86 protein-coding genes (1 of these 86 only partly in view) are annotated in these 98,475 nt (G+C 53.8%); 18 read left to right on the top strand and 68 right to left on the bottom strand.

Going from position 1 to position 98,475, the window contains the following annotated elements; genetic code table 11:
* Nucleotides 1-2,391: hypothetical protein (locus ACF8OF_RS08150; RefSeq protein ID WP_392496272.1), on the top strand; the 2,391-nt coding region annotated here is incomplete at its 5' end.
* 251 nt (nt 2,392-2,642) lie between these two features.
* On the top strand, nt 2,643-2,984 hold the full coding sequence (locus tag ACF8OF_RS08145) for a hypothetical protein (RefSeq protein ID WP_392496270.1): 342 nt from the start codon (nt 2,643-2,645) through the stop codon (nt 2,982-2,984).
* A gap of 164 nt (nt 2,985-3,148) precedes the next feature.
* Here the strand turns inward: ACF8OF_RS08145 and ACF8OF_RS08140 are convergent, their stop codons facing one another.
* From ACF8OF_RS08140 to ttrB, 4 genes are all read right to left on the bottom strand, one after another.
* Nucleotides 3,149-3,691: a hypothetical protein gene (locus ACF8OF_RS08140; RefSeq protein ID WP_392496269.1), complete on the bottom strand. Its 543-nt coding sequence runs from the start codon at nt 3,689-3,691 to the stop codon at nt 3,149-3,151.
* Between the two features lie 699 nt (nt 3,692-4,390).
* On the bottom strand, nt 4,391-7,471 hold the full coding sequence (gene ttrA, locus ACF8OF_RS08135; RefSeq protein ID WP_392496268.1) for a tetrathionate reductase subunit TtrA: 3,081 nt from the start codon (nt 7,469-7,471) through the stop codon (nt 4,391-4,393).
* Nucleotides 7,464-8,528, bottom strand: coding sequence for a tetrathionate reductase subunit TtrC (gene ttrC / locus ACF8OF_RS08130; protein WP_392496267.1), 1,065 nt, complete (start codon nt 8,526-8,528; stop codon nt 7,464-7,466). The genes ttrA and ttrC overlap by 8 nt, the downstream gene beginning before the upstream one ends.
* Nucleotides 8,528-9,265, bottom strand: coding sequence for a tetrathionate reductase subunit TtrB (ttrB, locus tag ACF8OF_RS08125; RefSeq protein WP_046892453.1), 738 nt, complete (start codon nt 9,263-9,265; stop codon nt 8,528-8,530). Before ttrB ends, ttrC begins: the two co-directional genes overlap by 1 nt.
* Nucleotides 9,266-9,485: 220 nt before the next feature.
* Between ttrB and ttrS the strand changes: the two genes are divergently transcribed.
* The 5 genes from ttrS (at nt 9,486) to ACF8OF_RS08100 (ending at nt 16,050) form a co-directional block, all read left to right on the top strand.
* A complete protein-coding gene (gene ttrS, locus ACF8OF_RS08120; protein ID WP_392496266.1) occupies nt 9,486-11,240 on the top strand; it encodes a tetrathionate respiration histidine kinase TtrS in 1,755 nt (584 codons plus the stop codon).
* On the top strand, nt 11,231-11,842 hold the full coding sequence (ttrR, locus tag ACF8OF_RS08115; RefSeq protein WP_279796148.1) for a tetrathionate respiration response regulator TtrR: 612 nt from the start codon (nt 11,231-11,233) through the stop codon (nt 11,840-11,842). Before ttrS ends, ttrR begins: the two co-directional genes overlap by 10 nt.
* Nucleotides 11,843-11,933: 91 nt before the next feature.
* On the top strand, nt 11,934-12,875 hold the full coding sequence (locus ACF8OF_RS08110) for a Kdo(2)-lipid IV(A) acyltransferase (RefSeq protein ID WP_392496264.1): 942 nt from the start codon (nt 11,934-11,936) through the stop codon (nt 12,873-12,875).
* 24 nt (nt 12,876-12,899) lie between these two features.
* Entirely contained in the window at nt 12,900-14,132 is a 1,233-nt protein-coding gene (gene mdtG, locus ACF8OF_RS08105; protein ID WP_392496263.1) for a multidrug efflux MFS transporter MdtG, read from the top strand.
* A gap of 394 nt (nt 14,133-14,526) precedes the next feature.
* The gene (locus ACF8OF_RS08100) at nt 14,527-16,050 is read left to right on the top strand and encodes a peptide MFS transporter (RefSeq protein WP_262858777.1); all 1,524 of its coding nucleotides are present in this window, start codon (nt 14,527-14,529) and stop codon (nt 16,048-16,050) included.
* Nucleotides 16,051-16,089: 39 nt separating this feature from the next.
* On the opposite strand, the gene ACF8OF_RS08095 is transcribed toward ACF8OF_RS08100, so the two are convergent.
* From ACF8OF_RS08095 to ACF8OF_RS08085, 3 genes are all read right to left on the bottom strand, one after another.
* A complete protein-coding gene (locus tag ACF8OF_RS08095) occupies nt 16,090-16,800 on the bottom strand; it encodes an AraC family transcriptional regulator (RefSeq protein WP_392496262.1) in 711 nt (236 codons plus the stop codon).
* Nucleotides 16,801-16,841: 41 nt separating this feature from the next.
* Nucleotides 16,842-17,183 (bottom strand): tRNA-binding protein, encoded by a 342-nt coding sequence (locus ACF8OF_RS08090; RefSeq protein WP_262858779.1) that lies wholly within the window; start codon nt 17,181-17,183, stop codon nt 16,842-16,844.
* A 116-nt stretch (nt 17,184-17,299) separates the two neighbouring features.
* Complete coding sequence (locus ACF8OF_RS08085; protein WP_392496260.1) at nt 17,300-18,037, bottom strand: FecR domain-containing protein; 738 nt, start codon at nt 18,035-18,037, stop codon at nt 17,300-17,302.
* A gap of 615 nt (nt 18,038-18,652) precedes the next feature.
* On the opposite strand from ACF8OF_RS08085, the gene ACF8OF_RS08080 reads away from it, so the two are divergent.
* Nucleotides 18,653-19,300, top strand: a complete 648-nt coding sequence (locus tag ACF8OF_RS08080) for a LysE family translocator (protein ID WP_262882048.1) — start codon at nt 18,653-18,655, stop codon at nt 19,298-19,300.
* Nucleotides 19,301-19,304: 4 nt separating this feature from the next.
* Here ACF8OF_RS08080 and ACF8OF_RS08075 read toward each other — a convergent pair whose 3' ends face one another.
* From ACF8OF_RS08075 to ACF8OF_RS07980, 20 genes are all read right to left on the bottom strand, one after another.
* Nucleotides 19,305-19,889 carry an NAD(P)H-dependent oxidoreductase gene (locus tag ACF8OF_RS08075; RefSeq protein WP_354621497.1) on the bottom strand — a complete coding sequence of 195 codons (585 nt, stop codon included), beginning with the start codon at nt 19,887-19,889 and terminating at the stop codon, nt 19,305-19,307.
* Between the two features lie 127 nt (nt 19,890-20,016).
* A complete protein-coding gene (locus ACF8OF_RS08070; protein WP_392496259.1) occupies nt 20,017-20,904 on the bottom strand; it encodes an AraC family transcriptional regulator N-terminal domain-containing protein in 888 nt (295 codons plus the stop codon).
* A gap of 90 nt (nt 20,905-20,994) precedes the next feature.
* On the bottom strand, nt 20,995-21,921 hold the full coding sequence (locus ACF8OF_RS08065; RefSeq protein WP_392496258.1) for a hypothetical protein: 927 nt from the start codon (nt 21,919-21,921) through the stop codon (nt 20,995-20,997).
* Nucleotides 21,922-21,950: 29 nt separating this feature from the next.
* Entirely contained in the window at nt 21,951-22,244 is a 294-nt protein-coding gene (locus ACF8OF_RS08060) for a PAAR domain-containing protein (protein ID WP_279796157.1), read from the bottom strand.
* A complete protein-coding gene (locus ACF8OF_RS08055) occupies nt 22,241-22,795 on the bottom strand; it encodes a DUF6931 family protein (protein ID WP_392496257.1) in 555 nt (184 codons plus the stop codon). The genes ACF8OF_RS08060 and ACF8OF_RS08055 overlap by 4 nt, the downstream gene beginning before the upstream one ends.
* Nucleotides 22,796-22,804: 9 nt before the next feature.
* Entirely contained in the window at nt 22,805-24,691 is a 1,887-nt protein-coding gene (locus tag ACF8OF_RS08050) for a type VI secretion system Vgr family protein (RefSeq protein WP_392496256.1), read from the bottom strand.
* A gap of 66 nt (nt 24,692-24,757) precedes the next feature.
* Nucleotides 24,758-27,949 (bottom strand): ImcF-related family protein, encoded by a 3,192-nt coding sequence (locus ACF8OF_RS08045; protein WP_392496255.1) that lies wholly within the window; start codon nt 27,947-27,949, stop codon nt 24,758-24,760.
* Nucleotides 27,950-27,965: 16 nt separating this feature from the next.
* Nucleotides 27,966-28,631, bottom strand: a complete 666-nt coding sequence (gene icmH / locus ACF8OF_RS08040) for a type IVB secretion system protein IcmH/DotU (RefSeq protein WP_392496253.1) — start codon at nt 28,629-28,631, stop codon at nt 27,966-27,968.
* A 6-nt stretch (nt 28,632-28,637) separates the two neighbouring features.
* A complete protein-coding gene (tssK, locus tag ACF8OF_RS08035) occupies nt 28,638-29,894 on the bottom strand; it encodes a type VI secretion system baseplate subunit TssK (protein WP_392496251.1) in 1,257 nt (418 codons plus the stop codon).
* A complete protein-coding gene (tssJ, locus tag ACF8OF_RS08030; protein WP_279796163.1) occupies nt 29,884-30,366 on the bottom strand; it encodes a type VI secretion system lipoprotein TssJ in 483 nt (160 codons plus the stop codon). Before tssJ ends, tssK begins: the two co-directional genes overlap by 11 nt.
* Nucleotides 30,363-31,229 (bottom strand): FHA domain-containing protein, encoded by an 867-nt coding sequence (locus ACF8OF_RS08025; protein ID WP_392496249.1) that lies wholly within the window; start codon nt 31,227-31,229, stop codon nt 30,363-30,365. Before ACF8OF_RS08025 ends, tssJ begins: the two co-directional genes overlap by 4 nt.
* Nucleotides 31,230-31,245: 16 nt before the next feature.
* Complete coding sequence (locus tag ACF8OF_RS08020) at nt 31,246-33,501, bottom strand: AAA family ATPase (protein WP_392496248.1); 2,256 nt, start codon at nt 33,499-33,501, stop codon at nt 31,246-31,248.
* Between the two features lie 12 nt (nt 33,502-33,513).
* The gene (locus ACF8OF_RS08015) at nt 33,514-34,164 is read right to left on the bottom strand and encodes a type VI secretion system baseplate subunit TssG (protein ID WP_392496247.1); all 651 of its coding nucleotides are present in this window, start codon (nt 34,162-34,164) and stop codon (nt 33,514-33,516) included.
* Complete coding sequence (locus ACF8OF_RS08010) at nt 34,151-35,875, bottom strand: type VI secretion system baseplate subunit TssF (RefSeq protein WP_392496246.1); 1,725 nt, start codon at nt 35,873-35,875, stop codon at nt 34,151-34,153. Before ACF8OF_RS08010 ends, ACF8OF_RS08015 begins: the two co-directional genes overlap by 14 nt.
* Nucleotides 35,868-36,272, bottom strand: a complete 405-nt coding sequence (locus ACF8OF_RS08005) for a GPW/gp25 family protein (RefSeq protein WP_279796169.1) — start codon at nt 36,270-36,272, stop codon at nt 35,868-35,870. The genes ACF8OF_RS08010 and ACF8OF_RS08005 overlap by 8 nt, the downstream gene beginning before the upstream one ends.
* Nucleotides 36,269-37,606, bottom strand: coding sequence for a type VI secretion system contractile sheath domain-containing protein (locus ACF8OF_RS08000; RefSeq protein ID WP_262858797.1), 1,338 nt, complete (start codon nt 37,604-37,606; stop codon nt 36,269-36,271). The genes ACF8OF_RS08005 and ACF8OF_RS08000 overlap by 4 nt, the downstream gene beginning before the upstream one ends.
* A 15-nt stretch (nt 37,607-37,621) precedes the next feature.
* Nucleotides 37,622-39,103, bottom strand: a complete 1,482-nt coding sequence (gene tssC / locus ACF8OF_RS07995) for a type VI secretion system contractile sheath large subunit (RefSeq protein WP_392496244.1) — start codon at nt 39,101-39,103, stop codon at nt 37,622-37,624.
* Nucleotides 39,103-39,606 (bottom strand): type VI secretion system contractile sheath small subunit, encoded by a 504-nt coding sequence (gene tssB / locus ACF8OF_RS07990; protein WP_392496243.1) that lies wholly within the window; start codon nt 39,604-39,606, stop codon nt 39,103-39,105. Before tssB ends, tssC begins: the two co-directional genes overlap by 1 nt.
* 57 nt (nt 39,607-39,663) lie before the next feature.
* Complete coding sequence (locus tag ACF8OF_RS07985; RefSeq protein WP_025152132.1) at nt 39,664-40,182, bottom strand: type VI secretion system tube protein Hcp; 519 nt, start codon at nt 40,180-40,182, stop codon at nt 39,664-39,666.
* Nucleotides 40,183-40,210: 28 nt separating this feature from the next.
* On the bottom strand, nt 40,211-41,383 hold the full coding sequence (locus ACF8OF_RS07980; RefSeq protein ID WP_392496240.1) for an ImpA family type VI secretion system protein: 1,173 nt from the start codon (nt 41,381-41,383) through the stop codon (nt 40,211-40,213).
* Between the two features lie 387 nt (nt 41,384-41,770).
* On the opposite strand from ACF8OF_RS07980, the gene ACF8OF_RS07975 reads away from it, so the two are divergent.
* The 4 genes from ACF8OF_RS07975 to ACF8OF_RS07960 all read left to right on the top strand — a co-directional run bounded on the left by ACF8OF_RS07975 (nt 41,771) and on the right by ACF8OF_RS07960 (nt 43,921).
* Nucleotides 41,771-42,157 carry a YkgJ family cysteine cluster protein gene (locus ACF8OF_RS07975; RefSeq protein ID WP_262864121.1) on the top strand — a complete coding sequence of 129 codons (387 nt, stop codon included), beginning with the start codon at nt 41,771-41,773 and terminating at the stop codon, nt 42,155-42,157.
* A gap of 82 nt (nt 42,158-42,239) precedes the next feature.
* The gene (locus ACF8OF_RS07970; RefSeq protein WP_262858802.1) at nt 42,240-42,422 is read left to right on the top strand and encodes a YdcY family protein; all 183 of its coding nucleotides are present in this window, start codon (nt 42,240-42,242) and stop codon (nt 42,420-42,422) included.
* 400 nt (nt 42,423-42,822) lie between these two features.
* Entirely contained in the window at nt 42,823-43,398 is a 576-nt protein-coding gene (locus tag ACF8OF_RS07965) for a class I SAM-dependent methyltransferase (RefSeq protein WP_392496239.1), read from the top strand.
* Nucleotides 43,399-43,468: 70 nt separating this feature from the next.
* The gene (locus ACF8OF_RS07960) at nt 43,469-43,921 is read left to right on the top strand and encodes an acetyltransferase (protein WP_262882068.1); all 453 of its coding nucleotides are present in this window, start codon (nt 43,469-43,471) and stop codon (nt 43,919-43,921) included.
* 4 nt (nt 43,922-43,925) lie between these two features.
* Here ACF8OF_RS07960 and cysM read toward each other — a convergent pair whose 3' ends face one another.
* The 7 genes from cysM to ACF8OF_RS07925 form a co-directional block, all read right to left on the bottom strand.
* Complete coding sequence (gene cysM, locus ACF8OF_RS07955) at nt 43,926-44,807, bottom strand: cysteine synthase CysM (RefSeq protein WP_392496238.1); 882 nt, start codon at nt 44,805-44,807, stop codon at nt 43,926-43,928.
* 78 nt (nt 44,808-44,885) lie between these two features.
* Nucleotides 44,886-45,968 (bottom strand): sulfate ABC transporter ATP-binding protein, encoded by a 1,083-nt coding sequence (cysA, locus tag ACF8OF_RS07950; RefSeq protein WP_392496237.1) that lies wholly within the window; start codon nt 45,966-45,968, stop codon nt 44,886-44,888.
* A complete protein-coding gene (cysW, locus tag ACF8OF_RS07945) occupies nt 45,958-46,800 on the bottom strand; it encodes a sulfate/thiosulfate ABC transporter permease CysW (RefSeq protein WP_279796175.1) in 843 nt (280 codons plus the stop codon). The genes cysA and cysW overlap by 11 nt, the downstream gene beginning before the upstream one ends.
* A complete protein-coding gene (gene cysT / locus ACF8OF_RS07940) occupies nt 46,793-47,620 on the bottom strand; it encodes a sulfate/thiosulfate ABC transporter permease CysT (protein WP_115983695.1) in 828 nt (275 codons plus the stop codon). The genes cysW and cysT overlap by 8 nt, the downstream gene beginning before the upstream one ends.
* Nucleotide 47,621: 1 nt before the next feature.
* A complete protein-coding gene (cysP, locus tag ACF8OF_RS07935; RefSeq protein WP_392496236.1) occupies nt 47,622-48,653 on the bottom strand; it encodes a thiosulfate ABC transporter substrate-binding protein CysP in 1,032 nt (343 codons plus the stop codon).
* Nucleotides 48,654-49,037: 384 nt separating this feature from the next.
* Nucleotides 49,038-49,934 (bottom strand): Dyp-type peroxidase, encoded by an 897-nt coding sequence (locus tag ACF8OF_RS07930; protein ID WP_392496235.1) that lies wholly within the window; start codon nt 49,932-49,934, stop codon nt 49,038-49,040.
* 102 nt (nt 49,935-50,036) lie between these two features.
* Nucleotides 50,037-50,630, bottom strand: a complete 594-nt coding sequence (locus ACF8OF_RS07925) for an RpoE-regulated lipoprotein (protein ID WP_392496234.1) — start codon at nt 50,628-50,630, stop codon at nt 50,037-50,039.
* Between the two features lie 182 nt (nt 50,631-50,812).
* Between ACF8OF_RS07925 and ACF8OF_RS07920 the strand changes: the two genes are divergently transcribed.
* Entirely contained in the window at nt 50,813-51,226 is a 414-nt protein-coding gene (locus ACF8OF_RS07920; RefSeq protein WP_262864120.1) for a YgiW/YdeI family stress tolerance OB fold protein, read from the top strand.
* Here ACF8OF_RS07920 and ACF8OF_RS07915 read toward each other — a convergent pair.
* A complete protein-coding gene (locus ACF8OF_RS07915) occupies nt 51,223-51,654 on the bottom strand; it encodes a GNAT family acetyltransferase (protein ID WP_262858812.1) in 432 nt (143 codons plus the stop codon). The two genes, ACF8OF_RS07920 and ACF8OF_RS07915, sit on opposite strands and share 4 nt — an antisense overlap.
* A gap of 113 nt (nt 51,655-51,767) precedes the next feature.
* On the opposite strand from ACF8OF_RS07915, the gene hemF reads away from it, so the two are divergent.
* Together hemF and ACF8OF_RS07905 are read left to right on the top strand one after the other, a co-directional pair.
* Entirely contained in the window at nt 51,768-52,673 is a 906-nt protein-coding gene (gene hemF, locus ACF8OF_RS07910; protein WP_392496232.1) for an oxygen-dependent coproporphyrinogen oxidase, read from the top strand.
* 101 nt (nt 52,674-52,774) lie between these two features.
* Nucleotides 52,775-53,875 (top strand): M4 family metallopeptidase, encoded by a 1,101-nt coding sequence (locus ACF8OF_RS07905; protein WP_392496231.1) that lies wholly within the window; start codon nt 52,775-52,777, stop codon nt 53,873-53,875.
* A 48-nt stretch (nt 53,876-53,923) separates the two neighbouring features.
* Here ACF8OF_RS07905 and der read toward each other — a convergent pair whose 3' ends face one another.
* The 23 genes from der to trmJ all read right to left on the bottom strand — a co-directional run bounded on the left by der (nt 53,924) and on the right by trmJ (nt 80,657).
* Nucleotides 53,924-55,429: a ribosome biogenesis GTPase Der gene (der, locus tag ACF8OF_RS07900; protein WP_262861837.1), complete on the bottom strand. Its 1,506-nt coding sequence runs from the start codon at nt 55,427-55,429 to the stop codon at nt 53,924-53,926.
* A 148-nt stretch (nt 55,430-55,577) separates the two neighbouring features.
* Complete coding sequence (gene bamB / locus ACF8OF_RS07895) at nt 55,578-56,750, bottom strand: outer membrane protein assembly factor BamB (protein WP_025152115.1); 1,173 nt, start codon at nt 56,748-56,750, stop codon at nt 55,578-55,580.
* Nucleotides 56,751-56,764: 14 nt separating this feature from the next.
* The gene (locus ACF8OF_RS07890) at nt 56,765-57,382 is read right to left on the bottom strand and encodes a tetratricopeptide repeat protein (protein WP_262858816.1); all 618 of its coding nucleotides are present in this window, start codon (nt 57,380-57,382) and stop codon (nt 56,765-56,767) included.
* Nucleotides 57,383-57,392: 10 nt separating this feature from the next.
* Nucleotides 57,393-58,673 carry a histidine--tRNA ligase gene (hisS, locus tag ACF8OF_RS07885; RefSeq protein WP_262858817.1) on the bottom strand — a complete coding sequence of 427 codons (1,281 nt, stop codon included), beginning with the start codon at nt 58,671-58,673 and terminating at the stop codon, nt 57,393-57,395.
* 148 nt (nt 58,674-58,821) lie between these two features.
* Complete coding sequence (gene ispG / locus ACF8OF_RS07880) at nt 58,822-59,946, bottom strand: flavodoxin-dependent (E)-4-hydroxy-3-methylbut-2-enyl-diphosphate synthase (RefSeq protein ID WP_024473931.1); 1,125 nt, start codon at nt 59,944-59,946, stop codon at nt 58,822-58,824.
* Nucleotides 59,947-60,025: 79 nt separating this feature from the next.
* On the bottom strand, nt 60,026-60,994 hold the full coding sequence (gene rodZ, locus ACF8OF_RS07875) for a cytoskeleton protein RodZ (RefSeq protein ID WP_392496230.1): 969 nt from the start codon (nt 60,992-60,994) through the stop codon (nt 60,026-60,028).
* A 142-nt stretch (nt 60,995-61,136) separates the two neighbouring features.
* On the bottom strand, nt 61,137-61,487 hold the full coding sequence (locus ACF8OF_RS07870) for a tetratricopeptide repeat protein (protein ID WP_152689691.1): 351 nt from the start codon (nt 61,485-61,487) through the stop codon (nt 61,137-61,139).
* 71 nt (nt 61,488-61,558) lie between these two features.
* A complete protein-coding gene (locus ACF8OF_RS07865; protein WP_262858819.1) occupies nt 61,559-62,737 on the bottom strand; it encodes a bifunctional tRNA (adenosine(37)-C2)-methyltransferase TrmG/ribosomal RNA large subunit methyltransferase RlmN in 1,179 nt (392 codons plus the stop codon).
* 195 nt (nt 62,738-62,932) lie between these two features.
* A complete protein-coding gene (locus ACF8OF_RS07860; RefSeq protein WP_392496229.1) occupies nt 62,933-63,934 on the bottom strand; it encodes a hypothetical protein in 1,002 nt (333 codons plus the stop codon).
* A 135-nt stretch (nt 63,935-64,069) separates the two neighbouring features.
* Nucleotides 64,070-64,495 (bottom strand): nucleoside-diphosphate kinase, encoded by a 426-nt coding sequence (ndk, locus tag ACF8OF_RS07855; protein WP_004236924.1) that lies wholly within the window; start codon nt 64,493-64,495, stop codon nt 64,070-64,072.
* A gap of 212 nt (nt 64,496-64,707) precedes the next feature.
* Entirely contained in the window at nt 64,708-67,017 is a 2,310-nt protein-coding gene (pbpC, locus tag ACF8OF_RS07850) for a peptidoglycan glycosyltransferase PbpC (RefSeq protein WP_392496228.1), read from the bottom strand.
* 116 nt (nt 67,018-67,133) lie between these two features.
* Nucleotides 67,134-72,155, bottom strand: coding sequence for an MG2 domain-containing protein (locus ACF8OF_RS07845; RefSeq protein WP_392496227.1), 5,022 nt, complete (start codon nt 72,153-72,155; stop codon nt 67,134-67,136).
* A 141-nt stretch (nt 72,156-72,296) separates the two neighbouring features.
* A complete protein-coding gene (locus ACF8OF_RS07840; RefSeq protein WP_279796194.1) occupies nt 72,297-72,719 on the bottom strand; it encodes an enhanced serine sensitivity protein SseB C-terminal domain-containing protein in 423 nt (140 codons plus the stop codon).
* Between the two features lie 103 nt (nt 72,720-72,822).
* On the bottom strand, nt 72,823-74,118 hold the full coding sequence (gene pepB, locus ACF8OF_RS07835; RefSeq protein ID WP_392496226.1) for an aminopeptidase PepB: 1,296 nt from the start codon (nt 74,116-74,118) through the stop codon (nt 72,823-72,825).
* Nucleotides 74,119-74,274: 156 nt separating this feature from the next.
* Nucleotides 74,275-74,475, bottom strand: coding sequence for a Fe-S cluster assembly protein IscX (gene iscX, locus ACF8OF_RS07830; protein ID WP_024473937.1), 201 nt, complete (start codon nt 74,473-74,475; stop codon nt 74,275-74,277).
* A 15-nt stretch (nt 74,476-74,490) separates the two neighbouring features.
* Complete coding sequence (gene fdx, locus ACF8OF_RS07825) at nt 74,491-74,826, bottom strand: ISC system 2Fe-2S type ferredoxin (protein ID WP_046892506.1); 336 nt, start codon at nt 74,824-74,826, stop codon at nt 74,491-74,493.
* Between the two features lie 10 nt (nt 74,827-74,836).
* Entirely contained in the window at nt 74,837-76,684 is a 1,848-nt protein-coding gene (gene hscA, locus ACF8OF_RS07820; RefSeq protein ID WP_392496225.1) for a Fe-S protein assembly chaperone HscA, read from the bottom strand.
* An 8-nt stretch (nt 76,685-76,692) separates the two neighbouring features.
* Nucleotides 76,693-77,211: a co-chaperone HscB gene (gene hscB, locus ACF8OF_RS07815; RefSeq protein WP_025152101.1), complete on the bottom strand. Its 519-nt coding sequence runs from the start codon at nt 77,209-77,211 to the stop codon at nt 76,693-76,695.
* 29 nt (nt 77,212-77,240) lie between these two features.
* Complete coding sequence (iscA, locus tag ACF8OF_RS07810) at nt 77,241-77,564, bottom strand: iron-sulfur cluster assembly protein IscA (RefSeq protein ID WP_004236935.1); 324 nt, start codon at nt 77,562-77,564, stop codon at nt 77,241-77,243.
* Between the two features lie 102 nt (nt 77,565-77,666).
* Nucleotides 77,667-78,053, bottom strand: a complete 387-nt coding sequence (gene iscU / locus ACF8OF_RS07805; RefSeq protein WP_004236936.1) for a Fe-S cluster assembly scaffold IscU — start codon at nt 78,051-78,053, stop codon at nt 77,667-77,669.
* Nucleotides 78,054-78,078: 25 nt separating this feature from the next.
* Nucleotides 78,079-79,293, bottom strand: a complete 1,215-nt coding sequence (locus tag ACF8OF_RS07800; protein ID WP_262858828.1) for an IscS subfamily cysteine desulfurase — start codon at nt 79,291-79,293, stop codon at nt 78,079-78,081.
* Between the two features lie 50 nt (nt 79,294-79,343).
* Nucleotides 79,344-79,835, bottom strand: a complete 492-nt coding sequence (gene iscR, locus ACF8OF_RS07795; RefSeq protein ID WP_132275522.1) for a Fe-S cluster assembly transcriptional regulator IscR — start codon at nt 79,833-79,835, stop codon at nt 79,344-79,346.
* 84 nt (nt 79,836-79,919) lie between these two features.
* Nucleotides 79,920-80,657 (bottom strand): tRNA (cytosine(32)/uridine(32)-2'-O)-methyltransferase TrmJ, encoded by a 738-nt coding sequence (gene trmJ, locus ACF8OF_RS07790; protein WP_004241966.1) that lies wholly within the window; start codon nt 80,655-80,657, stop codon nt 79,920-79,922.
* A gap of 119 nt (nt 80,658-80,776) precedes the next feature.
* Here trmJ and suhB point away from each other — a divergent pair, with 119 nt between their 5' ends.
* Nucleotides 80,777-81,580, top strand: a complete 804-nt coding sequence (gene suhB / locus ACF8OF_RS07785) for an inositol-1-monophosphatase (protein WP_072871708.1) — start codon at nt 80,777-80,779, stop codon at nt 81,578-81,580.
* A 55-nt stretch (nt 81,581-81,635) separates the two neighbouring features.
* On the opposite strand, the gene ACF8OF_RS07780 is transcribed toward suhB, so the two are convergent.
* Both ACF8OF_RS07780 and glyA read right to left on the bottom strand, forming a co-directional pair.
* Nucleotides 81,636-82,787, bottom strand: coding sequence for a 3-phenylpropionate MFS transporter (locus ACF8OF_RS07780; RefSeq protein ID WP_392496224.1), 1,152 nt, complete (start codon nt 82,785-82,787; stop codon nt 81,636-81,638).
* An 80-nt stretch (nt 82,788-82,867) separates the two neighbouring features.
* Entirely contained in the window at nt 82,868-84,121 is a 1,254-nt protein-coding gene (gene glyA, locus ACF8OF_RS07775; RefSeq protein WP_004236943.1) for a serine hydroxymethyltransferase, read from the bottom strand.
* A 370-nt stretch (nt 84,122-84,491) separates the two neighbouring features.
* Between glyA and hmpA the strand changes: the two genes are divergently transcribed.
* Entirely contained in the window at nt 84,492-85,673 is a 1,182-nt protein-coding gene (gene hmpA, locus ACF8OF_RS07770; protein WP_392496222.1) for an NO-inducible flavohemoprotein, read from the top strand.
* Between the two features lie 145 nt (nt 85,674-85,818).
* Here hmpA and ACF8OF_RS07765 read toward each other — a convergent pair whose 3' ends face one another.
* From ACF8OF_RS07765 to purL, 7 genes are all read right to left on the bottom strand, one after another.
* A complete protein-coding gene (locus ACF8OF_RS07765; protein WP_279796200.1) occupies nt 85,819-86,088 on the bottom strand; it encodes a hypothetical protein in 270 nt (89 codons plus the stop codon).
* A 94-nt stretch (nt 86,089-86,182) separates the two neighbouring features.
* The gene (gene glnB / locus ACF8OF_RS07760) at nt 86,183-86,521 is read right to left on the bottom strand and encodes a nitrogen regulatory protein P-II (protein WP_004236946.1); all 339 of its coding nucleotides are present in this window, start codon (nt 86,519-86,521) and stop codon (nt 86,183-86,185) included.
* Nucleotides 86,522-86,533: 12 nt separating this feature from the next.
* Nucleotides 86,534-88,156, bottom strand: a complete 1,623-nt coding sequence (locus ACF8OF_RS07755; RefSeq protein WP_392496219.1) for an NAD+ synthase — start codon at nt 88,154-88,156, stop codon at nt 86,534-86,536.
* 107 nt (nt 88,157-88,263) lie between these two features.
* Nucleotides 88,264-89,604 carry a two-component system response regulator GlrR gene (glrR, locus tag ACF8OF_RS07750; RefSeq protein WP_262858836.1) on the bottom strand — a complete coding sequence of 447 codons (1,341 nt, stop codon included), beginning with the start codon at nt 89,602-89,604 and terminating at the stop codon, nt 88,264-88,266.
* Between the two features lie 7 nt (nt 89,605-89,611).
* A complete protein-coding gene (gene qseG / locus ACF8OF_RS07745) occupies nt 89,612-90,445 on the bottom strand; it encodes a two-component system QseEF-associated lipoprotein QseG (protein ID WP_262882090.1) in 834 nt (277 codons plus the stop codon).
* Nucleotides 90,446-90,466: 21 nt separating this feature from the next.
* A complete protein-coding gene (locus ACF8OF_RS07740) occupies nt 90,467-91,906 on the bottom strand; it encodes a HAMP domain-containing sensor histidine kinase (RefSeq protein ID WP_276023025.1) in 1,440 nt (479 codons plus the stop codon).
* A gap of 659 nt (nt 91,907-92,565) precedes the next feature.
* On the bottom strand, nt 92,566-96,453 hold the full coding sequence (gene purL, locus ACF8OF_RS07735) for a phosphoribosylformylglycinamidine synthase (protein ID WP_392496218.1): 3,888 nt from the start codon (nt 96,451-96,453) through the stop codon (nt 92,566-92,568).
* A gap of 261 nt (nt 96,454-96,714) precedes the next feature.
* On the opposite strand from purL, the gene mltF reads away from it, so the two are divergent.
* A complete protein-coding gene (mltF, locus tag ACF8OF_RS07730; protein WP_025152085.1) occupies nt 96,715-98,154 on the top strand; it encodes a membrane-bound lytic murein transglycosylase MltF in 1,440 nt (479 codons plus the stop codon).
* Here mltF and tadA read toward each other — a convergent pair whose 3' ends face one another.
* Nucleotides 98,155-98,475: the 3' portion of a tRNA adenosine(34) deaminase TadA gene (gene tadA / locus ACF8OF_RS07725; RefSeq protein ID WP_262861825.1), read on the bottom strand. Its footprint extends 207 nt past the window's final position; 321 of the gene's 528 nt are visible here — the last part of the coding sequence; its start codon lies off the right edge, out of view; it ends in the stop codon at nt 98,155-98,157.

Below are 98,475 nucleotides of genomic sequence, written 5' to 3'. Positions count from 1 at the left end.
TTACTGCCTCTGGTGGTGGCAGGAGCAGCTGTGACTCCCGTGGCAACGTCTTATGTGCAGGCTCTGAAGAGTAAAACAGTCATTGCAGCCAGCACAGCCATGGGGGTATTAGGGTTAACCGCAGGAGCAAAAGCACTGCGGGACCGTTTCAGTTCACCGGAATCGATAAGAAACGACGACATAAAATCAGATTTACTGAAAGCAACTGACATGGATACCCAAAAACTGAGTCTGTCCGGAACACCTAAAAAAGTATTCAGAACATACAGACTCATTAGTGATGAGTCCGGTCAATCAAAAAGAATACAACCCCGAAAAGCAATGAATTTAGATCTGATCAGGCTGGGTTCAGAGATGTATAAAACAAAAGACTATCTGACATTCTCTCTTCCCTCACAACACACGATTCCGGATGTTCATCAGATTGGCGTTGTTAAAAAAATAAAAAAAGGCATAAATCATATTACCTTTGATTTTAGATCGGATACCGGACACTCGAAATGTATTATCTTTAGCTTAAGAAAATATAACATCGAAGAGGTTTTTAAATTATTAAAGCACGGAAAGGATCTCATTGTATGGGACAATGGTAGCGAATCGATAAGAAAGAATTTCTTTATGGACCTTACTCAAATCAGTAAATTTGATATAACCGTTAATCAGGGACTGATGTCTTTTGTTGATGTAAACATTAACAATGAAAACATTTATAAGGATATGACTGACAATACGTTAAGTGCGTTTTTTGCGGGTATTAACTGCGAAAAAACAAGTAAGTTTTACAGAGAAGTCCATATTAAAGATCTGACAACAGAACACGTTAAACCTCATATTTTATTAACTGACTGGTCAGGTTTCATATCCGTTGCGGAAAAAAACGGGATAGAAATAGACCGGCGTATAAATCCATTTACTGAAGAATGTATGACATTTTATGGCAGTAAAGAGCACTTAAAAATAATATCTGAACGTGAAATATTATTTGAATCAATATACAAAGGCAGGGTTAAACGGTCAGTAAGTACTGATGTCTCGCTGACAACGGCCCTTAATGCTGTAAGCTTTATCCATTTAACCAGAGTCTTATCTGATCCGAAGGTAGACAGAGAAACAAAAGAAAATACTATCCTTGATTATGTGAAAATTACATCAGCTGATGTTTTTTCTTTCAGTACCGGACTGATTGAACATATGGATCCTTTTAAACTTGTTTCCGGGCCTTATGCCGCCGGAGTAAAAGGGATACTGAAAACAGCAGGGGCCTCCGTTGGAGTGATATTCAGTGCATTGAACTTCATCGAAGGTGTGGAGGAGACCGATCTGGCAAAAATTGCGTCAGCCTCACTGGGTATATTAGGTGCTATCTCTGGTGTTGTTCTGTCAGGGTTTACCGGGTTTGGGTTTGCCTTGTTTTTAATGGGAGGCGTATTAATTCTGGATGCTATATCAGATACAAAAAAAAGAGGCAGACAAAGAGAAGCATTTTTTAAAGATACCATACTCAATGTGACCAGAAATCAACTGTATAATTATGCATGGATATCAAAAACGAATCAGAAAGGTGAACATGAAGGCAGTTATAATGAATTTATACTAACCGATAATAATGCTCCAGGTGAAAAGCAAAAGAATCCGGCTGATGAATATTTATTTTATGAATCACTGAGCGGACATCAGTATATAACACCGGAGAAAACCGGTAGTTTTGATAATGTTACCTATAACACATCTCCGGAAAGTGAAAATATGGGTTTTATCGGTTTTAAAACACATGAAGAAATTAAGGGTAAACGGATATCTCATATTATTTACACATCAGATGCCGCTATAAAAGACACATCTTATATCGCTCATAATAATCAGGGTAAGGACAGCATTCAGGGATATGATGATTTTCTGAATGGCGATGATACTATTTATTCCAGAAGTACCGGAGCAAGGATTAATGCTGGTGATGGACATGATATTGTATTCGTATCAGGTTCGGAAGACATCGTTGATGGTGGCTATGGTAGTAATACGGCAATTATAGATGGATTAAAGAGGAAAATAGTTCTTAATGTTTTTGGTGATGGTCATGCGTCAGTCGGTAATACCGTGTTAAAAAACTTCGGAAGTTACCTATTAACAGGACGTGGTCATGAGATTATTGTTAACCCTAATGGCTTGTCTGATACTATTCCGGTATTTATTTGCTCTGGGGGAGGACATATCATTCTGCGGAATCCGGTAAGTACCAATGGTGAGGCCATTATTCTGCAAAAAGGTAACAAACTCAGGCTGCCGGCCGGAAAAGGTTTTACATATGCATCAATACCTAACAGTATTTCAGTCGGAGGAAAAATAATTGCATTACAAAAAGGGTTTGTTGTATCGACTCTGTATGATTGACAGGGAGGGCTTGTTGCAAAAGAAGCCTGAGTCTTTTTCAGATTGAGTTGATGATGAACACCAGGGAAGTTCAATGGTTAAGCGTTGAGCAAAAAACGCGCTCATTTATTATTTGTAACACGTTTATAAATGAAAATCATTTCCTGTAAAAATATTTTGTCACAATATCCTTCTGATTTTTTCTTTATATTAAGTACATTTACTATAATATAATTATTCAATACGTACGATTAATCAGAATGGTATATATAATGTACAAAAAATTATTGATGCTCCCTCTTTTTGGTATTTCATTGTTACTCTCCGGATGCAGCGAAGATATGCCCCCAAAATGCGATAGTAAGGAAACGAAAAATTTATTAAATCAGGTTGTTGTTAATTACTTCAATCAGATGGGTATCAGAAATGTAACCCCATCCATCACCGGTCATGAGATGTTAGAAAAACATGAAAAAGCTAAAGAATATACGTGTGAGGCCAGAGTTGTAGTCACTCAGGCAAATGGCAGAATGAACTCCGAGATAGTTAACTACTCCGTATTTCTTGACGAAAATAAAAAAGGACAATTTTTTGTCCAAATCAATGATGACTAAGTTATTTTAATATTTTTTGTAAAAAAGCCTCATTATAACGAGGCTTTTTATGTACCTCCCTCCCTGAATAAAAACCAGCGTATTCAGAAAACACAAAAATAGTACCCATGAAAAACGGAATCTATGGTCACTCCTGTTTTCAAAGCCGGTCCCTCCGGGAAGGATTATTTTTTTAAGCTTTCCAATAAGCCATTTTCGAATTCATTTGTAGATGTACAGTCAGTTGGCTTTATTTTTTCGTTACCATCAGAAGCAACTAAATCAGCATATCCATTAACCTGAACTGAAATATTACTTCCTTCTTCAGAACTCCATACTTGAGTTACAATTCGGTAATGCTCTTGAATATTCTGTGTCTGGGTCAGGTCAGAACATTCTAAATAAATGCCTGCTATATCTAAATTACTACCAATTGCAGCCACAATACCAACTTGCTGATTTTGAACAGATGGTATTAACCCTTTTTTTTGGTAATAAGATTTAACCATAGCGATAATCTCATCAGGCTTACGGTTTCCTATCAATGTTGTTAATATCGTTCCTTGTGCATCTTGTGCATCACTCTGACCCGATATTCCTCCTCCACTCATTGTGTCCTGATTTCCTGTTTTAACCGGACCATAAACTGAAATACCACCTGTTACACAGCCAGTTAAAGAAGAAAAGATACTGATCGCAACTAACGTTTTCGCTATGAATTTGTTCATATGCTTATCGGTAATAAAGATTATTACAGCTGGCAATAAAAACACAGGTAACTATCAACAAAAAAAATCTAATACTCATATTCAGATTTCCATTCTTATAAAATAGGGTGATTAAACTAAAGGCGACGAAAATTTAAAATAATGCCAAGATAAAATAATGTCAATATAAAATAACAAATGAACATCCCACAAGTAACCAGCATGCGATCTAAAACAAAGTCCATTTATGGTCTGAATACAATTTATGGGTTTCATTTCCATAGTGTAAATTGACTTATTTCAAGCGTAAAAAAAACATATTGAAAATCGACATCTGAATATAAATAAAAAACAAACTGGCAGCATTGACATTGTTTTAAATTATCGTACCCTTATTTTAATTTAAACGCCTTATTTTATAAGAATGGAAATCTGAATATGAGTATTAGGTTTTTTTTATTAATAATTACCTGTTTTCTTATTGTTGGCTGTGCGAACTTTTATTACCGATGAATAGCGGTGAACGAAAATAGGCAGATATCATTGAACTTCCCGCTGAAAAAGACTCAGGCTTCCGTGTTCAGCATCAATTCAATTTTTGCCGCAAGCCCTTTTTTCTGCCCACTGAAAAGAAAAACCCCTAATCGTTGGATATCCGACTTTCGGGGTTTACTTTACAGAGTGGTCAGAGGTGATGACGGATTGAGGCAGACCGTGTTATCAGGCTGCGGAAATCCGTTCCACTTTCGCCGGCAGTCCCTGCCGGACAGAGGCGCCGGTTACCCAGTCCAGCCAGGTGTTCGCGACCTGACGGGTCGGGTCAGCAAAACCCAGGTCGTTGATATTAATGCCGGACGCGATGCGTTTATCCATCGCCAGCGCTTCGCCGTCAAGATAGTGCTGACGCGCACCCATTTCGTGATGTCCGTAACCGTGTTCAATCGCCACCACCCCCGGCATCACCCCGGTCAGCAGGCTGATTTGCGCTTCAACACTGCCCCCCGGCGTGGTGATGCGAACAAGGTCCCCGTGCTGCACGCCGAATTTTTCGCCGTCCGCCGGGTTGATCGCCACCAGGTTTGACGGTTTCACATGGTGCAGGCGCTCAATCATGGTGGTTGAACTGCTCATCACATGGGATTTAAACGACATCAGTTTCAGCGGCCAGCTTTCCGCCGGATAAACGCGGTCAATATCGCTGCCGTCAGACAGGCGCGGCGGGTAATAGGCCGGACATCCGCTGAAACGCTCACCGGTGATAGCATGGCGGTTCTGCGCCACATCCGCATTCCAGATCTGCAGCGGCTGTTTCCATTGCGGCCCGGTTTTCTCTCCGTCCCAGCCCTTTTCATACGGTGCAAAACGACCACCGCGGCTGTAGAGATATGCCACACGGCTGATTTCATCCGCTTTCAGTACCTGCTGCATAGCAGGCATGATGCGATCCACCCCGGACAAACGGATATCCGCCTCTTTAGCCTCCGGCCCCGGTTTCTCGCCCATAAAGGCGGTATTGGCAGCGACACGCAGATAATAGTCTTCTGCCGTGTTCAGCGGATACGTGTTGCCGTCATTGTCTGCGATAGCATTATCACCAAATCCCGGCAGTTCAAGGGCTTTTGCCACCGCAATACAGAAGGATTCCATGGCAACCGGCTGACCATCCGCTGTTTTTGCCACACGCGGCGCAACAACCGGCCAGCGGGCGGTGGTGGCTTTGGTCTGCACACCGGACCACGGTGCACTGAATCCCCAGCTTTCAAAGTTATGGGTATCCGGGACGATGTAGTCCGCCAGTGCGGTAGTCTCATTCATAAAGGCATCAATGCCGATAATCAGCGGCAGGTGTGCCGGATCTTTCAGTTTCTCTTCCATCACCTGACGCATTCCCGCAATACCGTACAGCGGGTTGGTCATATTGGTGATCCAGGCTTTCAGCTTGTGCGGATACCCCTCAAGCGCGGAGCCGAGCTGTTCTGTCAACTGACCGGCTGCCAGCGGATACCACGGTGCTTTGGCCGGATACGGGTTCTGACCGGCAGACACTTTGTTTTTGTACTCATCGGACTTTTCATAAACTGACTTACTGCGCGCCAGGTTCATGCCTTTCGGTTTGACTTTGCCCGGGAAGCTGTCCATTTTGTAACACGGCCCGTCATTGGCACCGTTGAACTTACCACCGCCGACAGACACACCACCTTTCAGGTTCATGTTGCCAATCAGTGCGTTAAGCATGATCACCGCCCAGGCATTATAAAAACCGTTACCGGACATCATACCGCCGTGGGAAATCACGGCTGCCTGGCGCCCGTACGACGTCAGTGTTTTCGCCAGTGCGGCAATTGTTTCTTCCGGCACACCACATCGGGCGCTGTATTCTGCCGGGGTAAAGCGCTGCGCGGACTCTTTCAGCAGCAGGAAGCTGCTCTTCAGATTCACCGTCGTACCGTCTGCCAGCGTGACCGGCTGACTGACTTCCAGTACCGCGCGATCACAGTTGTCCGCAGGCACCAGCTCACCCTGCTCTGTCATCACGATGTACACCGGTTCTTCAGATGTCTGTCCGTTCAGTGCTTCCGCTGTCAGATGCTGACCGGCCAGCGGATGCGCATCATCGGTAATGACAAGGTGAGTCGCGTTTGTCCAGCTGCTCTCACCGACACGCTTCATGGAGGCTTCCCCCGGAACGGCGAGATACGCCGCGTTATAGCGGTTATTCTCAATCATCCAGCGGATCATACCCATCACCAGCGCGGAATCCGTTCCCGGTGTGATTGGGATCCAGTGTCCGTGATCATTGGCAAGTGTGGTGGTCAGCGGCAGTGCCGGTGAAACCACCGCATAGTTAAAGCTGTCGCGGATCCGCGCATTCGCCAGCTGACGCCCCTGGCGTTTGAACGGGTTACCGGACTGTGCCGGAGAGGTGCCGAGGAACAGCGCAAATTTCACATAATCCCAGTCCGGTTTGACGTGGGCGTTTTTATCCAGGTCGTTCATCAGTGCGCCGGAACCGGCGCGGTAAGCCAGTCCGCAGTACGAGCCGTGCGCACCGAAGTTTTTGCTGCCAAAGGCATTCTGGGCAAAACGGCGGATAAAGGTATCGCGCCCGTCATCCCCGGCATTGGTCACCAGTAACTGGTTTGCCACCGGGCCGAGAGCAGGCTGTGCCGGATCAATCAGCGTATCGAGGTCACGGATGGCACGCAGCCCGTCAACATGGCCTTCACCGAACAGATCACCGCCTTCCGTCACTTCTTTAATCAGCTGTTCAAAGCTGATACGCTGCCATTTGCCTTCACCGCGTTTACCGGCGCGCTTCATCGGCTCCAGGATACGCAGCGGGCTGTGCAGCCCTTCCATCAGAGTTGCACCACGGGCACAGGCGGTGGAACGCCCTTCCAGGCCGCTTTCGCCGCCCATATTTTTCAGGGCATCCGCCAGCGGCGTGTTATAGGCGATATGGTGGTCGTGAGAAAGCGGATGATACGGGTTACCGGCAATGCGGATCACCTGATTGGTTTCGCGGTCAACGCGGGCACGGATCCCGCACTGCGTCCAGCAACCGAAGCACTGGGTCATTGAGACTGCCTGTGCGTTTTCCGCCTGCCAGCCTTTCAGGGCATTCCCTTCCGGGATCAGCGAGTTGCCGTTAATGCGGTGCAGCGTCACTTTACCGGAAGTACCGTTCATCAGTCCGTCGACGGCGCGTTTCGCCACATCGCGGTAACTGTAACCGAACGCTGCCAGTCCGCCGATCGCCAAACCTGCTTTTAACCACTGACGTCTTGTTGACTTAGCCATGTTGTACACCCCCGTCCTGCGCGACTTTCTGTTGATTCTGTACTTTGTTATTAACCCAGCGGATACCTTCACGGAATATAATCACCAGAGCTATCCATAAACCGATCGTGCCGATAATGGCCTGAATACCATCCGTGCCCATCGGCAGGCTGTACGGATTGTGCATAACATTGTATTTCGGCAGCGTCTGTACCTGCATCAGCAACAGCCAGCGCAGCGACCAGGTCAGGAACAGCGTCAGCAGGGTATGAACGGTGACATACACCACTGAACCACGATGCGTCAGCAGACGAACCGCCAGCACCATCAGGACAATCCACAGAACGATTTCCCCCATCGCCAGTGTCCACCCGGTTGTGCCGAAACTTAGCTGAGCGCGGATAGCGGCACCGGAAATGGTGTCACCGGCGATCCAGAAGCCCATACATACCGCCAGCAGCAGTAATGAAACCACCTGTAAACGCGCCAATTGCGCCTGGTACTGCGGCTCCCGGCGGGCTCCCAGCATCATCAGCGCAGGCAGTGCCTGTAATGCACTGAAAAAGAGCAGCACCGGGATCCAGTAACTGAACCAGATCGGATGCGCGCGCACCACAGACACCTCACGGCCGGTATACAGCAGCAGGCCGATAGCAAATGCGGCACTGCCGAGTGCCACCCAGCGGGTCAGTTTAAACTGCTTATGCCAGATTTTATCCGCCACCAGCGCCAGGAAATAGAGACCGATACAGCCGGTAAATGCCGGCAGGAACAGAGCGCCCCACGGCATCCACGACCACGGCGTCGGATAAGCATAGAAATGCCAGACACGGGCGGTCTGATGCAGATCCGCTGTCAGCGCCATCGGTGCGGCGATCCCGAGGGTGATGCTGATAAAGACCGCCAGCATCTCGAGGCGGGCATCCCGTTTGTCACCGCGCCAGCGCTGCCAGCAGGCATACAGGGCGGCACAGGCGGCGATCCCGATCATAAAGAAGTATTGCACCGCCCACGGCAGCCAGGTGATTTCCTGCGGCCGGGCCAGCACTTCCTGAATAAACATCGTTTGTTCAGTCATCAGTGGATCTCCTGCCATAATGCGGGTTGTCCGCGGTTTTCCAGCGGATGGACAAAAGCCTCATCCAGTCCCAGATAGAACACCTGCGGCAGTGTGCCGTTTTCCGGTTTCAGCACTTTAATCGCGGCTTCATGCTCTCTGAGCATTTTGCTGATGGTGCTGGACGGATCTTTCAGGTCACCGATAATACGTGCGCCGCCGACACAGGATTCCACACAGGCCGGTAACAGCCCCGCTTCCAGGCGGTGGGCGCAGAAGGTGCATTTATCTGCGGTTTGTGTGCTGTGGTTAATAAAGCGGGCATCGTACGGACAGGCCTGCACACAATAGGCGCAGCCGACACAGCGGGTGTTATCCACCACCACAATGCCGTCTTCGCGCTGGAAAGTGGCCTGCACCGGACATACCGGCACACACGGCGGGTTATCACAATGGTTGCACAGACGCGGCAGCAGCACGTTGGTGGTCGCCTCTTCATTGCGGATCTGAATCTGATACTGGCTGACACTGGTGCGGAACTGCCCCTGCGGGCTCTGGTTTTCAACAGAACAGCTGACGGTACAGGACTGACAGCCGACACAGCGGCGTAAATCAATCAGCATGCCGTAGCGCTTTGACGGGTCGCCTTCACGGCGGGTCGGCGAAAAATGCAGACCTGCCTCCGCCATCGGAACCAGGGCCGTACCTGCTGTCAGGACGCCCAGGTTTTGCAGAAATTTTCGTTTGCCAAGATCCATACTGCTCTCCGGTGTATTTGGAACGCCATTGCTCGTTGTATTCAAACTCAACCAAAAGGAATAAACATGTTGTTGAGTAAAGGGATATGTCATTATGAGGATTGTAAAAATTGCCGGAGACTTCCCCTATTGTGGTTAACCACATAACGGGGAATACGTTGATCTAAAACAACAGATTTTTCTCAGAAAACGGACACAGGACGCACTGACCCGGGGACACATGCAGATAGCCGCACGCACAGGTTTGCTGACCGCACTGTTATTTTTCACCTCTTTTTCATTTGCCGCACAGTGGACTATCGGTGTGCTGGCACTGCGGGGGGATGCGCCGACACGTCATTACTGGGAGCCGCTGACAGAGCAGCTCAACCGCGCCCTGCCCGGCGAACAGTTCACCCTGCTGCCGCTGACGCTGGATCAGATGCGGGAAGCGCTGCACAATAACGAAATTCAGTTTGTCCTCACTAATCCGGCACAGTTTATCCAGCTGGACAGCAACTTTCCCCTGCGCTGGCTGGTCTCCCTGCGTTCGGCTTATGAGCCGGATAACGCCACCCGTAATGTGATCGGCAGTGTGCTGCTGGTACGTAAAGAGAGCGCTTATCAGACGCCGGCGGATCTGACCGGTAAAAAAGTCGGGGCTGTCGCGCCGGATGCCTTCGGCGGCTATTTATTAGGCTATAAAGCATTGCGTGATGCGGGTATCGATCCGCCGCGTGATTACCACCTTCAGTTCTCGGGATTTCCGGCTGATGCCCTGCTTTATCTGCTGCGCGATAAGGCGATTTCCGGTGCGATTGTCCCGGCATGTCTGATCGAATCCATGGATAAAGAAGGACTCATTCACCAGGATGATTTCCGACCGCTGATCCGGCACGACAGTACCATTCCCTGCTGGACCAGCAGCGAATTATACCCGAACTGGTCATTTGCCGCGGGCAGTGATGTGCCGGACGAACTGGCGGATGAAGTCACCCGGGTGCTGCTGAACAGCCACGGCGAAAAAACCATGCGCTGGGGTGCGCCGTCATCCACCCGCCAGGTGGAAAATTTGCTGAGGGAGGTTAATCAGCACCCGCAGCAGCGCCAGTTCTGGCAGGAGATTATCAGCTGGAGCCGGAAAAACAGCTGGCTGTTAGGCTCGGTTGTTATCGTTTTTCTGCTACTCGGTATCAACCATGTGTGGATTGCTTTCCGGGTGCGCCGCCGTACCCGCCAGCTGGAAGCCGCCCATTCACAGTTACAGCGCCAGCAGCAGGATCTGGAAAAAGCCCAGCAGCTCAGTGTACTCGGGGAGATGGCCTCCGGTTTTGCGCATGAGCTGAATCAGCCGCTGTCTGCTATCCGTCATTATGCTCAGGGCTCGCAAATCCGGCTGGAGCGGGAAGATCCCGCCCATCCGCTGCTGCCGGTCATGACACAGATTGACAGCCAGGCCGAACGCGGTGCCAGCATTATCCGTAATCTGCGGCTGTGGGCGGGGAACAGCCCGTCCTCCCCGGAAGGCGCACCTGTGCCGCAGAATATCGCGGCGGTGCCGGATCTGGTCTGGAAACTGCTGCGGGTTACAGAACGATATCCTTCTGCGGTTTTATATAACACCGTTGCTCATGATGCCGTATTACACTTGCCCCCGGCACTGGCGGATCAGGTGCTTTCCAATCTGTTCAGTAACAGTTTGCAGGCCGGGGCGGATTGCATCCGGGTGACACACCATTATACACCGGGCGGGCAGATTCTGGTGGTGCAGGATAACGGCGGCGGGATGGATGAAGCACAGCTGGCGCAACCTTTTGCCCCGTTCCGTTCCACCCGGGCCGAAGGACTCGGGCTCGGGCTGGTGATTTGCCAGCGCCTGATGCGCAGCCAGGGCGGTGATATTCACATGGAAAATTGCACCGGTCCGGACGAACAGCCCGGCTTATGTGTTACTCTTATCTTCAGTGAACCGACAAAGGAACCCCCATGCCCGTGATCCACCTGGTTGATGATGATGTTGCTGTAACACAGGCGTGTCAGTTTTTGCTGGAGAGCCTCGGTTATGAAGTGCGTGTCTGGAATGACAGCCGGACATTTATTGAACAGGCACCGCTGCATACCTGCGGTATTGTATTACTGGATATGCGCATGCCGCCCCCTGACGGCTGCCGGGTACATCAGCGGCTTCTGGAGCAGCACAGTACCCTGGCGGTCATATTCCTGACCGGCCACGGCGACCTGCCGATGGCGGTTGAACAAATGAAACTCGGCGCGGTGGATTTTCTGCAGAAACCGGTGGCCACACAACCGTTACAGGCAGCACTGACCCGCGCCGCCGCTGTGACCGGTAAAGCTGTGGCCTGTGCCCAAATTCGTGACCGTTTTCAGACCCTGACACCAAAAGAGCGCCAGATCGCCGGTTTTGTGGCACAAGGACTGATGAACCGGGAAATCGCGGATATCGCCCATGTCGCGGTAAGAACGGTCGAAGTACACCGCGCCAAAGTGATGGAAAAAATGGCGGCGGGCAGCCTCGCAGAGCTGGTCACACAGCTCAACAGCATTACGGACGCTGAAAACAGCAGCGCAGAACACTAACACCTGCGACTGATACTACGTATAATTTAATGTTATATCATTTACATGAACCCGCATCTGCTGATGCTTTAAACAATAACGATGTCTGACTATGATTACAGCTCCTGAATTTCAACGCTCGTTTCTGCATCCCCGCTACTGGCTGACCTGGTTTGGCCTGGGTGTACTGTATGTACTGGTGTTGCTGCCGTATCCGGTGATTTACTGGCTGGGCACCCGTCTTGGTCGTCTGTCCATGCGTTTTCTCAAACGCCGCGCGGAGATTGCTGACCGCAATCTGCAATTGTGCTTTCCGGATATGCCGGAAGAAAAGCGCAAGGCGATGGTGGTGGCGAATTTTGAATCCGTCGGCATGGGGCTGTTTGAAACCGGAATGGCCTGGTTCTGGCCGGACTGGCGGGTAAAACGCTGGTTTAAGGTCGAAGGCCGCGAACATATTCAGAAAGTACAGGCATCCGGACAAGGTATTATCGTGATAGGCATCCATTTCCTGACCCTGGAACTGGGCGCACGGATTTTCGGTATGCTCAATCCAGGCATCGGGGTTTACCGTCCGAACGATAACCCGGTGATGGACTGGATGCAGACCACCGGTCGTTTGCGATCCAACAAATCCATGCTCGACCGCAAGGATGTCAAAGGGATGATCCGCGCCCTGCGTGACGGACAGATTTTGTGGTATGCACCGGATCACGATTACGGCCCGCGCAAAAGTGTGTTCGCCCCGCTGTTTGCCGTGGAGAAAGCTGCCACCACCACCGGTACGTCTATTCTGGTCAAAGCCGGTCGTGCAGCACTGATCCCGTTCACACCGCGCCGCCTGCCGGACGGAAAAGGCTATGAACTGCTGATCCAGCCCCCTGCGGACGGTTTTCCGGAAGATGATGATGTGGCTGCCGCAACCTTTATGAACCATGTTGTGGAAAAACAAATTTTACGCGCCCCGGAACAATATATGTGGCTGCACCGGCGCTTCAAAACACGGCCGGAAGGCGAACCATCCCTCTATCATGACCGGGATAAAGTCCATTAAAAAAGGAATTAAATTACTACCCTGATGCAGAACAAAGCCCCCAACCGTAACTGGAAACGAAATCTTTATGTTGTGTGGTTCGGCTGTTTTCTGACCGGTGCCGCCTTCAGCCTGATCATGCCCTTTTTGCCGCTCTATGTGGAAGAGCTCGGGGTGACAGACCATGAGGAACTCAATCTGTGGACGGGGGCGGCATTCAGTATTACCTTCCTGTTTTCTGCCATTGCCGCGCCTTTCTGGGGCAAACTCTCTGATCGCAAAGGCCGTAAGCTGATGCTGCTTCGCTCCGCGCTCGGTATGGCGATTGTCATGCTGCTGATGGGCTTTGCGCAGAATGTCTGGCAATTGCTGTTTCTGCGCGCCCTGCTCGGGCTGCTGGGCGGTTTCGTGCCGAATGCCAATGCCCTGATTGCCACTCAGGTACCGGTCAAGCGCACCGGCTGGGCGCTGGGCACGCTTTCCACCGGTGCCGTCAGCGGCGCACTTATCGGCCCGCTTATCGGCGGTTTTCTGGCGGATCAGACCGGATTGCGCCCCGTCTTCTATATTACCGCCACCGTACTGTTTATCTGCTTTTTCGTGACGCTGTTTTTTGTCCGTGAAAACTTCACACCGGCATCACGCAAAGATGCCCTCAACACAAAACAGGTCTTTGCAGCGATAAAAAATCCGCGCCTGGTGATTTGTCTGTTCTTTACCACAATGTGTATTCAGATTGCGGCGGGCTCAGTCAGCCCGGTTATCACCCTGTATATCCGCGAACTCGGCGGACATACTGAAAACCTGGCGTTTATCAGCGGGTTAATTGCTTCTGTACCGGGACTGGCGGCACTGATCAGCGCGCCGCGACTCGGAAAACTGAGTGACCGGATAGGGCCGGATAAAGTGCTGATTACCATGCTGGCGGTCTCTGTGTTTGTCATCCTGCCGATGGCCTGGGTCACCCATTACTGGCAGCTCGGTGCCCTGCGTTTTCTGCTCGGTGCCGTCAATGCCGCTCTGCTGCCTGCCGTACAAACCCTGATTATTTATCATATCTCCCATGAAATTGCCGGGCGGATTTTCAGCTATAACCAGGCACTGCGTGATACCGGCAATGTTGCGGGACCGTTAATGGGTGCCTGGGTGGCTGCGCATTTCGGCTTCGCTTCTGTCTTTTATTTCACCGCTGCGGTTGTACTGTTTAATCTGTTTTATTCGTGGTGGTGCATAAAATCGCAGAGCGTTCAGAAAATTAAATCCGCCGATATCGGGTAGATATCGCCGGTTTTCATCCGGTTACTTTTCACTGTCAGCCATTTGTTACTGAAATTTCATCTTTACGTTATCAATAAACTTTAACTGGTTGATTTAAAATAATTTTGTAAACATATGTAAGCTTCATAATCCACATCTTCTGTCAATAGACACCCTCACATTTTGTATAAATAAGTCTTGTGAAATGAGATTTTTGTCGACATTTCATCTAAAAAATGGTTTATAAAATAGAAAACGTGCTTTAAGTGAATACGATTCACGATAAGTGTGTTAATAATACTTTAATAAGACAGGATGTTTATTGATACGCAAAAGTATCATTTTGTTAACAGGAACTGTTTATCCTTACCATTTTCAGGCTTATTCTCCGGAATAAACCTTTGGGAAATTACAGATGCAATCAACAACAAACAAAAAACGTACTTTCTTCGGGCATCCTTACCCGCTGAGCTCACTGTTCTTTACCGAGATGTGGGAGCGTTTCTCCTTCTACGGTATCCGTCCGTTACTGATCCTGTTTATGGCAGCCACCGTCTATGAAGGCGGGATGGATATTCCGCGTGAACAGGCATCCGCTATCGTCGGTATTTTTGCCGGTGCGATTTACCTGACTTCCCTGCCGGGCGGCTGGCTGGCGGATAACTGGCTCGGACAGCGTCTCGCGGTCTGGTACGGCTCCATTCTCATTGCACTGGGTCACCTCTCGATTGCCCTGTCGGCAATCTGGTCACCAAAGCTGTTCTTTGTCGGTCTGCTGTTTATCGTTATCGGTACCGGGTTATTTAAAACCTGTGTGACGGTGATGGTCGGTACACTGTACAAAGAGGACGATACACGCCGTGACGGCGGTTTTTCCCTGTTCTACATGGGGATTAACATGGGCTCCTTTATCGCGCCGCTGGCGACCGGCTGGTTAGTGCCTAACTTCGGCTGGCACTGGGGCTTCGGTATCGGTGGTCTGGGGATGTTAGTGGCCCTGCTGGTGTTCCGCTTCTACGCGGTACCGCTGATGCGTCAGTATGACGGTGAAGTCGGTATGGATTCCAGCTGGGATCGCCCGACGGTCGCGCGCAAAAATGTCGGCATGTGGGTAGGTCTGGCGGCAGCGGTTATCGCGGTTGTCACTGCCCTGATCGCCGGCGATGTTATCCCGTTCAACCCGATGCTGGTTGCCACCAACATGGTTTACCTCATCTCCGGGATGGTTATTCTCTACTTCATCTACCTGTTTGTGTTTGCCGGTCTGCAAAGCAGTGAACGCATCCGCTTGTTTGTCTGTTTTATTCTGTTAGTCACCGCCGCCCTGTTCTGGTCTGCGTTTGAACAGAAACCAACATCATTCAACCTGTTTGCGAAGGATTACACTGACCGTAACCTGTTCGGTTTTGAAATCCCGACCGTCTGGTTCCAGTCCATCAACGCCCTGTTTATCATTATACTGGCCCCGGTGTTCAGCTGGTTATGGCCTGCCCTGGCGCGCCGTAATATGAACCTTAGCAGTATCACCAAGTTTATGTTCGGTGTCCTGTTCGCAGCGGGTGGTTTTGCGGTGATGATGATGGCGTCCGAACGCGTGATTGAAACCAGTGCCGGTGTCTCCCCGATGTGGCTGACGTTCAGTATCCTGCTGCTGACCCTGGGTGAGCTGTGCTTAAGCCCGATTGGTCTGGCAACCATGACACTGCTGGCGCCGATGAAAATGCGCGGTCAGGTGATGGGTCTGTGGTTCTGTGCCAGTGCGCTGGGTAACCTCGCAGCCGGTATCATGGGCGGTAATGTCCGTCCGGATCAGCTGATGAACCTGCCGGGCTTCTTCTCACACGTTTCTGTTGCCCTGCTTATCTGTGCCGCGGTCCTGTGTGTGCTGATTGTGCCGGTGCGGAAAATGCTGCAAAGCGCAGACAACAAATCTGCCTGACAGCGATAGTATATAAAGACAGAAAGGGTGAGCTTCGGCTCACCCTTTTTTTATGCGCAGGCTGCCCGGCGTGTCACCGTAAAAACGGCGGAACGCACTGGTCAGGGAGGATTGGGTACTGTAGCCGCAACGCAGCGCAATGTCCGGCAGAGTCAGCGGAGTATGGCAGATAAGATGGTGTGCCCGGCGCAGGCGGATTTCTGTCAGAAAAACCGCCGGGGTTTTACCGGTGGCCGCCAGCAGGCGGCGCTGAAGGGTGCTGGCCGATAATGCACAGCACGATGCCATCTCACTGACCGTCCACGGGTAATCAGGACGTGCGGTCAGCTGTTGTGTCAGTGTATGCAGCCAGCGTCTGTCCGGTTGTAACTGCGCCGCAAGCTGCTCAGCCAGCAGCATGTGTGTGCTTTCAGGGTGCTGATCAATCATCTGCGGATAACGGATAAGCCAGTCCGCATAAGCACGGGTGGCATCAGGCAGGACTGACCACAGGGAATCAGGGGATGTGAGGAAAAAGCTGTCAGCAGGCAGTTCCAGAACCACCTGGCGGTTATACCCGGTGCCGCAGAAACGGTGATGATATCCCGGCGGGATCGCCGCCATCCGCCCCTGCTCCACTGAACCGCTGTCACTGCCGACCGTCAGTTCCATTGCACCACTGCCGCCCAGCACCAGCTGCCACCTGTCATCATGACGGTGTTCCAGGGTCTCCTGCTGATAGCTGCGTAATGAGATAACAGGTCGTTTCATGGCATGCCCCTGTGAGTACGGAAAACGACAGGCGCAGGGTGTTACATCAGGCGGTGACCAGCCGGGACCGGCAGAGAAAACTCCGCGAGAACGATATCCCCGTCTGCGTTGGCGGCACCGGTGATCAGCACTTCTGATTTCACACCGGCCACCCGTTTCGGGGCAAAATTACACACACATAATACCTGACGCCCGATTAATTCTTCCGGTTTATATAACACGGTAACCTGTGCGCTGGATGTTTTCACGCCAAACTCACCAAAATCCACCGTAAAGATATAAGCGGGTTTACGGGCTTTCGGATTAAGCTCTGCGGTCAGTACCACACCGACCCGCAGTTCCACTTTTTCAAAATCCGCCCATTCAATTTCTGCTGATGTCATCGGTCTCTCTGTCTGCTGTACAACGGTTAATCAGGGTAATATTCCGTATCATTATACCGGTGATCAGCCACCGCTGCTGTTGCCGGACAGTCAGCGTTTATCACCGGACAGGCAAATCAGCGGTAGGCCTCTGAGCCCGGCAGTGATTCGCGGGTCAGCCCGAGGGAGCGCATCATCTCCTCAACCTCTTCATCCAGACGGCTGAGATGCAGTACACGATCCACAATTATGTCTTTTTTATCATTATTCAGCAAAACCACCGGTACCGCGCGGTAGCTGTTGATCATCTCAATCGCTTCTGACAGCGGAATATTATTCAGCATCAGTGAGCCCGATAACCAGTCGATATCGGTATATGTGCGCTGAAATACTTTCGCCCGGCCTTCCGGCAGAATTTCCAGACGCTGTCCCGGTCCCACCGTTTCGGTTTTGCCGTCAAAAAAGGTGGTCACCGTTTGATCCAGCGGACAGACCGAGACTTTATTATCCTCAATATCGACCACAAAGTTACCGTTACCGGATTCCACCCGCACACCATTAGCGGTGACCCGGAACGGACGCAACTCCTCACGGTTATCACTGACGGCAAAACGCGCCCGGCCGGACAGTAATTTTACCGCCCGGCTGCCGTTATCATAGGCCACTACGGCACGTGACTCCGTATCCAGCTTCAGCAGGCTGCCGTCACGCAAAGAATATTGTTTAATCTCCCCGCGGTGTGTGTAGTGTTCCTCAACGCCTTTTGCCTTCATCCGGATTGCGTTGTATACCCCGTAGCCTGCGAGGATAACAAGGAAGACACATAACGCGGTGAGTAAACGGCGGCGCCGTTGTCTGAAAAATAGGTGTTTCAACTGCATTCTCCTGCGGATAGTGAACGCCGTAATCGGTATTTCCGGCGTCACATATATCGTCCGGCAACCGGACGGCTCCGGTCACCGGTTGATAAGAAATCCCGATTAATCACTGCGGTTATTGTCGCAAATTACCTGTGTCAGGCTGTTGTGATTAGTTATCCGCAGAAACCACACACACAGTGATAAGTATCAGATAATTATCATTTACAATGAAAAATAAGTTCGCAGATATCCGGCGATATCCACAACAAAAATAAGGCCAAAAGTAAAATATCATCTTTTAATTCAGTTAATTAATCGATGACACGGTAATATTGGTGCAGCTGAGTATAATACACTTTCCCGGATGTAAAGCCGTGCTTTTACGTTTTGTTACACTATCTGTCATCCGGAAACACTCTTTTCAGGTGTGCTCTTTTGCCTCTGTTTTTTTCAGCCGGCCACGTAATGACGTGAATAATTCATTATAAATATTGAACAAGTTTATATAATTCAGTAAATCAATATGCGCGTATAAATAACCGGTAAAAATGTCATTTGCCAGCAGATCATACTTAATGGCATTATATCCGCCATAATATAACGTTTTCTCTGACTGCGGAGGGCTGTCACATGCTGGATATTATCCATTACCCACTGTTTTTACTGTCTGTTTTTATCTTTGCAGTAACGCCGGGGCCGGATATTGCCTATGTACTGGGACAAAGCCTGGCCAACGGCCGCAAAGCCGGTATTTTGTCCGCACTGGGGGTGATGCTCGGCAGCAGCGTGCATGCCATTGCAGGGGCGGTCGGGCTGGGAGCGATTATTGCCGCGTCACCGACACTGTTTACCGTGATTAAATATCTCGGCGCTCTCTATCTCGCGTTTCTCGGTGCCAAAATGATCCTCGGCACACTCAGAAAGCGCGGGCAGACAGCTGATGATAACGAAGAAGTGGTGATTCCGAAGGCAGCCGCAAAATCGATTCTGATCCGGGGGTTTATCACCACGCTGACCAATCCGAAAGTGCTGCTGTTTTTTATTGCCTTTTTCCCGCAGTTTATTGCGGCTGGCGGCAGTTATTACGCGGAATCGTTCCTGCTGCTCGGCGCAACCTATGCCCTGCTCGGGTTCTGCACTGATACCACACTGGCACTGATTGCCGGGACACTGGCTGCACGGATCTCCGGCAGCCCGAAAGCGCATTACTGGATTGACCGCCTTGTCGGTACCACCTTTATCGCCCTCGGCCTGCGCCTGGCATCAGTGGCCCGCTGAAGATTCAGCCTGCGATATTCACATCCAGGTGAGCCAGATAGCGGCGGATATCCGCATCAATATGCGGATCTTTCACCACATCGAAACAGGCAAATGTCGGCAGTGATGTCATCCCGGTAAACTGGTTGGTTTTGTGGAGCGGGAAATACACACTGTCGATGCCCCGCCCCTCAAAGAACTGCGTTTCATCCTCAAAGGCGTCCTGCGGTGCGTTCCAGGTTACGGATAACATGTATTTTTTACCGGTCAGCACACCGCCGGAGCCATATTTTTTACTGCTGTCACGGCGGCTGCGCCCGTCATTAATATGAAAACGATCGTCAGACTGCGTAAATACCTCATCAATGTATTTTTTCACAATCCACGGCCCTTCCATCCACCAGGCCGGCATCTGGTAAATAATGACATCCGCCCACAGGTAGTTCAGTACTTCCTGTTCATCATCATAACCATCATCAATACGGGTGACGCGGACATTCATGCCTTTTTCTGTCAGATGACAGCGGGCGATGTCTGTCATGTGATCATTCAATTTGCCGTCAGAGCCGCCGAATTCTTTTGAACCGTTAATAATAAAGATGTTTTTCATTGTGTTACTCACTCAGGAATGATGTCGTCAATCCCGTTATCCTAACCGGCCTGTCCCGCAAATACGTTAGCCTGTCCGCTCTGATGTTTGCCTGATCCTGTCATTTTGCCCGGAAATTACACACCGGTCAGAGAAGAACCCGCTTTTTATCCTGTCCGGGGGGTAAGCCGAATAACCGCCGGTATTCACGGTTAAACTGAGAGGCACTTTCATACCCGACCCGGAACGCCGCTTCCGAGGCATCCGCCGATTCCACCAGCAACAAACGGCGGGCTTCATTCAGCCGCAGCCATTTCTGATATTGCAGCGGGCTCATACGGGTAACACGGCGGAAATGGCGGTGAAATGAGGATTCGCTCATCTGAGCATGGCGGCAGAGGGTCTCCACCGATATCGGCTGATCAAAATGCGCTTTCAGGTAGTTCAGTACGCCGCTTATCTGGCGGCACTGTTTATTATGTGCGGCCATCAGCTGAAGCCGGGCCCCCTGGCCGCTTTTCAGCAGGTAATAAAGCATTTCTTTATGGATAAGCGGTGCCATGACCGGGATATCATCCGGTTTGTCCAGCAGCGCCACCAGGCGGCAGACCGCACTGAGCAGTGCTTCTGTGACCGGGCATACCGCCTGCGGCATGGCAGGTTCTGATGTCAGCAGCTGAAAGCCGCTTTCCTGCATCAGTGCCGGCAGGTCGCCGAGGTTAAGACTGACCAGCAGTGCCAGAAACGGTGCCTGTTCTGATGCCTCACAGACCTGCGCAATCGCGGGAATATCCACGGATGTCAGCAGGATATCCCCGGGACGGTAACAGTATGTATTATCCCCGAGTGTGATCCGTTTTGCGCCCTGAACCGCAAGCGCGATACCGGGCTCATAAGTCCAGGTTTGTGCCTGTGACGGGGCTGTCCACCGGCACAATGCGAGACCGGGAACGGCGGTATCCCACCCGCCGCTGCGCTCTGCGGTGTGGGTCTGTAACAACTGTTTCAGGCAGTGCAGGCGATTTTCCGTTTCCATTATATTCTCAGCAACCGATTGACTGGTCTGCAGCATAACGGAAAATACCGGCACCGTCTGTGTTTTACACAACGGTGCCGGTTATCAGATTCAGCGGAAGAAATTATCCCCCTGCGACATCAGAGTGGATTCGGTTGCTTCCAGCAATTCCAGCATATTCGCCATATGCGCTTTAATTTCACAACTCGCCGCATCCAGCAGCGTACACATGTTGGTGACCTTTTCGACATAATGCAGGCTTTCATGAAAACTCATTGCCAGATCCGTCAGCTCTCCCCGGATCATGGATAAATCATGGCTGCCGAGATGATTGTGGCTGTGGGCATTCACCATATCGATCCGCTGCTGTGTGCTTTGTCCCCGGCTCTGTAATACCACCACGGACTGTTTCAGCTTATACAGATTGCGCTGCAAATCACCGCCGAGCTTACTGAGGGTTTTACAGCTCCATTTGGCCGATTTGCGCTGCGCCTCAGTCTCACCGATTTCTGCAGCGACGTCTTTCTTATCATGAATATAATGCCTGATCTTGCGCATACGGCGTACTGCTTTCCCCTGCTCCATCACAGACAGTGCACAGGATGCGACCATTTTGCTGATCCCGCCGTCCGGAATAAAGGCCAGTGGTGCGGTCAGTCCGGAGGCCAGGTTCCGTTTCAGCTGCGTACGCCCGATATCCGCTGCTTTGCGCATAAAACGGTAAGAGAGATTACCGCGGCCTTTTTCATAATAATCCGCCGTTTCCGCCAGCAGATTTTTGCCGCCGATGACCTCTCTGTCGAGGTGTGTGCGCTGTGTGCTGTCCGTACCGACCATCACCGCAGTATGTGTCCGGATGCTCAGCGCCTGAGAAATAGAGGTCGAATACATTTTCTTTACCGACTGCGCAATTTTGGTGCGTTCTGCGGCCATGATCTTTTCATCCAGAATGGTCAGTCCGCCGTTCAGCGCCCCGCTTCCGGCGATAGTATTCACGTATCCGAGACCGGTTTTGACATCTGCTGCTGATATTGCCATAAAATTCCCTTTTTATTGTTGAAATCAGATTATCCGCCGATCAGCACTGACGGCAGGCCGGTGATAACCGTGCCGCCGTGTGCCGTGCTGTCGCCCAGCCGGGCGGCGGGCTTGTTGTTGATAAGCACCGTCATACTGCCGGTGATGATGCTGTCCGGCACACCAATACACAGACACAGCTGTCCCAGCGTGGCTGCCGGTAAGCCGCCAATCAGCACTGTCGCCGGGGCAGGCAGTACCGGGCCGCCGACATGCGGCACCGGTACAGGTGGTGTCTGGGCCGGGCACAGATGCATATCACCGCTTCTGGCTGCCGGTTTCATTGTTTATCCCCCCGGGCCACCGCCAGCCCGTGTGCCAGAAATGTCCGGTAATGTTCCGCAATGTGCGCACCGTCCGGCATTACTGCCATCAGGTTTATTGCGCCGCTCAGTGCCTGCGCATATAAAAACGGCGGTGCCGGTAACGGGGGCTGTCCGGCATCCAGCATACTGCCGGTGCTCCAGAACACCGCCTGTGCCAGCCAGCCCGCTGCCGAGGATAATCCCTGCTGCTTTGCCGCATCACCACAGGCACGGCGCTCTGATTCACCGGATCGGGTTATCCAGTCCCTGACGCTTTCCAGCACACGCCGCTCCTGATCACGCCATTCTGTCAGTTGTTGCGCACAGTGATATCCCCACCAGAGCGCCTCTTTCAGCGGCAGACCGTGCGCCAGGAAAAGCACGGCATCCCCATAATGCGCCTGCTGCTGCGCGGCGATCAGAAAATCCGCCGGTGCCGGATATTGTGCCGCCAGCGCCGCAGCTTCCCCGGAAGGGGTATAATTTTTCATCACCAGCATTGCGCTGCTGTAAGGCATTTTGTTCAGCATCGCCGTTCCTCAGTTAATTTTTGTCAGCGCACCGCTGATTTGCACCATCGCACCGGCTTTGACTTCCGTCATTGCCGAGCCGCTGATTTCCACCAGCGCACCGCTCAGTTGTGCTTTTGCCTGCGCGGACATCGCCAGCACCGCACTTTCCAGGCCGATTTTGCCGTTCCCTTTCAGGGTGATTTGCGGTGCCTGTAACGTGATGCCGGACGCAGACAGCTCAATTTTGCTGCCGCCCGCCGTCAGTGTCAGTGTCTGTGATGCGGATAAGGTGATCGTTTTCGCATCTGCGGAGAGTGCGCTGTCCGCCTGTAATATCAGGTTCTTTCCGCTGTTCTGGGCGATCCCTTCCGCTGCTTTCAGCTGCCATTGTTTATCACTCCGATGCTGCGTGTTTTCTTTGCTGCTGATGGTCAGATTTTTTTCTGTTTCACAGCGGATGTTGCCTTTAATCAGGGTTGTCCAGTCATTGTTGGCACTGAGGGTTAAATCCTTCTGTGCCGCCAGCGCCAGACACTCCTCATCCCGTTTGTCCTCGAAGCGCAGCTGATTGCCGTTCCCCTTTGCACCCGCCGGGGATGAGCGGCTGTATATACCGCCGGTCAGCGGGTCGGTGAAAGGCCGGGCGTGATTCTGATGCCAGAGTGCGCCGGTCACCACCGGTTTATCCGGGTCACCGTTGAGAAACTGCACCACTACGGCATCCCCGGCACGCGGCAGAAACTGAATCCCCGCCCCGGCCCCCGCGCTGTGTGAAAGCACCGGCAGCCAGGCCTGAGATAACCCGTTGTCCTGATTATCCTCTTCCCAGTGGAAACGGACTTTCACCCGCCCCTGTGCGTCATAACAGGTTTCGTCTCCGTCACCGGCAACGATGGTCGCCGCCTGAATGCCGTCATAACGGGGAGCAGAAACCGGCGGCAGACGAAAGGGTGTGCGGGTCTGATGACAACGGAACGTGTTGCTGTATCCGGGGCTGCCGCTGCTTTCACCGCAGTCAATGGCATGTGTAATCTCACTGATATAATATTCGCCGTTATATTCCGCCGCCGGATGATCATTCAGCCGGAAACGCATACCGGCACACAGCGCCATCACCGCCGACCCCGCCTCATAGTATTGCGCGGCAGCCGCTTCAGCCTCACAGGCAAACCGCGCGGTGGCAGGCTGTCCGTCATAATAGTGCGTCTGTTGTGTGGTACCGCTGCCGGAGAGCGTATGCTGCTCAGTACGGCTGTGATGCTGTTCCTGTGACCAGTTTTCTGCGGAAAATACCCCGCTGCTGACCCGGCGGCAGGCACGGAACGGTGTGATAAGGCGGGCGGAGATCGCTCCGGCGGACGGAGCATGCTGTAATCCGTCGGTGATTGTCCATTGGGTGGCATTGTCCGGATTACGCAGGCAGAACCAGCCCTGTCCTGCCATTATCCGGCGGATCATGGCGCTGTCGCTTTCATCCATCTGACACACACAGGGACGGGTTTCACCGTCGCCGCTGAGGGAAAAACGGATAAACGCCGCCAGCTGATGCAAACTGAGCAGTGTGCTGATCTGCCCCCTGCTGTTCTGATTCTGAAATAAGCGCCGCTGCCGCCCGTGACGGAGAAACGTCAGCGGATCCACCGCTGTGATGCGGTAAAAATAGAGCTGTTTATCCGGATGAAAACCGTCACATTCAATCTGTTGTGCCAGCCCGGCAAAGGTCCGCTCATGACAGGTCACCACCACCATTTTGCCCGGCAGCGCCTGATCCGGCGGTGACGGGCTGATAAAGTGTACTTCCAGCCATGTGCCGTCTGATAACGACTCCTTTGCATTCAGACGGGTCGCCACATACGGTGCGCTGTTATCCAGTGTCACGGTAAGCGGACGGGGCTGATCGGCATAGTTTTCCATAACATCATACTCATTATTCAGCCTGACAGAGCACACAGTGTGCCACAGCGCCACCGTTCTCTGCCTTCACCGGTCAGCGGGATTTTGTGGATTTTCAGCGGGATTTCCCCGGCTGAACAGTGACGGCGGCAGACGGTACTCCGCAAACAGCGCCGCCGGTGACGATACCGGTCTGCCGTTGATCCGGCTGCGGAAGCGGAACATATAACCGTTTTCCGTTATAACACTTTCCGGTGAGGCAGCGCGTCCCTGAGACTGCGCCGTCAGCAGCCAGCGCAGCAATCCCCACTCCCCCGGATAAGAGGCGGAGTAAACCGGTTTGCCGTGACGGAAATAGTCTGCCGTCAGCGGCTCTGCATCCGTGGCGGGCGGCCAGTAAAAATCCTGCCAGACCGCCGGGCCATGCTGATAAATCAGCGTATCATTGCCCTGTGCCAGCCGGATCCCCGACAGTTGCGGTGTCAGTGCCACCGGGCGCAGTGAGATCCGCATATTCAGTGCCGTGCGGTCATCCGCATAAAACAGCTGTCTCAGTTGTTCTGTCTGTGTTTCCGGCTGACTCAGTGCCGCATACAACGGGTCGCTGTGATGATCCGGCGGCAGTGACTGCATAAAGGCATCCATAACACCGCCGGGGGCCAGAAAAGCATGGAGATCATCCGGTTTCACGCCCTGTGCATTGTGGCTGAACGGATAATAAGGGGCGAGCCGATCCCGCCAGAACGGATACACCGTTGCCTGCCATTGTCTGTCGAGATAACGCGCCGCCAGACCGGCCTGTAATTGTGCTGCGGTCTGCCGCCATTGCCGCAGCAGGCTCTCCGGAAGCGGCGGACTATTTCCCGGCCCGGTCTCCGGCGGTTCTCCGCCGTGCATGAACTGCTGGTAACTCCATTCCTGCGGGTCAGCGGATGCCATTCCCTGCTGCCAGTGCTGCCGGAGTGATACCACTGACTGCTGCCATGCGGTCAGTGCCGGTGACGGTGTCCCTTCCGCTGTCAGTAAGGCGTGCCAGGCGGAAAAAGCACGGTTAATATGTATTCCTGCCGGTTCATCCGCTTTTTTATATTTGCTGAAGGCGGATTGCAGTCGTCCGGCTTTTTTCAGTTTGCTGCTGATTTTACTCAGCCCGAGCAGAGAGGCGGTCTGCTGCCCGGATTTCAGATCCGGTCCCGTTTCCGCTTTCGCCGCCGCAAAGGTGGTATTGCTGTTGATCCCCCGCACCAGCGCCATCAGCGGATCACTGAACGGCTGCTCTGTCAGCTGCAGTACGGCGATCAGGGCTTCCGGTGAACCGGCGCGGTGCGGTGTCAGCGATGACAAAAACTGCTGCCAGTAGCGGATGTATTCCTCGTCATACTGCCGGTTAATTTGCACAATGATACTTTCCGGTGACGCTTGTACATTGTCCGGCCAATGCTGCATAAGGGCAGCAAACTGCGTCTGAAAATCCGCATCCTCCCACTGCGCCTGCCAGGCAGTATAGCCTGCTTTGGTCATGGTGTACGGAACCGACAAAAAGCGGTTGCCCGGCTGAAACAGTGGGGTAATATCCGCCGGAAACAACGTTGCCAGCGGCACTGTGGCATGCTTACGGAGAAACTGTTCCCGCAGCACCGGATAGAGATGCAGTGCAGGATCTGACGCCGCCACTTTTTGCCGCGCCTGTGCCACCAGCCCGGCATGGTATAAACGGCGCTCCTCCGCTGTCAGCGGCTGAACAGGGTAATCTGCCAGCAGGGAAAGCACATCATCACCGCTGTCCGTATCGCTGATCTCTGCCCCCCGGTGGTTATCGGCAAACAGCTGCCGGTAATCATCAATCGCCTGTAACAGCTGCGGGGATGATTCTGCCAGCGCCCGCTGCAGACGTTGTTCCCGCTGTTTTGCCAGCAGCGGGAAGAGTACCTTGCGGATCTGCTGTTGATAATCCCGGTACAGCGGCAGCAAAGAGGATGAAAACCAGCGGCTGTGGTATTCACGGCGGATTTCCGCAATTACCGGCTGTAAAAGATGCAGGCGGTGAACCCGCTCTCCGGCCGGTGCTGACGCAACCCGCGACAGATAATCCCTCTGCCCGTTCAGTGAATCTCTCTGTTCCTGAAAACTGCGCCATTGTAAAACCCCGGCAGCAGCGGTACCCGCCAGACATAACATCACGGCCAGGCAATAGCCGACCAGTCTGCGCCGTTCCCGTGCCTGACAAATAACGTCATCACGGCCATGAATGACCCGTTCAAACAACGGCGTGGCAATATACTGATGCGCACATTCCGCCGCACACAATAATGCCGATGACAGCACCAGATGTGTGCCTGCTGTGCGCTGGTGCTGTAACGCCGCCACATAGCGCGTCCGCTGGTGAAGATGCGCCGCCAGTTGTGCGGGAAATGACAGCACTGCCGCATTATGCTCCGGCTGTTCTGCTGTCAGCGCGGTGAATTGTTCCTGCTGTAATGACAGCATTAAATCAGCGGTAAACTGTGCAAACGGGGCATCCGGCAAGACCTTCCGCTCGCGGCTGAAATCCGTGCTGTGACAAAACTGTGCCCGCTGCGGATCCGCAAACCAGCGGCGCAGTGCAGGCACACTGCCGAGCCCCGGAAGCATCAGATGCAGCGGCGGACGGCACCCGAGCAGAACAGAAAACCCGATACAGGCCGCATGATGCTGCTGACCGGCCTGTATTGCCTGTTCATCACTGAGTGCGGCAAAGGCAGGAGCCGGAGACAGTAAAATAAACCCGTTCAGCGGCTGAGACGGATTCAGGCGTACCAGTTGCCGGGCACTCTCCGGCCCGCCGTCACCGGTGAGCCACGCCGGTGTGCTGATACGGATCACCGTCTTACCCGCCTGATAGCAGAACGGCTCCTGCTCCTGCGCCACCGGGGTAAATCCGTGCTGACGCATACAGGCCTGTGCCTGCGGCAGATCCTCACACAACAGCCAGTAAGTACTGATCCGGGCGGGATCCCGCCGGGACACACCACCGCTGCGCCGCAGACGGCGGCAGGTCTGTTTCAGATAATGGCGCAGTTCACGGCACTGCTGCTGCCGCTGTAACTGCTGCACATCCGGCTCTGTCTGCCACGCGGTTTTGAGCAGCCCGTAAACCGCCAGACTCAGGCTCAGCAGAGAAACAAACACCGGTAACAGCACACTGCCGCCCTGAGTCAGCCAGTAATACCAGGCGGTTACGGTCAGTCCGGCAAGCAGCAGGATCACCAGTGCGTACAGCATTGCGGTTCTGATTTTCATCACCAATCTCCGTTGTTCAGAACAGGGCCGCCAGCGCGTCACTCAGTTGCTGTAATAGCTGCTGATAACTGAGATCTGCCGCCACCCGGCATGCTGCATACAGCAACAGTGAACCGGAAAAAATCAGTGACAGCGGGATCCGTTTCGCCGGACGATTCCGGTCTGTACAGCGGCCCGGTGGTGCGGACAGCACTGCCGGTCTGCTGTTGATCAGAATATGACGTAGCCGGGTATAGCAGGCTGCCAGCGCCTCCGGACGGGTGCGGTACTCCCCGCGGAAGCCGAGTGATAACAGATAAAACTGTAATTCGAGGAAATCCCGCAGCGGGACGGGGTTATGCAGCGCGAGGTGCAGATAGCGGAAAAACGCCTCGCCGCCGCGCCGGTTCTGAAACACCGCACCGGTCAGGGTGTGTTCCTGCCAGACTGATTCCGCCCCCCACGATGTGCTCAGTACCGCCTCATCCAGCGCCGCACACCAGACAAACGCACTCTTTCCGGTCAGAGAAGGGTGGAGCTGACGGGCTGTACAAATCCGGTAAAACCGGCTCACGCCCTGTAACATCTGCTGACGGAACAAGGTAAGATCCGGCGGTGTTCCCCCCTGTGCCAGCATAATCAGCGCCTGAAGTAACGGCTGCCCGGCGCTGATCAGCACATTGTGTCCGGAATCTGTTTCCATGATTGATTACCTCCGTGTGATCAGAACAGCACTCAGCCGGGCATGCGGCAACTGGCCGTCAATATGTAACGCCAGAACCGGATCATCCTGTGCCCACAGCGGGCTGCGGGTATCCGGTTCAAAATAAATCGCCCCGGGATGTGGTGTGCTCCCGTCCGGGGCGCTGTTCAGTGACAGCAGCGGAATGCCGGTCAGCCCGTTATTGACACAGGCGGCTATCTGATTATTTCCGGCCAGTTTCAGCAAACGGGCTGTACGGGCCGCATCCGGCGGCCTGCCGCTGTCGTCACGGTATTCCAGGATCAGACGGCTCTGTTCCGCAAAAGCGGATTCCGGCAAGGCCAGCCGCAGTAAACGCCGGGAAGTCAGCAGCCGGGTATCCCAGCTCAGCGGCTGTACATGCTGCCGCGTCTGCGGGGCAAGACGCTGTTTCAGTGACTGAAGACAGGGGGAGAACAACCCGGCGTGATCCTCATTACGCCATGGCTGCGGTTCCGGCGGCGGCGCACCGGTCAGCGCACACAGTACAGATTGCAGATGCAGACAGAAGCGGTAAAAATCCCGGCTGGTAATGCGATCCCCTGCCGTCAGGCTTTGCAGCTGTGTCAGCAGCGGCTGTAAATGAAGACAGGCCGTTTCACCGTCCGGCGTGCTGTACAGCCGCTGCAACCGTTGCGCCAGCAACAGCCGCACATCCTCCGCCCGGCGGGTCAGCCACGGATTGTCCTGCACAAACAGGAACGGCGCACAAAATTCCGGCTCCGGCAGCGGGTATCCGCCACCGTCACGGCAATGCAACCGGGCGACCGCCAGCCCGGTTTCATCGTCACGGCACTGTGACTGGCATTTCAACTGCAAATTCAGATACGCGGCACTGATCGTCACCGGTCCACGGGTCTGCCCCGCACGGTTTTCACTCACGCTGAGCGGTTTTGCGGTAAAGCGATCCGGCGCACTGCTCAGCGGCAGTGTCAGCAAAAAGGTCATATCGCCGGACAGTCCGTCCAGACTGAGACTCAGCGGGACATCGGTGACAAACGGTGTGCCGTCCGGCATCACGCCGTGCGCCTGTAACAACGTCAGCTTTCCGGCACCGGTCAGCGATTCATCCGTCACCAGCCGGGAAAATCCGGCCATGCCGCCGCTCAGCTGCTGTGTCACATCCCGCAGACAATCGCTGTGCAGGCGGCTCTCACAGATAAAATGCGCCGGCCGGAGAAATAACCCCTCCTGCCACCAGACACCGGCGGTTTCATGATTCATCGTCTGCCCCCGCGGTGAGTGACAACACCTGTCCGTCCAGGAACAGTGATACTTGCATCAGCGGCAGCGGTAACACCGCAATCACCTGCTTATTTTTCGCCTGCGCCGCCGCAGAGAAACCCGCCAGCACGCCGATGTGTGTTGTACCGGGCTGTAATTGCAGCAGCAGTGTTTCGCGGCTGCCGGGATAGACCGGCTCCGTCACCTTGCGGGCCAGAAGTTGTTCTTTTAGCAGCGCCTGATCCTGCTGCCACAGCGGCATAAAACGCTCACGCTGAAAGATTTCGTCACTGCTGAGCTGGTAGATCCGCAGCACAACCGGCGCGGGCTGGTTGTCGGCATTCGGGTTGCTGTTTTCTTCTGCCCGGATCAGCACCCGTAATATCCCGGTTTCCGGCGCTGTCCCGAACTGACAGGACACCGGGCCGAGAAAAAGAAAAATAAATATAAACAAAGAAATACGGTGTTTCATGATGACTGAATAATCTGGGTGTAAAATTCACTGCGGAAATAATCCGTCAGCTTGTTTTTCAGATTGTCATCCGCAATCTGCTGACTGAAAAACCGTTTATAGGTCTGCCAGTAGTCAATTTTCCCAGCAATTTTCTGGTCGCGGTGCAGGGCTTCCAGGTGCTGCGGAGAGATATCGCGGATGATTTTTTCCGCCGCCGCGCTCAGTGCCTGACTGATTTCCGGCAGCAGTGATTGCAGCAGCACCAGTTTGTCACCGGCCGGTACCGGCGGCAGCGGCGGTAAAATAACCGGAGACGGTGCGGTGATCACCGGCACAATCTCCGGTTGCGCAACAGGTTCCGGTGCGGGCACCGGACTGCCGTAAGGCCGGGCCACCGCTGAAAAACGGTAGCGGATATCATGCGGTGCCGGTTTTTTCACCGGTGCGGTGCCGAGGAACGGATCGTCATCAAAACAGCTGTTATCATCCGCCGGGGTGAACAAGCTGTGCAGTGCCGTTTCTTCATCAGCGGTACTCAGCGGCTGAGGCGCGCTGCTCAGCGGGGAAAAACAGGACACCAGCAGCCGGAACGCCCCGATGCCGAGCATATCGCCGTCCTGTAACAGATAGTCGGTACCGTGCCCGAGTGCCTCCTGCCGGTTGTTGATAAAAACCCCGTCACGACTGGTGTCCGTCAGGATATAACCGGCGGTCGTGCAGCGGAATGTGGCGTGCGTATCCTCAATACGGGAATGCGGGTCATCCAGCACTATATCGGCCTGAGCATCACGCCCGATGGTGCCGTCTCTGCCGTCAAAACAGTATTGCGGCAGTGTGCTGCTGTGCTCCGGTGCGCTGACTATCCGAATCGTCAATGACATAGCGGTGTTCCTGGTGTTAATCAATAGAAACAACAGGCTTATTATCCGTGACTGATAATAAAACCCGGGTAATGGCAGTCTGCTGTCTGCGTTTTTCAATACAGGCTTCGGCAATCTGCGGCAGAAGTTTACCCGTCACCCCCTGTTCAACCGCTCTTGCGCCGGTTTCTGCTGAATAAGGCAGTGATAACAGATAAGTGATTAATTCATCTGAATAACTGAACTCACACTGATAGGTTTCATGAATGCGTTTACCCACTCTGTCCAGCGCCAGCCGGGCAATTGCCGCTCTTTCCGTATCACTGAGCGGGTAATACGGAATAATGGTGGTGCGCCCGAGAAACGATGGCCGGAAATGACGTAACAGCGCCGGAAAAATCAGCGGCACCAGTTCTGTCACCCCGGGGCGTTCATCACCGCAGTGCGCCACAATCTCATCCTCCGCCGCATTGCTGGTCATAATGATGATCGTGTGACGAAAATCGACCTCCCGCCCTTCGCTGTCTGTAATGCGGCCTTTGTCGAAAATCTGATAAAACACGTCATGAATGGCCGGATGAGCTTTTTCCATCTCATCGAGCAGTAAAATAGTGTACGGGTTGCGGCGCACCGCTTCAGTCAGCACCCCGCCTTTGCCGTAACCGGTGTAACCCGCCGGGGCACCCAGCAGCATGGACACTTTATGCGGCTCTTTAAATTCGGTCATATTGAGCGTCACCATCCGGCGCTCGTCACCGCAGAGGGCTTCACACAGCGCCAGCGCGGTTTCGGTTTTTCCGGTACCGCCCGGGCCACACATCAGGAAAACACCTTGTGGCCGCTGCGGGTTATTCAGTCCGCTGCGGGCAATACGGATAGCTTGTGCTACCGCCGCCACCGGGGCGGTCTGACCGATCACCCGCTCCGCGACTTTCGCTTCCAGGCTGCTGAGGCGGGAAATATCATCCGCCGCCAGATGCCCGGCCGGAATACCGGTCCACAACGCAATCACCGCCGCAATCTGGTTGTCATCCACAGCCTCTGCCGCACTGTCCGGGGTAACCGACTGCGAAACCGATAACCCGGCACAGGCGGTATCCAGCAGACTGATGGCTTTATCGGGCAGTTGCCGTTCCGGCAGATAGCGGACCGAGAGCCGTACCGCCGCCTCACAGGCCGCCTCCGTCACCGGCAGGCCGTGATGCTGCTCCAGTACCGGTTTCAGGGCACGGAGAATGGTCAGGGTGGTGGCCTCATCCGGCGGTGCGATTTTGACCGGCTGGAAACGCCGGGTCAGCGCCGGATCCGGTTCGATAAACTGTTTGTATTCAGACCAGGTGGTGGCCGCCAGGGCTCTGAATTCCCCTCTTGCCAGCGCCGGTTTGAGAATATTGGCGGCATCCCCCTGTCCTGCCGTGCTGCCTGCACCGATCAGGGTGTGCGCCTCATCAATAAAGATGATTTTTTCAGCGCTGCCGGCGCGGATCTCCGCCAGCAGGTTTTTCAGGCGCTGTTCAAATTCCCCTTTCATAGCCGCCCCCGCCTGCAATGCGGTCAGATCCAGTTCCCACACCTCACAGCCGCGCAGACGTTCCGGCACATTGCCGTCACAAATCGCCTGAGCCAGCCCTTCGGCAATCGCGGTTTTTCCCACCCCGGCCTCGCCGACCATAATCGGGCTGTTCTGGCGGCGGCGGCAGAAGATATCGAGGATCTGACGGATTTCACTGTCACGGCCAATCACCGGATCCAGTTTTCCCGCCCGCGCCAGGGCAGTCAGGTCGCGGGCATACGCGGAAAGCAGCGTCTCACCACCGGTACTGCCCGCTGCCGGTGCGGATGCCTGCGGCAGTGCAGTTATCTGCTGTGCCAGCCATTGCGGATCCAGCGATTGCGCCCATGCCGTCACCGCAGGCGGAACACCGCTGCATGCCGTCTGGCGCAGCAGCTGTAAAATATGGATCTCACTGATGTGCTGTCCGCCCTGATTCAGCGAGACATGCAGCCAGAGCTGTTTCAGCAGTTCTGTCAGCTCCGGCGCAAACACCGGTGAGCCATCCGCCGCCTGCGGCAGCAGCGCCAGCGCATCATTCAGACTGTATTGCAGCGCATTGTTGTCCGCCGGTGCCGCGCACCAGGTCAGTTCGCGGCAGCCTGCTATCACCAGCAGCCAGTGCAGTGGTGTGACCGCGCGGTGGCGGCGGCGGACACACTCCTGTGCCGCCTCCTCCAGTGCTGTCATCAGCGGCGGCGTTAAACGGCGGATAAGTTGATGCAAATCGATAGTCAGCATAGTCCTTCCTTGTCAGAGGCGGGTATTTCGTCCCAGCCGTGATGTCATGGCGGCGAGTTGCACGGGCATCATGCGGGTGTCATCCGTCCGGAAAATGACAGTAAACGTCAGCGAACGGCGGAAAAAAGTGCGGATAAACTGCCCGAGATAATGATGGTATTCCCCGCCGGGCTGCCAGGGGGCACGGGGTTGCAGCGGATCAGCAAACACCTGCACACGAAGATGCGCCGCCCGCAGATAACAATGTGTACCGAGTACGGCACCGCCGCCGAGGCGGTTGCCGGTTCCGGCGGGCGGGTGATATGGCATACGGACCGGCGGGGCATACTGAAATTCCGTGCGGCAGGCAAAAAAGGCGGAAGCCGTCCTGTTCAGTACCCGCAGCCGGGTATTTCCGCTCCATAGCGATGCCGCCGCCGGATAACAGAGTGCCGGTTCCGGCAGCAGTGTCTGCATCAGCTTTGTCAGCGGTAAACCGGCAGCTGCGGATTGTCCGGCGTGCTGCCTGTCAGCCAGCCGGCGGCAGACAGTATCAAAAACCAGAAAAAAATCCTGCGGGGCAGTCTGCTGATGAGCCTGTGCATATTCCGCCACCGTTCCGGTGATATAGCGCGGCAGCACACCGCCGGTACCGAGCAGCCCGGGCCGGTCAGAACGGTTCATCAGCTATTCTCAGCGGACCGTGATACCGCGCTCCGCTGTCATTACGGCGGCGCAGTGTGAGCTGAATAAATTCATGGTCATCACTCAGCGCCGTGAAAACCGCCTCCAGCAACGCGGCAAAAAAAGCGGTTCCTGCCGCCGGGGTATGCTGTGCCAGTGTGACAGTGATGTGCTGCCCCGGAATGGTCAGCGGCAGGTGATGATAAAAACGAACAGTCACGCCGGGCGAGGATGTGATCTCCTCAATCGCGGCAGTCAGCCCGGAAATCACCGGTGAGTTCTGCCTGTCATACAGCGACAACAGTGCCTTCAGCGCTTCCGGAGAATCCGTAAGATCAGATAACCGGGCCTGCCGGAGCCGCAGAAAGAGCGCGCACGGATCCGGCTGTACCGGCAGCGGCAGCCGCATTGCCCGCTGAGCGGCAACCGCATGATACATCAGCGGATCAGCCTGCTGCGGTGTCACGGTTTCACCTGCGGCGGCCACCGCCCGTTCACCCTGCGTGCCGCGCCCGTGTATCACCCAGAGCCGGACAGATTCCGGTTCCGCCGCTTCGCCGGACAGCAGACAGTTAAGATGTGTCACCCCGCCCTCTGTACCGCACACCGGCTGCCAGCAGCAGGCAGAATGCGGTGTGATCCGCGGATGATACAGCTGCGGCACCGGCTGCGCAGGCAATACGGTGATATCGGTCACCGCTTCCGCTGAATGCAGAAGCACATCAGATTGGGTATCCGCGCATACCGGGTGCGGATTGCAGTCCGGCGATACCCGCAGCGGTTCACTCTGATGGGCGAAACAGTTTGTCAGCACAGTGCGGAACAGAACAATGCTGTCCTGACGGGCGAAACGTACCGGTTGCGGCGGCATGTCGCGGAAGAAAAATGTCAGTGTGAAGGTCTGTCCGTTGCAGTGCTTCAGCGGATCCGCCAGTGAGATCACTGCACCGGCAGCCTGTTCCGGATACCACAGTGCGTCATACAGCAGCCTGTGTGCATCATCCTCCGCTTCTGCACGATACGTCAGCGGCAGCCGCTGACACGCGTCCGGCGGTAAAAAAACCTCCGTTTCCCCGGCGTTCAGCCGGATGGCGGCACACTGCCGGTGTACCGCATCATCCGTCAGCCAGGGAAGATCCCCGTCACCGGTAAAATGCAGTGTCAGTGATGTCAGGTTCAGCTCTGACAGGGAAACGCCCGGCACGGTCACCGAAAATGTCAGTTGCAGGGAACAGACAGCGGTGCGGGGCTCCCCCTGCTCCGTATAGCCTGCCGCCTGCGGGATAAATTGCTGTGTTGTGATCGCCAACGGCATCAGTGTCAGCGGGTACTGTGTGCGCCAGTGAATGTTTTCCCCGGCAGCCGTATGTGTGATGAACGGTGTTTCTGCCGCCAGGATCTGCGTTTGTGCCGCCGCCTGCGGCGTAAATACCACCGGCAGCAGCGCCGGTACCGGACGCAGATAATCAGGAAATACCGTGCGGACCAGGATTTCCGTCAGCTGCGGCGCGGTCAGTGCCAGTTGCTGAGCAGTCAGCCCGGTCAGATAGGCCACGCCGTCGAGCAGCGCCCGCAACTGCGGATCGGTTATCATCTGCCCGCTGATCCCCAGCAACTGCGCCTGATGCGGATGCTGACGGCGGTAGGCTTCCAGCCCGTCCAGCAACAACTGCCGCTGTTGCTCAAAATAGTGCAGAGTGTTGTTATGCATCAGCGGCCTCCGGGTTTATCAGTTGTCCGGCGTTGAAATCCAGGCAGACCGGCAGACACACTTCGTGACCGCCGCACAGCGCCGCTATTTCAAAGTGAATCTGATGCTGCCGGTATGAGTGCGGCACGATAGTGACACTCACCCGCTGTAACCGCGGTTCATAACAGCGGATCAGACTTTCAATTTCCTGAGTGATCGCCGTGAGATGAAATTTCCCCTGTGCCCGCAGCAGATGGCTCTGGCCGAACCCGGCGATACCACTGCTTTTTCTGCCGTCAGCCCAGACCGGCGCGCGGGCGTTGATGATCCGGTACAGATGTGCTGTCACCGAACGCTCTGTACAGGGCTGATACGGCGGTGCATCCGCCTCGTGACATAATCTTTCCAGCAGGCTCATGACAACACCTCTCCCTGCGGCCGCGAAAACCAGAGTGTGAGATCCACATTTGCCTCACTGATGTCGTACTGATACTGCGGCTGCAGGCAGATACGGCACTGATAGCGGGTCGGGTCTGCCGGGTCCGCACTCATCACCACCGCCGCGCGGCGCAGCGGATAGTCCGCCATAATGGCATCCTCGCCGTAATCCACATCACTCACATAGCGTTTCAGCCACTTTTCAATGCTGCGCTGACAGGCGGACAGAGAATCAAAATTACCGATTTTGTCGCGGATTTGTGTCCGGATAGCATGAGCAAACCGGCACGCCATCAGATTCACCGGCAGCATGGTCAGCTGCCGCCAGCGCGGCTCCGGCGGCTGCCAGACACTGTAATAGCTGAAAAAACCGGACTGCCCGCTGAGATACAGTGAGGTGCAGGCCGTCAGCCCCTGCTCTGCCCAAAAATTATCCTGCTCACAGGCCAGATTGGTTTCCGTGATAATCTCCGGCGGCGTAAGGCTGTCCCCGCCTGTCAGTGCAGCCACAATCGCCCCCTGTGTGCCGCTGCTGTTATAACTGCGCAGAAAGCCGAACCAGCTGATCCGCTCAAACTCGCGGATAACATTTATCACCACCAGCCAGGCGGCATTACCCCATAACTCCCCGCCGCTGTGATTGTCCGGCTGATAAACAAAACCGCAGCGCGGTGTTTTATGCGGATAACGCAGCAGAAAACGCGGCAGTGCGAGGTATAAAAAGCGAGCCTGTTCGTGACAACGTAACTTTTGCCACAAACAGTAATCCGGGCTGTTCAAAATCCGGGCAATTCTGTTGTGATCTGCCGAAAACCAGTGCAGGTCATCCCCGGTAAAATGCGGGTCAGTCCCGGTGATCACCGGACATAACGATACCTCACCCAGTTCCGCCAGCCGGGTGGCGGTGTAGAGTTCGTCATACTCACCGCCGCCGGTGAATACCATCTGGTGATCCACCAGCAGCAGCCCGAACGGCAGTCCCCCCGCCGTATTCAGCTCACGCTGATACAGCAGGCGGTACAACAGAGTATGGCGGATATCAAACGCGGTATTCAGCTCACGGGCCAGTGACGGCCAGGAGAGATCCAGCAGGCGGATAATCACCCGCCGGGATGATGAAACCCGGGCAGTGAGATGACGCAGACTGCGCCAGCGGGCTTCCAGCGCACAAAAGTCCGGGTGATGCAGCACCTGTTGCAGCTGTGTACTGCACAGGCGATCAATGCCGTGAATACAGTGATTTATCAGCGTACAAAACTGACTGTGATCCTGCTGTGCCGCTGCCTGATGCAGCGCGGTCTGAACATCTGCCATCCGTGACATTCCGCATTACCCGCCCGGAATATCCGCCACCATCCGCAGCGAAGCAGTGAGGGCTTCCATCTGTAGCCACGGACGGATCCACGCCACCGCCGCATACATCCCGGGACGGCCCGGTAAATCCGTCACCGTAACTTTGGCTTCCGCCAGCGGGTGAGTTGCTTTGGCTTCATTACCGATAGCATTGGGATTGACATACTGATGCAGCCAGCGGTCGAGGGATTTTTCCACGTCTGCCGCTGACAGGTTTGATCCGACACGGTCACGCCCTATCACCTTCAGATACTGGGCAATACGGCTGCTCGCCATTACATAGGGCAGTCTCGCGGAAATTGCCGCATTGGCGGTCGCTGCCGGGTCGGTATAGATTTTCGGTTTATGTACTGTCTGTGCGCCCATAAATACGCCGTGAGCCGCATTTTTGTAATGCACCAGCGGCAAAAAGCCGAGGTCACTGAGTTCTTTCTCCCGCTCATCGGTGAGATTGACCTGTGCCGGACAGAGCTGGACGGCATCACGGGCATCATTGCGGTAGATATAATTCGGCAGATTATCCACTTTGCCGCCATTCTCCGCCCCGCGCACTGCAGTACACCAGCCGAAGCGGCGGTATGCCTGTGTCAGCAGCAGCCCGTAGGCATACGCGGCATTACTCCAGACAAACTGATCCTGTGACGACACCTGTGCAGAGCCGTCCGCCCGCTGCGGCAGTTCCTCAAATTCAAACCCGCTGATACTTTTACCGCCGGTGCCGTAAGGCTGACGTGCCAGGGTTTTCGGCAGCGTCAGCGCGACATAACGCGACTCATCGGCGGCACGGAACGCATTCCACGACGCATATGCCGGGGCATCAAACCCGGCGGCGACCGGTTTGCCGTCCGCAAACTGTGTTACCGACTGAAAATCAAACATCGACTGCCCGGCCGCCGCCACAAACGGTGCATGGGAGGCGCTGGCCACTTCGCCGATGTAACGCAGCAGCGCCACGTCTTCATCACCGTAACCAAACTCAAAATCCCCGAGCAGCACGCCGTACGGCTGACCGCCTGCGGTACCGAACTCTGCCTGATACACACAGTTAAAAAACGGGCTGCGGTCAATCGCGGGAGCATTTTCAAACTGTTGCAGCAGCTCGCTTTTGGTGTAATCCGTCATGCGGATTTTCAGATCCGCTCCCGGGTCACTCTCCCTGACCAGTTTATGCAATCCCAGCCAGCTGCCTTCCAGGCGCCGGAAATCCGGAGCGGTCATCACTTCAGATAATTGGGATGAAATCTGTTTATCAATCAGTGTGATAGCCTTACGCAACGTCAGCGTCAGGTTTTTATCCCAGCTCACCGTACCCGCCATTGCCTGACGGGTCAGTGCGGTCATCAGATCACGGGTGGTATCCGGCGGGGTCTGCACGGTGGCCTGTACCGCACGCTCGAGAAAACTGAGTTCCGCCGTGCCCTGCGGTGCCGCCGCCTGCTGCTGCGAAGTGTCACTCATCAGCCCGCCTCCGGCACAGCCAGTTCAGCATTCAGGTAACTGAGTGCCTCGGTATTCTGCAGGATTTCTTTGAGCAGCTGCTCAAGGTCGCGGGAACGGTCGGCTTTACTGAGCAAAGTTTTCAGCTGATTACGGGTTTCGATCAGGGATTTGAGCGGTGCTATCTGGTTCACCAGATTTTCCGGATGAAAATCCGCCATCGATGTGAAAGTGAGTTCCACCGGAAACTCGCTGCCGTCATCACTGAGGGTATTGGTGACGTTAAAGGTCAGTTCCGGGTTTATCTGCGCCATCACATCATTAAAATTGTCATTATCAATGCCGGTAAATTCCCGGTCTTCCGGCGCACATTTTTTATCCGCCGGTTTATGCCCGGAAAAATCCCCGACCACCCCGACGACAAACGGCAGCTCCCGGTTTTCTGATTCACCATTGACTTCAACATCATACGTAATACTGACGCGGTTTTTATTCACCCGCTTGTGCTGTGCATTCATTGCCATAACAATTTTCCTGCGGTTATCAAAAAATCGGGAAGCCCGAAGGCTTCCCGTCAGGTATTATTTCGCGCCGGACAGCAGTTTGCCCTGCGGCAGGTTGTAGGTGACAATACCGCCCTCTTTCAGCTCGCCGCCTTCCAGTTCATAGGAATGTTTCTGAGAAATTTCCACATAGGAGAAGGTGATCATTTCATGCGGCTGTGCGCCGTCATAACCGCTGACGTTATAGCCGGTCAGGCGGGCATGAGAGAGCTTGATTTGAAAATACACCGATGCGCCCGAGCCGTCCGCTTCCGGTTTGGTGAAGGCGATTTCCACGGTTTTGCCTTCTTTGCCCGGATTAAACAGGAAAGAAAGCAGATCTTCCGATGCACCATCAATCTGTTTTGCCACGCTGACCGGCTGAATCGCGACCATACCGGAGTCGGCGTTATTGCCGTTACCGATATCCATCGCCACATTGCGGGAGCCGCCCCAGCTGTAGGAATCCACCGCAAACCAGTTCGCGCCGTCCAGGCCGATAACCGTTGCGCCGCCTTTAATATCAACGCCATCAATTCGCATATAAATACTTGCCATAACTATCCTTATTATGTGTGTGTAATAATTACCAGCGCAGCGCGGTATTGCTGTGCTCTGCCGGTAAGGTCGGGTTTTCATCTGCACATGCCGGACCGCTTTCCGGCACCGGCAATTCGGTCATCTGCATATCGTTCAGACCGGTCAGTGAAAAAATCCGGTCCAGCAGTGTGCTGTTGTCTTCCAGTAATATTTCCTGCCACAACCCGGCCAGCGACATTTGTCCCCAGCGGATGGCTTTTTCCAGCAGGTAAGAGATCGGGCTGTGCGGTTCGCTGTCCCTGAAATAGCGTGAAATTTCACGCAGCTGCCGCAATGCGGTATCACGGTTATGGTGATTACGCTGTCTGAGTGCCGGGAAATCCGGCCGTCCTGAGGGTTCCGCAACCGGGGAAGCCGTTTTCTCCGGCGGATGTTCCGGCTGTACCGCTGTAACCGGCGGCGCAGAGAGTGCCAACCCGCTGACAGCCATCACCGCATTGCGGTAACCGGCCAGTAATTCCGTAAAAAAGGCCGGTGATACTATGCTGCCCGCGCCTCTCTCAGTAAAAAATGCCGACAGTGGCTGTAAGTGCGCCAGACACTGCGTCAGCACATCAATGCGCTGCCGGGCGTCCGCCTGTGATTGCGCAGAATGCGACGGGCTGTCCGGCAGCACTCCCCGGTGCTGACATTGCAGATAGTGGTAATACGGGATGTCATCCGCCACCGGTAACAGCAATACCGCACTGTAAAACAAACAATTTTCGGTACCGGAGCCCAGAATCAGACTCAGTTCCTGTAATTTTATCTGCTCCGCCTGCGGGTCTGCCTCATGCTGCGGCGGCAATTGCTCCCAGTGTTTTGTCATCTGAACGGAGAACCAGGCGAGCGACTGCTCAAGGGCGCGCAGTGACGGATCCTGTAATATCTGACACCAGAGATACCAGCCGGAAAGGCTGATATCACGTGCTGTATCTGTCAGGACAGGGAGCAGCGCATCTGCCAGGGCGGTCTGATCGGCAAGCATCTGCTGCCGGTGCTGTGCTCTGCTTCCTTCATCCGTCTGCTGTAACAGGCGGCGCAGCGAGGACTGGGCAATATTGAACAGATTACGCAGCGGCCGGTAACGGGCACCATCTGCCTTTAAATATTCCCCCTGCGGCTGTCTTTCACAGACAGGTAACCACAGTATTTTCTGCTCATCCTGAGACAATGGCATACCTTTCCCTTTGCGTTCCGCCGCTGTTTTCCGATGCGGCAAGTAAACCACATTGAAAGTAGCGCCACTGTCAGCAGCCTCATTGATTTTTTTAGCTTTACGCCGAACCACGGCAGCATATCGTGCAGGGAGGGATAACCGGAGGAATGTTTACTTTATCTTTTAAAAACAGAAATATACCCACATTTACAGTAAATACTGTCGGGCATATTTCATTAGCTGGCTTATTATTTTAATTTTATTCATTATTTTGTGATCCCGTGCTGTGTATTTTTATTGAATTTACGCGGGAAAATAAAAATAATAATCCGTCCTGTCTGATTATTCAGGACAAAAACCTGGTGGCGGTGAGATGATCACCGCGTTTGCATAATATGGTTAACTATCATGAGCAATGTAATTGCGTTTACTGATGCGGACACCAATCCCTGCATGCAATGCGGGGCATGCTGTGCCTATTTCCGGGTCTCGTTTTATCACGGGGAAACGGACAGCACGGGCGGCGTGGTGCCGGCAGAGATGACAGAGAAAGTGAATGATTTTATGGCCTGTATGAAAGGTACTGATCAGCCATCCCCGCGCTGTATCAATCTTGAGGGGGAAGTCGGTCAGTGTGTGGCGTGCAGCGCTTACGCACAACGCCCGTCCCCGTGCCGCGAGTTTGAACAATCGTGGGTCAGCGGTATACACAATGCTGCCTGTGACCGGGCAAGAGCCGCACACGGCCTGCCGCCGCTGGAACCGCCGTCCCGCCACAATGATCACGCGGCCTGATCACCGCCGTTTTGCACTAACGTTTTTACGGCTGTTCAGGTAGGATAACCGCATTACTATCAGACTGAATAAGGACCGCCCTATGAGCGATTATGCACAGCGTGTTGCTGACGTGGAAAAAGCCATTGAGAGTAACAGTATCACTGAAATGAACGAACTGATGGTCAGCCTGGGTGACAGTAACCCGCTGCCGTATGAACAGCGTTATGAGTTACAGCAGCGCCTCCGTCAGGCGATAATGGATCACGGAAAAATACATCACTAGTTAATTCTTATTCCGTACCGGCTTATTTCCGGAATACTATACCGGTACGGAGTGTCATGTTTATTGCGTTAATGTCAGCTTTTGCAAAAGTCACCGTCATTCCTGTACTAACCGCCTTTTAATCCGCTATGCTTTTCCTGTCAGCTATCTCATTCATTCATCTGATTATTATTTATAACAAATCAATCTTATCTGCCTGTGAGTTAACAGTCGTCAATAAAATACTCTATTACATTGTTTTATATGACAGTTTTATGAATTTTTTAATTTTTTCACCGTCTGAAAAATTCCTTATTTATCGGTAGAGGAAAGAGAATAATCGGCATATGATATTGAATACGTTTCACTGACGTGACTATTTACACGTGCGTGGTATCCGGGTTTGTAAGGAATGCTTATTATGGAAGTATCAAACTATTCACCGTTACTGAGCTATTACGCGTACATCAAAAAGTTTATTGCATCACCGGCCACGATGGGAACCATCACGCCTTCATCACGCTGGCTGTGCCGTGCTATGGTCCGTCACGTCGATTGGCGCGGTGTGCAGCATTTTGCTGAGCTGGGTGCCGGTACCGGAGTGATTACCCGTCAGATCCTGGATCAGATGGATCCGCTGGCTAAACTGGATGCTTACGAAATTGACCCCTATTTTGTCAGCCTGCTGAATAAGTTTCAGGATGGCCGGCTGGGGATTTTTTCTGACTCGGCAGAGAAACTGAGCCGTCCGTATAATGTGATTTTTTCCGGGCTGCCGTTCCTGTCAATTGATCGCCGTACCGGGCTGCGTATTCTGAAAGCGGTGCGTGACAATATTGAACTCAGCGACGGACAGTTTATTCTGTTCCAGTACACCACCAAATTTGAGAAATACCTGCGCCGTTATTTCCATTTCCGCAAAGAGCGTGTATTGTTCAACGTTCCGCCGGCCTGGGTGTATATCTGTACCCCGAAGAAACGTTATACCAATAACTGATCACCCGCAGCGTGTCCCGGAATACCGGGACACCGGCCATTCTCAATACCCCTGATTTACGGATCCCCCTATGTTAATTATCGTCCCCGCCAAACCGGATCATTTCCCGCGCCTGGTTGCCATCTGGGAATCATCCGTCCGCGCCACACACGATTTTTTATGTGAGGCTGATATTGAAAAACTGCGTCCGCTGCTGCTCAATACCTATCTGCCGAACCTGAATGTGGTGGTGGCACAGGATGAAAACGGTGAGATCCACGGTTTTCTCGGCACAGACGCGAACCGGATTGAAATGCTGTTCGTGGATGCGGAAATCCGCGGCAAAGGCACCGGCAAATTCCTGCTGAATTATGCGGTTGAACAGTTACAGGCCGATGAGCTGGATGTGAATGAACAGAACCCGCAGGGCGTCGGTTTTTACCACCATATGGGTTTTACACAGACAGGCCGTTCTGAACTGGATGGAGAGGGAAATCCGTTCCCGCTGCTGCACATGAAATACACCGGCAAAACAGCGGGATAATGTCTCAGCCGAAAACGCCGGTTGAGAGATAACGGTCGCCGCGATCGCAGATTACGGCGACAATCACCGCTCCCGGGCTCGCTTTTGCAATTCTCAGTGCACCGGCCACCGCGCCGCCGGAACTGACCCCGCAGAAAACACCTTCCTGCTGTGCCAGCTGACGCATAGTGTCTTCCGCTTCCTGCTGTGTGATATCCAGAATATCATCCACCAGCTGCGGCTGAAAAATCCCCGGCAGATAGCCCGGTGACCAGCGGCGGATCCCCGGAATCTGGCTGTTTTCCGCCGGTTGCAAACCGGTGATATTGACCTGCGGTGCCACCTCTTTCAGATAACGCGCCACCCCGGTAATGGTGCCGGTGGTGCCCATGGCTGAGACAAAGTGCGTGATACGCCCTTCCGTCTGCTGCCAGATTTCCGGGCCGGTTGTCCGGTAATGGGCCAGCGGGTTATCGGGATTATTAAACTGGTCAAGCACATAACCTTTCCCGTCCGCTGCCATCTGTTTCGCCAGATCCCGCGCCCCTTCCATACCCTGTGCCCGGCTGACCAGCACCAGCTCCGCGCCGTAAGCTTTCATGGCAGCCTGGCGTTCGGCACTCATATTTTCCGGCATCAGCAGTTTTAATTTATAACCGCGAATCGCTGCGATCATCGCCAGTGCAATGCCGGTATTGCCGCTGGTGGCTTCAATCAGCGTATCTCCGGGACGGATCTCCCCGCGCTGCTCGGCACCTTCAATCATACTTTTCGCCGCACGATCTTTTACCGAGCCGCCGGGGTTATTGCCTTCCGGTTTGACCCAAATTTCTGCGCCGCTGCCCTCACCCAGCCGTGCAAGCCGGAAAAGCGGGGTATTGCCGATGCCATTACTGATAGATGCCACGTTGTTCTGCCTCCTGAGCCGTAAACGGAAACCATACCGCCGCCGCAAGGCAGTATGCAACCGGAATTATTTTCATCTTTATGCGCACTGTGCCTGCGGCAGCAGCGCCAGTTCATCTTCGCCGCGAAACAGCCGCAGTTCCCTGATTGTCAGCCAGACAGAATCACCGGCGGCGGCACGGGTGTCCGGCGGTAATATTACCGTCACTTCGTCTTCAGCCGCTTCCGTGGTCACCACCGCAGTGCGGTAATGCCCGTGTGAACGGAGGGTCACAACCCGGGCGGCAACCGCATCGGCAGAAAAGGTATGCTGCAATATCAGCGACCAGGGGCGCACAAATACTGACACCGGCCCGGAACCGGCAGTCAGTGCGGCAACCGGCTGGCGCACAGCGCCAATCCTCACCCCGCCATCCGCACCGATATCACCGCGGAAAATATTGATCTGACCGAGGAATTCGGTCACGAAGCGGTTGCTGTCATCATTCCCCAGGCTTTCGGGTGCCGCGATCTGCTCGATATGTCCGCCGCGCATCACCACGATGCGGTCAGCCACTTCCAGTGCCTCTTCCTGATCGTGTGTCACGAACACAGCGGTAAATCCCAGTGACTGATGCAGCTGACGTAGCCAGCGGCGCAGTTCGGTTCTCACCCCTGCATCCAGGGCACCGAACGGTTCATCCAGCAACAGGATCTGCGGCTCTGCCGCCAGCGCTCTGGCCAGGGCCACCCGCTGTTGTTGTCCGCCGGAAAGCTGTGCCGGGTAGCGATCCGCCAGGTGCGGCATCTGAATCTTTTCCAGCAATGACATCACTTTCGCGCGGATTTCTTTTTTTGACGGGCGTGTTTTGCGCGGCAGTACCGTCAGCCCGAATGCAATGTTGTCAAACACCGTCATATGCCGGAACAGCGCATAGTGCTGAAAGACAAACCCGGCGCGGCGCTCCCCTGCCGCCAGCCCGGAGACCTCTTTCCCGCTGATATACAATTCTCCGGCGGTATGCGGCGTCAGCCCGGCAATAATCCGCAGCAGTGTGGTTTTTCCGGAGCCGGACGGTCCCAGCAGCGCCACCATTTCGCCGTCCGCCACCGACAGCGAGATATCCTGTAATACCGGCTCCGCACCAAAATGGTGTGTCAGATGACGGATCTCAATGCTCATATTTCCTCCGGGATCCCTGATATGCCATCACGCCGTGGCGGATGCACAGGGTCACAACAGCCATCAGCGCCAGCAGACCGGATGCGGTAAATGCCGCCACAGTCTGATAATCCTGATGTAATAATTCCACCTGTAACGGTAAGGTGAAGGTTTCCCCGCGAATTGCGCCGGAAACCACCGACACCGCCCCAAACTCCCCGATAGCCCGGGCGTTGGTCAGGATCACGCCGTAAAACAGCGGCCAGCGGATATTCGGCAGTGTCACCCGCCACCAAATCTGCCACGCACGGGCTCCCAGCAGTACTGCGGCCTCTTCTTCCTGTGCCCCCTGACTGAGCATCACCGGCACCAGCTCCCGCACCACATAAGGACAGGTCACGAAAATCGTCACCAGCACAATTCCCGGCAGCGCAAACATGATTTGGGTATCCAGCGAGCTTTCGAGAAAGCCCCCCAGCCAGCTGTTTGAGCCGTATAAGAGCAGATACAGCAGCCCGGCGATCACCGGCGATACCGCAAACGGCAGATCCGCCAGAGTCAGCAATAACTGGCGGCCGGGAAAACGAAACCGCGTCACCAGCCACGCCAGCAGTGTGCCGAAAATCAGATTCACCGGCACAGTGATCAGCGCCACGATCACTGTCAGCCAGATAGCGTGCAGCATATCCGCCTCCGCCAGCGCGCGGATCACACCGCCGATGCCATCAGACAACGCGGTGACAAAAATCCACACCAGCGGAATCACCAGGATGAAAAATGTCAGCAGCAGACCGGCAGTGATCAGCAGCCACTTCTGCCACGAAAAACGCCGGCGGCGCAGAGAATCAGCCATGTGACCTGCCTGTGCGCAATCCGGCGCGGCTCTGAATAATATTAACCGCCAGCAATAACACCAGCGAGGTCATCAGCACCACCGAGGCAATCGCTGCAGCCGCGGGGTATTCAAATTCCTGCAGACGGACAAAAATCAGAAATGACACCACTTCTGTCTGCCACGCGAGGTTACCGGCGATAAAAATCACCGCGCCGAACTCGCCGAGGCTGCGGGTAAAGGACAAAACCGTTCCCGCCAGCGCGGCCGGGGCGATTTCCGGCCAGATCACACGGCAGAATATCTGAAAGCGTGAAGCCCCCAGCGTTTCTGCCGCTTCCTCATATTCCGGTTTCAGGGTTTCCAGCACCGGCTGTACCGTGCGGACCACAAACGGAATACTGGTAAACATCATCGCAACCGCAATACCAATCCAGGTATTCACCACGGTGATATTAAATGAGTCAAAAAAACGGCCGTACCAGCCGTTCGGGGCAAAGAGAGTGGCGAGTGTCAGCCCTGCAACTGCCGTGGGCAGTGCAAAGGGCAAATCCATCAGGCCGTCGAGAATACGGCGGCCGGGAAAGCGGTAGCGGGTCAGGATCCAGGCCATCAGCACACCAAACACCGCATTAAACAGACTGGCGGCCAGCGCGGCGAGCAGTGTGACTTTATAGGCGGCAACCACCTGCGGCCCGGTGATCACCTGCCAGTACTGCGCCCAGCTCATCTGCGCCAGCTGTAATACCAGTGCCGTGAGGGGCAGCAGCAGGATCAGCCCGCTGTAGAGCAGCGTAAACCCGAGGGACAGGCCGAATCCCGGCAACACCCGCCTTGCCATATCAGCGACCCTGAGCCATCAGGGTGTCAAATTCACCGCCTGAATTAAACCGGCTTGCCATCACTTCAGACCATGAACCGAACTGATCTTCCACCTTAAACAGGGTGACAGACGGAAATTGCCCTTTGGTCGCCGCCATCACATCCGGGTCAGTCACGCGGTAATTAAACTGTGTCATTTTGGCCTGTGCCGCCGGGCTGTAAAGGAAATTCAGATACGCATCGGCAACAGCCTGTGTGCCGTTCTTTTCCGTGTTTTTATCCACCCGCGCCACCGGGAATTCCGCCAGAATATTGGATGCCGGGACGATAACGTCATAATCATCCGCGCCATATTCATTACGGATATTATTCACTTCTGATTCAAAACTGATCAGCACATCCCCCAGCCCGCGATCAATAAATGATGTGGTGGCGCCCCGGCCGCCGGTATCAAATACCGCGACATTACTGAGGAATTTTTTCATCTGTTCCTGTGTTTTGGCGCTGTTTTTACCGTTTTTCTGCTGCCAGAAACCTTCCGCCGCCAGATAGGTGTAACGACCGTTACCGGAGGTTTTCGGGTTCGGGAACACAATTTTCACATCATCACGCAGCAGGGAATCCCAGTCTTTGATCTGTTTCGGATTGCCTTTGCGTACCAGGAAAGCCATGGTGGAATAATACGGCGAGCTGTTATTCGGCAGACGCGCCTGCCAGTCCGCTGCCAGCAGATTGCCTTTGTCATGCAGAACCTGCACATCGGTCACCTGGTTATAAGTAACCACATCCGCCCTCAGCCCCTGTAATATCGCCAGCGCCTGTTTTGAGGAGCCGCCGTGAGACTGGCGGATAGTCAGCGGATCGTCCGGGTGTTCCGCGTTCCACTGTTTTTCAAACAGCGGGTTGATTTCCGTGAACAGCTCACGGGCAATATCATAGGAGCTGTTCAGCAGCTGAGCAGCACCGGCAGCGCTGCTCCACACAGTTGAAAGCAGCAGCAGACCAGCAGGTAATACAGCGTTGACAGATAGTTTCACGGCGGAGAACCTCATTATGATGATGCGTTTCAGGTAACTCCGGTCAGTGTGCATATATCAGTAAAGTGATACAAGCCATTTACTTATATCATTATGGAATTATATATAGTGATTATTTCCTTCAGAATATTATACATCGATATGTTTAGTCTCTTCCTGTGTCGTGTATATATACACGCAGGACAGACGTTACTCTCAGGGGAAGGTACAGTGGAATAAGGATAAAAACAGACACAAAAATGTGCATCACTGCGGGAAAAGTATGACGGTGATAACGGGTAAAAGAAACGAAAAGCATGCGCGCCACGGATGGCGCGCCTGAGCTTACAGGGATGTATTCACAGCGACTTTTCGTTTTTGCCCGTTATCAGCCGGTTCCGGGCTTAAAGTGACCCCCTCCTACAGCGCACTCAGCTGTACCAGCGACGGCGCATAATAATAAGCCCCGGTTTTCGGTTTACTGAACCGCAGCAGATCATCAAATTTACCGTCAGTTTCGCCGAACATACTCAGCAATTGCTGCTCAATATTGTGCAGACGACCGCAGTAGGCGATAAAGAACAGGCCGTGCTCACCACTGGCAGTACCGTACGGCAGGCTCTGGCGCAGAATGGAAAGCTCTTCACCCTCCTCCTCAATCACCACACGCGACACATGAGACGTTACATTGCGCACATTTTCATCCAGCTCAGTGCTGTCTGCCTTGGTGCGGCCAATCATCTTTTCCTGCTGCTCTTCGGAAAAACGGGTCCATTTATTCAGGCTGTGTGCCCAGCGCTGAGTCAGGATATAACTGCCGCCCGCATCTTCCCCATCCGCGATCAATGCCACGTCCGGACGCTCATCCCCTTCCGGGTTTTCTGTGCCGTCGATAAAACCGCTCAGGTCGCGCTCTTCCGTCCAGCGGAAGCCATGAATTTCGCCCTGAATCTCAACTGCACCCGCAAATGCCGCCACCGCTGCCTGTGCCAGTGAAAAGTTAATATCGTGACGCTGAGAATGGATATGGATCAGTAAATCATACTGTGTTGCCGGCGCCAGGCCGCGCCCCAGTTCACGGAAGTTTTTCAGTTCCGGCGCACTGCTCCGACTGCCCAGCTGACGCCACAGGTCGTGACCGAATGCTACCGTAGCACTCAGCTGATCAGCCGGAAACTGAGTCTGTAACGTTTTCAGTGCTGCCAGAAAAACCTGACAACCACGCCGGATCGCCGGTAAATCACCTTTGGTGTTTGCTTCAATAAAAATACCGAAACGGCAGTGTTCCGGCAGAATACCGCTTTGTGCTTGTGACATATTGCTCCCTTTGCATCGTCAGTCTGATCAGGAAATGGCCTTATCATAAATCACTGACGCGGAATTACGTTGTTATTCCTCAAGTTCATTTATTATTCCGGGTTATTTATTGGCCCAGACGATATAACTGACGCGCCAGTTCTTCAGAATATCATCGGACGGCATCAGAGTTTCAGGGCCGTTCCAGGTTCCGCGGAAAACATAGGAAACACGCGGGGTTTGCGGTGAGCGGCAGATAACCTGAGCACTGTCATCAAATTCAGTGGTCAGGGTGCAGGCACCGGCAACGGCCTGCGGATAGATATCAGAAAAGAGGGTTCCGGTTTTGGTGTCCCATTCTGTACGGATATCCGCATCATTGGCGACAATACGCTGCACAGTACCATTTTCCGGCCCGGACAGGCGAATAACTGTTTTATTGTCTTTCCGGCCTTCAAAAATTTTAACGATCTGCCCCTGCTCGGTCTGCATACCACCGCGCAGTGTGTATTTATCGTCCAGTCCCTGACTGATCGCCGCTTCGGTCATGGCTGTCCGGTTATTCACACCGCCGACACCCTGTGCCGTTACCGTCAGCGCACTGCTGCTGAACCAGCTTACCGGCGATAATGATGACCACGAAAATGAACTGCACCCGTTCAGCATCAGTACGGCACCGGCCACGGCGGCCAGCTTCATTGCCTGATAACACTTCATTTATTGCTCCTTTGCATTCGGTTCAGATATCAGACTCCGGAATTGACAAAACATTCATTCTGAATTATTACATCAAATAACTTTAACCAAATACGTATATTTACGAATTCAGTAACGTAACATTTCCGATAAGATATCTCCCGGCATATCACCGACATTCTCAGTTACCGGCGACATAAGCTATGGCTAAAATGACATTCACATCATCGTCTTTTTACCTGTTTTCAGCGGTTGTGCTGGCAGGTACATTCTGGTTTCAGTCTGCTGCTGCCCTGCCGTCCTTTTCTGCCTATGAGTATCATCAAAGCACAGTAAAATGTGAAACAGCACAGCGTTTTGTCATCAAGCAGCTGCCCTATCTGCAGGATAACAGCCGGGTGATTCTGGAAGGCAATATTCAGTCTCAGATTTCAGCGGAGCACTATCTGCTGGGGGATTACAGCGGTATCGTCGAAATAAAAATTCCGGCGGATTTATGGGGGAAAAAGATTATCACCCCTAATGATACCATCCGTATTGAAGGCGGAATGGAAAAAGACCGCCATGAGATTGTCGTAACCGCAGATTCGCTCAGTGTGGTAAACGCCGGCAGTTAATATTCCGGGTCGGTGATCAGCCGTTTGCTGTAGGTCAGGCTGTCCTGCTGACACTCGTCGTAAGCCAGCTTGTCAAACATGCTCAGTGTGGCGGTATTCTCATCCGGAATCGACAGCAGTAACTGCGGACATCCCCGCGCCAGCAGCTTTTTCTCGAGTCTCGCCACCATCGCATTGGCAATTCCCCGGCCCTGAAATTCCGGATGTACCGCCAGATAATAGGCATAGCCCCGGTATCCGTCATAACCGCCCAGCAGTGTGCCCACCACCTCGCCGTTGACTTCCGCCACCAGAAACAGTGCCGGGTCGTGTGCCATTTTCCGCTCAATCACGGTTTCCGGGTCATCCGGAGGGGTGACCAGATCACAACGCTCCCAGAGTGCAACAACCTCTTCAAAATCGCCTTGCTGAAATGTGCGAATGTCCATACCGTTACCTGTCTGCCGGTTGTCTGCCCGTGTCCGTGACGGAACGGGTGTGATATCTTATAAAAACAAAATGATATACTAAAGTTTATCCGCAGCTCAATGGTCGTGATGTAATGAATATCCCTGATAGTGACAGTGTTAAAGATTTTTTTCTCCGGTTACAGGATTCCCTGTGCGGACAACTCGCCGCCTGTGACGGCGGTGCTGAGTTCAGCGAAGATAAGTGGCAGCGGGAGTCCGGCGGCGGCGGGCGCAGCCGGGTACTGAAATCCGGCGCACTGTTTGAACAGGCCGGTGTTAATTTTTCACATATCAGCGGGGACAGCCTGCCGCCGTCAGCCACGGCACACCGCCCGGAACTGGCCGGGCGTCGCTATCAGGCCATGGGGGTTTCCCTGGTGCTTCATCCGCATAATCCGTACGTCCCGGCCGTACACGCTAATGTGCGCTTTTTTATTGCCGAAAAAACCGGCTGTGATCCGGTTTGGTGGTTCGGCGGCGGTTTTGATCTGACCCCTTTCTATCCTTTCACTGAAGATGCCGTACACTGGCACAGTGTCGCCCGGGACATCTGCACCCCGCTGGGCGAAGATGCCTGGCCGCGTTATAAAAAGTGGTGTGACGACTATTTTTATCTGAAGCACCGCAACGAAGCGCGCGGCATTGGCGGCCTGTTCTTTGATGATCTGAATAAACCCGGTTTTGAGGAATGCTTTGCCTTCACACAGGCTGTCGGCAACGGTTTTACCCGGGCTTATCTGCCGATCGCGGAAAAACGCCGTTCTATTCCCTATGGTGAGCGCGAACGGCAGTTTCAGCTCTACCGGCGCGGCCGTTACGTGGAGTTCAATCTGGTGTGGGATCGCGGCACACTTTTCGGTTTACAGAGCGGCGGGCGGACTGAATCCATCCTGATGTCAATGCCGCCGCTGGTTCGCTGGGAATATGATTACCAGCCGCAGGCCGGTTCCCCGGAAGCCGCGCTGGACGATTTCCTGATCCCGCGGGACTGGGTCTGATATCAATTCACAGTGTGCTGACTGAAAAGCAGGCTGATAGTCTGCTGCGGTGAGTATTTTTCTCCGCAAAGATGGTCGCTCCAACAACAGGAGAACCGTCTATGTCAGCACATGCCCCGCGCTATTCATTTTTACCGCCCTGGATCCTGAAAAAACGCCTGCTTCATGAGGGGGATCACGAGGAGACTCAGTTATGTTATCAGCATATGCAGCGCTTGCTGGGTTACCGCCGTCTGCCGGAAACAGAGACAATGCCTCTCAGTTATGCCGCCCTGCCGGATGCCGGATGCCATTCTCCGGCGCACCGCCGGGTGATGCATCTGAAAAACCTGACCACTGTTCCGGATCTGTATTACCGTGAGGATCGGAAAGCGGAAAACCCTCAGCCGCATATGGCTGTCCGGCAGGATACCGATACCGACAATATGTTTGAATATCTTGATATCATTTACGGCTTTTTTGATGATGTCTTTGATTACAAATCCTTTAATGACAGCAATGCCACTATCTCTGCCATGACACATTACGGGCGCGGCTACTGCAATGCCTTCTGGAACGGCGCACACCTGGTGTTTGGTGCCGGGGATGCCGGAATGAGTATCACTCCTTTGTTTCTGAGTTTTGCCCAGCTCGATATCGCTACGCACGAGTTTTCCCATGCGGTGATTGATCACCTTTCCCCGCTGACTTACAGCCACCAGTCCGGAGCCCTGAATGAATCTGTCTGTGATGTGTTTACCGTTATGCTGGGTCATTACCGCAGCCGTCACGCCAGCCATCAGGGGGACTGGCATATCGGCAGAACACTGTTTAATAAACAAAGCGGAATTAAAGCACTGCGTTCCCTTTCATCACCGGGAAATGCCTATAACCATCCGGTGATCGGCAAAGATAAACAGGTGGCACATATGCGGGATTATATTGCGCTGCCGGATGATCCGGAGAATGATAACGGCGGCGTGCATTGCTACTCCGGTATCCCGAATCATGCATTTTACCATTTCGCTTCCGCCCTCGGCGGATACAGCTGGGAAGTGGCGGGGCAAATCTGGTTCGACACGCTGCGCAGAGGCAACCTGCCGCCGGAATGTGATTTTCTGACCTTCGCCCGCGAAACCCTGCTCGTTGCGGATGAAAATTATGATGAGGAGGTTGCAGCCGTGCTGCTGAACGCCTGGAAAGCCGTCGGGCTGGAACCGTGATGACGTTCAGATATAAAAAAACCCGCATATCAATGCGGGTTTTCCTGATTAACGCCCTTTCTTAATATGGGACATCAGACGTTTACGTTTGCGCAGCTGGGTCGCTGTCAGTACGTTTTTCTTATCCGCAAACGGGTTTTCACCCTCTTTAAACTGGATGCGGATAGGGGTTCCCATCACTTTCAGAGACTGACGGAAATAGTTCATCAGGTAGCGTTTATAGCCATCCGGTAAATCTGACACCTGGTTACCGTGGATAACAATAATCGGCGGGTTATAACCCCCTGCGTGCGCATATTTCAGTTTGACGCGACGACCGCGAACCAGCGGCGGCTGGTGGTCATCCGCTGCCATTTTCATAATACGGGTGACCAGTGCGGTACTGACACGACGGGTTGCGCAGTCATACGCTTCCTGTACCGAGTCAAACAGGTTACCGACACCGCTGCCATGCAGCGCAGAGATAAAGTGGATACGGGCGAAATCGACGAAACCGAGACGCAGTTCCAGCATATCTTTGACATGATCGCGATCCTCTGCGGTCATACCGTCCCATTTGTTGACGGCGATAACCAGGGAACGACCGGCATTGAGGATAAAGCCCAGCAGTGACAGATCCTGGTCTGAAATCCCTTCACGGGCATCAATCACCAGCAGCACCACGTTCGCATCTTCAATCGCCTGCAGTGTTTTGATAACGGAGAACTTTTCAACCGTTTCAGTGACTTTCCCGCGTTTACGCACACCGGCGGTATCAATGATGATATATTCGCGCCCGTCGCGTTCCATCGGGATATAAATACTGTCACGGGTGGTGCCCGGCATATCGTAAACCACCACACGCTCTTCACCGAGGATACGGTTGGTCAGTGTGGATTTCCCGACATTCGGACGCCCGACAATCGCCATTTTAATCGGCTGATCAATCGGGTTGAAATCATCTTCCTCTTCGCTGTCTTCCGTTTCTGCTGCCTGTGCCAGGGCTTCCTGCTCTGCCCAGTACGCGGCGTTAGCCTCTTCTTCGGTTAACTCGCGATCATCATCCTCACTTTCCGGCTCACCATAGAACGGCACCAGAGCGCGGGTGATCAGCTGACTGACGCCACGTCCGTGCGAGGCGGCGATAGGCACCACTTCCCCCAGACCCAGGCTGTAGAATTCACCCAGCGCCAGATCCTGATCAATACCGTCGATTTTGTTCGCCACCACAAAGGTGGTTTTGTTATCGCGGCTGCGCAGATGTTTGGCGATACCGCTGTCCGCCGGCATCAGACCGGCGCGGGCATCCACCATAAACAGCACGATATCGGCTTCTTCAATCGCCAGCAGTGATTGTGCGGCCATGTGGGTTTCAACACCCTCTTCCGTGCCGTCAATACCGCCGGTATCGATAATAATAAATTCCTGTCCCTCAACCTCTGCACGACCGTACTTACGATCCCGCGTCAGGCCGGGGAAATCAGCAACCAACGCATCGCGCGTACGCGTTAAGCGGTTGAATAATGTGGACTTCCCGACATTGGGACGCCCGACCAGAGCAACGACAGGTATCATGCTTTTACTGCCTCATAACACTGAAAAAATCCCCTGCACCATACAGGAGATTAAAGACGAAACGGCCCCTGTCATTCAGGAGCCGTCAATGAAACCACTCCGCAGTCAGCTGCCCTGCCGGAGTGATGCCGGAAACAGCGGTTTACTGTCAGCGGCGGAGCAGATACAGGCGTCCGTCACGGGCCTGCACCATCAGTTTATCACCGGCAATTGACGGACGACTGAGAATGCCGGAACTGTTGAGCTTATTCTGTGCCACAAACTGCCCGTTGGACGTATCCAGCCAGTGGAGATAACCTTCGCCGTCACCGACCACCAGATAGCCGTTAAAGAGTTCCGGTGCGGACAGATTGCGGTGCAGCAATTTATCCTGTGACCACATGGTAACGCCATCCGCAGCACGCAGACCATAGATGTTATCATTCTGATCAACAACATAGAGGGATTCACCATCCAGCACCAGTTCGTTGACTGAGCCGAAATCGCGTTTCCACAGGATTTGTCCGCTGCGCATATCCATCGCCACCAGATTGCCGTTATAAGCGATAGCGTAAACACGGCCATCAGCAACAACCGGGGTCATATCCACGTCATTCAGACGGCTGATTTCGGTGGTACCGGTTGTCTGCGAAATACGCTGCTGCCAGATAATCTGACCCTGGCCGAGCATAACCGCACTGACACGGCCATTATCACCGCCGACAAATGCCGCGCCCATAGCCACTGCCGGGGCAGATTCACCACGGACAGACAGGCTCGGGGTATCCAGGTTCAGGCTCCAGCGCTGTTCGCCGGACGCGGTATCAAATGCCTGTAACAGACCGTTACCGGTATGCACCAGCACCAGACCATCACTGACTTCCGGACGGGACAGCACCTCACCACCGGCGTTAGCGGTCCATGCAATTTCACCGTCATTCGCGTTCAGCGCGATCAGCGTACCGCGCTCTGTACCCACATAAACGTGTTCACCGGAAACGGTCAGACCGCCGGATAACATCGCCGGGATATTGGCGGATAAGAAACCGGTTTTTTCTGCCAGATTCACTGACCAGATTTCAACGCCGGAATCGGCATCCAGGGCTTTGACCAGGCCATTGCGGTCAGCCGCATAGACACTGGAACCTTCCCATGCCGGGGAAAGGTGAGAATAATATTTACCGATACCGTCACCGACGGATTTATCCCACACGGTTTCCGGGGTGAACTGACTTGTCACTTCCGGCAGTGGTGACATCACGATAGTATCCTGTTCACTTGAACAGCCGGCCAGCAGCACAGAGGCGACTAATCCTACCAGCAGTGTTTTACGCAGTTGCATTATCGAGAGTCCCCTCACCCGGCTAAATTATCGAGTTTGAATGTCATAACGGATTTGATAGTCCCGGCACCTTCACTCTGAATACCGGTGGTGTAGGCTTCCTGCGCGCCTTTCACATCCCCTTTCTGTAACAGGGCATCACCGCGGATATCCTGTGCGTAAGCCGCCCAGCCTTTCCCTTTCACTGCCGCCACCGTTGCCAGTGCGGCATCCGGTTTTTTCTGACCCAGCTGTACACGAGCCAGACGGGCATTAATCAGATCTTTTAAATCGTCATTATCGGTTTTTGTCAGCGCCTGACTCAGGGCATTTTCTGCCGCCGGAAGGTCGTTGCTGTCAACCGCTTTCATCGCCAGATCAAGACCGGCAATAGCGCCATAGTTGTTATTGGCTTCTTTCGCAAACGCCTGCAGACGGGCTGTCTGCTCTGCCGGGGTGCCCTTTGCTGTGACTGCCGTTTCATAGGCAATCGCCGCATCCTGTAATTTGGTGACCTGGTGAGACTGATAGTAGTTCCAGCCGGCAATACCGCCGATACCGATGATTAAACCTGCCGCGATTGCTTTGCCGTTTTCGACAAAGAAATTCTTCAGCGCTGATACCTGTTCATTTTCTGTGGTATAGACTTCCACACGTCTCTCCTTAACCTAAAAGTTCGCTCAGACGAGCGGAAAGCCCGCTCTGTGCCAGCGTCTGCTGCTCACCGGTGGCCAGTTCTTTGACAGTGACTGTCCCGTTGGCAATTTCATCCTCACCTAAAATCAGGGCGATGCGCGCACCGTTTTTATCCGCACGGCTCAGCTGGCGCTTGAAGTTACCGCCGCCGTAGTTGGTCATGATACGCACATCCGGCAGGCTGTCACGGATCTGTTCCGCCAGCATCATTGCCGCGACCTGGCTGCCTTCACCGAAGGAGGCCAGATAAATATCGGTCACCGCAGTTTCGCTCACAAAGTCAGGATTGACAGACTGAACCAGCAGTACCATACGCTCCAGACCCATCGCAAAACCCACCGCCGGGGTATTATGACCGCCGAGCTGTTCAACCAGCCCGTCATAACGACCACCCGCGCAGACTGTTCCCTGCGAACCCAGTGCGGTGGTCACCCACTCAAACACAGTGCGGTTATAGTAATCCAGACCACGGACCAGACGCTGGTTGATGCGGTACTGAATACCGGCGGCATCCAGGATGGCGCACAGGCCGTCAAAGTGGGCTTTTGATTCTTCATCAAGATAATCAAACAGTGCCGGTGCATCGTTCAGGAGTTCCTGAACAACTCGGTCTTTGGAATCCAGCACACGCAGCGGGTTGGTGTACATCCGGCGTTTGCAGTCTTCATCCAGTTTGTCTTTGTGCTGTTCCAGGAAGGCCACCAGTGCTTCACGGTAGTTTGCACGCGCCTGTAACGAACCGATTGAGTTCAGTTCCAGGGTGACATGCTCCGCAATGCCCAGCTCACGCCACCAGCGGGCGGTCATCATAATCAGCTCGGCATCGATATCCGGTCCGCTCAGACCGAAAATTTCCGCACCCAGCTGATGGAACTGACGATAGCGCCCTTTCTGCGGACGCTCGTGGCGGAACATCGGTCCGATATACCAGAGGCGCTGTTCCTGATTATACAGTAAGCCTCTTTCAATCCCGGCACGAACACAGCCCGCTGTTCCTTCCGGCCGCAGTGTTAAACTCACATTTTCTTCACGGTCCTGAAAAGAGTACATTTCCTTTTCAACAACATCGGTCACTTCGCCGATGGCGCGCTGAAACAGGGGGGTATGCTCGACAATCGGTGTACGGATTTCACTGATCCCGTAGCTTGTCAGAATGCGTTTAAGCGTGTTTTCAATACGCTGCCATACAGCAGTATCAGCCGGCAGATAATCATTCATACCACGAACAGATTGGATTTTAGTCGCCACGTTAATTCTCTTAACTCAATGAAATATGTTTCCGATTATAAAAGCGACCCGGTGCGGGTGCAATATCGGGAGGCGGATATATCGTCCTAAAACCGCATATCCGCCAAAACAGACAATACCGGCCCGTTAATCATGAGCCGGTCCGTGATTATTCTTTCTCAACCAGACTGATATCAATCCGGTTATTCTGATCCAGCATGGCCGCCTTGGCACGGATTTTCGCTTCTAACTGATCGATCATATCCGTGTTATCCAGACGCTCTTTCTGACGGACACCGTCTTCGTAGAACCCGCTGCGGGTTTTCGCCCCGGTCACGCCCAGTGTGGAGACTTCTGCCTCACCCGGACCGTTGACCACACAGCCGATAATCGACACATCCATCGGTGTGATGATATCTTCCAGCCGCTGTTCCAGCGCATTCACGGTGCCAATCACATCGAACTCCTGACGGGAGCAGGTCGGACAGGCGATAAAGTTAATGCCGCGCGAACGGATACGCAGGGATTTCAGGATATCAAACCCGACTTTCACCTCTTCCACCGGATCAGCCGCCAGCGAGATACGCAGCGTATCACCGATCCCTTCCGACAGCAGCATCCCTAATCCGATCGCTGATTTTACGGAACCGGCACGGGCGCCGCCCGCCTCGGTGATCCCCAGGTGCAGCGGCTGATCAATTTTCTGCGCCAGCAGACGGTAAGCACCGACGGCCAGGAAGACATCTGACGCTTTGACACTGACTTTAAACTGGTCGAAATTCAGGCGGTCGAGAATATCCACATGACGCATGGCGGATTCCACCAGTGCTTCCGGGGTCGGTTCGCCGTATTTTTCCTGGATATCTTTTTCCAGTGAGCCGCCGTTCACCCCGATACGGATAGGGATATTATAATGACGGGCGCAATCCACTACCTGACGGATACGCTCCTCACTGCCGATATTGCCCGGGTTGATACGCAGACAATCCACACCGTACTCCGCCACTTTCAGCGCAATACGGTAGTCAAAATGAATGTCCGCCACCAGCGGTACAGAGACCTGCTGTTTAATCAGTTTAAAGGCTTCCGCCGCATCCATGGTCGGCACTGACACGCGGACAATATCCACGCCGACACGCTCCAGGGATTTAATTTGTCTGACGGTCGCCTCAACATCCGTTGTCCGGGTGTTTGTCATTGATTGCACGGCGATAGGTGCACCATCACCGACCGGCACATTTCCCACGTAAATTCGGGTGGACTTGCGTCTTTTTATCGGGGATTCATTATGCATATGTCTTTCTCCGGAACATCCTTGTGTCCTTAATCATTGCTGTGTTTATTGTGTAGTAAAGGTTTAATTTAAAAACCAATTATTCACCGGCTTTCGGCACACTCAGTTTTGCCACCGTGTTTGCTTTGATGAAGCGGCTCAGATCAACACTCTGACCTTTGAACTGCACATCCACGGCAGCCGGTGCGCCGATTTTCAGACGGTAAGGTTCTGCGCCCGCAAATTCCAGGGTATCCCCTTTTTGTTTGGTGCCGCTGAAAATTTTTGTTCCTTTGTTATCGGTCACTTCCAGCCAGCAGGTGTTTTTGAAGGTCAGAACCAGACCATCCTGTGTCTGTGTGGTGGTCGGCAGTGTGCCGCCTTCGCTGTCCACGGCGCGGTTAACGACCGCCGGTACACGATCACTGCCCGGCAGCGGCACAATTTTGCTGCTGTCAATTTCCTGATCCTGCGGGGTGGCTGCCGATAATTCCAGTGCAGCGGTATTGGTATTACCCGCCGGTGCGGCATCCGGTGTGCCTGCCGAGGCATTCAGTGTCTGTGGTGTATCACCGTCTGCCGGATCGGTACCCGGTGCATCTGCCGCGGCATTCACGGTAACATCATTCTGCTGTGCCAGTGAGGCAATATCGGCCTGTTGTGCCTGATACTGCTGCCACCACCATACCCCCACCAGCGCCAGAACCACCAGCAGCACCAGCCAGGTAAATTTCATCAGCCAGCCTTCGCGTTTTTTACGCTGACGACCGAGCGTCACACTTTTCATCGGCTGGACTTTGGTCATCTGAGCGGGCGCGATGTTATCAAGATAAGGCATGATTGCAGATTCAGGGATCTGCAGCAGCTTGGCATAGGTGCGGATATAACCGCGGATAAAGGTCGGGTTGGTTTCTTTCAGTGCATCTTCTTCGATTTCACGCACTGTAGTCAGTTTAAGACAAAGTCTGTCGGCGACTGTTTCCCGTGATAACTGAAGTTGTTCCCGACGTTGTGTTAAGAATTGGCCAAGAGTGAGTTGGAGATTATCTTGAGATTGAGAGTTATTCATGAGTTTCAGGACACAAACAGTTCTGGTTACGAGAAAGCGCGGAGATCTGCCTTTCCGCGCACCGAAGTTCCGTATTCCGGCATACAGCATGCCACCCGTAATAATAAAATAACCCTGAAAACAACATTACTTTTATATTGTTTTACAGACTCTTATCCGGCGGACACTCATAAGCCAAAATGTACTTTACCACACTATCACTGCCTGACGGGGAATTCACGGCTAAATTCAGGTATTTTTCCGCGATTTCAGGCTGCTGATCGCATTTTGCACTCAGCGCCGCGCCTGTCAGGGCACCGGTATGCTGCGGCTGTGCTTTCAGTACCCGGTCAAAATGATACCGTGCGGCATCATACCGGCCGGCCTGAAGATAAGCCTCACCCAGTGCAAGACGGGTACCGGTCGCAGCCGGTACTGTCTGTGTCACGGGGGCTGTCCGGCATCCTGCCAGCAGCATTACTGCAATTAAGCCCGGGGAATACGTCCTTATCATACTGCCTCCTTGTCTGTAAGGCAGGTATATTAACGTAAAGTGTCACCCGGGAGTGTTACTTAATATTACTGTCAGACTGCTTTGACAGCGATTGGTTCACCGGCCATGCGTTTTTTCAGTGTCCGTTTGGTCCGGTCGATAACATCCCCGGCCAGCTGTCCGCAGGCGGCGTCAATATCATCACCGCGTGTTTTACGGACAATGGTGGTAAAACCGTATTCCATCAGAACCTTGGCAAAGCGGTCAATCCGGCTGTTTGAGCTGCGCCCGTAAGGGGCGCCCGGGAACGGGTTCCACGGGATCAGGTTGATTTTGCTCGGTGTGTCTTTCAGACAGGCTGCCAGCTGATGTGCCTGATCAGTGCTGTCATTAATATGATCCAGCATGACGTATTCCACGGTAACACGGCCGCCGTTCGCATTGGATTTTCCGAGATAACGGCGCACAGATGCCAGGAATGTCTCAATATTGTATTTTTTGTTGATCGGCACGATTTCATCACGCACGTCATCGGTCGGTGCGTGCAGGGAAATGGCGAGCGCCACATCGATCATATCACCGAGTTTGTCCAGCGCCGGAACCACGCCGGAGGTGGAAATCGTCACGCGGCGTTTGGAGAGCCCGAAACCGAAGTCATCCAGCATGATTTCCATCGCCGGAACAACATGGGTCAGGTTCAGCAGCGGTTCACCCATCCCCATCATCACCACGTTGGTGATCGGACGGCGGCCGCTGGATTTCAGGGAGCCGATGATTTTCGCGGCACGCCAGACCTGGCCGATAATTTCAGATACCCGCAGGTTGCGGTTAAAGCCCTGCTGTGCGGTTGAGCAGAATTTGCATTCCAGCGCACAACCGACCTGGGAAGAGACACACAGGGTGGCGCGGTCTTCTTCCGGGATATAGACAGTTTCCACTTCCTGGTCGCCGACACGGATAGCCCACTTGATGGTGCCGTCCGCAGAGCGTTGTTCTTCCGACACTTCCGGTGCACGGATTTCCGCCACCGCTTTCAGTTTTGTGCGCAGCACTTTGTTGATATCGGTCATCAGATCGAAATCATCATAGCAATAGTGGTAAATCCACTTCATCACCTGATCAGCACGGAAAGGCTTCTCGCCCATATCGGCGAAAAACTGGCGCATCTCTTTGCGGGTCAGATCGAGTAAATTAATTTTTCCGTTGATTTTTTCAGGAGCAATCGGTGCGGAGCCTGTTGCACAGGCGTCTTGGGTGGTCAGTTCTGACATTGTTAACATTGCCTCGTTGTTACACTTTCGGCGGTGACACGCGGCGCGCATCACAGATACAGGAATAAGGATAGCCGCTGAAACGGACGGCGTCACGGATACGGCGGAAATATAAAAGCCCCGTATCATAACGGGGCGCGGCATTGTACAAATATTAATGGTGATATGGCAAATGAAAAAACCGGATACCGCATTTCAGTAATAAGATAATACATTATCCCACTCTTTACTGATCCGGGATCGGTTTGAATCCGTTATTTTTTCAAACAACGGGTCACCGTAGCGGTAGCCTGTTTTATAAAAATCGCCGCCGATATGACACACCACGATATTATTCAGATAACATTGCTGATCTGCCGTTACCGGAATATCTGCGGCGGTTGATACCGCAACATTATCATCGGAAAACAGATATAACGCGCCGGTCTTACTGCCTTTTTTCAGGGTAAACCCGCTGTTATCGTTTACCGCGCGGTTTCCCCTTAATATGATCCCGCTCATCAGGGTTTTCCAGTTCACTGACACCGGGATAATACGGATATCGGTCAGGTCATCCCATGATTCATCAGCTACTTTCCGGTAATCGAGATACAGATGCTGATTATCGGTATACAATTTTTCCGGCAGTTTTTTATCCGGATTATCCGTAACTACACGCCTGAATGTGGCAGGATCCGCATCGTCCGAACGATAAAAACCATTGAAATAAACATGTTCTTTATCATACGCATAATTGTAATAGCGTGTATTTTCGGGGTACAACCTGAAACTGTCCGCGTCCTCACTGACCAGGTCCAGCCGGATATTATATTCACGGATATTATCACCAAACCAGCAACGCGGCGTCACCAGCGGTGTAATTGAAAAGTCCCCGCTGCTGCCCTGACAATCCGGGTCACGCAATGTGTTCATCGTGACATGATAAACCTTGCCGTTCTCTGCCAGAAAATGAACCCGGGTATTTGCGCTGAAAAAGAAATCGTTTAAATCCGCTTTGTCGTACTTTACTTTTCTGACAGCGTCATTATCCGCAGATTGCCCGACGTTCTGCTCCCACAAAATAACATTTTCTTTCGGTGTGCATATTTTTCTGACGTTATTACCGTAATCTTCAATACAGTCCGGCCCGCCGCTTATCTGTGCGATAAAAAAAATACTGACAAGCAGTATACCGGCAATATAAATATATTTTTTCATACGGGTTCCCTGACAGCATAAAATATCCACATTAATTTTAATGTTTATAGCACAATCTCAGCGGAACAAAAATATAAGAGAGGACAGAGGCGGGAGCAGCCGGAACCTGCGGGAGGCTCCGGCTGAAATACGTGATCAGCGCGGGCAGATTTCATCTTCAGTGAAGAAATAGGCAATTTCACGGGCGGCGGATTCTTCCGCATCAGAGCCGTGTACCGCGTTTTCAGTGAAGCTGTCAGCGTAATCCGCACGGAGTGTACCGGCCAGTGCATTATCCGGATTGGTGGCGCCCATCAGGTCACGGTGACGCTGCACAGCATTTTCCCCTTCCAGCACCTGTACCATTATCGGGCCGGAGGTCATAAATTCCACCAGACCATCAAAGAACGGACGGCCTTTGTGCTCAGCGTAGAATCCTTCCGCCTGTTCACGGGTCAGGTGCAGCATTTTGGCGGCGATAATACGGAAACCGGCGCTTTCAAAACGGTGATAAATGGCCCCGATAGCATTTTTCTTTACGGCGTTTGGCTTAATGATCGAAAATGTGCGTTGTACAGACATGAATTGACCTCATTGTGCGCTTGTGCGCTGTTGTCATTGTTATTTGCGGCTGACGGCAGACCGGTCCACACCTTGTGGTAAGGCGATGATTATACGGGCTCACCTCTGTTTCGCCTACAGTTACGCAACATTTTTGCAAAGTATTTCGCATAGCAGATCACAGATTTTTCGTCTGTATCACACTTTTTCCGCTGCTGTTCCCGCCGTTTCTGCTATTTCAGGGTAAAACTGACTGAACTGACCTGCCCGCTGAGATCCAGCACGGTCAGCTGATAACGCCCCGGGGTGTCCAGCGTTAGCAGCAGCGGCTCACCGGTTCCGGTACTGCCCGCCTGGTCGCCGTTAAGAAACCACCACTGAGTGCCCTCTCCGCCCTGCGTCACTACCCGCAGATCAAGGGTTTTCGCCAGCGGCAGACGGCGCAGCACATCCCCTTCGCGGATCCCGGAAATCAGCAGCGGCGCGGCTTCCACCCGTAACGGCGGACAGGTTTTGCTGACCGGAGGCAGACGATGGCTGCGGCGTTCACCCGGCGGCAGCCAGCTTTCCAGCGCAATCGGCCACAGCGCCACGGTTTTCTCCTGTGCATCCGGACAATCCGGTGACACCCGCTCCCCCTGCCCGTTCACCCAAATCACGGCATTGGTGCCGGACAGACTTTCCTGCCCTGCGGACGGCAGTGTCGGCGGCACAGTATTATCCAGCACCAGCGCTATCCGTTGCTGACGGCAGTTCGGATCCTGCTTATCCGCCACCAGTCCTGACGGCCAGCAAATCATTTTACTGCTGACACTGATGGGTTTCGGATCCGGCAATTTTTTGCCGCCGCGTGCCCGCAGATAACTGTCCACCTGATACAGGATCGGGATCGCGGTTGCGAACCCGGCCTGTCCGGCTACCGGCGTGCCGTCCGGACGACCGACCCACACCCCGATGGTATAACGGTTATTCACCCCCAGCGCCCAGGCATCACGGTAGCCGTAACTGGTGCCGGTTTTCCACGCCAGCGGCACATCCTGCGCCAGCCGGTCATCCGCCAGCGGACGCGTCTCTCCTGCCATGACCCGGCGCGTGATCCATGCCGCGCCCGGGGAGATCAGTTGCCGCTCTGCCAGCGGATCCTCCGGACGAAAACGCACCGGTGCCACTTTGCCCTGACGGGCAAACGCGCTGTAGGCGGCGATCAGCTGATCCATCCGTGCCCCTGTCCCGCCCAGGATCAACGACAGGTTCGGATCACTGCCGAGCGGAAAACGCAGTTCCAGACCGACATTACGCAGTTTGGCACTGAAACGCTTCGGACCATAAACATCCAGTAACTGAACCACCGGCAGATTCAGGGAGCGGCGCAGTGCCTCACTGACACTCACCGGTCCGCTGAACCCGGTATCAAAGTTGCCCGGCCGGTAATCATTAAAGCGGCGCGGCACATCCTGTAACAAGGATTCACTGTGGATCAGCCCCTCATCCATTGCCAGGGCATATAAAAATGGTTTCAGTGTGGAACCCGGCGAACGCCAGGCGCTGTTTACATCCACATGCCCGAAACGGGTGTCATCAGAGAAATCGATAGAGCCGACATAGCCCTTCACACTCATATCGAGGTTATCCACCACCATAATGCCGAGTGAGGTTTTCTCCGGCAGCTGATATTTGCGGTTGCGGGCCATTTCCTCCAGCTGACGCTGAATGGCGGGATTGATAGTGGTGCGGATCACCGGGTCTTTCACTCCCTGCGCCACACGCCGTGCCAGCAGCGGCGCGGAATGTGGCACCTGGCGCGGTGCCAGCCAGATACTCTCCTGCTTTAAATCGTCCACTTTTGACTGCGGCCACACCTCAAATTCGGCCAGCCGGTCAAGCACCTTATTACGGGCCGCTTCCGCGCGCTGCGGATAACGATCCGGGCGCAGACGGCTCGGTGCCTGCGGCAGAACCGCCAGCAGTGCTGCTTCTCCGGCGGTCAGTTCCGACGGTGGTTTGCCAAGATACATCCAGCTCGCCGCACCAATACCTTCTACCGTGCCGCCGTACGGGGCGCGGTTAAGATACATCTCCAGAATCTCATCTTTGGAATAGTGCCATTCCAGCTGAATAGTCCGGAAAACCTGTTTCAGTTTGCCGGTCAGTGTGCGGTCATGAGGGTCGATCAGACGGGCGACCTGCATGGAGAGCGTGCTGCCGCCGGAGACAATACGTCCGGAGGTCAGATCCTGCAACGCCGCGCGGCCGATAGCCACCGGGTTGATGCCCGGGTGCTGATAGAAATAGCGATCTTCGTATGTCAGAAGCGCTTCAATAAATTCCGGTGATACATCCTTCAGTGTGACCGGGTAGCGCCACACGCCGTTACTGTCGGCGAAACGCCACAGCGGTGATCCGTCCTCAGCCGTAACCGTACGCGCCATCACCACCTCATCCAGCGGCAAAGGCCAGATTTTATCGGCCAGCCAGAGCAGCGGCGGCGTCAGAACCATTGTTATCAGGCCGGTCAGCGCGAGACGTTTAAACCACACTTTCATGTATCAAACCGCATTATCAGAATTCTTAAGATAAAAATGCCCTTATAACAGACTATAAGGGCATAAAACCTATTTTGCTGCCGCAGCCCGGAGGCTGCGGACAACAAACGGTACTGTTAACGAACCACTTCCAGTGTTGCCGGTGTCACACCGGTGGCGCGCCAGACCGGAATATACATCGATTCCACCTGCGGTGCCGGAACACTGTATTTACCCGGAGTGACCGCACGGGCCAGATAGACCAGCGTCACCGGACGGTACTCTTCCACCGCCACCTGGGAGACAAAGCGATCATCACGGTATTCGGTATGACGAATATTGGCCTGCTGCATATCCTGAATAGCTTCGGCCAGATTCGGCGCACTGTCAGCCAGACTTGCACTGGCTGCCGCCAGGTTCTGGTTTTCCAGCTCCAGACCGGCCGGTAACAGATCCACTACCAGCGCATCCGGCACGTTGCGGTCGGCCTGAATATCCAGACGGACAGCCACCAGATCACCGCTACTCAGGCGGTCAATGCTGATCGGGTTACCGTTCAGATCCATATACGTCCGCTTGATCTTCAGCACTTCAGATGACGGAGCCGGTGCCTGTAACGGATAGCCGGTGATATTGACACGACCAAACAGCTCTGCATCCCCGCGGTTAGCGACACTGATGCCGTTGTTCAGCTGTGCCGCTGTAAGAGTCTCACGCAGCGCGCTGTCACGGCTGACTGCCGGGGCCTGCCCGTTGATCAGGGCAGACCACGGTTTTTCGCTCTGATTAATGTACTGACGACCTGCCAGGTACAGCGCGTTGCTCTCCTGAGTGGAGAAGTAACGGTTATTCTGTATCTCTGCAGAAAGTGCCTGCAACTTGCCGTAACGCTGATCCGCATTGGAATCCGCCTCACTCAGCAGGGCAATAATCATGGCATCATCACGTATAGTGCTGCCGTAATCGCCGGTATAGACGCTGTCACGGTTTTTCATCACACCCAGACGGATGGCTTCATTACCGCGATCCGCATCACCCATTTTCTTCAGGGCGATACCCAACTGCACCAGTGCCAGTCCGCTTGCGGCATCATCACGGCGCTGATACACCTGGCGCAGTGCCCCGAGCGGCGCTTTCTGCTGCTGTGCCAGCACATAACCGGCATACGCCTGTACCGCGAAGCGCATCTGGTCGCTGTTGCCGTAATAGTTACTGCTGATCACCGAGCGATCCTGTAAATAGCGCAGCAGGCGGTTATTGGCATTGCTCAGCGCATCCGCCGGAACGTCAAACCCGCGCTGTCCGGCACGGAACAGGAAGTCAGTCGCATACGCGGTCAGCCACGGCTCTTCCGCACCGCTGTTATCCCACAGGGAGAAACTGCCGTCACTGCGCTGCATGCCGAGCAGATGCGGGATACCGGTCATCACTGCCTGGCGGCGTCCGGCATCAGTCTGGGTTTTAATGCCCAGTTTTTTCAGTTCCGCTTCAGAGGAGTACAGGGACGGATACAGCCCGCTCACGGTCTGTTCCAGACAGCCGTACGGATAGGCATAGAGTTCACGGATGTAACGCGAGATATCCAGCGGCGGACGGCTGGTCAGCGTCATTTCACCGGACACGGTATTGGCGTCCAGATAGCCGATCTGATCTGCCGGTAACGCCCATTCCCCGCTATTGCCGAGTGACATCGAGTAAGAAACGGTTTCAGCCGGATACGCCGGACGCACGCCGATTTTCCAGCTGTTTTTGTAGGTGTTGCTGCTGTCATCAGGAAGTTTCAGCCCTTTGACCGTCATAAACACCTCACCCTGACCAAAGCCGTTGGCGGCTTCAACCGGGACATTCACGGAAGTGCGCTGACCTTTCGCCAGCGTGACTTCTTTCTCTGCTGCCCCTTTGAGATGCACCATGCCGTCCGCGCTGAAATTCACGGTCAGATTCTGTGTTTCATCGGTCAGGTTGGTCAGATCCAGTGTCAGCTGCGAACGGTCACCGCCGGCCATAAAGCGCGGCAGCGCCATCTGGCTGATCACCGGTGCGGCAACAATCACTTTATTCTGCGCATGACCGAAATCTTCATCCGTCCAGGCTTGTGCCATCAGGCGCAGTTCGCCGTTGAAATCCGGAATCGACAGGGTAACGGTACCTTCACCCTGTGCATTCAGTTCCACCGGTGCCGCCTGCTGCGCGATAATCTGCACGTCGGTCAGCGGTTTCAGGCCGCCGCGATCGAGGTCATCACCGCCGTCGCCCCCGAACCGCAGTGTGCCGAGACGACCGCTGCCCTCAATCAGCTGACCATAGACATCATACTGATCCACACTGTAGCGCTTGCGACCGAAGAAGGCGTCATACGGATCCGGTGTTTTGTAGTCGGTGATATTGAGCACACCGGTATCCACAGCGGAAATCAGTACATTTACTTTTTCCGGTGCCGGTTTGCCGTCCTGTGCTTTCGCTTTGATTTTAACGGTCAGATCCTGATTCGGACGGATGCGGGCCGGAGTATCCAGTGTCACATCAATCTTACGGCCCGGGTCGGCCATCGGGATATGCAGAATACCGACCGCACGCTTGACGGTCGCCTGACGGGAGCTGTCCCCCGGACGGACAACCACCGCCGTCGCGTACAGGTCGTGACGTGTCCACGCTTTGTTCAGCGGGATTTCCACATCGGTGCCGCCTTCCGGCACATCCACTTCCTGCCACCACAGCGGGCCGTCACTGGATTCCAGCAGCACATAACCTTTACCGGCCTGCGGTGCGGTCACATTCAGTTTTACTTTATCACCGGCGTGATAATTTGGTTTATCCAGTTTCAGTTTCACCTGATCCGGACGAACCGCGCCGGTACCGCCGGTGTTATCCTGCCAGGAGTATCCGGCCCAGAAACGCACACTGCTGGTCAGCCCGGTGGACGGATCCACCACTTCCAGGCGGTATGCCCCCCAGGAGACCGGGACGGTCACTTTTGCGGTACCGTCTTTGGCAATACTGATTTTGTCATCAGACATTACGAGGTCTTTCTGATCATACCCGGATGACCAGCCTTCGGAGTCAGACCAGCGCCAGTAATAATCACGGCGCTCATAAATCAGACGCGCATTCAGATCATCTGCTTTTAACTTATTACCCTGACGGTCGGTATAGACAATTTCAAATTCAGCCAGTGAATCTTCATCCATACTGTACTGCGACACATATTTGTCAGTACGGTAGTCGTAAACCTCTTTTTTGGCGAAGAGCGGACGGATACCGGCCATTTTCGCCGCAGGCCATACCGCAACATCGGCACGGCGGGTCACCGGACGACCGCCGGTCTCCATCAGGCTTGCCTGGAGGATCAATTTAAACGGCGATTTCACCTCTTTCCAGTAATCATTACTGATGGTGAATGCCAGCTCACCGCCGTCATCCATGGTTTCGTCGAATTCATCCAGGGTGCGGGTCAGGCTCGCTTCCTGAATGTCACCGAATTCAAAGCCCGGCAGTTTGGCGGACGCTTCACGATCCGGGCGCATAAACAGCTGTCCGGTCAGCTGATTACCGGCAGCAGGCGCACCATAGAGATAATGACCTTCAATCTCAAAGTCGGCAGACTGCTGTGTGGTGATCGGCTGTTTGTCAGTTTTGATTTCCATTGCCATACGCTCAGGCATGAAATCTTCCACATTGACGCTGTAGAAGCGCGGCGTGTTATCCCCGAGATCAAAACGCAGTGTCAGCTTACCGGTTTCAATGTTTTCCGGAATCGCATACTGATACTGATAAAGACCGTTTTCCGGCTGCCAGACGAAGGTGGAGGCTACCTGTCCGTCGTTTTTCAGCACATCCACTTTGACAGGCTGATCTTTCACCGGATGGCCGTCACCGTCACGCAGCAGGCCGTTGATCACCAGGGTTTCCCCCGGACGATACAGATCACGCGGACCAAAGACGAAGAATTGTTTTGCATAACCCTGCGGACCGGCGATATCAAACTCTGCCAGGTCAAGCGCCGGGTTTTTCAGGTCGATCATACTGGTCTGGCCGTTATTAATCGCCAGTAACAGCGCGGCATCCGCCCCGCGATCCAGTTTGGCATGACCGCTGCTGTCGGTTTCTGCTTTGCTGAGAAGCTGACCTTTGCTGTCGAGCAGACGGATTTCCACGCCTTTCAGCGCGCTGCCTTTCGCCAGCGACTGCGTAAAGACATCCAGCTCATTCAGGTAGCTGTGCATGGACACGCCGATATCACTCAGGGTAAAGAGTGTGGCAGGCATGGTGTAGCTGTAGCGCCCGGCCTGCTGCATCACCGCCAGATACACGCCCTCTTCCTGTAACGGCTTGATATCCTTCAGCGGGATCTGCATATTTTCGCGGGTGTTTTTCTGCGGATTGAGATCAAAACGCCCGGTATAGACCAGATCAGTGTTATTCAGCAGGTCATCCGAATTCCAGTACTGGAGATTGTTGCCGTACTGCCAGCTTGCGAGGAAAGAGGCCAGGGAATCCGGTTTGATGCGGTAGAAATTAACATCAATACTGTCCACGTTCAGCGCGAATACCGGTAATCCCTGTAAGACATCTGCCGGGAACAGTGAGCCGCGGCTGGCAAAGCCGACACTCGGCACCACATCCGCAGTGGTCAGTTTTAAATCGTAACCGTTAACCAGTGTGCGCTCATTGATACCGCGCACGCCGCGATCGATACTCAGCTGCAATTCCCGTGACGGCGGCAGATGGCGCATGCGCAGTTCCATCAGATTATCCGACAGCTCCCAGGCACCTTCCAGCTTACCGTTTTTCACGTCCACCAGACGGGCAAACTGACTGAAATCCTGGTTCGGATCCAGCGGAACGGAGAAGGTCACCACCATCGCATTTGCGCCGTCGAGCTGGATCTCAGAGGCGTCGATGATAGTCACATCTTTCCCGGCATAGCGCTTGCTCAGCTCTGCCAGTGATGCAGCATCCTGTGTTTTTTTCGCAGACGGGGAGGAAACAGATGAGGAAGACGGGTTTTCTTTATTATTAGCCGGCGTGCTGTCATTACTGCCCGCCGCCGTGGTGTTACTGCCGGTGTCATCACAACCTATGAGCGCCAGCGCTGAAGCAAGCAGCACTGCAATGCAGCGTTTTTTGCCGGGAGCCTGTCCTGCAATCGGAGAACGCATAATCAATCCTTTCTGGTGAGCCCGGAAAACGGGCACTTGTTCGGTATTATTTCACGAAGTGTAAACAAAGCCTAAACAAGCGTATAGTGCATTATTCTGAATATATGCACTATACATATTCACCATCCGGATAAATTATTGTTACGCTTCTGTTACCGGAATGGCATTGCGCAGCCAGCCACCAAGGCGGCGCTGATAAAATGCCTGAATGTGTTGTGTAAGGAAGTGTGTCAGCCCGTCATTCTCATCCGGGTTTAAAAGACAAAAATCAATATGTTCCCCGTCAGCGAGGTGCTCCATCGCAGCCTCTGCCGCCTGACGGATCACGGTATCCGCATCCTGTTCTTCGCTGAGTTCCAGCACAATCAGCAATACCGGTTCATCCGCGACAGTATTGTTTTTTTCGGCTGCCATTACCCAAAATGCACGGCGCACCGGTTTGTGCTGTTTAAACACACCGGTCAGTGCATCAAGCACCGCATCCGGTTTGTTCTCCGGCACACTCAGCAGCAGTGCGCTGCCCTGTTCAATCATTACTTCCTGTACCGGGAGTGTATCCGCCATTACAGAACTCCTTATTTCAGCATCTGTCTTCTTAAATATCACAGAAAAACGGTCACATGTTTATGTGACCGTTTTACCGCAGAATCAGCAGGGCAATGCCCGGTTACTGTCCGGCTTTTTTCAGCAGCAGTGCCGCCACGGTGCGTACACCATAGCCGGTGGCTCCCGCAGACCATAAGTCTGACGGTGCTTTGCGGTAAGTGGCTGAGCAGTCAATGTGCAGCCAGTTTTTGCGGTAATCTTCCACAAAGTGAGACAGGAATGCCGCTGCGGTACTTGCCCCGGCAGTATTCGGTGCCCCGGTGTTGCTCAGATCAGCAAAGGAGGACGGCATCTGACGGCGGTGGAATTCTGCCAGCGGCAGACGCCAGAACATCTCTTTTTCCTGATCAGCGGCTGACATCAGTTCATTGTACAGCGCATCATCGAAGCTCATCACCGCGTGATAGTCGTTACCGACGGCTGTTTTCGCCGCCCCGGTCAGGGTCGCTGCATCGATGATAAACCCGGCGTTATCTTTGTCCGCTTCAATCAGACCATCCGCCAGTACCAGGCGCCCTTCCGCATCGGTATTCATGATTTCAACGGATTTACCGTTGCTGTAACGGATAATATCACCCAGTTTGAAGGCATTACCGCTCACCAGGTTATCCGCGATACACAGGTACAGTTTGACGCGCTTTTGCAGGCCGCGGCTGATAGCCATTGCCAGTGCGCCGGTCAGGGTGGCAGCACCGCCCATATCGGATTTCATGGAGTCCATGGAAGAAGACGGTTTCAGGCTGTAGCCGCCGGAATCAAAGGTGATCCCTTTACCGACCAGGCTGGCAAACACCGGTGCGTTTTCCTGTTTGCCCGGATTGTAATCCAGCGCCAGCAGTACCGGCGGACGTACAGAACCACGACCGACAGTATGGATCCCCATATAGCCCTGCTCGCGTAAATCGTCCCCTTTGATGATACGATAACTGACAGAATTGCAGGAAACGCCGCACAGCAGATCAACCGCACGCTGCGCCAGCTGTTCCGGGCTCAGTTCTTCCGCCGGGGTGTTAATGATATCGCGTACCCAGTCAATGATACGGATACGGTGTTCCAGTTCGGTTTTATCCGCTTCAGGTAATTCCGGCCATTCAATCGAGCGTGCGCCTTTCGGACCACGGAAGCCCTGCCAGAAGGCCCAGCTGGTTTCCAGATCCCAGTTGCTGCCGCTCAGCACCACATTGCGGATGCCCTGACCGTCGATTTTGCGGCCCGCGCTCTGCACGGCGCACAGCATCCCTTTACGGCTTAAATGAACCGTCATTCCTTTGTCAGTCGCGCTGACCAGGGCTTTTTCTCCCCACGCCGGAGAAGCAGGTTCATACGATAAGGTTACAGGCATGATGAGTTGCGTCATTTCGTTCTCTCTTTTGACTTTTAGACTGCCGTAACAGTCAGATTTTTTTGAGGAATGCACGGCGTGCCGGTCTGCACAGGAGGCGGTAACAGCATACGCGCATCAGAGACCGCACGCTAACACAATTGTGCGGCCTGATGCGCGTAACAAAAGACATCATTCAAATTCGTCGAGCCAGACTAACAAAATTGCTTCTAACACTTTTTCGTTAGATTTTTCAGGTGCATCGTCAAATTCGTCCAGTTCGCAGATCCACTGGTGCATATCGGTGAAACGCACCGTTTTCGGATCCGTGTCCGGGTACAGATCATACAGTGCTTCGCCGATTTCACGGCTGTCCTGCCATTTCAGTCCCATTTCAGGCTCCTTTAATCAGTGCTCACGCGCGTGGTTGATGGTGTATTTCGGAATTTCCACCACCAGGTCTTCATCCGCGACTTTCGCCTGGCAGCTCAGACGGCTTTCCGGCTCCAGTCCCCAGGCTTTGTCCAGCATGTCATCTTCCAGCTCACTGCTCTCTTCCAGGGAGTCAAACCCTTCGCGGACGATACAGTGGCAGGTGGTGCAGGCACATGATTTCTCACAGGCATGTTCAATTTCGATACCGTTACGCAGGGCAACATCCAGAATTGACTCACCTTCATTTGCGTCGTATACCGCACCTTCAGGGCATAATGACTCATGCGGTAAAAAAACAATCTTAGGCATAATCTTCCCGTTATATCTCATCCACAGAGTGGCCCGCGAGTGCCTTGCGGACAGAATTGTCCATCCGGCGTGCCGCGAATACCTGTGTTTGCTTGTCCAGTTGTTTAATTGCGTTTTCAATGGCGGCTGGTGAGTCGCCTTCAACGCTCTCAATAAGCACGCCGACTGCCGCATCAATAGCCGCATTTTCGTCGTCGCTCAGTAAATTGCCATCCTCTGAAAGTGCCTGGGTCAGGCTCTCCAGCAGGCGGGCAGCTTCCACTTTTTGTTCCGCCAGACGGCGGGTGGATAAATCATTTTCTGCGTTTTCGAGTGAATCTTTGATCATCCCGGCGATATCGGTATCGCTCAGGCCGTAAGACGGTTTTATCTGGACGGAGGCCTGCACACCGGTGGATTTCTCCAGTGCGCTGACACTCAGCAGCCCGTCCGCATCCACCTGGAAGGTGACGCGGATATGGGCGTTACCGGCGGCCATCGGCGGGATACCGCGCAGGGTGAAACGCGCCAGGGAACGGCAGTCGCTGACCATTTCCCGCTCGCCCTGCAGCACATGAATGGTCATGGCGGTCTGGCCGTCTTTAAAGGTGGTAAATTCCTGGGCACGGGCTGCCGGAATGGTGGTATTGCGCGGAATGACTTTTTCCACCAGGCCACCCATGGTTTCCAGCCCCAGCGAGAGCGGGATCACATCCAGCAACAGCATGTCACTGTCCGGTTTGTTACCGGCCAGAATATCCGCCTGAATGGCCGCACCGATAGCAACCACTTTATCCGGGTCAATCGACGTCAGCGGCTCTTTGCTGAAGAACTCACCGACCAGCTCACGCACCAGCGGTACGCGGGTTGACCCGCCAACCATCACCACTTCGCGGACTTCATCCTGATCCGTTCCCGCATCTTTCAGGGCACGGCGGCAGGTCATCAGGGTTTTTCTGACCAACGGACGGATGAGTTCCTCAAACATGTCACGGGTCAGTACACCTTGCCAGCCATCCAGTGTAATTGTGGTTTGTGCGGCATCGGACAGTGCAATTTTAGCTTCCGCCGCCGCGTTTAATACTTCGCGGTGCTGCGAATGCCCCTGCGACTGAATGCCGCGTTGTTCATAAATCCAGTCAGCGATCAGGTTATCGAAATCATCGCCGCCGAGCGCGGTATCACCGCCGGTCGCCAGCACTTCAAACACACCACGGCTCAGACGCAGCACAGAGATATCAAACGTACCGCCGCCGAGATCATAAACCGCAATCACCCCTTCCTGACCGGAATCCAGTCCGTAGGCGATCGCTGCCGCTGTCGGCTCATTCAGCAGACGCAACACGTGTAACCCGGCAAGACGGGCGGCATCTTTGGTGCCCTGACGCTGCGCATCATCGAAATACGCGGGGACGGTGATCACCACGCCATCCAGTTCACCGCCGAGGGTTTCCTGCGCGCGCTGTGCCAGCACGGACAGAATATCCGCCGAAACACGGACAGGATCTGTCAATCCGGCTGCTGTGCGGATGATTGGCAGGCCGTTTTCGCCTGCCTGTAACTGATACGGTAAATCAGGGTAGCGCTGCGTGATATCGGTCAGTGAGCGTCCCATCATGCGTTTGACAGAGATAATGGTATTCTGAGGATCTGCCGCTGCGTTTGCACGGGCATCCCAGCCGACCAGGCGGCTGTCCGCGCTGTACTGCACGACAGAAGGCAGTAAATAACGCCCTTCGTGGTCGGGCAGCACGTCTGTTTCACCACTGCGCACAGTGGCGACCAGTGAATGAGTGGTGCCTAAATCAATACCCGCAGCAAGGCGGCGCTGATGCGGGGCGGGAGCCTGTCCCGGTTCGCTGATTTGTAACAGTGCCATATTTTCCCCTAGAAACTGTCGAGCAAACGTTCTTCAAGATTTTCAATTTGTTGCGTCAGTTTACTTAAAAATCGTAATTTACGCACGCTGTCCGCCGCAGCGGCCCACTCTTCGTCATCCAGCTGACGAATCATCTCTGCCATCCGGGTTTTTGTCATTTTAGTGATAGTGGCAGCAAAACCGGCCAGTGCATCACTGTCCTGTTTCTGTTCAATGATATCGAGGGCTTCGCGCAGCTCCAGCTGCTCCATCAGAAATGCGGTATCATGCATTGTGTGCTGTTCATTATTGATATCAATATCATGTAACAGCAGCATATATTCCGCGCGTTTCAGGGGATGTTTCAGGGACTGGTAGGCGTCATTGATGGTCGCGGCCATCGTCAGTGCCTGCGCTTGTTCTTTCGCATCACCGGCAGCAAATCTGTCCGGGTGATACTGGCGCTGCAAATCCTGATAACGACCGGCAAGTACCTGTGTGTCAAGGTCATAACGCACAGGCAGGCTGAACAGGGAAAAATAGTTCATCGTGTTCTCTTCGCGGATAAATGGATCAGTTAAACGTGGAAACTCTCGCCGCAGCCGCATTCGCTGTTGACGTTCGGGTTATTGAATTTAAACCCTTCGTTTAACCCTTCCTTCACGAAATCCACTTCCGTACCGTCAAGATAAACAATACTTTTTCCGTCGATGATCACTTTTACGCCGTGATCTTCAAAGACGACATCATCTTCATTAATGACATCGGCAAATTCAAGTACGTAAGCCATACCAGAGCAACCGGAGGTTCTCACGCCTAACCGCAGACCTACTCCTTTACCACGGTTTGCCAGAAAACTGGTGACCCGGTTTGCCGCACTTTCTGTAAGAGAAACGGACATTACACACCTCGCTCTATAAACCAGTATGGCGGATGACCGATGAGATCAGTATCCGCCATTATTTTATTGTTTTACCTGCTGCATATCAGCAGCGGCGGGCTATTAGTTGCCCCGGCGTTTACTTTTGTAATCCGCAATTGCTGCTTTGATCGCATCTTCAGCCAGAATCGAGCAGTGAATTTTCACCGGTGGTAATTCCAGTTCTTCCGCAATCGCGGTATTTTTGATGGCTTCTGCTTCATCCAGGGTCTTCCCTTTCATCCACTCAGTCACCAGTGAGCTTGACGCAATCGCCGAGCCGCAGCCGTAGGTTTTGAAACGCGCGTCTTCAATCACGCCGTTATCGTCAACTTTGATCTGTAACTTCATCACGTCACCACAGGCCGGTGCCCCCACCATGCCGCTGCCGACAGTCGGGTCTTCGTTGTCGAATGAGCCGACGTTGCGCGGGTTTTCGTAGTGATCGATTACTTTATCGCTATAAGCCATTGTTTATACTCCTGAAACCGTCTGATTAGTGGTGTGACCATTCAATGCTGTTAATATCAACACCTTGCTTGTGCATTTCCCACAGCGGGGAAAGATCGCGCAGGCGGCCAATTGCGTTATGGATAAGTTTGATAGCATAGTCAATCTCTTCCTCTGTCGTGAAACGACCCAGAGAGAAGCGGATTGAGCTGTGCGCCAGTTCGTCGGTCATACCCAGGGCACGCAGAACATAAGACGGCTCCAGGCTGGCGGACGTACAGGCAGAACCGGATGATACCGCGAGGTCTTTCAGCGCCATCATCAGGGATTCACCCTCAACATAGTTGAAACTGACGTTAAGAATATTCGGTGCGGAATGCTCCGGGCAACCGTTCAGATAGGTTTCTTCGATATCTTTGATACCGTTCCACAGACGCATACGCAGTGCGGACAGACGCTCAGCTTCCGCGGCCATCTCTTCTTTGGCGATACGGTAAGCTTCACCCATACCGACAATCTGATGCACTGCCAGAGTACCTGAACGCATACCGCGCTCGTGACCACCACCGTGCATCTGCGCTTCAATGCGGATACGCGGCTTGCGGCGGACATACAGTGCGCCGATACCCATCGGGCCGTAAATCTTATGGCCGGAGAAGGACATCAGATCCACTTTCAGTTTGCTTAAATCAACCGGGACTTTACCGACGCTCTGGGTGGCATCCACATGGAAAATGATCCCTTTGCTGCGGCACAGTTCACCGATAGCGCCGATATCCTGAATCACACCAATTTCGTTATTCACATGCATGACGGAAACTAAAATGGTGTCCTCACGCATTGCGGCTTCGAGTTCAGCCAGGTCGATCAGGCCATTACGCTGCGGCGCAAGATAGGTCACTTCAAACCCTTCGCGCTCTAACTGACGGCAGGTATCGAGTACCGCTTTGTGCTCAGTTTTACAGGTAATAATGTGCTTGCCTTTTTTCTCATAGAATTTGGCAGCCCCTTTGATCGCCAGGTTGTCAGACTCGGTGGCACCGGAAGTAAACACAATTTCACGCGGATCAGCACCGACCAGATCAGCAATCTGGTTACGGGCAATATCGACGGCCTCTTCGGCCTGCCAGCCAAAGCGGTGGGAACGTGACGCCGGGTTGCCGAAGATGCCGTCCATTGTGAGGCATTGCATCATTTTTTCAGCAACACGCGGATCAACCGGGGTGGTTGCTGAGTAATCTAAATAAATCGGTAATTTCATCGCTCAATTGCTCCATGAACTACGGTTGCGTTGTTAACGCAGGTTTCTGCTTATGCTTGCAGATTGATAATCGTTTCGTTAATTGCCAGATTATGTGCACGACGTTTATCATCCTGGCGATCAGCAACATCAATCACTTCTTTATGATTTACTAACTCTTCCAGACTGATACTGCTTAGGAAATCAGTAATACGGTCACTCAGGTCACGCCACAGCGCGTGTGTCAGACAGCGGTCACCGCCCTGACAGCCTTCCCGGGTTCCCTGACAGCGGGTCGCATCAACGGATTCATCGACGGCTGAGATGACCTGAGCAATGAAAATCTCACCGGCACCGCGTGCCAGAAGATACCCGCCGCCCGGCCCGCGAACGCTGGAAACCAGCTCGTTTTTACGCAGACGGGAGAAGAGTTGCTCAAGATAAGAGAGAGAGATACCCTGACGTTCAGAAATGTCAGCCAGTGGTACGGGCCCCTCATGGGAGTGCAGCGCTACGTCGAGCATAGCGGTTACCGCATAGCGCCCTTTTGATGTCAGTCTCATAACCGGATCCCCGTGATAAATGGTGAAGAAATTGTGTCATTCCTGAGTAATTTAGTCAACTATTTAACCCAGTAATTTACTCAACTATTTTTTCGCCCATTTCTCAACAGAAGTCAGGATACCCCGCAGGATATTCAGCTCCTGTGTTTCCGGATGCGCGCGGGTAAATAAGCGGCGCAGACGGTTCATAATCTGACCCGGATGTGCTTTGCGGATAAAACCGGATTCATTGAGAACCGATTCCAGATGCGTGTAAAACCGCTCCATATCATCCGCCGGCGGATAGTGTACCTCATCTGCCTCATCATTATTTGCCGGTTCGCTCTCATTCTGAGAGGCAAGAAATGCCATCCGGATCTCATAACTGACCAGTTGCACCGCCATCGCCAGGTTCAGAGAACCGTATTCCGGGTTGGTCGGAATATAAAGATGGTAATTACACTTCTGTAATTCATCGTTGGTCAGCCCGACCCGTTCACGGCCGAAAATAATCGCGACCGGTGCGGTCTGTGCGATTTTAACACTTTTTTCCCCGCATTCACGCGGTTCAACCATCGGCCACGGCAGTGTACGTGACCGGGCGCTGGTGCCAATCACCAGTTCACAACCGGCAATCGCCTCATCCAGGGTGCTGACAATCTTTGCATTGCCGATAACGTCACTGGCACCGGCAGACAGCGCGATGGCGTGAGAGTCCGGCTGTACCTGCGGATTAACCAGATAAAGGTTGGATAACCCCATTGTTTTCATCGCCCGCGCAGCGGAGCCCATATTGCCTGTATGTGAGGTTTCCACCAGGACGATTCGGATATTTTCGGACATAACACACTTTCTTTGAGAAATTATCGCAATATCTTAACACAAGAATAGTCAGATTGACGATCACCTGTTATACTCTGCCGCGTTTATTTTCGTTCTTTAACATCCCGGTGGACAACCCCATGCATCCGATGCTTACCATCGCCATACGTGCTGCACGTAAGGCCGGCAACCTGATTGCCAAACACTATGAAATGCCTGACACTGTTGAGACTACTCAGAAAGGTTCCAATGACTTTGTGACCAACGTGGATCGCGAAGCCGAGCAGATGATTATCGAGATCATCCGCAAATCTTATCCGAAGCACACTATTATCTCCGAAGAGTGCGGTGAGTTACTCGGTGAAGAACATGATATGCAATGGGTGATTGATCCCCTGGATGGCACCACCAACTTCGTCAAACGTCTCCCGCACTTCGCGGTATCTATCGCATTCCGTATCAAAGGCCGCACTGAAGTGGCGGTTGTTTACGATCCGATGCGTAACGAATTATTCTCTGCGGTCCGTGGTCAGGGCGCACAGTTAAACGGCTACCGTCTGCGCGGCGCCACTGCACGTGATCTCGACGGCGCGGTACTGGCGACCGGCTTCCCGTTCAAAGCCAAACACCACGCTGATACCTATATCAAAATCCTCGGCAAACTGTTCACCCGCTGTTCAGATTTCCGCCGCACCGGCTCTGCCGCACTGGATCTGGCGTATCTCGCTGCCGGCCGTGTGGACGGTTTCTTTGAAATCGGCCTGAAACCATGGGATTTCCTCGGCGGTGAACTGCTGGTCCGTGAAGCGGGCGGTATCGTTACTGATTTCACCGGTGATCACCGTTATATCGACAGCGGTAACATCGTTGCAGGCAGCCCGCGCGTGGTCCGCGAACTGCTGGCAGAAATGCGTGATGAGCTGACTGAGTCACTGAAACGCTGATTCTGTTCCGCCAGATGTGAAAAAGGGTTATGACTTTCGTCATAACCCTTTTTTATTATGCGTTTTCAGGGGTCTGCGGCCGGACTTTCGGGCGCAGGAACAGCGCAGGAACCACCGTCAGCGCCATCAGATAAAATATGCCGCCGTGGATATCCTCATACAGATATCCCGCCACCAGCGTCATCACCGCAATCGCCCCGCCCATTGCCAGTGCGGAATACGCCGCCTGTAACGGAATGATTTCCGTGGATTTGCGCGCACCGATAAAACGCATCGCCGCCAGATGGCATACAGTATAGGTGCCGCTGTGCAGGATCTGCGCCACAATCAGCACCGGCAGCGCCGCCGACATGCCCAGCAGTGACCAGCGCAGAATACCGCAGATACCGGAAAGCAGTAACAAGCTGGCCGCACTCCAGCGGCGGAACAGTTTATTACTGAAGGTAAAGACAATGACTTCCGCCACTACGCCCAGTGACCAGAGATAACCAATCGCGGCATCAGAATAGCCGACTTTCTGCCAGTAAATCACACTGAAACCGTAATAAGCGGCATGTGCCCCCTGTAACAGACTCACACACAGCAGAAAACGAACAACGACATTATCTTTCAGCAGAACACGGAAACTCACCTGCGGCCCGCGCTGTTTCATTTCCCCGGACGGCATAATGCGCGGACGCAGCAGCGACGTCAGCAGCAGAGTTCCGGTACTGACCACTAATGCTGCCAGGATCACCTCATGCTTCCAGATATCCATCAGCATCCCGGTAACCGAGGTGGCAATGATAAAGGCCACTGAACCCCAGACACGGATCGAGCCGTAGTCCATCGGGAACTGTTTTTGCCAGGTCGCGGCAAGGGAATCCCCCAGCGGGATCATCGGGGAGAAAAAGAGGTTAAATCCGGCCATGACAAAGAAGAGCCAGAGCCAGTGCGAGCCGAAATAAAACGCCACCGCGAACAGAAAAGCGCAGAGCGCCATCAGCCTCAGGGCAAAAATCAGCCGTGACGGGTCTTTAAACAGCGGTGTGATAAACAGGCTGCCAACGAAACGCGCCACCAGCCCCACACTGAGCAGCATACCGACCGTTGCCACATCATGCCCTTCACCTTTCAGCCATGCGCCCCAGTAGGGAAGAAAAATCCCGTAGGAAAAAAAATACGTAAAATAATCAAGCGCCAGCCAGAGCGATGACGGAACAAACATCTGCCTCTCCTTTCAGGAATACAAAAAACCCGCTCGCGGCGAACGAAGCGGGTTTTGGTTACATCAGATTGGTAACGCGATTATGCGTAAACCGGATATTTCGCGCAGATAGCCAGAACTTTTTGTTTCACAGCTTCAATGGTCGCTTCATCATTGAGGTTATCTAACACGTCACACATCCAGCCGGCCAGTTCACGGGCTTCTGCTTCTTTGAAGCCGCGGCGGGTGATCGCCGGGGAACCGACACGGATACCGGAGGTCACAAACGGGCTCTTCGGATCGTTCGGCACACTGTTTTTGTTGACAGTGATGTTTGCACGGCCCAGTGCCGCATCCGCATCTTTACCGGTGATGTCTTTATCGACCAGATCCACCAGGAACAGATGGTTCTCAGTACCGCCGGACACCACTTTATAACCACGGTTCAGGAAGACTTCAACCATTGCTTTGGCATTTTTCACAACCTGGACCTGATTTGCTTTAAATTCAGGCTCCATTGCTTCTTTTAACGCCACTGCTTTACCGGCGATAACGTGCATCAGCGGGCCACCCTGGTTGCCCGGGAATACGGCTGAGTTCAGTTTTTTGTACAGATCTTCATCACCGCCTTTTGCGAGGATCATCCCGCCGCGCGGACCCGCCAGGGTTTTGTGCGTGGTGGTGGTGACAACGTGAGCATGCGGAACCGGGTTAGGATAAACACCCGCAGCAACCAGACCGGCTACGTGGGCCATATCAACAAACAGGTAAGCACCGATGCTGTCAGCGATTTCGCGCATTTTCGCCCAGTCAACCACACCGGAATAAGCAGAGAAGCCGCCGATGATCATTTTCGGCTGATGTTTTTTCGCCTGTTCAGCGACATCGTCATAATCGATTTTACCGGCAGAATCGATACCGTAAGGGACGATATTGTACAGTTTACCGGAGAAGTTTACCGGAGAGCCGTGAGTCAGGTGACCGCCTTCCGCTAAATTCATCCCTAATACAGTATCGCCCGGTGACAGCAGTGCGGAGTACACTGCAACGTTAGCCTGGGAGCCTGAGTGCGGCTGAACGTTGGCATAATCTGCGCCGAACAGTTCTTTTGCACGGTCAATCGCCAGTTGTTCCACGATATCCACATATTCGCAGCCGCCGTAGTAGCGTTTGCCCGGATATCCTTCCGCATATTTGTTGGTGAGCTGGGAGCCCTGAGCTTCCATAACGCGCGGGCTGGTGTAGTTCTCAGAGGCAATTAATTCAATGTGCTCTTCCTGACGACGATCTTCGTCTTTCATCGCCTGCCAGAGTTGTGGGTCGTAATCTGCAATATTCATTTCACGCTTTAACATTCGCTTCTCCTGACTCGCCTGATGCCGATAAAAAAACACCCCTTTCCGGGGACGAATGCCCTACAGTGTAAACCCTTTTTCTGAATTGAGATAGCCCCGGAAACAAAAAATACGCAAACGATTGCATGTCGGTAAAATCAGGTAATTAGCATACTTATTATTTTATAAGAATATCCTGTCCATCGGACACAATACCGGATTTGTGATCCCCCCTTACCCACGCTCACTGATCAATTTCGCTATTTTCAGCGGATTTTCAGAAACAGCAGAAAAATTTGCGCTTTACAAATTCTGCCCTGTATTATAAGTTGCATAAAAAATGCATGTTATAAATTTCACACTGATGTGATGCTTTTTCAGGAGCCCTGCTATGCTCGATGCACAAACTATCGCCACCGTAAAATCCACTGCCCCGCTGATTGCCGCCACCGGCCCGAAACTGACCGCCCATTTTTATGACCGTATGTTTCGTCAGCATCCGGAATTAAAAGATATCTTCACCATGAGCCACCAGCAGAATGGTGCGCAGCGTGAAGCGTTGTTTAATGCGGTCTGCGCCTATGCCATGAATATTGATAACCTCGGCGCACTGGGCGCGGTAGTGGAAAAAATTGCCAATAAACATGCCAGTCTGATGATCAAACCTGAGCATTACCCGATTGTCGGGGAAAACCTGCTGGCCACCATTGAAGAGTTACTCAATCCGGGTGAAGAAGTGCTGACCGCCTGGGGTAAAGCGTATGGCGTACTGGCAGATATCTTTATTCAGCGTGAAGCCGGGTTATATCAGGAAAAAGCGGCGTCACAGGGCGGATGGGAAGGTCTGCGTGAATTCCGCGTGATCCGCAAACAGCCACAGAGTGAACTTATCACCAGTTTTGAACTGGCACCGGTTGATGGCAAGCCTGTCGCGGATTACCGTCCGGGGCAGTATATCAGTGTCTATATCAATGACGAGGCGCTGGAAAATCAGGAGATCCGCCAGTACTCTCTGACACAGGCACCGGACGGTAAAACCTACCGGATTGCGGTCAAACGTGAGGACAAAGGCACGATTTCCGGCTGGCTGCACGCCAATGTGCAGGAAGGTGATGTGATCAGACTAACGCCGCCGCTGGGGGATTTTTTCCTGGAGGCAGAAAAAGAAACGCCGGTGGTTCTGATTTCCGCCGGTGTCGGCTTAACACCAATGATGGCTATGCTGCAAACACTCGCCGCACAACAGCATCCGGCGGACGTAACCTGGCTGCATGCGGCAGAGCACGGCGGTGTGCATGCCTTTGCGGAGGAAGTAAACCGGTTTGGTGCTCAGCTGCCGGCGTTCAGCCAGACCGTCTGGTACAGAGAGCCGCGTGCTGATGAAGCGCATCCGCACCTGACCGGGCTGATGGATTTAACCGCTCAGCAGGATATCCTGCTCAGTAAAACCCGCCATTATTACCTGTGCGGCCCGGTGGCCTTTATGCAGCACATTGCGCGTCAGCTGACCGCAATGGGCGTCAGTGCAGACCAGATCCATTATGAATGTTTCGGTCCGCACAAAGTTTTATAATCGCGACAGAACAACAATAACAACACGCTGAGTATTCAGCGTATGTGCTGAAGTAAATGCACATTTGAGTAACAGTGACATAACCGCCGAATTTATATCTATCCCATCCTTTCGCCCGGTTCACTGTTACTCTTTTTTTTATCTGTCAGTTCTTATACCGTGCCCGGTTCGCACATTTTTTGACTGCCTGTGAGAAATACATCACCTTGGCTGAATTAATACACGTTTCCAGCTCGTCACGTTCTTCTTTATTTAAATTCATCCCGGAAACCTGCGCAAACAGCGCCGGCAATTCATGCTGACCGGGGTCTTTCAGTGCTGACTGCAGAATAATAATACCGGCCATCACCAGCATAATCACCACCGCACATACCGCAACGATCCATTGTATTACCCGCACATGTATTGCCCGCACTGCCTTCTCCTTTTGCTGACAGATAAAAAAATCCGGCGGTGTCAGAAATAACAGCCGCCGGATAAGTATGATTTGCAGGGATGCTCAGCAGAACTCAGATAGCATCTTCATCCTGTTCCCCGGTACGGATCCGGACAACCTGTGCCACATCGAACACAAAGATTTTACCGTCACCGATTTTGCCGGTCTGCGCCGTCTGCATAATGGTTTCCACGCAGGTTTCCAGAATGTCATCGGCGACAACAATTTCAATTTTCACCTTCGGCAGAAAATCCACCATATATTCCGCGCCGCGGTACAGTTCGGTATGCCCTTTCTGACGACCGAACCCCTTCACCTCTGTTACGGTCATCCCGGTGATCCCGACTTCAGCCAGGGCTTCGCGGACATCATCGAGTTTAAACGGCTTAATAATTGCCTCAATCTTTTTCATTGTCAGATCCTGTTACCAATTTTTGCGGCCAAACCCGGATGTAATCGGGTAACGGCGATCTTTGCCAAAGTTCCGGGCGGTAATGCGCGGTCCTACCGGTGACTGGCGGCGTTTGTATTCATTAATATCCACCAGCCGGATAACCTTGCGGACCACCGCTTCATCAAACCCGGCGGCGATCAATTCATCGGCGGACATGTCTTTTTCAACATATCCTGCCAGCAGAGCGTCAAGGATGTCATACGGCGGTAGACTGTCCTGATCCAGCTGACCCGGCGCCAGTTCTGCTGACGGCGGACGGGTAATAACCCGCTCCGGAATCGCCGGAGAGAGTGTGTTGCGGTATCTTGCCAGTTCAAACACCATGGTTTTCGGCACATCTTTCAGGACGTTAAAGCCCCCGGCCATATCCCCGTACAATGTGGAGTAACCGACAGCGCACTCGCTTTTATTACTGGTGGTCAGCACAATGCGGCGGCGTTTATTGGACATCGCCATCAGGATCACCGCCCGGCAACGCGCCTGTAAATTCTCTTCGGTAGTATCCACCGGCGTTCCGGCGAATTTCGGTGCCAGTTCGTGCATAAAGGCGTCAAACATCGGCTCAATCGACACCACATCAAATTCCACCCCCAGCAGCTCTGCCTGCTCACGGGCATCGTGGATGCTGATATCGGAGGTGTAGCGGAACGGCATCATCACCGCCTGCACTTTATCTCTGCCCAGTGCATCCGCGGCAATCGCAACGGTCAGGCCGGAGTCTATCCCGCCGGACAGACCCAGCAGCGCCCCCTGAAAACCGTTTTTGCGGACATAATCCCGTGTCGCCAGCACCAGCCCCTGATAAACCTGAGCCAGAACAGACAATGACGGTGCCGGATCCGCCATCGGCGTGATCGTTAAATCCGTAAACTGACACTGCGCGATTTGCTCTGAAAACGCCGCAAGACGATGCGTTACACTGCCATCTGCGGCGAAAACTGCAGAATCACCATCAAAAATCAGCTCATCCTGGCCGCCGACCTGGTTGAGATAGACCAGCGGCAGCCCGGTACGGCGGCAGTGCGCCTGTATCAGTACATCCCGGGTATCAATTTTATCAGTGGAATACGGTGACGCATTCAGTGTCAGAATGATTTCCGCACCCGCCGCTTTCAGGGCATCCACCGGGCCGTCAGTCCAGATATCCTCACAAATGAGTAACCCGAGGCGATAACCGCGAAAATCGATTACACAGGTTTCTGTCCCTGCCGTAAACCAGCGTTTTTCATCAAACACACCGTAGTTCGGCAGTTCCTGTTTGAAATAGCGTGCGCGGAGTGCCCCTTTCTCAAAGAACGAGAGGGCATTATAGATGTGACCGTTTTCCTGCCACGGGTGCCCCACCAGCACAGCACAGTCACCGCTGGCCTGTTGGATCAGGGTGAGGCTCTGCACTATCCGCTGATGAAAATCAGGACGGAAAACCAGGTCTTCCGGTGAATACCCGGACAATGCCAGTTCGGAAAACATGACCAGATCAGCCCCTGCCGCCCGCTGTTCCGCCATGGTTTTCAGAATACGTTCACCATTGCCTTCGATATCTCCGACCAGAAAATTCAGTTGGGCCAGGGCGATATTAAGTGTACGACGCATAAAATCCTGTTCTCCCGGGATAGATCTCACCGTATGTAAAAATTAATAATAAAACAGCTAATAATGAAGATGATAGCAAAATGTGCCGGTTCGCACCGATTCTTTGCTTATTCTTTAAAGTCGGCCGCATCCAGCTCATGCCGGGACAGTAATTTATAGAACTCTGTCCGGTTACGCCCCGCCAGACGGGCTGCATTGGTCACGTTACCTTTGGTCATCTGGAGAAGTTTGCGTAAATAGTTGAGTTCAAACTGGTTACGGGCCTCCGCAAAGGTCGGCAATGCCGTGTTTTCCCCTTCCAGCGCCTGTGTCACCAGCGCCTCACTGATCACCGGTACGGTAGACAGCGCCACGCACTGCTCGATAACGTTCAGCAGCTGACGGACGTTGCCCGGCCAGCTCGCGCCCATCAGGCATTTCATGGCATCCGGAGAGAAGCTGCGGACAAACGGCTTATGTTTTTTCGCCGCTTCGCGCAGAATATGATTGGCCAGCAGCGGGATATCTTCCGCCCGCTCATGGAGTGTCGGAATTTTCAGGTTAACCACATTGAGGCGGTAGTAGAGATCTTCACGGAATTCGTGTTTTTCCATCGCCTTGGGTAAATCGCGGTGTGTCGCGGAAATGACGCGGACATCAATATCAATGTCGCGGTTACTGCCGAGCGGGCGCACTTTGCGCTCCTGGAGAACACGCAGCAGCTTGACCTGCAGCGGCATCGGCATATCCCCGATTTCGTCGAGGAACAGTGTGCCGCTCTCTGCCGCCTGAAACAGCCCTTCCCGGCTGCTCACCGCACCGGTAAAAGCCCCTTTGGCATGACCGAACAGCTCTGATTCCAGCAGCTGTTCCGGCAGCGCGCCGCAGTTAATGGCAATAAAGGGCTTTTTCGCTCTCGGGCTGGCTTTGTGAATGGCCTGTGCCAGTACCTCTTTCCCGGTACCGCTCTGGCCGTTGATCAGCACACTGACATCGGATTGCGCCACCATACGCGCCTGTTCCAACAGACGCAGCATCAGCGGACTGCGGGTCACAATGCTCTCACACCAGGATTCATCACTGACCGTGGTGGTGGAGAGGGCCAGCGCATCGTCAATCGCTTTATATAACGCATCGCGATCCACCGGTTTGGTCAGAAAACTGAACACGCCCTCACGGGTGGCAGCCACCGCATCCGGAATGGAGCCGTGGGCCGTCAGGATGATCACCGGCATACCGGAATGGGTTTTCTGGATCTCGGCAAACAGTGCCATACCGTCCATTTCATCCATCCTCAGGTCGCTGATAACCAGATCGATTTTTTCTTTATTGAGTACCTTCAGCGCGTCAGGGCCGCTTTCTGCCGTTGATACCCGGAAACCTTCACTGCTCAGGCGCATGCCCAGCAGTTTCAGTAAGCCCGGATCATCATCAACCAATAATAAGTTTGCGCTGCGGCGTACTGTCATGCCGGGGTTACTCCTTTTTATCCTGTGCCGGTTTGGTTTCTGCGGCTTTCGGTTCTGCCGGTTTAGTTTCTGCCGGTTTAACATCAGCAGGTTTAGCTTCTGCCGGTTTGGCTTCCGCCGGTTTAACATCAGCAGGTTTGGCTTCCGCCGGTTTCGGCTCTGCCGTACCTGCCGCCTCTTCTAATGCCTCGCGGCGCTCTTCGAGGGTACTTTCCAGTTCCGTATCCGCTTTGGTCGGTTGTTTACGACCGGCCAGCTGGCGCTCGATGTTGCTCAGGTTTTCCAGCTTGCGGGTAGTATTCTGCAGTTCAAACTGCAGCCGGGCATTGACCGCACGCAGCTGATCAATCCGGCCGTCAGTATCACTCTGCAGGCGGCGGTAACGCTGGCGTTCATCACTCAGTGTAATCGCCTGTTTCAGCTGAGCACGCCACAGGGTCATCAGCGGGCGCAGTGATACCGGGAACCCGGTACTGTAAGTATTCAGGGTCTCAAGCACCTTACGTTTATCACTGGCCGGGCTGCCGGTGTTATTGAGTAAAATACTCTGGCGCAGCGCGGAATCCCAACTGTCCGGGGTGATTTTTCCCGCCATAATGCGGGCCGTATCACTGCTGAGCAAATCAGCGCAATCCATCATCCGCAGCCAGTAAAGCGCATTTTCTGTCGCAGCCGCAGAGTTGAGTTCCCAGATAGCGTGACAATCCGCAATCCGGTAATCTGTTGTCCGCTCCTGCGGCAGGACGACAGACGCCAGCGCGGAAAGATCCGGCGGCGTTGCGGTTTTTACACAACCGGCCAGCAACAGCGGGACGGCGGCAATCAGGGACTTAAATGTCATTTTCAAATTAATGCTGACCTGTTATTCCAGTAAGGTGTGGAACGGAAGCTGAATACGGAAGCACACATCCGCACCTTCAGAACCGACTAATATCAGTTCGCCGCCCATCCGGTTAATACAATCCCGGGCAATACTCAGCCCCAGCCCGCTGCCTTTGACCGCACCTTTGCGCTGCAGCGAACCCTGGTAGAACGGTTCGAAGATCATTTCCTGTTCTTCTTCCGGGATCGGTGTGCCGGTATTGGCGACATCTATCTGTATATGCTGACCGGCTTTCCGGCTGGTTATCCGGATCTTACCCGATTCAGCGCCATAGTGTACCGCATTTGAGTAGAGATTATCGAGTACACGTGTTAATAAGACCGGTTCAGCCCAGACACTGGTTTCATCCAGCCCGACTTCCGTCGTGATTTCTTTGCTTCTCGCCGGTAAGCTGTGGGCGCTGACCACCTCGTGTACTACCGTATCGAGGTTAACCCATTTGGCTTCTGTCGGGCTGTCCACCAGGGTGCGGTTATACTCCAGCAGCTGTTCAATCAGCACCTGTAAATGGCGGCTGCTTTCACTCAGTATTGATACCACCTCTTTTTGATCCGCCGTCAGCGGTCCCGCCACTTCATCTGCCAGCAGTTCAGTACCTTCCCGCATACTGGCCAGCGGTGTTTTCAGTTCATGGGAAATATGGCGCAAAAATTCGTGACGCTGAGACTCCAGCCAGTCAAGACGCTCACTCAGCCAGACAATCCGCAGCGCCAGCGAACGCAGTTCTCTCGGGCCGTTAAAATTATCAAGGCGCTGTATCAGGTTACGCCCTTCTCCCAGACGGTTAACCATCCGTTCAATCACCTTCACCGGTCCGATAATCATACGGGTAAACAGAATAATCAGTCCGGTGCTCAGAACAAATACCAGCAGGCTCTGCCAGCCGAATGACTGGCCTTTGCGCGCGATAGCATTCTGGAGTTCCTCACCGCGCCGGAAATTCGCCTCACGGATAGCCTGTACCAGATCAGCATTACTGCGGGCAAAGGCTTCCAGGTGGGTGGTCATGGCGGCAACCGGCTCACCATTTTCACACTGCAGGACAGATAACTGTCCGAGGCTGGCGGCGATATCATCAGTATAGCGCGGATCGGGGGTGGATTGCTTCTGGCGGACGAGATAGTCCTCATAGCGGAGATACTGTTTGTGCCAGACATTTTTCAGGGTTTCATTTCCCAGCACACAGTACTGACGATAGCTGCGCTCCATTTCCAGCGCCAGGCTCGACATTTCCTCACTGCGCCGCGCATCCTGTACGGTTGAGATACTGATTTGCGCCGCCTGATTACTCAGCTCATCAAGACTCTGATACGCCTGCCACGCCAGTCCCAGCAACGGCAGCAATACCAGACAGAATGCCACCACGACCAGCTGACGCAGCGAACGCGGAAATAATCGCCATTTTTTCAAGATTGTCATCTCTTAACCTGTTGTCATGTGCATGATGCTAACCGGTTCCGGGATAAGAGAAAAGTCTCAGCATGCATCAGTGCGAAAAAGAGAACAGAAAAGACGCAGGGAAGGTATAAAATGATGACGGGACGACAGTTTCCTGCCGTCCCGTCAGTGAGATTAAGGTGGTGCCTCACTCAACGTGTCGCCCTGTGTCTGATAAAGCTTGCGCAGTTATCGGTATTAACGGACGGTAGGCACCTTACTCTGGCATCATTCCCGGGCTTATGTGGCATGTTTCCGCCTTATTGCGGGCCGACATAAAAAATTGAATGAGCAACTGAAGAAGATATTGCAACTGCCGTGCCAACTTTGGAAAATAAAAATCAATCCATTGTTATTAAAGGATAAATATTTTTAAAAACAGCTTTACTCTTTTCAGGATACGGTCATGGTCACATAAGAATCCGGTTTTGCCCCTATTTTATGAAAAACCGTCTCTGATTTGCGACAGTCTTTTTTGTTCTTTTTCATCTCTTTATATATCAATCAGTTAAATGTCCCCTTTTAACGACACTCACAAACCCTGTTGTCGCTTTTCTGTGACACACCGGATGTTTTTTCGGCAAACAGATAAAAAAACGGCGGGGATAACCCCGCCGCAGAACCGGTAACCAAATGAAAAATCAACCGAATTGTTTACGGGCATTGCGGAAGATCCGCAGCCACGGTCCGTCCTCGCCCCAGTTTTCCGGATGCCATGAGTTGCTGACCGTACGGAAGACACGCTCCGGATGCGGCATCATAATGGTCGCGCGTCCGTCATCGGTGGTGACTGCCGTGATACCGGCCGGTGAACCGTTCGGGTTCGCCGGATAGCGTTCGGTGATCTGCCCGTAGTTATCCACATATTGCAGCGCGACCAGGCCGCGTTCCGTCAGCGCCTGCTGATGTGCCGCATCACGGAATTCCGCCAGCCCTTCGCCGTGAGACACCGCAATCGGCATCCGCGAACCGGCCATGCCGCTCAGCAGCAGTGACGGGCTTTGTGCCACTTCAACCAGACTGAAACGCGCTTCAAAACGTTCAGAGCGGTTACGGGTAAAGCGCGGCCATAAATCCGCCCCCGGGATCAGATCCCGCAGGTTTGACATCATCTGACAGCCGTTACAGACCCCGAGCGATAAGGTGTCCGGACGTGCAAAGAACTGTGCAAATTCATCCCGTACCTGCAGATTAAACAGAATCGATTTCGCCCAGCCTTCACCGGCACCCAGCACATCACCGTAAGAGAAGCCGCCACAGGCAACCAGCGCCTGAAAATTGTCCAGCGGAAGGTGCCCGTTCAGCAGATCACTCATATGCACATCAATAGCATCAAAACCGGCACGGTGGAAAGCCGCCGCCATTTCCACATGGGAGTTAACCCCCTGCTCACGCAGCACCGCAACACGCGGACGCACGCCTTTTGCAATATACGGCGCAGCGATATCCTCATTCTGATCGAACGTCAGTACCACGTTGAGGCCCGGGTCTGTCAGATCCTGTTTCGCTTCGTGCTCTTCATCGGCACAGGCCGGGTTATCACGCTGACGCTGCATCTGCCAGGTGGTTTCTGCCCACATGATCCGCAGTTCACGGCAGGACTGGTGATAGACTTCCGTATTATGGCTGCGGATAATGAAATCATCCCCCGGCACAGCATCTCCGAGAACATGCAGCATATCTGCCAGCCCGGCATCGGTGAAGGCCTGCACTACGCCATCCAGATCCGCTTCACGCACCTGAAGCACGGCGCCCGGCTCTTCGGTAAACAGTGCGCCGAGAATATCCTCATCAAATGCACTGATATCCGCATTCACACCGCAATGTCCGGCAAACGCCATTTCCGCCAGGGTGACAAACAGACCGCCGTCCGAGCGGTCATGATACGCCAGCAGTTTTTCATCCCGTACCAGCGTCTGCATGGTATCAAAGAATGCACGCAGTGCCTGCGGATTGCGCAGATCTGCCCCTTTCTGTCCCAGCTGACGATACACCTGTGCCAGCGCAGTCGCCCCGAGGGTATTACGGCCCTCTCCCAGATCCACCAGCAGCAGACGGTTCGGCACATCGCTCCGCAGTTGCGGAGTCACTGTCCGGCGCACATCATCCACGCGGGCAAATGCGGTGATCACCAGCGACAGCGGCGAGGTCATCTCACGCTCTTCGCCCTGCTCATTCCAGCGGGTTTTCATCGACATCGAGTCTTTACCGACCGGGATAGTCAGGCCGAGCGCCGGACATAACTCCTCACCCACCGCTTTTACCGCCGCATATAACCCGGCATCTTCGCCCGGATGCCCGGCGGCAGCCATCCAGTTAGCGGATAATTTAATCCGTTTAATATCACCAATCTGAACACCGGCAATATTCAGCAACGCTTCCGCCACCGCCATCCGCGCTGACGCGGCAAAATCAAGCAGTGCGACCGGCGCACGTTCACCGATGGACATTGCCTCACCGTAATAACTGTCGAGGCTGGCAGTGGTCACCGCGCAATCCGCCACCGGGATCTGCCACGGACCGACCATCTGATCGCGGGAAACCATGCCGGTCACCGTGCGGTCACCAATGGTGATCAGAAAGGTTTTTTCCGCCACCGCCGGTAAGTGCAGCACACGTTTTACCGCTTCATGCAGATTGATATCACGGCGGTCAATCGGTGTGCCTTCCGCCGTCAGTGTGGTGACATCGCGGCGCATTTTCGGGGTTTTCCCCAGCAGGATATCCAGCGGCATATCAATCGGCTGATTATCAAAATGGCGGTCATTCAGGATCAGGTCACGTTTTTCTGTCGCCTCACCAATCACCGCATACGGCGCGCGCTCACGCTGACAGAGTGCTTCAAACAGCGGCAGCTGCGCCGGCGAGACGGCCAGCACATAACGTTCCTGGGATTCGTTACACCAGATTTCCAGCGGGCTCATGCCCGGCTCGTCACTGAGAATATCACGCAGCTCAAAACGTCCGCCGCGCCCGCCGTCACTGACCAGCTCCGGCATGGCGTTGGACAGACCACCCGCGCCGACATCGTGGATAAACAGAATCGGGTTGTTATCCCCCAGTTGCCAGCAGGCGTCGATCACTTCCTGACAACGGCGTTCCATTTCCGGGTTATCGCGCTGCACAGAGGCAAAATCCAGATCCGCATCCGACTGACCGGATGTCATGGAGGAAGCCGCACCACCGCCCAGGCCGATATTCATCGACGGACCGCCCAATACAATCAGTTTCGCGCCCGGCGGGATCTCCCCTTTCTGTACGTGGTCAGCACGGATATTGCCGATACCGCCCGCCAGCATAATCGGTTTATGGTAACCGCGCAGTTCCTCACCGTTGTGGCTGCTGACTTTCTCTTCATAGGTCCGGAAATAGCCGAGCAGTGCCGGACGACCGAATTCGTTATTAAATGCCGCGCCGCCGAGCGGGCCTTCGGTCATGATGTCATACGCGCTGACAATGCGATCCGGTCTGCCGAAATCCTGCTCCCACGGCTGGGTAAAACCCGGGATGCGCAGGTTTGAGACAGAAAACCCGGTTAATCCCGCTTTCGGTTTGGCACCGCGCCCGGTCGCACCTTCGTCACGGATTTCACCGCCGGAGCCGGTTGCCGCGCCCGGCCACGGGGAAATGGCGGTCGGGTGGTTGTGGGTTTCCACTTTCATCAGGATATGGGTCTCTTCCTGATGATACTGATAGCTGCGCGCTTCCCCTTCAGGGAAGAAACGCCCGACAGACGAGCCTTCCATCACCGCTGCGTTATCTTTATAGGCGGACAGCACATGATCCGGTGTCTGTTCAAAGGTGTTTTTAATCATCTTAAACAGGGATTTCGGCTGCTCTTCGCCGTCAATCACCCAGTCAGCATTAAAAATCTTGTGGCGGCAGTGTTCAGAGTTTGCCTGAGCAAACATATAGAGTTCCGCATCGGACGGATTACGACCGAGTCTGGTGAATGCATCCGCCAGATAATCGATTTCATCTTCCGCCAGCGCCAGTCCCAGCGAAATATTGGCTTTTTCCAGTGCCGCACGTCCCTGCCCGGACAGATCGATCACGGTCAGCGGTACCGGTTCATGACGGGCAAACAGCGCCTGAGCCTGTGACAGCTCACTGAACACCGTTTCTGTCATGCGGTCATGCAGCAGCACACTCAGCTGCTGACGTTCATTCTCTGTCAGCCCTGTGGCAGTAATATAGTAGGCAATCCCCCGTTCCAGCCGGGTAACGGCTGACAGACCGCAGTTATGCGCGATATCCGTGGCTTTCGATGACCAGGGAGACAGTGTCCCCGGGCGCGGCGTGACAAGAAACAGGATCCCTTCCGGCGCATGTTCCGCCAGCGACGGACCGTAGCGGAGCAGCTGCTGCAATTTGGTGTGCTCATCGTCGGTCAGGGGTGCGGAAAGATCAGCAAAATGCACATATTCCGCATAGATGTTGGTCACCGGCAGGTGGTGTTCAGTGAACGCGCTGATAAATTTTGATACGCGAAACGCAGATAACACAGGTGAGCCACGCAAAATTTCCATAGTTGTCAGTTCTCTCTTTTTAACACGCAGAGCCATCGGCCCGGAGGGGAAACGGGCACATTATAGAGCAATACTGACGCCGACGAAACCGTTTGCGTGACGTTTTTTCCCGGCGGGATTTTTTCCGGATTTCCCCCCCTGAAAACGGAATAAAGTTGCACAGCGACAAAATGTTGAGCAAAATGTCCGATTACTGGAAATATAACCATGGTAATTTATGCCTCAGAATGCATTTTTTTGTGTAACCGGTGAGACACGCCTTTGGTACATAAAAAACTAAATTACGTCGTCATCGTCGTCGTCGCGTTGTTCGCTGCGGCGCTGATCGCTATCAATATCAGCTGGCCATCACAGCAGCCGCAGCTCAACCGTATTCTCGCGCGGGGGGAGCTGCGTGTCAGCGCGATGGCATCACCGCTTATCAGCTTTAATAAGCAGGGACAGGCCAGCGGGTTTGATTACGAACTGGCGCAGCGTTTCGCGGACTATCTCGGTGTAAAACTGGTGGTGCGGGAACGCAGCGGCGTTAATGATCTGTTCAGCGACCTTGACAATAACGATGCCGACCTGCTCGCTGCCGGGCTTATCTATAATGAAGACCGCCTGGACACTGCGCTGAGCGGCCCGACTTACTACACCGTGGCACAGCAGCTTCTCTACCGCATGGGTAACAAACGTCCGCGGGATTTGGGCGATCTCGGCTCCCCAGTCTGGGTCACGGCCGGCAGTGCTCACGCCCGGCTGCTCCGCCAGCTTAAAGCAGATAAATATCCGGATCTGGACATCCGCGAGGTTACCGATAAAAACAGCAGCCACCTTCTCCAGCGGCTGGCAAAAGGTGAGATTGATTATGTCGTCAGTGACTCCGTCAGCGTGGCACAGGAGCAGCATATTCACCCGAATGTCACGGTCGCCTTTGAGATCACGGAAAATCAGCCGCTGACCTGGTATCTGAAACGCAGCGAAGACAGCAGCCTGAACGCCGCCCTGCTCGATTTTTTTAACCAGACACGGGAAACCGACACTCTGGCACGCCTGGAAGAGAAGTATTTCAGCCACATGAACCAGTTTAATTATGTGGATACCAAAACCTTTATTAATGCCATCAATACCCAGCTGGCCACTTACCGCCCGCTGTTTGAAAAGTACGCCGGAAAAATGGACTGGCAGATCCTGGCGGCGATTGCCTGGCAGGAATCACACTGGAACCCGACCGCCACCTCACCAACCGGCGTGCGCGGCATTATGATGCTGACACGACCAACCGCGGATTTCTTCGGGATTGAGGATCGCCTTGACCCCGAACAGAGCATCAAGGGCGGCGGGACATATATTAATTATCTGATGGATAAACTGCCGGACTCTATCCCGGAAGATGAAAAAATCTGGTTTGCCCTGGCGGCTTATAATATGGGCTACGGCCATATGCTGGATGTCCGCAAACTGACCGAAATGCAGGGGGCGAACCCGGACAGCTGGCTGGATGTGAAATCCCGTCTGCCGCTGCTGAGCAAAAAAGCCTATTATCAGTCTCTGCCATACGGCTATGCGCGCGGTCATGAAGCTTACCGCTATGTGGAAGGGGTACGCCGTTACCAGCTCAGTTTGCAGGGCTATCTCGATTTACATCAGGAAGAACTGCGGTTACAGCAGCCGCAGGAAGAAACGGCAGAGATTCTGACCTCTGCCGCACCATACTGATCACTCACCTTCTGTCTGCGGATTGTCCGTATTCTGTTTTTTCAGGGCTTTTTTCTCCGCACGGCGGCGGCGGAAAAATTCACTGAGCATTGCCGAACACGCCTCCCCCAGCACGCCTCCCGTCACTTCCATATAATGATTGAGACGCGGTAAGGTCAGCAAATCAATAAATGACCCCGCAGCGCCGGTTTTGGGCTCTGCCGCGCCGTACACCAGACGTTTGATCCGGCTGTGGATCAGTGCCCCGGCACACATCATGCAGGGTTCGAGGGTGACATACAGTGTGGCATCGGTCAGCCGGTAATTTTCCAGCACCGCTCC

It is taken from the genome of Morganella sp. TYF_1 (genome assembly GCF_043105645.1).
GTDB classification, from domain to species: Bacteria; Pseudomonadota; Gammaproteobacteria; order Enterobacterales; family Enterobacteriaceae; genus Morganella; species Morganella morganii_B.
This window is presented reverse-complemented; position numbering and strand designations above follow the sequence as displayed.

Coding starts and splice junctions, on each gene's coding strand:
- tssK (WP_392496251.1), bottom strand. CDS start 29,894: ATGAATCATGAAACCGCCGGTGTCTGGTGGCAGGAGGGGTTATTTCTC.
- cysP (WP_392496236.1), bottom strand. CDS start 48,653: ATGAGGTTCTCCGCCGTGAAACTATCTGTCAACGCTGTATTACCTGCT.
- ACF8OF_RS08145 (WP_392496270.1), top strand. CDS start 2,643: ATGTACAAAAAATTATTGATGCTCCCTCTTTTTGGTATTTCATTGTTA.
- cysT (WP_115983695.1), bottom strand. CDS start 47,620: ATGGCAAGGCGGGTGTTGCCGGGATTCGGCCTGTCCCTCGGGTTTACG.
- ACF8OF_RS07870 (WP_152689691.1), bottom strand. CDS start 61,487: ATGATAAGGACGTATTCCCCGGGCTTAATTGCAGTAATGCTGCTGGCA.
- glyA (WP_004236943.1), bottom strand. CDS start 84,121: ATGTTAAAGCGTGAAATGAATATTGCAGATTACGACCCACAACTCTGG.
- ACF8OF_RS07840 (WP_279796194.1), bottom strand. CDS start 72,719: ATGGCGGATACACTCCCGGTACAGGAAGTAATGATTGAACAGGGCAGC.
- hemF (WP_392496232.1), top strand. CDS start 51,768: ATGAATATCCCTGATAGTGACAGTGTTAAAGATTTTTTTCTCCGGTTA.
- ACF8OF_RS07980 (WP_392496240.1), bottom strand. CDS start 41,383: ATGCCATTGTCTCAGGATGAGCAGAAAATACTGTGGTTACCTGTCTGT.
- ttrB (WP_046892453.1), bottom strand. CDS start 9,265: ATGGATCTTGGCAAACGAAAATTTCTGCAAAACCTGGGCGTCCTGACA.
- cysA (WP_392496237.1), bottom strand. CDS start 45,968: ATGAGCATTGAGATCCGTCATCTGACACACCATTTTGGTGCGGAGCCG.
- ACF8OF_RS08065 (WP_392496258.1), bottom strand. CDS start 21,921: ATGGCAATATCAGCAGCAGATGTCAAAACCGGTCTCGGATACGTGAAT.
- qseG (WP_262882090.1), bottom strand. CDS start 90,445: ATGACATTTAAGTCCCTGATTGCCGCCGTCCCGCTGTTGCTGGCCGGT.
- ACF8OF_RS08060 (WP_279796157.1), bottom strand. CDS start 22,244: ATGAAACCGGCAGCCAGAAGCGGTGATATGCATCTGTGCCCGGCCCAG.
- iscU (WP_004236936.1), bottom strand. CDS start 78,053: ATGGCTTATAGCGATAAAGTAATCGATCACTACGAAAACCCGCGCAAC.
- ACF8OF_RS07800 (WP_262858828.1), bottom strand. CDS start 79,293: ATGAAATTACCGATTTATTTAGATTACTCAGCAACCACCCCGGTTGAT.
- ACF8OF_RS07845 (WP_392496227.1), bottom strand. CDS start 72,155: ATGCGTTCTCCGATTGCAGGACAGGCTCCCGGCAAAAAACGCTGCATT.
- ACF8OF_RS07920 (WP_262864120.1), top strand. CDS start 50,813: ATGGCTAAAATGACATTCACATCATCGTCTTTTTACCTGTTTTCAGCG.
- ACF8OF_RS08070 (WP_392496259.1), bottom strand. CDS start 20,904: ATGGAAACGGAAAATCGCCTGCACTGCCTGAAACAGTTGTTACAGACC.
- ACF8OF_RS08050 (WP_392496256.1), bottom strand. CDS start 24,691: ATGGAAAACTATGCCGATCAGCCCCGTCCGCTTACCGTGACACTGGAT.
- ACF8OF_RS07925 (WP_392496234.1), bottom strand. CDS start 50,630: ATGAAGTGTTATCAGGCAATGAAGCTGGCCGCCGTGGCCGGTGCCGTA.
- iscX (WP_024473937.1), bottom strand. CDS start 74,475: ATGGGACTGAAATGGCAGGACAGCCGTGAAATCGGCGAAGCACTGTAT.
- ACF8OF_RS07930 (WP_392496235.1), bottom strand. CDS start 49,934: ATGTCACAAGCACAAAGCGGTATTCTGCCGGAACACTGCCGTTTCGGT.
- tssB (WP_392496243.1), bottom strand. CDS start 39,606: ATGGCAATGAATGCACAGCACAAGCGGGTGAATAAAAACCGCGTCAGT.
- ACF8OF_RS07780 (WP_392496224.1), bottom strand. CDS start 82,787: ATGTTTGTTCCGTCATCGCTCTGGCTGGCGCTTGATTATTTTACGTAT.
- purL (WP_392496218.1), bottom strand. CDS start 96,453: ATGGAAATTTTGCGTGGCTCACCTGTGTTATCTGCGTTTCGCGTATCA.
- ACF8OF_RS07970 (WP_262858802.1), top strand. CDS start 42,240: ATGAGCGATTATGCACAGCGTGTTGCTGACGTGGAAAAAGCCATTGAG.
- ttrA (WP_392496268.1), bottom strand. CDS start 7,471: ATGGCTAAGTCAACAAGACGTCAGTGGTTAAAAGCAGGTTTGGCGATC.
- ACF8OF_RS07755 (WP_392496219.1), bottom strand. CDS start 88,156: ATGCGTCGTACACTTAATATCGCCCTGGCCCAACTGAATTTTCTGGTC.
- hmpA (WP_392496222.1), top strand. CDS start 84,492: ATGCTCGATGCACAAACTATCGCCACCGTAAAATCCACTGCCCCGCTG.
- ttrS (WP_392496266.1), top strand. CDS start 9,486: ATGCAGATAGCCGCACGCACAGGTTTGCTGACCGCACTGTTATTTTTC.
- pbpC (WP_392496228.1), bottom strand. CDS start 67,017: ATGAAAGTGTGGTTTAAACGTCTCGCGCTGACCGGCCTGATAACAATG.
- rodZ (WP_392496230.1), bottom strand. CDS start 60,994: ATGAATAACTCTCAATCTCAAGATAATCTCCAACTCACTCTTGGCCAA.
- ACF8OF_RS07985 (WP_025152132.1), bottom strand. CDS start 40,182: ATGGCAAGTATTTATATGCGAATTGATGGCGTTGATATTAAAGGCGGC.
- ACF8OF_RS08010 (WP_392496246.1), bottom strand. CDS start 35,875: ATGCATAACAACACTCTGCACTATTTTGAGCAACAGCGGCAGTTGTTG.
- iscA (WP_004236935.1), bottom strand. CDS start 77,564: ATGTCCGTTTCTCTTACAGAAAGTGCGGCAAACCGGGTCACCAGTTTT.
- der (WP_262861837.1), bottom strand. CDS start 55,429: ATGATACCTGTCGTTGCTCTGGTCGGGCGTCCCAATGTCGGGAAGTCC.
- bamB (WP_025152115.1), bottom strand. CDS start 56,750: ATGCAACTGCGTAAAACACTGCTGGTAGGATTAGTCGCCTCTGTGCTG.
- ACF8OF_RS07975 (WP_262864121.1), top strand. CDS start 41,771: ATGAGCAATGTAATTGCGTTTACTGATGCGGACACCAATCCCTGCATG.
- hscB (WP_025152101.1), bottom strand. CDS start 77,211: ATGAACTATTTTTCCCTGTTCAGCCTGCCTGTGCGTTATGACCTTGAC.
- ACF8OF_RS08090 (WP_262858779.1), bottom strand. CDS start 17,183: ATGACATCAGCAGAAATTGAATGGGCGGATTTTGAAAAAGTGGAACTG.
- tssC (WP_392496244.1), bottom strand. CDS start 39,103: ATGAGTGACACTTCGCAGCAGCAGGCGGCGGCACCGCAGGGCACGGCG.
- ACF8OF_RS08075 (WP_354621497.1), bottom strand. CDS start 19,889: ATGAAAAACATCTTTATTATTAACGGTTCAAAAGAATTCGGCGGCTCT.
- ttrC (WP_392496267.1), bottom strand. CDS start 8,528: ATGACTGAACAAACGATGTTTATTCAGGAAGTGCTGGCCCGGCCGCAG.
- ACF8OF_RS08005 (WP_279796169.1), bottom strand. CDS start 36,272: ATGAGCCTGCTGGAAAGATTATGTCACGAGGCGGATGCACCGCCGTAT.
- glnB (WP_004236946.1), bottom strand. CDS start 86,521: ATGAAAAAGATTGAGGCAATTATTAAGCCGTTTAAACTCGATGATGTC.
- ttrR (WP_279796148.1), top strand. CDS start 11,231: ATGCCCGTGATCCACCTGGTTGATGATGATGTTGCTGTAACACAGGCG.
- ACF8OF_RS07740 (WP_276023025.1), bottom strand. CDS start 91,906: ATGACAATCTTGAAAAAATGGCGATTATTTCCGCGTTCGCTGCGTCAG.
- ACF8OF_RS08110 (WP_392496264.1), top strand. CDS start 11,934: ATGATTACAGCTCCTGAATTTCAACGCTCGTTTCTGCATCCCCGCTAC.
- ispG (WP_024473931.1), bottom strand. CDS start 59,946: ATGCATAATGAATCCCCGATAAAAAGACGCAAGTCCACCCGAATTTAC.
- tssJ (WP_279796163.1), bottom strand. CDS start 30,366: ATGAAACACCGTATTTCTTTGTTTATATTTATTTTTCTTTTTCTCGGC.
- ACF8OF_RS08045 (WP_392496255.1), bottom strand. CDS start 27,949: ATGAAAATCAGAACCGCAATGCTGTACGCACTGGTGATCCTGCTGCTT.
- ACF8OF_RS07865 (WP_262858819.1), bottom strand. CDS start 62,737: ATGTCAGAACTGACCACCCAAGACGCCTGTGCAACAGGCTCCGCACCG.
- ACF8OF_RS08080 (WP_262882048.1), top strand. CDS start 18,653: ATGCTGGATATTATCCATTACCCACTGTTTTTACTGTCTGTTTTTATC.
- suhB (WP_072871708.1), top strand. CDS start 80,777: ATGCATCCGATGCTTACCATCGCCATACGTGCTGCACGTAAGGCCGGC.
- ACF8OF_RS08000 (WP_262858797.1), bottom strand. CDS start 37,606: ATGGCAGATGTTCAGACCGCGCTGCATCAGGCAGCGGCACAGCAGGAT.
- glrR (WP_262858836.1), bottom strand. CDS start 89,604: ATGACAGTACGCCGCAGCGCAAACTTATTATTGGTTGATGATGATCCG.
- ACF8OF_RS08100 (WP_262858777.1), top strand. CDS start 14,527: ATGCAATCAACAACAAACAAAAAACGTACTTTCTTCGGGCATCCTTAC.
- fdx (WP_046892506.1), bottom strand. CDS start 74,826: ATGCCTAAGATTGTTTTTTTACCGCATGAGTCATTATGCCCTGAAGGT.
- mdtG (WP_392496263.1), top strand. CDS start 12,900: ATGCAGAACAAAGCCCCCAACCGTAACTGGAAACGAAATCTTTATGTT.
- ACF8OF_RS07860 (WP_392496229.1), bottom strand. CDS start 63,934: ATGAAAAAATATATTTATATTGCCGGTATACTGCTTGTCAGTATTTTT.
- trmJ (WP_004241966.1), bottom strand. CDS start 80,657: ATGTCCGAAAATATCCGAATCGTCCTGGTGGAAACCTCACATACAGGC.
- cysW (WP_279796175.1), bottom strand. CDS start 46,800: ATGGCTGATTCTCTGCGCCGCCGGCGTTTTTCGTGGCAGAAGTGGCTG.
- ACF8OF_RS07965 (WP_392496239.1), top strand. CDS start 42,823: ATGGAAGTATCAAACTATTCACCGTTACTGAGCTATTACGCGTACATC.
- ACF8OF_RS08020 (WP_392496248.1), bottom strand. CDS start 33,501: ATGCTGACTATCGATTTGCATCAACTTATCCGCCGTTTAACGCCGCCG.
- ACF8OF_RS08095 (WP_392496262.1), bottom strand. CDS start 16,800: ATGAAACGACCTGTTATCTCATTACGCAGCTATCAGCAGGAGACCCTG.
- ACF8OF_RS07915 (WP_262858812.1), bottom strand. CDS start 51,654: ATGGACATTCGCACATTTCAGCAAGGCGATTTTGAAGAGGTTGTTGCA.
- pepB (WP_392496226.1), bottom strand. CDS start 74,118: ATGACGCAACTCATCATGCCTGTAACCTTATCGTATGAACCTGCTTCT.
- ACF8OF_RS08055 (WP_392496257.1), bottom strand. CDS start 22,795: ATGCTGAACAAAATGCCTTACAGCAGCGCAATGCTGGTGATGAAAAAT.
- ACF8OF_RS08025 (WP_392496249.1), bottom strand. CDS start 31,229: ATGTCATTGACGATTCGGATAGTCAGCGCACCGGAGCACAGCAGCACA.
- ACF8OF_RS07905 (WP_392496231.1), top strand. CDS start 52,775: ATGTCAGCACATGCCCCGCGCTATTCATTTTTACCGCCCTGGATCCTG.
- icmH (WP_392496253.1), bottom strand. CDS start 28,631: ATGGAAACAGATTCCGGACACAATGTGCTGATCAGCGCCGGGCAGCCG.
- ACF8OF_RS07960 (WP_262882068.1), top strand. CDS start 43,469: ATGTTAATTATCGTCCCCGCCAAACCGGATCATTTCCCGCGCCTGGTT.
- ACF8OF_RS08015 (WP_392496247.1), bottom strand. CDS start 34,164: ATGAACCGTTCTGACCGGCCCGGGCTGCTCGGTACCGGCGGTGTGCTG.
- iscR (WP_132275522.1), bottom strand. CDS start 79,835: ATGAGACTGACATCAAAAGGGCGCTATGCGGTAACCGCTATGCTCGAC.
- hscA (WP_392496225.1), bottom strand. CDS start 76,684: ATGGCACTGTTACAAATCAGCGAACCGGGACAGGCTCCCGCCCCGCAT.
- ACF8OF_RS08140 (WP_392496269.1), bottom strand. CDS start 3,691: ATGAACAAATTCATAGCGAAAACGTTAGTTGCGATCAGTATCTTTTCT.
- ndk (WP_004236924.1), bottom strand. CDS start 64,495: ATGTCTGTACAACGCACATTTTCGATCATTAAGCCAAACGCCGTAAAG.